This window comes from Paenibacillus sp. FSL H8-0317 (assembly GCF_045040685.1).
Taxonomy (GTDB): domain Bacteria; phylum Bacillota; class Bacilli; order Paenibacillales; family Paenibacillaceae; genus Paenibacillus.
In genome coordinates this window covers 7,207,712-7,319,469 of the sequence record NZ_CP150294.1, presented here as the reverse complement: position 1 = coordinate 7,319,469, position 111,758 = coordinate 7,207,712, and the positions used below count along the sequence as shown (strand labels likewise).

At 44.2% G+C, this 111,758-nt stretch carries 91 protein-coding genes, 1 tRNA gene and 4 pseudogenes (1 of these 96 cut by a window edge); 71 read left to right on the top strand and 25 right to left on the bottom strand.

Annotation, left to right across the window (positions count from 1 at the left end):
- Positions 1-456 precede the first annotated feature (456 nt).
- Positions 457-642 (top strand): hypothetical protein, encoded by a 186-nt coding sequence (locus MHB43_RS32530; protein ID WP_405131075.1) that lies wholly within the window; start codon positions 457-459, stop codon positions 640-642.
- A gap of 231 nt (positions 643-873) precedes the next feature.
- Here the strand turns inward: MHB43_RS32530 and gntK are convergent, their stop codons facing one another.
- The 3 genes from gntK to MHB43_RS32515 form a co-directional block, all read right to left on the bottom strand.
- Positions 874-2,421, bottom strand: coding sequence for a gluconokinase (gene gntK, locus MHB43_RS32525; protein ID WP_237178418.1), 1,548 nt, complete (start codon positions 2,419-2,421; stop codon positions 874-876).
- Between the two features lie 66 nt (positions 2,422-2,487).
- Complete coding sequence (locus MHB43_RS32520; RefSeq protein ID WP_405131074.1) at positions 2,488-3,849, bottom strand: gluconate:H+ symporter; 1,362 nt, start codon at positions 3,847-3,849, stop codon at positions 2,488-2,490.
- Positions 3,850-4,062: 213 nt separating this feature from the next.
- A complete protein-coding gene (locus MHB43_RS32515; RefSeq protein ID WP_017691412.1) occupies positions 4,063-4,737 on the bottom strand; it encodes a GntR family transcriptional regulator in 675 nt (224 codons plus the stop codon).
- A 610-nt stretch (positions 4,738-5,347) separates the two neighbouring features.
- On the opposite strand from MHB43_RS32515, the gene rpmH reads away from it, so the two are divergent.
- The 5 genes from rpmH (at position 5,348) to mnmE (ending at position 9,426) form a co-directional block, all read left to right on the top strand.
- Positions 5,348-5,482 carry a 50S ribosomal protein L34 gene (gene rpmH / locus MHB43_RS32510; protein WP_017691413.1) on the top strand — a complete coding sequence of 45 codons (135 nt, stop codon included), beginning with the start codon at positions 5,348-5,350 and terminating at the stop codon, positions 5,480-5,482.
- Between the two features lie 354 nt (positions 5,483-5,836).
- Entirely contained in the window at positions 5,837-6,187 is a 351-nt protein-coding gene (rnpA, locus tag MHB43_RS32505; RefSeq protein ID WP_036611981.1) for a ribonuclease P protein component, read from the top strand.
- 75 nt (positions 6,188-6,262) lie between these two features.
- Complete coding sequence (locus MHB43_RS32500; RefSeq protein ID WP_339180940.1) at positions 6,263-7,141, top strand: YidC/Oxa1 family membrane protein insertase; 879 nt, start codon at positions 6,263-6,265, stop codon at positions 7,139-7,141.
- Positions 7,138-7,839, top strand: coding sequence for an RNA-binding cell elongation regulator Jag/EloR (jag, locus tag MHB43_RS32495; protein WP_339180937.1), 702 nt, complete (start codon positions 7,138-7,140; stop codon positions 7,837-7,839). The genes MHB43_RS32500 and jag overlap by 4 nt, the downstream gene beginning before the upstream one ends.
- A 210-nt stretch (positions 7,840-8,049) precedes the next feature.
- On the top strand, positions 8,050-9,426 hold the full coding sequence (gene mnmE, locus MHB43_RS32490; RefSeq protein WP_339180935.1) for a tRNA uridine-5-carboxymethylaminomethyl(34) synthesis GTPase MnmE: 1,377 nt from the start codon (positions 8,050-8,052) through the stop codon (positions 9,424-9,426).
- Between the two features lie 56 nt (positions 9,427-9,482).
- Here the strand turns inward: mnmE and MHB43_RS32485 are convergent.
- A pseudogene (locus tag MHB43_RS32485) lies at positions 9,483-10,812 on the bottom strand (IS3 family transposase).
- A gap of 1,279 nt (positions 10,813-12,091) precedes the next feature.
- On the opposite strand from MHB43_RS32485, the gene MHB43_RS32480 reads away from it, so the two are divergent.
- The 10 genes from MHB43_RS32480 (at position 12,092) to MHB43_RS32435 (ending at position 26,171) form a co-directional block, all read left to right on the top strand.
- Positions 12,092-15,241 (top strand): lantibiotic dehydratase, encoded by a 3,150-nt coding sequence (locus MHB43_RS32480; protein ID WP_405131073.1) that lies wholly within the window; start codon positions 12,092-12,094, stop codon positions 15,239-15,241.
- A gap of 73 nt (positions 15,242-15,314) precedes the next feature.
- A complete protein-coding gene (locus tag MHB43_RS32475; protein WP_405131072.1) occupies positions 15,315-16,577 on the top strand; it encodes a lanthionine synthetase C family protein in 1,263 nt (420 codons plus the stop codon).
- 17 nt (positions 16,578-16,594) lie between these two features.
- A complete protein-coding gene (locus MHB43_RS32470) occupies positions 16,595-18,403 on the top strand; it encodes an ABC transporter ATP-binding protein (protein WP_339180928.1) in 1,809 nt (602 codons plus the stop codon).
- Between the two features lie 86 nt (positions 18,404-18,489).
- Positions 18,490-20,370, top strand: coding sequence for a tRNA uridine-5-carboxymethylaminomethyl(34) synthesis enzyme MnmG (gene mnmG, locus MHB43_RS32465; protein ID WP_339180926.1), 1,881 nt, complete (start codon positions 18,490-18,492; stop codon positions 20,368-20,370).
- Positions 20,370-21,092 (top strand): 16S rRNA (guanine(527)-N(7))-methyltransferase RsmG, encoded by a 723-nt coding sequence (gene rsmG, locus MHB43_RS32460; RefSeq protein WP_339180923.1) that lies wholly within the window; start codon positions 20,370-20,372, stop codon positions 21,090-21,092. Before mnmG ends, rsmG begins: the two co-directional genes overlap by 1 nt.
- Before the next feature lie 516 nt (positions 21,093-21,608).
- Positions 21,609-22,427, top strand: coding sequence for a nucleoid occlusion protein (gene noc, locus MHB43_RS32455; RefSeq protein WP_091012196.1), 819 nt, complete (start codon positions 21,609-21,611; stop codon positions 22,425-22,427).
- A 187-nt stretch (positions 22,428-22,614) separates the two neighbouring features.
- The gene (locus tag MHB43_RS32450; RefSeq protein WP_024629525.1) at positions 22,615-23,376 is read left to right on the top strand and encodes a ParA family protein; all 762 of its coding nucleotides are present in this window, start codon (positions 22,615-22,617) and stop codon (positions 23,374-23,376) included.
- Positions 23,369-24,214 carry a ParB/RepB/Spo0J family partition protein gene (locus MHB43_RS32445; RefSeq protein WP_062836525.1) on the top strand — a complete coding sequence of 282 codons (846 nt, stop codon included), beginning with the start codon at positions 23,369-23,371 and terminating at the stop codon, positions 24,212-24,214. Before MHB43_RS32450 ends, MHB43_RS32445 begins: the two co-directional genes overlap by 8 nt.
- A gap of 161 nt (positions 24,215-24,375) precedes the next feature.
- Positions 24,376-25,530: an aminotransferase class V-fold PLP-dependent enzyme gene (locus MHB43_RS32440; protein WP_339180920.1), complete on the top strand. Its 1,155-nt coding sequence runs from the start codon at positions 24,376-24,378 to the stop codon at positions 25,528-25,530.
- A 140-nt stretch (positions 25,531-25,670) separates the two neighbouring features.
- Positions 25,671-26,171, top strand: a complete 501-nt coding sequence (locus MHB43_RS32435) for a DUF4446 family protein (RefSeq protein WP_047841029.1) — start codon at positions 25,671-25,673, stop codon at positions 26,169-26,171.
- Here MHB43_RS32435 and yyaC read toward each other — a convergent pair.
- Entirely contained in the window at positions 26,146-26,751 is a 606-nt protein-coding gene (gene yyaC, locus MHB43_RS32430; protein WP_036611957.1) for a spore protease YyaC, read from the bottom strand. The two genes, MHB43_RS32435 and yyaC, sit on opposite strands and share 26 nt — an antisense overlap.
- 117 nt (positions 26,752-26,868) lie before the next feature.
- On the opposite strand from yyaC, the gene MHB43_RS32425 reads away from it, so the two are divergent.
- From MHB43_RS32425 to MHB43_RS32410, 4 genes are all read left to right on the top strand, one after another.
- The gene (locus tag MHB43_RS32425) at positions 26,869-27,132 is read left to right on the top strand and encodes a DUF3343 domain-containing protein (RefSeq protein WP_211082864.1); all 264 of its coding nucleotides are present in this window, start codon (positions 26,869-26,871) and stop codon (positions 27,130-27,132) included.
- A gap of 14 nt (positions 27,133-27,146) precedes the next feature.
- Positions 27,147-28,088, top strand: a complete 942-nt coding sequence (locus tag MHB43_RS32420) for a mechanosensitive ion channel family protein (RefSeq protein WP_339180914.1) — start codon at positions 27,147-27,149, stop codon at positions 28,086-28,088.
- Entirely contained in the window at positions 28,078-28,287 is a 210-nt protein-coding gene (locus MHB43_RS32415; protein ID WP_339180911.1) for a DUF951 domain-containing protein, read from the top strand. The genes MHB43_RS32420 and MHB43_RS32415 overlap by 11 nt, the downstream gene beginning before the upstream one ends.
- 103 nt (positions 28,288-28,390) lie before the next feature.
- A tRNA-Ser gene (locus tag MHB43_RS32410) sits at positions 28,391-28,481 on the top strand.
- Positions 28,482-28,921: 440 nt separating this feature from the next.
- On the opposite strand, the gene MHB43_RS32405 is transcribed toward MHB43_RS32410, so the two are convergent.
- On the bottom strand, positions 28,922-29,116 hold the full coding sequence (locus MHB43_RS32405) for a YjzC family protein (RefSeq protein WP_221820238.1): 195 nt from the start codon (positions 29,114-29,116) through the stop codon (positions 28,922-28,924).
- Between the two features lie 202 nt (positions 29,117-29,318).
- Between MHB43_RS32405 and rpsF the strand changes: the two genes are divergently transcribed.
- From rpsF to MHB43_RS32270, 27 genes are all read left to right on the top strand, one after another.
- On the top strand, positions 29,319-29,612 hold the full coding sequence (gene rpsF / locus MHB43_RS32400) for a 30S ribosomal protein S6 (protein ID WP_036611944.1): 294 nt from the start codon (positions 29,319-29,321) through the stop codon (positions 29,610-29,612).
- Positions 29,613-29,660: 48 nt separating this feature from the next.
- The gene (gene ssb / locus MHB43_RS32395; protein ID WP_017691432.1) at positions 29,661-30,146 is read left to right on the top strand and encodes a single-stranded DNA-binding protein; all 486 of its coding nucleotides are present in this window, start codon (positions 29,661-29,663) and stop codon (positions 30,144-30,146) included.
- Positions 30,147-30,202: 56 nt separating this feature from the next.
- Entirely contained in the window at positions 30,203-30,475 is a 273-nt protein-coding gene (rpsR, locus tag MHB43_RS32390; protein WP_017691433.1) for a 30S ribosomal protein S18, read from the top strand.
- Between the two features lie 226 nt (positions 30,476-30,701).
- Complete coding sequence (locus tag MHB43_RS32385) at positions 30,702-31,295, top strand: M15 family metallopeptidase (protein ID WP_405131071.1); 594 nt, start codon at positions 30,702-30,704, stop codon at positions 31,293-31,295.
- 728 nt (positions 31,296-32,023) lie between these two features.
- Complete coding sequence (locus MHB43_RS32380; RefSeq protein ID WP_339180906.1) at positions 32,024-33,013, top strand: ABC transporter ATP-binding protein; 990 nt, start codon at positions 32,024-32,026, stop codon at positions 33,011-33,013.
- A 14-nt stretch (positions 33,014-33,027) separates the two neighbouring features.
- Positions 33,028-33,960: an ABC transporter ATP-binding protein gene (locus MHB43_RS32375; protein WP_260632670.1), complete on the top strand. Its 933-nt coding sequence runs from the start codon at positions 33,028-33,030 to the stop codon at positions 33,958-33,960.
- A gap of 7 nt (positions 33,961-33,967) precedes the next feature.
- On the top strand, positions 33,968-34,930 hold the full coding sequence (gene opp4B / locus MHB43_RS32370; RefSeq protein ID WP_221820232.1) for an oligopeptide ABC transporter permease: 963 nt from the start codon (positions 33,968-33,970) through the stop codon (positions 34,928-34,930).
- Positions 34,931-34,959: 29 nt separating this feature from the next.
- The gene (locus MHB43_RS32365) at positions 34,960-35,865 is read left to right on the top strand and encodes an ABC transporter permease (protein ID WP_221820229.1); all 906 of its coding nucleotides are present in this window, start codon (positions 34,960-34,962) and stop codon (positions 35,863-35,865) included.
- 19 nt (positions 35,866-35,884) lie between these two features.
- On the top strand, positions 35,885-37,711 hold the full coding sequence (locus MHB43_RS32360) for an oligopeptide ABC transporter substrate-binding protein (protein WP_405131070.1): 1,827 nt from the start codon (positions 35,885-35,887) through the stop codon (positions 37,709-37,711).
- Between the two features lie 254 nt (positions 37,712-37,965).
- On the top strand, positions 37,966-38,871 hold the full coding sequence (locus tag MHB43_RS32355; RefSeq protein WP_339180896.1) for a D-alanyl-D-alanine carboxypeptidase family protein: 906 nt from the start codon (positions 37,966-37,968) through the stop codon (positions 38,869-38,871).
- 251 nt (positions 38,872-39,122) lie between these two features.
- Positions 39,123-40,709 (top strand): MFS transporter, encoded by a 1,587-nt coding sequence (locus tag MHB43_RS32350; protein WP_405131069.1) that lies wholly within the window; start codon positions 39,123-39,125, stop codon positions 40,707-40,709.
- A 242-nt stretch (positions 40,710-40,951) separates the two neighbouring features.
- On the top strand, positions 40,952-41,986 hold the full coding sequence (locus MHB43_RS32345; RefSeq protein ID WP_339180889.1) for an LCP family protein: 1,035 nt from the start codon (positions 40,952-40,954) through the stop codon (positions 41,984-41,986).
- A 183-nt stretch (positions 41,987-42,169) separates the two neighbouring features.
- A complete protein-coding gene (locus tag MHB43_RS32340; RefSeq protein ID WP_091035263.1) occupies positions 42,170-42,595 on the top strand; it encodes a CBS domain-containing protein in 426 nt (141 codons plus the stop codon).
- 264 nt (positions 42,596-42,859) lie between these two features.
- Entirely contained in the window at positions 42,860-43,162 is a 303-nt protein-coding gene (locus MHB43_RS32335; RefSeq protein WP_017691445.1) for a MazG-like family protein, read from the top strand.
- Positions 43,163-43,167: 5 nt separating this feature from the next.
- Positions 43,168-44,079 (top strand): DUF2232 domain-containing protein, encoded by a 912-nt coding sequence (locus MHB43_RS32330; RefSeq protein WP_036612044.1) that lies wholly within the window; start codon positions 43,168-43,170, stop codon positions 44,077-44,079.
- Positions 44,080-44,090: 11 nt separating this feature from the next.
- The gene (locus MHB43_RS32325) at positions 44,091-46,082 is read left to right on the top strand and encodes a DHH family phosphoesterase (protein WP_076216655.1); all 1,992 of its coding nucleotides are present in this window, start codon (positions 44,091-44,093) and stop codon (positions 46,080-46,082) included.
- A complete protein-coding gene (rplI, locus tag MHB43_RS32320) occupies positions 46,079-46,522 on the top strand; it encodes a 50S ribosomal protein L9 (protein ID WP_036611925.1) in 444 nt (147 codons plus the stop codon). Before MHB43_RS32325 ends, rplI begins: the two co-directional genes overlap by 4 nt.
- A gap of 1 nt (position 46,523) precedes the next feature.
- A complete protein-coding gene (gene dnaB / locus MHB43_RS32315; RefSeq protein ID WP_036611922.1) occupies positions 46,524-47,885 on the top strand; it encodes a replicative DNA helicase in 1,362 nt (453 codons plus the stop codon).
- A gap of 445 nt (positions 47,886-48,330) precedes the next feature.
- On the top strand, positions 48,331-49,617 hold the full coding sequence (locus tag MHB43_RS32310; protein WP_036671866.1) for an adenylosuccinate synthase: 1,287 nt from the start codon (positions 48,331-48,333) through the stop codon (positions 49,615-49,617).
- A gap of 222 nt (positions 49,618-49,839) precedes the next feature.
- Positions 49,840-50,607, top strand: a complete 768-nt coding sequence (locus tag MHB43_RS32305) for a hypothetical protein (RefSeq protein WP_339180885.1) — start codon at positions 49,840-49,842, stop codon at positions 50,605-50,607.
- A gap of 285 nt (positions 50,608-50,892) precedes the next feature.
- The gene (locus tag MHB43_RS32300; RefSeq protein ID WP_339180884.1) at positions 50,893-51,717 is read left to right on the top strand and encodes a class I SAM-dependent methyltransferase; all 825 of its coding nucleotides are present in this window, start codon (positions 50,893-50,895) and stop codon (positions 51,715-51,717) included.
- A 470-nt stretch (positions 51,718-52,187) separates the two neighbouring features.
- Positions 52,188-53,720, top strand: a complete 1,533-nt coding sequence (locus MHB43_RS32295; RefSeq protein WP_339180882.1) for a peptidoglycan DD-metalloendopeptidase family protein — start codon at positions 52,188-52,190, stop codon at positions 53,718-53,720.
- Positions 53,721-54,196: 476 nt separating this feature from the next.
- Positions 54,197-54,919, top strand: coding sequence for a response regulator YycF (gene yycF / locus MHB43_RS32290; protein ID WP_405131068.1), 723 nt, complete (start codon positions 54,197-54,199; stop codon positions 54,917-54,919).
- On the top strand, positions 54,919-56,769 hold the full coding sequence (walK, locus tag MHB43_RS32285) for a cell wall metabolism sensor histidine kinase WalK (protein WP_339180879.1): 1,851 nt from the start codon (positions 54,919-54,921) through the stop codon (positions 56,767-56,769). Before yycF ends, walK begins: the two co-directional genes overlap by 1 nt.
- Entirely contained in the window at positions 56,753-58,033 is a 1,281-nt protein-coding gene (locus MHB43_RS32280) for a two-component system activity regulator YycH (RefSeq protein ID WP_339180876.1), read from the top strand. The genes walK and MHB43_RS32280 overlap by 17 nt, the downstream gene beginning before the upstream one ends.
- Positions 58,034-58,268: 235 nt before the next feature.
- Positions 58,269-59,012 (top strand): two-component system regulatory protein YycI, encoded by a 744-nt coding sequence (gene yycI / locus MHB43_RS32275; protein ID WP_036612041.1) that lies wholly within the window; start codon positions 58,269-58,271, stop codon positions 59,010-59,012.
- 6 nt (positions 59,013-59,018) lie between these two features.
- Positions 59,019-59,825 (top strand): MBL fold metallo-hydrolase, encoded by an 807-nt coding sequence (locus MHB43_RS32270; RefSeq protein ID WP_036671861.1) that lies wholly within the window; start codon positions 59,019-59,021, stop codon positions 59,823-59,825.
- On the opposite strand, the gene MHB43_RS32265 is transcribed toward MHB43_RS32270, so the two are convergent.
- Positions 59,794-60,006, bottom strand: coding sequence for a hypothetical protein (locus MHB43_RS32265; RefSeq protein WP_036611899.1), 213 nt, complete (start codon positions 60,004-60,006; stop codon positions 59,794-59,796). The genes MHB43_RS32270 and MHB43_RS32265 overlap by 32 nt on opposite strands.
- A 716-nt stretch (positions 60,007-60,722) precedes the next feature.
- On the opposite strand from MHB43_RS32265, the gene MHB43_RS32260 reads away from it, so the two are divergent.
- The 4 genes from MHB43_RS32260 to rlmH all read left to right on the top strand — a co-directional run bounded on the left by MHB43_RS32260 (position 60,723) and on the right by rlmH (position 64,380).
- On the top strand, positions 60,723-62,000 hold the full coding sequence (locus MHB43_RS32260; RefSeq protein ID WP_036611896.1) for a S1C family serine protease: 1,278 nt from the start codon (positions 60,723-60,725) through the stop codon (positions 61,998-62,000).
- A gap of 297 nt (positions 62,001-62,297) precedes the next feature.
- Entirely contained in the window at positions 62,298-62,822 is a 525-nt protein-coding gene (locus MHB43_RS32255; RefSeq protein WP_339180871.1) for a hypothetical protein, read from the top strand.
- A 236-nt stretch (positions 62,823-63,058) separates the two neighbouring features.
- Entirely contained in the window at positions 63,059-63,226 is a 168-nt protein-coding gene (locus tag MHB43_RS32250; RefSeq protein WP_017691462.1) for a CxxH/CxxC protein, read from the top strand.
- A 674-nt stretch (positions 63,227-63,900) separates the two neighbouring features.
- Positions 63,901-64,380, top strand: a complete 480-nt coding sequence (gene rlmH / locus MHB43_RS32245; protein ID WP_076252167.1) for a 23S rRNA (pseudouridine(1915)-N(3))-methyltransferase RlmH — start codon at positions 63,901-63,903, stop codon at positions 64,378-64,380.
- Between the two features lie 657 nt (positions 64,381-65,037).
- Here the strand turns inward: rlmH and MHB43_RS32240 are convergent.
- The 5 genes and pseudogenes from MHB43_RS32240 to MHB43_RS32220 all read right to left on the bottom strand — a co-directional run.
- The gene (locus tag MHB43_RS32240) at positions 65,038-65,211 is read right to left on the bottom strand and encodes a recombinase family protein (RefSeq protein ID WP_339180867.1); all 174 of its coding nucleotides are present in this window, start codon (positions 65,209-65,211) and stop codon (positions 65,038-65,040) included.
- 275 nt (positions 65,212-65,486) lie between these two features.
- A complete protein-coding gene (locus MHB43_RS32235; RefSeq protein WP_339180865.1) occupies positions 65,487-66,902 on the bottom strand; it encodes a HAMP domain-containing sensor histidine kinase in 1,416 nt (471 codons plus the stop codon).
- Complete coding sequence (locus MHB43_RS32230; protein ID WP_405132492.1) at positions 66,899-67,249, bottom strand: winged helix-turn-helix domain-containing protein; 351 nt, start codon at positions 67,247-67,249, stop codon at positions 66,899-66,901. Before MHB43_RS32230 ends, MHB43_RS32235 begins: the two co-directional genes overlap by 4 nt.
- Positions 67,222-67,327, bottom strand: a pseudogene (locus MHB43_RS32225) (DNA-binding response regulator); the annotation flags it as partial. The pseudogene MHB43_RS32225 and the gene MHB43_RS32230, both read right to left, overlap by 28 nt.
- Positions 67,304-67,531 (bottom strand): annotated as a pseudogene (locus MHB43_RS32220) (response regulator); the annotation flags it as partial. The pseudogenes MHB43_RS32220 and MHB43_RS32225, both read right to left, overlap by 24 nt.
- Before the next feature lie 229 nt (positions 67,532-67,760).
- Between MHB43_RS32220 and MHB43_RS32215 the strand changes: the two are divergent.
- The gene (locus MHB43_RS32215; protein WP_405131067.1) at positions 67,761-68,987 is read left to right on the top strand and encodes an S-layer homology domain-containing protein; all 1,227 of its coding nucleotides are present in this window, start codon (positions 67,761-67,763) and stop codon (positions 68,985-68,987) included.
- A 260-nt stretch (positions 68,988-69,247) separates the two neighbouring features.
- Here the strand turns inward: MHB43_RS32215 and MHB43_RS32210 are convergent.
- Positions 69,248-70,605 (bottom strand): IS3 family transposase gene (locus MHB43_RS32210; protein ID WP_405131066.1). Its coding sequence is split into 2 segments (ribosomal slippage): positions 69,248-70,152 and positions 70,152-70,605, totalling 1,359 coding nucleotides; the frame shifts between segments, so codons are not numbered across the junction.
- 194 nt (positions 70,606-70,799) lie between these two features.
- On the opposite strand from MHB43_RS32210, the gene MHB43_RS32205 reads away from it, so the two are divergent.
- Positions 70,800-71,885 (top strand): 5-methyltetrahydropteroyltriglutamate--homocysteine S-methyltransferase, encoded by a 1,086-nt coding sequence (locus MHB43_RS32205; protein WP_339180858.1) that lies wholly within the window; start codon positions 70,800-70,802, stop codon positions 71,883-71,885.
- A gap of 28 nt (positions 71,886-71,913) precedes the next feature.
- Positions 71,914-73,404 carry an aldehyde dehydrogenase family protein gene (locus MHB43_RS32200; protein WP_339180856.1) on the top strand — a complete coding sequence of 497 codons (1,491 nt, stop codon included), beginning with the start codon at positions 71,914-71,916 and terminating at the stop codon, positions 73,402-73,404.
- A gap of 220 nt (positions 73,405-73,624) precedes the next feature.
- On the opposite strand, the gene MHB43_RS32195 is transcribed toward MHB43_RS32200, so the two are convergent.
- Together MHB43_RS32195 and MHB43_RS32190 are read right to left on the bottom strand one after the other, a co-directional pair.
- Positions 73,625-74,077 (bottom strand): HEAT repeat domain-containing protein, encoded by a 453-nt coding sequence (locus MHB43_RS32195; protein WP_339180853.1) that lies wholly within the window; start codon positions 74,075-74,077, stop codon positions 73,625-73,627.
- Positions 74,078-74,168: 91 nt separating this feature from the next.
- The gene (locus MHB43_RS32190) at positions 74,169-75,143 is read right to left on the bottom strand and encodes a YndJ family transporter (RefSeq protein ID WP_339180850.1); all 975 of its coding nucleotides are present in this window, start codon (positions 75,141-75,143) and stop codon (positions 74,169-74,171) included.
- Between the two features lie 174 nt (positions 75,144-75,317).
- Here MHB43_RS32190 and MHB43_RS32185 point away from each other — a divergent pair, with 174 nt between their 5' ends.
- The gene (locus tag MHB43_RS32185; RefSeq protein ID WP_221820199.1) at positions 75,318-75,986 is read left to right on the top strand and encodes a DNA alkylation repair protein; all 669 of its coding nucleotides are present in this window, start codon (positions 75,318-75,320) and stop codon (positions 75,984-75,986) included.
- A 160-nt stretch (positions 75,987-76,146) separates the two neighbouring features.
- Here the strand turns inward: MHB43_RS32185 and MHB43_RS32180 are convergent, their stop codons facing one another.
- Together MHB43_RS32180 and MHB43_RS32175 are read right to left on the bottom strand one after the other, a co-directional pair.
- Entirely contained in the window at positions 76,147-78,045 is a 1,899-nt protein-coding gene (locus MHB43_RS32180; protein ID WP_405131065.1) for a sensor histidine kinase, read from the bottom strand.
- A 40-nt stretch (positions 78,046-78,085) separates the two neighbouring features.
- Complete coding sequence (locus tag MHB43_RS32175; protein ID WP_145324950.1) at positions 78,086-78,799, bottom strand: response regulator transcription factor; 714 nt, start codon at positions 78,797-78,799, stop codon at positions 78,086-78,088.
- Positions 78,800-79,001: 202 nt separating this feature from the next.
- Here MHB43_RS32175 and MHB43_RS32170 point away from each other — a divergent pair, with 202 nt between their 5' ends.
- Complete coding sequence (locus MHB43_RS32170; RefSeq protein WP_339180842.1) at positions 79,002-80,366, top strand: extracellular solute-binding protein; 1,365 nt, start codon at positions 79,002-79,004, stop codon at positions 80,364-80,366.
- Between the two features lie 180 nt (positions 80,367-80,546).
- On the opposite strand, the gene MHB43_RS32165 is transcribed toward MHB43_RS32170, so the two are convergent.
- Positions 80,547-81,173 carry a hypothetical protein gene (locus MHB43_RS32165; RefSeq protein ID WP_051447237.1) on the bottom strand — a complete coding sequence of 209 codons (627 nt, stop codon included), beginning with the start codon at positions 81,171-81,173 and terminating at the stop codon, positions 80,547-80,549.
- A 590-nt stretch (positions 81,174-81,763) separates the two neighbouring features.
- On the opposite strand from MHB43_RS32165, the gene MHB43_RS32160 reads away from it, so the two are divergent.
- On the top strand, positions 81,764-83,887 hold the full coding sequence (locus tag MHB43_RS32160; protein WP_339180839.1) for a 5'-nucleotidase C-terminal domain-containing protein: 2,124 nt from the start codon (positions 81,764-81,766) through the stop codon (positions 83,885-83,887).
- A 165-nt stretch (positions 83,888-84,052) separates the two neighbouring features.
- Here the strand turns inward: MHB43_RS32160 and MHB43_RS32155 are convergent, their stop codons facing one another.
- A complete protein-coding gene (locus tag MHB43_RS32155) occupies positions 84,053-85,444 on the bottom strand; it encodes a CAP domain-containing protein (protein ID WP_339180836.1) in 1,392 nt (463 codons plus the stop codon).
- Positions 85,445-85,678: 234 nt separating this feature from the next.
- Between MHB43_RS32155 and MHB43_RS32150 the strand changes: the two are divergent.
- Positions 85,679-90,712 (top strand): annotated as a pseudogene (locus MHB43_RS32150) (carboxypeptidase regulatory-like domain-containing protein); the annotation flags it as partial.
- A 650-nt stretch (positions 90,713-91,362) separates the two neighbouring features.
- Here the strand turns inward: MHB43_RS32150 and MHB43_RS32145 are convergent.
- Complete coding sequence (locus MHB43_RS32145; RefSeq protein ID WP_405132491.1) at positions 91,363-91,803, bottom strand: hypothetical protein; 441 nt, start codon at positions 91,801-91,803, stop codon at positions 91,363-91,365.
- Between the two features lie 206 nt (positions 91,804-92,009).
- On the opposite strand from MHB43_RS32145, the gene srtB reads away from it, so the two are divergent.
- The 6 genes from srtB (at position 92,010) to MHB43_RS32115 (ending at position 96,126) form a co-directional block, all read left to right on the top strand.
- On the top strand, positions 92,010-92,786 hold the full coding sequence (gene srtB / locus MHB43_RS32140; protein ID WP_339180833.1) for a class B sortase: 777 nt from the start codon (positions 92,010-92,012) through the stop codon (positions 92,784-92,786).
- Positions 92,787-93,161: 375 nt separating this feature from the next.
- Positions 93,162-93,707: a 50S ribosomal protein L25 gene (locus MHB43_RS32135; RefSeq protein WP_339180830.1), complete on the top strand. Its 546-nt coding sequence runs from the start codon at positions 93,162-93,164 to the stop codon at positions 93,705-93,707.
- 336 nt (positions 93,708-94,043) lie between these two features.
- The gene (locus tag MHB43_RS32130; protein WP_339180828.1) at positions 94,044-94,661 is read left to right on the top strand and encodes a hypothetical protein; all 618 of its coding nucleotides are present in this window, start codon (positions 94,044-94,046) and stop codon (positions 94,659-94,661) included.
- 11 nt (positions 94,662-94,672) lie between these two features.
- Positions 94,673-94,951, top strand: a complete 279-nt coding sequence (locus MHB43_RS32125) for a hypothetical protein (RefSeq protein ID WP_339180826.1) — start codon at positions 94,673-94,675, stop codon at positions 94,949-94,951.
- 28 nt (positions 94,952-94,979) lie between these two features.
- Positions 94,980-95,540 carry a DUF4303 domain-containing protein gene (locus tag MHB43_RS32120; protein ID WP_339180824.1) on the top strand — a complete coding sequence of 187 codons (561 nt, stop codon included), beginning with the start codon at positions 94,980-94,982 and terminating at the stop codon, positions 95,538-95,540.
- Positions 95,541-95,784: 244 nt separating this feature from the next.
- Positions 95,785-96,126, top strand: coding sequence for a hypothetical protein (locus MHB43_RS32115; RefSeq protein WP_339180821.1), 342 nt, complete (start codon positions 95,785-95,787; stop codon positions 96,124-96,126).
- An 84-nt stretch (positions 96,127-96,210) separates the two neighbouring features.
- On the opposite strand, the gene MHB43_RS32110 is transcribed toward MHB43_RS32115, so the two are convergent.
- Positions 96,211-96,933: a YheC/YheD family protein gene (locus MHB43_RS32110; protein ID WP_339180819.1), complete on the bottom strand. Its 723-nt coding sequence runs from the start codon at positions 96,931-96,933 to the stop codon at positions 96,211-96,213.
- A gap of 397 nt (positions 96,934-97,330) precedes the next feature.
- Between MHB43_RS32110 and MHB43_RS32105 the strand changes: the two genes are divergently transcribed.
- The 5 genes from MHB43_RS32105 to MHB43_RS32085 all read left to right on the top strand — a co-directional run bounded on the left by MHB43_RS32105 (position 97,331) and on the right by MHB43_RS32085 (position 105,377).
- Positions 97,331-98,425, top strand: coding sequence for a bifunctional glycosyltransferase family 2/GtrA family protein (locus tag MHB43_RS32105; protein ID WP_339180817.1), 1,095 nt, complete (start codon positions 97,331-97,333; stop codon positions 98,423-98,425).
- Entirely contained in the window at positions 98,425-100,716 is a 2,292-nt protein-coding gene (locus tag MHB43_RS32100) for a glycosyltransferase family 2 protein (RefSeq protein ID WP_221820180.1), read from the top strand. The genes MHB43_RS32105 and MHB43_RS32100 overlap by 1 nt, the downstream gene beginning before the upstream one ends.
- An 11-nt stretch (positions 100,717-100,727) precedes the next feature.
- Positions 100,728-102,581, top strand: a complete 1,854-nt coding sequence (locus MHB43_RS32095; protein WP_339180815.1) for a hypothetical protein — start codon at positions 100,728-100,730, stop codon at positions 102,579-102,581.
- 192 nt (positions 102,582-102,773) lie between these two features.
- Entirely contained in the window at positions 102,774-103,913 is a 1,140-nt protein-coding gene (locus tag MHB43_RS32090) for a 5-methyltetrahydropteroyltriglutamate--homocysteine S-methyltransferase (protein WP_339180813.1), read from the top strand.
- A 249-nt stretch (positions 103,914-104,162) separates the two neighbouring features.
- Positions 104,163-105,377 carry a HAMP domain-containing sensor histidine kinase gene (locus tag MHB43_RS32085; protein ID WP_339180810.1) on the top strand — a complete coding sequence of 405 codons (1,215 nt, stop codon included), beginning with the start codon at positions 104,163-104,165 and terminating at the stop codon, positions 105,375-105,377.
- Between the two features lie 63 nt (positions 105,378-105,440).
- Here MHB43_RS32085 and MHB43_RS32080 read toward each other — a convergent pair whose 3' ends face one another.
- From MHB43_RS32080 to MHB43_RS32065, 4 genes are read right to left on the bottom strand one after another with little or no spacing between them, the layout of a single operon-like run.
- Complete coding sequence (locus tag MHB43_RS32080) at positions 105,441-106,241, bottom strand: ABC transporter ATP-binding protein (RefSeq protein ID WP_339180807.1); 801 nt, start codon at positions 106,239-106,241, stop codon at positions 105,441-105,443.
- Positions 106,241-107,272: an iron chelate uptake ABC transporter family permease subunit gene (locus MHB43_RS32075; protein WP_339180804.1), complete on the bottom strand. Its 1,032-nt coding sequence runs from the start codon at positions 107,270-107,272 to the stop codon at positions 106,241-106,243. The genes MHB43_RS32080 and MHB43_RS32075 overlap by 1 nt, the downstream gene beginning before the upstream one ends.
- Positions 107,269-108,309 carry an iron ABC transporter permease gene (locus MHB43_RS32070; RefSeq protein ID WP_339180801.1) on the bottom strand — a complete coding sequence of 347 codons (1,041 nt, stop codon included), beginning with the start codon at positions 108,307-108,309 and terminating at the stop codon, positions 107,269-107,271. The genes MHB43_RS32075 and MHB43_RS32070 overlap by 4 nt, the downstream gene beginning before the upstream one ends.
- Positions 108,302-109,384: an iron-siderophore ABC transporter substrate-binding protein gene (locus tag MHB43_RS32065; RefSeq protein ID WP_339180799.1), complete on the bottom strand. Its 1,083-nt coding sequence runs from the start codon at positions 109,382-109,384 to the stop codon at positions 108,302-108,304. Before MHB43_RS32065 ends, MHB43_RS32070 begins: the two co-directional genes overlap by 8 nt.
- Positions 109,385-109,673: 289 nt before the next feature.
- On the opposite strand from MHB43_RS32065, the gene MHB43_RS32060 reads away from it, so the two are divergent.
- A complete protein-coding gene (locus MHB43_RS32060; protein ID WP_339180796.1) occupies positions 109,674-111,617 on the top strand; it encodes a hypothetical protein in 1,944 nt (647 codons plus the stop codon).
- A 27-nt stretch (positions 111,618-111,644) separates the two neighbouring features.
- A protein-coding gene (locus tag MHB43_RS32055) for a leucine-rich repeat domain-containing protein (protein ID WP_339180794.1) crosses the window boundary here: on the top strand, positions 111,645-111,758 show its 5' end (the start). The gene runs 648 nt beyond the window's last position; 114 of the gene's 762 nt are visible here — the first part of the coding sequence; it begins with the start codon at positions 111,645-111,647; the stop codon falls past the right edge of the window.

Genomic DNA, 111,758 nt, shown 5'->3' with positions numbered 1-111,758 from the left:
AGACTGTCACTCCTTTTACATGTTCCAAGTGTGGCTTAAGCCATGATGCAGTGTCGAAATACGAGATATATTGTTGAATTTATCCCCAAACCCCCGCAGGTCGAAAACAAAAAAAGTATGAACAACGGAAAATTGTTCACAACTTTATCCACAGGCTGTTGATAATATTATGGGTCAGATCACATATTCACATCCAAAAGTAATACAATCATAGCAAAAGAAACCCCGCATTTCAACGTATCGCGTGATTTTATCCACAAATTCAATAACTTGTGTATAATTTTTAGTCACAACACAATATATTGTTTATAAACTGTTTAATTTTCGACAGAATGACCCAAAAAGCAAAAATGTTTTATACACAGGTTATCCGTCAAATGATGCCAAATTGTGTGTAAAAGTATTCTTCGTTTGTGAATAACCTTTCTGTGGATAACCGTGAAGTGAAAATGGAGCATGATTGAGATCGGAAAAAGAGTGACCTCTCACCCTCGTGTTTTTCTTGCCAATGTGGCTAGGGTAAAACCCATGAATTTAAATGTCTTGGTGGGCGACGGAGAGGGGAGTAAACTCATGCCTTTAATTGAACAAGATGAGTGGTGTATTTTCTGGGCAGATGGTAATTCTGTCATCAGTGAATGATAAGAATAATGGATCAAGAGGACTTCATTTTAAGACATATGTAATGTGAATTATCAGGATCAAGAGGTAAGCTGATGCTCTGATATGGAGGTTAAAGTGTATGAATGTATAGTATGAATTCAAAGGATAGATTATGCGTGTATAGCAAAAGAGGGTGTCTTCTAAAACCAAAAATCGGTTTTAGAGGACATTCTCTTTTTTTGGTGCAGCGACGAAGTATGGATTGATGATTTAGAGGCGGGGAAGGGACATCTTACGCTGGAATTCAGCGATATCTGCGTATTCCTCTTCCAGTTTGCGAGAGATCCGAATAAAGATGGGCAGGAGCTCTTGGTAGAGTACAGCATTCTCTTTGACAGGGGTATGCCGATGCGTTGTACCCACCATGGAAGAAACGGCATGAAGCGATTGGATCCGCCCTGTAGCGTACAAACCAAGCACGACGGCACCCAGACAGGAACTTTCGAAGCTCTCGGGTACAACCACTTCCTGATTGAAGATATCGGACATCATCTGGCGCCAGAGAGGAGAACGGGCGAACCCACCTGTGGCTTGAATGGAGGTAGGTTGCCCAATCTGTTCTTCCATGGCGAGCAGTACCGTGTATAGGTTGAAAATAACCCCTTCCAGGACAGCACGAATCATATGCTCTTTCTGGTGATGGAGTGTTAAGCCAAAAAAGGAGCCACGGGCATCCGGATTCCATAAAGGGGCACGTTCGCCCGAAAGGTACGGATGAAACAGAAGTCCTTCCGATCCCGGCCGGACACGTTCGGCAATTTTGGTCAGCACATCATAGGAATTGATGCCAAGTCGCTTCGCTGTCTCCACTTCAGACGCGGCGAATTCATCCCGTACCCAACGAAACAGCATGCCACCGTTATTCACAGGTCCACCAACGACCCAAAGATTCTCTGTGAGGGCATAACAGAAGGTTCGACCTTTGGGATCGGTAACCGGACGGTCCACGACAGTGCGAATGGCCCCGCTGGTTCCGATGGTTGCTGCGACAACACCTGGTTCAATGGCGTTCACGCCGAGATTGGATAAAACCCCGTCACTTGCGCCAATAACAAAGGGCGTAGAGGGGGAGAGAGCCATTTTTTCAGCTGATTCGTGATTCATTCCTTCTAATATATGTGTTGTAGGTACAAGCTTCGAGAGATGGTCGGGTGTAATGCCTGCAATCTCAAGGGCCTCTGCGTCCCAGTCCAGTTGTTCCAGATTGAGTAAACCTGTGCAGGAAGCGATGGAATGGTCAACCACATATTGTCCAAATAGACGGAAGAACAGATATTCTTTAATCGAAATAAATTTGGCTGTGTGCTCAAAAAGTTCAGGTTCATCGTGGCGCAGCCACATTAATTTGGTCAGCGGTGACATGGGATGGATGGGAGTACCTGTGCGCAGGTAGATGCGATGGCCCAATCCATTCTCTTGCAGCTCGGCAGACCAAGCTGCACTTCGATTATCCGCCCAAGTGATGCAACGAGTTAAGGGTTTGTTATCCTGTCCCATGGCAATGACACTATGCATAGCCGAGCTGCAGGATACAAACAGGATCTTCTCGGCAGCAACACCACTCTGATCCATGACTCCTCGCACAGAGCGTAGGGCTGCTTGCACAATCTCTTCAGGATCCTGCTCGGCAACATCGGGTGCAGGGGTGTACAAAGGGTATTCCTGCGTTGAGGTACTGACGACGGAGCCTTGCTCGGTAAATAACACGGATTTGGTACTGGTGGTACCAATATCGATCCCAATCATGTAGTTGTTCATATATTTAATCCTTCTTTCTCCAGAAAGCGATGAGATTTTAATTTCTTTCTACTATATAGAGACCATTTATACCACTGTACTCAGGAGCAAAATAAAGATCAGTCCCACCACGGATAATAGTGTTTCCATAACGGTCCACGTTTTCAAAGTTTGGGAAACGCTCATATTAAAGAATTCTTTGATCATCCAGAATCCCGCATCGTTCACATGGGACAAGATGAGTGACCCTGCACCTGTGGCGAGTACAACCAACTCAATATTAGCCCCTGGTGTGAGTGCAAGCACTGGAGCGACAATGCCGGCAGCTGTTGTCATGGCTACGGTGGCTGAACCGGTAGCTACACGAATGAGCGCAGCGACAAGCCATGCAAACAGGATCACGTTGATGTTGGCATGGGTAGCGACATCAGCAATGGCGTTACCTACACCACTATTGATCAATACCTGTTTGAAGGCACCGCCTCCGCCAATGATGAGAATGATGGTCGCCGTAGGCGCCAGACATTCACTGGTGAAGCGAGAAATATCGTGTTTGGTGAATCCACGTGCAAAGCCGAGTGAAAAGAGGGCAAATACAACTGAAATGAGCAAAGCAATGATCTCATGACCGATAAATTCACTGAAAACGGTGAAACCGCTCGTGGCATTTGGGTCAATGATGCTAGCTATGGAACCAATCAGCATCAAAATAACCGGCAGCAATATGGTAAACAGGGTAATACCAAACCCAGGCATGTTGCTGTTTGTTTTGGTTGCGAATTGTTCAGCCAGTTCTGCTGGCGGTTCGGTGTGTATTCTTTTACCAATAAATTTACCAAATAAGGGACCTGCAATAATCGCTGTAGGAATACCAACAATAAGGGAGTACAAAATGGTTTTACCCAGATCGGCACTGAAGGCTTCAATCGCAATCATTGGCGCTGGATGGGGTGGAACCAAACCGTGTACAGTGGATAGACCCGCCAAAATGGGAATACCAATCTGCAGTAAAGACATGTTGGTTTTACGCGCGACGGTGAAAATGATGGGGATCATCAGAATAACGCCGACTTCGAAGAAAACGGGAATACCAACGATAAATCCAACAATCATCATGGCCCAGTGCACACGTTTTACACCAAACCGATCAACTAATGTAGTTGCAATGCGCTCGGCACCGCCAGATTCGGCCATCATCTTACCAAGCATTGTACCGAGAGCAATAACAATTGCGATGGTTCCAAGTGTGCCGCCAAGTCCCCCGGTAATGGAAGAGATCACATCGGCAGGTTTCATGCCTGTAAGCAAACCGAGCATTAATGCGGACAACAGCAGGGTGATAAAGGGATTCCATTTATACTTGGAGATCAAAACGATCAGAAAAACGATTGCAATGAATGTCCAGACCAATAATGTTGCGTTGTGGGATAGTCCAAAAAGAGTGCTCATGATGTTGTGTGCTCCTTTATTTCTGATATAGAACGCTTACAAGTAAAATTATCGTCACCAATTAATTTTTGTGCCCAGAATGAAGAAGAGGTGTTGGCGAAAAATGTAGTTTTATCATGCCCGAAATTGAAAGAAAATCGCATTTTGTATACTTGTCGACAAGTTAAGCCGCAATCACTCACAACGGATATGATTGCAAACGCCTTGCACCTATTAGGAATCAAAGCTTTCGTGCAGGGTTTTGCCAGAATCTTGGAAATACGTGCGGACTCCAGCCTGAATGAGCATCTTGTCGCCTGATTCAAGTGCTTCAACAAGCAAACGGTGTTTCTCAATTACAGCGCTTACTTTCTGCTCGCCTTGAACAAATACTCTGCGCGTTGTGAGCAGCATAACGGTCATCACAACATATCGAATACTCTTCCATAGATGTGAAATACGGGAATGCTGAGCAGCTTCAATGATGGTCTCGTGGAAAACGAGATCCTGATAGGCGAATTCGACGGCATCCTGATGCCGTCCAGCAAGCTGCATTTTGTCGATCACGTTACGAAGCTGGGTGATTAATGATTCTGGGACATCACCAGCAAGTCGCTGCTGCACAAAACTTTCAATCAGGAAACGGACATCATACAATTCTTCGACATCCTTGATTCGTAGTCCAATGACAACGACACCCATACGTTCCAGTCGAATAAGTCCTTCATTGGACAATGTCCGTAACGCTTCACGGACAGGTGAACGACTGCTGTCAAAATCAGCCGCAATTCGATTTTCCGACAAAATCTCTCCAGGTCGAAGGGTACCGCTGATGATCCGCAGCCTTAATTCGCAGGCAATGGCTTCACCACGGGAAGCCCCTTGAAGCCAGGAAGAAGGAAATAACATATGCTAACGCTCCTATTAATAAGTAATCAGTTCATTACTGATCATAGCATAACTATTTTGCGGACTGGACATTCAGTTCAATCCATAGTCTGTAGCTACAAGCTAACGGCTAATATTTTTTCAAAGGACTACTAAAGGCAGGCAAGTAAATCAGCTTCATCCATATACTTGTATACAAGATGTGATTTTTATCCTACACCTTTCTCAAAAGCTTGTAAACCTTAATTAAAGCGGATACAACTGAATTAGAATTCGACGATATTAATAGTCTATAATCATTATCCACATGTGAATAAGTTTAAACAGGATGAAATGAAGGAGATAACAGGTATTGGAGGTTGTGGATAACTATAAATGCTGAAATAGGGTGATCTGATCAGGGCCTGGGGATAACTTTCAGGTCTCTCTTCGGGGCTTGGTGCTGGTATTGAAGTGGACGAACTGTGGTCATTACTTTGGGTGGGATGAAGAGTGTATATAAAAGAGGGAGAAGCCTTGAGCCATGCAGTTGACTTTTCCAGGTGATCATGGTTAAATATATAAAGGTGTTTTCTGTGAAGATGAAAGTGATTCATCACATAAGTATTTCCTTGTGAGGAGGTGCAATACATTGAGACCTACATTCAAACCGAACGTTAGCAAACGTAAAAAAGTTCATGGTTTCCGGAAAAGAATGAGCACGAGCAACGGCCGTAAAATTTTGGCCGCACGTCGCCTTAAAGGCCGTAAAAACCTGAGTGCTTAAGCATTGAAGACCACCGAGGTGGTCTTTTTTTCTTAATTAGCTCAAATCAGACTGGATGCTGCTACAGATCAGGTCTGAATGGTCTGCGAAAAAGTGCTGAACACACATGATGTATGTTGAGTGAGTTTTCCATTTTTCGAAAACTTACCTTATATAATGATGAATCGTTGATAGGTTTAAATGGCCAATCAACATTCATCCGGATGAATGCTGATCAGTTCAAGTAGCTGATTAACAATCATCCCAAATGAAGTTGTCGCCAAGGCGGTTTACCGTCATTCAAGAAAGCCTATACTAAATCAGTAATGAGGCCTCCGTCAATAACATTGGTGGAGAAGAGCAAGGAGAAGCGCCGTGTATAAAAGACTGCGTCTACGAAACCGGGCGGACTTTAGTCGCGTATACCGGTATGGGAAATCGTTTGCCAATCATCAATTCGTGGTGTATGGCTGTCGCCGTAAAGATACGGAACAATTTCGGGTCGGCGTATCATGCAGCAAGAAAATCGGAAACGCTGTCGTACGCAACCGGATGAGACGCATGATCAAGGAAATTGTTCGTCATCATGAGCATGAGATCGTCACGCAGATGGATCTGATTTTTATCGTCAGAAAAGGTGCACTGGACATGCCCTATAAGGAAATGGAAAAAAGCCTGCTACATGCGATGCGAAAGGGCTCTCTTTTGAAGTCGAGCAAGCGGTAAGCTTCGGTTTATTTGTCCTCCTAATTATGGTATGATTTTACGATGGAATGGAATGGTTAAGAGAGGGGTTATGAAGTGTCGCGATTGAAGACATCAAAGGGGAAGTGGATTCTCCTCATTGCAGTCATTGCAATGGTCACTGTGCTCGCCGGATGTACTCCACAAGGAGCCGGGGTTACTACGGAAGATCTGAAGAATAGTGGCTCATTCTGGCAAAGCAATGTTGTGTACTGGTTCTCACTGGCGCTGGATACATTCGCCAACTGGTTTAACGGTGAATATGGACTGGCCGTCCTCGTGATGGTGCTTATTGTACGGACATTGATTTTACCATTAACAATTAAGTCGATTCGTAGTACTCAAGCAATGCAGGCTATTCAGCCACAGTTGAAGGAGATTCAGGCTAAGTATAAAGATACGCCTGAGAAAGTTCAGCAAGAAACGATGAAGCTGTTCCAAGAAAATAAAGTGAATCCTGCTATGGGCTGTCTTCCAGTACTGCTTCAAATGCCAATTTATATTGCACTCTACAATTCAATTTACGGAAATTCCAGTCTAAGAACCCATGATTTCTTGTGGCTTCAACTTGGATCACCGGACCACTTGTTTATTTTGCCGTTGCTTGCTGCAATCACTACATTCATTCAAACATGGATGATGATGCGTATGAACCCAGCACAGCAGATCGGTCCAATGCAGTTAATGCTTTGGGTGTACCCAATCTTGATTTTCGTAATGTCGTATCAATTCCCTTCAGCATTGCCGCTTTACTGGTTTTATAGCAACGTCTATACAATCATTCAAAACTATTTCCTATACCGGAATAAAGCCAAAGTCGTGGCTGAGGTCAACGTGAAGCAGAATAGCTCTTCCAAAAATGGAGCTAAACGCAAAAACGGTGGCAAAGCGACCATCTCTGGAAAAGGGTCGAAAGGGGCCAAAAAATCGAAATGACCAAAGTCATTACGTCAGGAAAAACCGTTGAAGATGCTGTAAACCAAGGATTGACCGAGCTTGGCGTGAGTCGGGACAAGGTCGAGATACAAGTGTTAGAGCAGCCGTCAAAAGGATTCCTGGGTTTGATCGGGGTGAGGGCGGCCAAAGTTGAAGTGACATTATTGCCTGTACCGGAAGTTGTTCCACAGCCGATCAAGCCAGCTGCATACAAGCCTGAAGTAGATGCATTACTTGAGGATGTCGCAGCTAAAAATCCCTATGAAGAAGCGGCTGCTTTCTTGAAAGAGGTCGCAGCAGGTATGGGACTGGATGTTGAAGTGCATATCAAAAAACAGCGGGATGGACATATCTTCAATATTGCCGGTGAAGATCTGGGAATGATTATTGGCAGACGTGGACAGACGCTGGATGCGCTTCAGTATCTAACGAACATTGTAGCGAACCGATACTCGGAAAGCTTCGTTCGAATTGTGCTTGACGCGGAGAATTTCCGTCAACGTCGGCGGAAGACGCTGGAGGATCTGGCTGAACGGTTGGCCGGACAAGCCATCCGTACTGGCAAGGAAGTTGTACTGGAGCCAATGCCTCCGCTCGAACGAAAAGTCATTCATGCAAAACTGCAAAATCACCCGCAGATTAAGACATTAAGCAAGGGCGAGGAGCCTAATCGGCGTGTGGTTATTACGACGAAATAACACGAAATTGGATACGCAATGGCTTCCTGCCCGGTGCAGAAGCCATTGCTTTTTTCGTACAGAAGCAATTTGGTAAGGTACGTAGAACAAGTGAAGAGTGAACTTAATACGATAAGTGACATGTCATATGTTATAACATTAATAGATATGAAAATGGATATGGCGTTCCCCGAGGGACGGCAATTTAAAATAGAGCAAGGAGAGATAACCATGATCAGTGATACGATCACAGCGATATCAACGGCTGTCGGAGAGGCGGGTATCGCCGTTATCCGGGTCAGCGGCCCGGATGCAGTGTCGGAGACGGAAAAGATTTTTCGCAGCAAAACCCCTTTAACTCAGGCAGCATCTCACACGGTTCATTATGGTCATGTTGTAGATCCTACGAACGGTGAGAAGATTGAGGAAGTGCTGGTTACGGTAATGAGAGCACCGCGCTCGTTCACAACAGAGGATGTTGTAGAGATCAGTGCGCATGGTGGTGTGGTATCGGTCAAACGAGTCATGGATCTGCTGTTACAGCTCGATATTCGTCTGGCTGAACCCGGTGAGTTCACGAAGCGTGCTTTCCTCAATGGGCGAATTGACCTGTCCCAGGCCGAAGGCGTCATGGACCTCATCCGTTCCAAATCGGACCGAGCTTTCTCGGTTGCCCTGAAACAAGTAGAAGGTAAGCTATCCTCCAAACTGCGTGATCTGCGATATACCTTGGTGGAGACACTGGCTCACATTGAAGTGAATATCGATTACCCCGAACATGATGTGGAGTCGTTAACGTCTGATTTCATTAAAGAGAAGTCCAGTCAGGTCATGACTGAAATTGATAAATTGCTGACTACAGCAGAGCAAGGAAAGATACTGCGAGAAGGGATCACTACAGCTATCGTTGGACGACCTAACGTTGGTAAATCCTCATTGTTGAATACACTCGCCCAGGACAATCGTGCCATTGTAACGGACATTCCTGGTACAACTCGTGATGTGATTGAGGAGTTCATTACAATTAATAATATCCCGCTTAAGTTGCTGGATACGGCAGGAATACGGGAAACGATGGACGTTGTAGAGAAGATTGGCGTAGAGCGCTCTCGTTCTGCTGTTAATGAAGCCGATCTGATCTTGGTCGTTGTGAATGCTGCAGAGCCGCTTCATCCAGATGAGATTGAATTGTTAGAACAAATCCGCGGTAGACAATCGATAATCATTATGAATAAAATGGACTTAACGCCACAGGTAGAACGTGACGTGCTGCTTCGTTACATTCCGGAAGAACGGCTTGTGCCGATGTCGGTGAAAGATGATCTGGGTGTGGATCGCTTGGAAGAAGCAATCTCAACATTGTTCTTCAGCGGTAAACTGGAGTCGGCGGATCTCACGTATGTTAGTAATGTGCGTCATATTGCATTGCTCAAAAAGGCCAAGCAATCTCTTGTAGACGCATATGAGGCAGCAGAACAGTTCATACCTATCGATATGATACAGATTGATGTACGACTTGCTTGGGAGCACCTAGGTGAAATTGTAGGAGATACAGCGCATGATGCATTGATTGATCAGATTTTTTCCCAGTTCTGTCTAGGAAAGTAAATAAAGTCTGAAGGGAGTTTAAAGTGTACCCTTTGTAAAGGACATTTTGAAAAAAACTAGGCAACTTGTTGAAGCTGCTGTCTGTATTTTACAGGCGGCAGCTTTTTCAAATTCCATTGCCCTCGATAATGATTGTAGTACGTCATATAACTCTTAATTTCTCGTTTTACTTCTTCTAATGTTTTGCATTCTTTGATATTCGTTTCATCCTTAAAAGGCCCAAAGAATGATTCTTGGGGAGCATTATCCCAACAAATGCCTCGACGTGACATGGATTGTCTTAATCCTATTTTCTTCACTACGGATTGGAATTGTGGATTCGTATAATGAAAGCCTTGATCGGAATGGATCAACGCATCTTTGGTTAAATGGCGATGCTTCTGTAATTTACGAAGCGTGTTTAGCGCAATTCCTATACTTAACGAAGAAGAAACTTCATACGCTAAAATTTCATTCGTCTGTGCGTCTTTAATCGTCGATAAATACGCACGTTTATTGCCTTTGTACGTTAAATATGTGATATCGGTTAATAACACCTTTCCCGCCTCGCCTGGCTTAAAATTGCGCTGTAATTCGTTTGGACATGTGCGATGTTCTTTCGTTGCTTTTGCCATTCTACGGGCTGGATTAGCCTTTCGAATGGGACAGATGATCTCAAATTTCTTCATAATACAGCGAATCCGCTTCAAGTTGTACGTCATTTTGTACTGATTTTCTAACGTCATTTTGATTTGGCGTGCTCCTTTTTTCGTCCATGAAAAAGATACGCCTTTAAAATAATTCCCTTTACAATCTCATCTGTTTTGGCTTTAGCTACACGCTTCTGCATCGATTTTTCAGAGAAGTAATTGTAGTATCCAGAACGTGATACTTCCATAACATCGCATAGATAGCTGATTAACCGTTTCATTTTATATGTTCTGATCGTCCGATAAATGAGTTCAAACTTCAGCTCTGGTGCCACTTTTATTTCTTCTTCAACATCTGCCTTTCGAGTAGATCGAGTTTTTTTAGCAGTTCATTTTCCGCTCGTAACAATTGATTTTTTGCTTCTAATCGTTCAATCTTTTGTTCTAATGTTAGTTCACGTTCCGATGGGCGACCTGAATTTGTTTTACGTGTATCCTGTAAGCCTTCTAAACCTGCTCCACGATACGAAGCGCGCCAACGTTTCCCAGAAGAACGAACACGCTCCAAACCAATACATTCAACATCTAAGCCCGCTGCTTCAAAAATATCACGTGGCAGTTTCCCCTGTTCATTTTGTGCAATGAAATGGCACTTAAATTCATCTGTGTACGTAATGGCCTTTTCACTAACAGCAATTACATTTGGATTCCGTTTTAGCAGTTCTTGTTCTTTCTTTGTCAGTAATCTTTTCGTCATAACATTTCCGCTCCAACCTCTTTTTTTTCATTATAAACAAAACACCCTATAAGTTGGACTTTTTTCAAAGTGTCCATCTTATAGGGTACATAGGGTTCTCATAAATAGAAAGAAAGTGTTACATTTACTTGTATCAGACTATAAAAATAAAAAGGCGAAATTTCCAGCTTAAAGTATGGGAATTTTTCCTTTTTTTTGCGTATGAAGAGCTGAATCTATCAAACGGATTGTAATATGAAGCACGAAAACTACTGAAAAAAAATAAACATGTAAGCTTAGTCACCACAACAACCATTCAGAAAAGAAGATTCCACTATGAGTTACTCACACCTTACAATAATTAAACCAAGCTAGAAATCGTGCATTTCAAACCGCTACTGCAGACAGTGGAAGGGAATTTTTCCTCTTATGCCAGCCAGGAATTCACTATAAGAATGCCGCTAGTCGCTAGCGAAAGTTATCTCCAAAAAGGACTGATTAAGACGGGTATGGACTTAGAGACTGCTCTGCATTTGTTCAGTAACATACCACAAAATGCTCCGGTTAGAGAACTGCCTATAAATTCTTTATAAAAGAACTTTCGTACTTGATATAAAAATTTCTCCAAAAAGCATTTTTTATTCTATTGAATTAATAGTTAATTTTTATTTCGTTATAATGCAAATTACAACCACTATTAATAATAGTAAGGGGGACGGATGTCGAATTTATCCGATTTTTCATATATCAGCATACATATATCGACAAAATATAAAAAAATCGAATTTATAGTAGGTATAAAGTTATAAATATTTACAATAATCAAATATTTTCATGTTTATTTATACATATTGACAATATATATAGTAAATATTATCCTAAATATTGTTATAAAATTCTAAAATTAATTATAATTATACATAATAGTTATCTATACATCTTTTTTTGTATCTTTGTATGATTACATAATTTTAAGTAAATAGTATTTAATATTAACATAGAGGGCACTAATAAAAATCAACTTATCGGAGGCTGAATAGAAATGAATAACGATATTTTTAATCTTGATTCAAAGGTTAGCACATACTCTCAATTGGACGCTCAACCAGCAGGGATTGTCACTACTGTAAAGACTCTTTGGACAAAGCCGATTGTTTGCACTCCATTCTGTCCAACCAAAACTTGTAATGTGACACCTTTATGCCACATATAGTTGCGATTCGTCACTTAATTAAAAAGTTATTTAATTAAAATTGGTAGTGCCCTCTTCTTTACTATTAAATTGCCTTTGGAGGTTGGAATGCATACTTTAGATTTTGTTCCTTTAAATTATTATATGATTCGTACTTCTTTCTTTTCATTAAATAAATATGCTCAATATTTTGTAAATAAGCGCTATGATTCAATAAATGAAGCAACGGATGTTATGAAGGATATTGTAGGAGATTCATACTTCCGCGAAGCGCTTGCGGTTGCAAGTTTCTCTCTTTATGAATCAATACCATTATTGTGGAGTGAAGACAATAAACGAAGAGAAAGTACTTTAAGAGGATTAATAAGATACCTGATCAGAATGACTTCTCGTACCACTCCATTTGGTTTATTTTCTGGTGTGTCTATTGGGAACTGGAGTGATGAAAGTTCAATTGTCATTAATAGTGATTCTCATAATCAAAAAAAAGTAAAACCTGATATGGAGTGGATTGTATCTATTATTAAAACATTAGAGAGTGAGGATAAAATACTGCTAAAAACAGTGTTATCAATCAACTCTACAGTGATAGATTACAAATCTCGAATTAAGATTCCTAATTTGTCTATTTATAATGAGAATAAAGATGTTGAACAAAAAAATGAAAATACTTCCCGCTTGTTGCAGCATAGTACTATTCGCAGTACCGAAGCAGTGTTGTTTATAAGGGATGTACTTACGAATGAAGCAATCACATTTGAAGGATTACTTGAGAAAATGCAAGAGGCATACAATACAGTGGATATAGACACGTTATTCAATTTTATAAAAGAACTAATTAGAAATGAGTATGTTTTTACAAATCTGAGGACTCCTCTATTAATCTCATCACCCTTGGAGTATTTAATAGAATGGTTAGAGGAAAATGCACCGGAGGCAACTCTGTTATCAATACTTATGGATATTGATTGTGATATAAAAAACTATGAAAGGGAGAACTTTGGAGAAGGAGAGGAAATGGTTTGTAAAATTATAAAGAAAATGAAAGATGTACATAATTGCAAATCACCACTCCAAATAGATATGTCTATTGCTATGCTCCATAATAATTTGTCATCTAAGGTTAGAGAAGATATTTCAAAAGCTACAGAAATCATTTGGATGTTATCTAATAAGAGAAACTTTCAGTATATTAACAATTATCATGTTGAGTTTATGGATAGATACGGAATTGGAAATGAAGTATCTGTACTTGAGCTTTTAGAAGTAGACTTAGGTTTAGGAGCACCATATTCATATGAGAATCCGCCTAGCATACTTCCTGAAAGTGGTTTTGGTGAGATGAATAAAATGCATCCCTTGTTTTATCAATTGTATGAGCAATGTTTGAGGAATCAAGAAATTGAAATTAATTTAAAAGATGAAGAAATTGAAATTTTCACTAAAGATTATAAAGAAATCGAACATGAAGTCACACCCCCGAATTCAGTAGAAATGTGCTTTTCAATAAGTGCAAATAATATAGAATCGGTCAATCGAGGGGAATATGAGTTAGTTATTGGAGCTAATCAAGGTTCGTATGGTATGGGCAAAATCTTTGGTCGTTTTAGCCACTTATTACAAGATAGTTACGAACCATTAGCTGCTGAAATTCAAGACATTTATACTAGTTTCAATGATGAAGCCATATTCGCTGAAGTAACATATCTTCCTAAAATGGCACGACATGCAAATATTGTATCTAATCAGTCTATATTCAACTATGAAATACCCATAGGAACCAATGCATCATTTAGTAATGACGCTGTTATTCCAGTTTCGGATATTGTAGTAGTAGCAGATGAGAAAAGGTTATACTTAAAATCAAAAAAACACAACAAAGAAGTTATTCCTTTTACAAGTCACATGTATTCGAGTCTTGCTGGGACGCCAAACCTGTACAGATTTCTTTGCGAAATGGGCATTAATCGACTGGGTCCATATCCGCTATTTGATTTGCCAGAACTAGATAAATTCAGTTTTGTTCCAAGAATTAGATATAAAAATGTGATTTTAAATTCTGCTACTTGGAAAATTGGATTAAATAGTATTGACTTTAGACTTGTGAAAGATATAAAAGAGTTTGACCAAGCATTTCAGAATTGGAGAATTTCAAATCTTGTTCCCAGATTCGTTTATTTAACTGAGCAAGATGCTAGAATTCTCTTCGATCTTGACAATCCCCTTTTTTTGGAAGATATGTATAAAGAATTTACTAAATTAGATGACTACACTTGCATATTCATAACAGAGGCTTATGGGAATCTAGATGGTAGTTGGATTAACGATAACAATAAGAATAACTACAATGCTGAATTTGTTTTTCCAATGTATTTAAAATCAGCTCATTTAGAAGCGAAAAAATTTCATTTATCTGATAACAAACAATTAGTACACTTACCGGGTCAAGAATGGCTTTATTTAAAACTGTACTGTTCTTTAGACCAGTCTCCACAACTAATAGATGAAGTATGTTTACTAATTAATAAGTTAATCGATATTGATTATATAGAGGTTGGTTATTATGTCAATTATGTTGATCCCAGAAATCATGTGCGTTTCAGGTTAAAGGACAAAAAAAATAGGCTACTTTCAAATATACAAATGATTATGGATTGGACAAGTTATCTACAAGATGAAGGAATAATACAAAATGTAATATATGATACTTATTTGCCTGAATCACATAGATATGGTGGAGATCAACTAATTCAATATGCTGAGTCATTTTTTATGGTTGACTCTTTAACAGCAGGTAAACTTAGAAATATGGCTACTAGTTCCGTGGATCCGTTAGATTTGGCAATTATATCTTTTTGTGATTTATATGAATCAATGTTTGCTGAGACTAATAACCCTATAGAAGCATTGAGTAATATTGTGAATTATAAAAATTATATAAAAGAGTTTAGAGTGCGTAGAAAAAATCTTATACGTTTTTGGTCATATCATAAAAATAGAGATGTCATAGATATTTCTGATTCAGAAAAGGAGCTTAGTAACGTACTCAAATTAAGAAATTTAGCGATAAAGGAGTATTATACAAAGTTAAAGGAATTTAAAGTAGAAGACTATGAAGATATCGTATTTAGTATCCTTCATATGCACATTAATCGTTTATGTGGAACTGACCGCAATGAAGAGAGAAAAGTGATGACTTTGGCTAGACATCTTTTAAATAATTACGAAATCATCAAGAAAATTGAAGTATCAAAATAAAATCATACTTTTAAATTTAAACATCTTGTGATATTTACAAGATGTTTAAATTTTAGAAAAGGAAGTTTCTAAATTGATAAATATAATGGATAGAGAATTCATAAAAGAAGAAATCTTAAAACATGCATTACACTATTCAAATCCAAATAACATATCTCTTTCTAAAGAAGATGGAACGGAATTGAGTTTAGTAGAGGGTCTACCCTCACTAGCTATATTTTTTGGACAACTGTCAAAATTTGATCCTAGTGGAGAATGGGAAATAGTTGAAAGAAGATACTTAAATAAAATATATGAAATAGTTAACAATAATAGTATGGATTTATTATCATTATGGAATGGATTATGTGGTGTGGCTTTTAGTTATGTCTGTTCCCCAAATTTTAATGAATATACGGAAGATCATGAACACTTGCAAGAACTTATCTATGAACAAATCCCTATTGTTTGGGATCAAGCGATGTCAAACTTAGAATATTCTAATGTTGTAATGAGTGATTATGATGTGATTCTGGGACTGGCTGGAGTATCTATGTATCTTCTTTCTTCCCCTAGGGGTGAGAGTAATTCCTATTTTATCTCTTTAATAAATAGATATTTTGTTAAACTAATTAATAGTTCAAAATTATATAATGGTCACGAGTTACCTACTTGGCACATTACGCCTAAGAATTTATTTCATGATATTGATAGAGAGATGTATCCTGATGGTTACTTGAATTTCAGTTTATCACATGGAATTCTGGGCCCATTTCGTATATTGGTTCATAGTTTAAATAATAATATCGAAGTAGAAGGGCAAAAAGAAGCTATTGATAAAGTTAGAAAGTTATTTGAACAATTTAGTTATAGAGATGAACTAGGCATGATATGGCCTAAGATGATTGGAACTAGCGAATATATTCAAGGAGTTATAAAGAACATACCGACTAGGTTAGATTCTTGGTGCTATGGCGAACCTAGCTTTATTGAGAGTTTAATTAATTTTCACAAATTAGATAAAGACACATCTTGTGATCAACTAATTTTAGATACTGTTACCGGGTTAATTAAATCTTCCTTACAGTTGAGAAATGAAGATATTGGCTTATGTCATGGTGATGCAGGGATTTTATATCAAATGAACCTATTAAAAAATAGTATCAGTATAGAGGGATTACATGAATACTGTGAAAAATTATCAAAAAATTTAATTCAAAATTATAAAGATAACTTCACACAACTTTATTTAGATCATAGTTTATTAAACGGAAAAATTGGAGTCTTTTTGGTTTGGATTTCCATTCTGAGTGATAAAAAAGACAATATTTGGCATAAAGGATTATTACTAAGTTAGGTGAGTAGGAGGATTTTATGATTAGCAATGAAGAAACAGAAGCGGCTCCAGTAATTAAAGGAATATTTAAAAACTTCATTAAGCTTGTTTATAAGGCGAACAAATACTATTTCTGGATACTACTGCTAATTAGTATGTTGTCTGCATTTATTCCTGCAGCATTACTATATTCCACTGAGTTGTTAGTAAACTCGTTAGTAATAAGTAACCCTATTTTAAAGTATTCTTTGTATTTTTTAGTTGTATATGTGTCTATCCTTACGATTAAAGAAATGTTACAGGCGGCGTCACAGTATTATCAAGCCTTATATCAAATAGCACTATCTAATAGTATAAATATAATAATAATGGAAAAGTGTCAAAAATTGGGTCTTGCTGATTTTGAGGATTCTGATTCTTTAGATTTGCTTCGAAGAGCAAATGATGAAGGTTCTTATCGACCTTTTCAAATTTATATTCAATTGCTTTCTTTATTCCAGAGTGTCATTTCTTTACTCTCTATTGCAGCATTTTTAATGTCTTGGAAATGGTGGGTTGCTTTGCTGCTAATAGTGCTACCTTTAGGATCAATTATCGCATTAATGAAAGTTACTAAGCAAGAATATGAAATAATTATAAATCGAACAACAGTGACAAGGAAATCATGGTACTTAAATTATCTCTTAACGAATGATAGAGTAGTTAAAGAAGTTAAATTATTTAACATTGGTTCTTACTTAATTGATAATTTTCGCAATATATATAAAGAGTTTTATAAAAAAGATAAATTCATAAACAAAAGAAAATTATCGGTTAATTTATCAATATTAATGTTTAATATGACAATTATCGGACTAACTATGTATGTGGCACTAACAGATACTTTGGCTGGAGTCATACTGGCGGGAAGTTTTTTTAGTTATTTACAGGGAATAGTTAATACAACAAACACCTCTCAAATGATTATTAGTGAGTATACAGTGCTTATGCAAGATACGATGTACTTATCACAATTGTTTCAGTTTTTGAATAAGGAACCTATTGAAAAACAAGAAATTGATGCCAATATTAAACAAATCAGTCTTGGAGAATTGGAATCTATTAAGTTTGATAATGTCTCATTTAAGTATCCAGGGCAAAGTAAGTATGTATTAAACAAGCTCAACTTAGAACTTAAAAAGGGAGAGATTGTTGCTTTAGTTGGAAAAAACGGATCAGGAAAATCAACGATTGTTAAACTGATAACACGGTTATATTTGAACTTTGAGGGAAGTATATTAATTAATGGAATCGATATTAATCGGTATGATATTGATTCTCTACGCAAAAAAGTGGGGGTTGTTTTTCAGGATTTTGTACATTATGAACTGACTATGCGTGAAAATATTGGTTTCGGTAACTTGGAACAGATTAATAACAATGAATTACTTCGAAGTAGTATAAAAAAGGCAGACTTAGAACCATTGGTGGATAAGTTGCCTATTGGAGTAGAAACTCAACTTGGAAAATGGTTCCCTGAAGGACATCAGCTTTCTGGCGGTCAGTGGCAAAAAATCGCTTTAGCTAGAGCATATATGAAAGACGCAGATTTTTACGTTATGGATGAACCTTCCTCCGCATTAGATGCTGAATCTGAAGAAGAAGTATTTAATCATTTTAGAAGTATTATGGACGATAAGATTGGACTTTACATTACACATCGGTTTTCCTCAATTAAACATGCTTCTTACATCTACTATGTAGAGGAAGGAAAAATATTGGAGGAAGGTAAACACTCTGAATTAATGGACTTAGAAGGTAAGTATATGGGCTTATATAACTTACAACTATCTGCTTACAACAAATAATTAGTTCAAAATCAGTGCTAATTGATTTAAGATAGAATAATGCTATGATGGAGGAGATAATTCAATTAAATAAAGGCGGTTTATTTATGATAAATATATATGATGTTATCGTCGTTGGTGCAGGACATGCTGGTGTAGAATCCGCGCTGGCCGCAGCTCGTATGGGGTCCAAAACACTAATGATTACGATCAATCTGGATATGGTGGCCTTTATGCCTTGTAACCCATCTATTGGGGGACCGGCCAAAGGACATGTTGTACGCGAGATTGATGCACTTGGTGGGGAAATGGGACGGAATATCGATAAAACCTTTATTCAGATGCGGATGCTTAACACGGGTAAAGGGCCTGCTGTTCACGCGCTTCGTGCTCAGGCAGATAAATTCTCCTACCAGCATAAAATGAAGGAAACGATGGAGAATGAACGTAATCTGACGATGCGTCAGGGTATGGTTGATTCACTGATCGTTGAAGACGGAAAATGTGTAGGCGTTGTGACTCAGACCGGAACAGAGTACCGGGCTAAAGCGGTCGTTCTGACAACAGGCACATACTTGCGCGGTAAAGTAATTATGGGCGAGTTGATGTATGAGAGTGGACCGAACAATCAACAACCCTCTCTTAAATTGTCAGAGAATCTGCGTGAACTGGGCTTTGATCTGGTTCGTTTCAAAACGGGGACACCACCACGTGTGCATAAGGATACGATTGATTTTAGCAAAACCGAAATTCAGCCTGGTGATGACAAGCCGAAGTTCTTTTCCTATGAAACAGAATCTTCCGATAATGAGCAGTTGCCTTGCTGGTTGACGTATACATCTGTGGATACACATCAGATTATTAATGATAATCTGCATCGTGCTCCGATGTTCTCGGGGCTTATTGAAGGAACCGGACCACGTTATTGCCCTTCCATTGAAGATAAAATTGTTCGTTTCAGCGACAAGCCGAAACATCAGATATTCCTTGAGCCGGAAGGCAAGAACACATCCGAGTATTACGTACAGGGGTTGTCTACGAGTATGCCAGAAGACGTCCAACTGGCTATGCTGCGTTCAATTCCAGGTATGGAAAAAGTGGAAATGATGCGTAATGGTTATGCGATTGAATACGATGCGATGGTGCCTACACAATTGTGGCCTTCACTGGAAACTAAACGTCTACCAGGTCTGTTTACGGCGGGTCAGATTAATGGTACCTCCGGTTATGAAGAAGCAGCAGGACAAGGTGTTATGGCTGGAATCAACGCTGCACTCAAAGTACAGGGGAAAGAGCCGGTAATACTGGATCGTTCCCAAGGTTATATTGGCGTGCTGATTGATGATCTGGTGACAAAGGGTACAAATGAACCGTATCGTCTGTTGACTTCACGCGCTGAGTATCGTCTGTTGCTTCGCCATGATAATGCAGATATGCGTTTGACGGAAATCGGACATGACATTGGACTGATCCCTGAAGAGCGTTATGCGAAATTCCTGGATAAAAAGGCGAAAGTCGAGCAGGAAGTCGCACGTCTGAAAGTGGCTAAAGCTCGCCCGGTTGAAGTGAATGCCAAGCTGGAAGAGTACGGATCTACACCTATTCAGGATGGCAGTACGTTGCTTACCTTGCTGCGTCGCCCGGAGCTGGGGTATGAACTGATTGAACAGCTCTCACCATCTGAGGTAGAACTGACAGCAGATATGAAAGAACAAGTGGAAATACAAATTAAATATGCGGGTTATATTGAGAAACAATTGATCCACGTGGAACGTTTACAAAAGATGGAGAAAAAGAAAATTCCGGACACTATCGTATATGATGAGATTCATGGTCTTGCTATGGAAGCCAAACAGAAGCTCGCTACGATTCGTCCAATCTCGATTGGTCAGGCTTCTCGTATTGCTGGAGTTACTCCTGCCGACATCTCCATTCTGCTGGTCTACTTGGAGCATTATAACCGTGTAACCGCAGCAAGGGGACAATAATGGACGATATTCAACAGCAACTGCAGCGGCGCTTAAAGAAACATGGATTAGAGCTGGGCGAACTCCAGTTGGAGCAATTCGAACTGTATTATCAGGAACTGGTATCCTGGAATGAAAAGATGAATCTGACGGGCATAACGGATCGGGAGCAAGTGTATACCAAGCATTTCTATGATTCGGTATCGCTGGCTTTTTATACTGACATGGCCAAAGTGATTAAGCTTGCTGACATTGGATCAGGAGCGGGTTTTCCGGGATTGCCACTGAAAATCTGTTTCCCGCATATTAAGCTTACGATCATTGATTCATTGAATAAACGTATTGGCTTTCTACAGCATGTGGTAGATATCCTTGGCCTGACTGATGTGGATTTGGTCCATGGACGTGCTGAAGAGATTGGACGTAAAGAAGGGTATCGTGATAGCTACGATCTCGTTACGGCGCGTGCAGTAGCCAAGCTGGCTGTGCTGAATGAATTCTGCCTTCCTTTTGTTCGCAAAGGTGGAATGTTCGCTGCCATGAAGGGCGGAGACCCACGTGATGAAATGAAGGAAGCGGAGTTCAGCTTCAATCAGCTGAAAGGACGGGTTAAGGCCGTTCATCCTTTCCAGCTGCCGGTTGAAGAATCAGAGCGTCACATCATTCTGATTCAGAAATTTGATAAGACACCATATAAGTATCCGCGCAAACCAGGTACTCCAATGAAGACTCCGCTGATATAGTTGCGTGATGTTTACGAAGTCAGTCAAAACAGAATAGAATTTTAGACATAGATAAAGAGGATGTTTCACGTGAAACATTCCTCTTTTTTTTGTTTTCTGAATTGGAGGACTGGATCAACATTACAGATACTCCGTATTACATATCTCTTAAAGAACCTGTAATGATGAATCTCACGCATATTAGCTCATGAACAATTTCATTATTTGAATGTGTGTAAGTCGTCATATTTCCAATATTCACAAAGAAAAAGCAGGAAAATTAGCAGAGTTTAAAGAATAGGTAAGCATAGGATTATGATAGAAAAGATGATAGAATAGAAGTATCCGATCCTGGGTCACAGCGATCATAGATTATATGTATAGATAGATGGATATGCGTTCGATGTTGCATGACAGAAAGCGTTATGAAAGGCAAAACTTATTCCAAGAACGATGCATGTGAAAGGTCGCTTATTGAATAAGAAGCACCTGCAAAGACTGTGGGAGCTATTACGAAACTAGGTGGTAATCTGCGGAATGAAAGAACAATTTTCGAAGTTGTTTGGTTTGGCGGAGCGCAATAACGGAGATGAGATCAAACAGATTCCGGTTAATGAAATTGTGAGCAGCCCATATCAACCCCGTACTATTTTTGATGATGATAAAATTGATGAGTTGTTGCAGACGATCAAAACACATGGTGTAATTCAGCCTATTGTCGTTCGCGTGCGAAATGGATCATATGAGATTATTGCCGGGGAACGTCGCTGGCGTGCAGTTCGAAAATTGGGTTTGGATACGATTCCGGCTATTGTGCGTGAATTCAACGACTCTCAGGCCGCATCCATTGCACTGATTGAGAACTTGCAGCGTGAAGGATTGACTTCAATTGAGGAAGCTGTCGCTTATCAGAAGCTGATCGACTTGCATCAATTGACACAGGAAAGTCTGGCACAACGACTCGGCAAAAGCCAGTCAACTATCGCGAACAAAATTCGATTGTTACAGCTCCCGGAAGGCATTAAGGCCGCATTGATGGAACGCAAAATTTCTGAACGGCATGCAAGAGCATTACTTTCTCTCGATACGGAAGAACTGCAGATGAAGTTGCTCGGTGAGATTATCGAAAAAGAATTGAATGTGAAACAGACAGAGGCACGTGTTGCCTTTTACAAGGAATCTTCCAAGATTAAGAAATCTAGACGTGTTTCCTTTACCAAGGACGTAAGACTTGCACTTAATACAATTCGCCAATCCATTGATATGGTAACTGGCTCAGGTCTGGACATCAAAACAAAAGAAGCAGACCATGAGGATCATTATGAGATCGTTATCCATATTCCAAAACGCAAATAATTGAAGCTTATGGCGGCAATGGGCCGCTTTTTATGTCTATAAAGCAAGTTAGGTCTGACATTTATAAAGAACGGTCGGTATTGATGGAACGGTAGTTGTTGTTTGTGTGGACGATAGCCGCCTGCTTTTTGTTAACAATATCTCACAACCTACAGAAAAGACTCCTATTTTATTTGAGGTGAAGTAATTGTCTAAGATTATGGCCGTAGCAAATCAAAAGGGCGGTGTGGGGAAAACGACGACATCTGTTAACTTGGGTGCAGGACTGGCTTCACTCGGGAAAAGAGTATTGCTTGTCGATATTGACCCTCAGGGGAATACAACCAGCGGAGTCGGAATCAATAAAGCAGATGTGGCTAATTGTATATATGATGTCATTATTAATGAGGTTCCTCCTCAAGAAGCGATTGTGGAGACTCAGATTGAAGGCCTTCATATCATACCTGCAACGATTCAGCTTGCCGGAGCCGAGATCGAATTGGTGTCCACGATATCACGGGAAGTTCGCCTGAAAAAATCACTCGCCATGGTGAAGAAAAACTATGATTACATACTGATCGATTGTCCACCATCCCTTGGTATGTTAACGATTAATTCGTTGACTGCTTCCGATTCGGTGATCATTCCGATTCAGTGTGAGTATTATGCACTTGAAGGATTAAGTCAGTTGCTCAATACGGTTCGTCTGGTACAGAAACATCTGAATACATCCCTGCAGATTGAAGGGGTATTGTTGACGATGTTTGATGCACGGACCAATCTGGGGATTCAGGTTATTGAAGAAGTGAAAAAGTATTTTCAACAAAAAGTATATCAAACAATTATTCCGCGTAATGTACGGCTTAGTGAAGCACCATCTCATGGTCAATCCATTATCACGTATGACCCTCGTTCAAGAGGGGCGGAAGTGTATTTAGAGCTCGCAAAGGAAGTGATTTCTTATGAGTAAGCGGCTTGGAAAAGGTCTTGATGCCCTCATTCCTTCGCTTTCAATTAATGACGATGATAAAGTCGTAGAAATCCCGATTAGTCAACTGCGGGCTAACCCCTATCAACCACGTAAGGTATTTGATGAGGGCGCAATACATGAACTGGCTGAGTCCATTCGTCAGCATGGTGTCATACAACCCATTATTGTTCGTCCTGTATTACGAGGTTATGAGATTATTGCCGGAGAACGACGGTTCAGAGCTTCGCAATATTGTGGTAATGCCACGGTACCGGCTGTAGTCCGCAACTTTAGTGATCAGCAGGTAATGGAGATTGCGTTGATCGAAAACCTGCAACGGGAGAATCTGAACGCCATGGAAGTTGCAGTTGCTTATCAGGGGTTAATGGATCAATTCGCATTGACTCAGGAAGAGTTGTCTGTAAAAGTAGGTAAATCACGTTCTCACATTGCTAACTTCTTGCGTCTGTTATCGTTGCCGGAAGAAGTAAAAGACCATGTTTCACGTGGAACATTATCTATGGGACATGCACGTGCGATCGTGGGTGTGAAAGACGAGGTTATGGTGAAGCAACTTGCCAAACAAACCATTGATCAGCAATGGAGTGTACGTGAGTTGGAGGAAGCTGTTCAACAACTGGATCGCTCCAAAACAGGTGAGGCTAAAGCCAAATCGAAGTTGAAAAAGAAAGATCCATTCATTGATACGTTAGAAGAATCTCTGCGTGAACGTTTCAAAACAACAGTGAAAATCAAGCACAATAAAGATAAAGGTAAAATTGAGCTCAACTACTACAGTCAACAGGATCTGGAACGGCTATTGGAATTGTTACAATAACAGTCGGGTCTATGATTCATTAACAACATGCGGGGCTTACTCATGTCATGACATATCGCCTCTGTACCATGGAGATACGATATGTCATTCTTTGTTTATAGGGTTATACGTGCAATATGTGCAGGGGAATTATTAATTTATGGGACAGAGGTGGTTGTGAGGTGGAGGGAGTTATCTATCTAGATCATGCAGCAACATCTTGGCCCAAACCACCTGCTGTCGGTGATGCGATGTTGAGTGCATTGGAGATTGCCGGAGCTAATCCTGGCAGAGGAAGTCACCGTATGGCTGTTCAGGCAAGTCGTGTGTTGTTCGAGGCGAGGAAATCCATATCTAATATCTTTGGAATCAAAAATGCGAATGATATTGCATTCGGATCAAATACGACTGAAGCGCTAAATCTAGCTATTCAAGGCTCGCTCAGAGAGGGCGACCATGTGATTGCCACCATGGCTGAACATAACTCAGTCAGACGACCACTAGAGTATATGCGCAGACTCCGAAATGTGGAGATTGATTATGTACCTGTTGATGCTTCGGGAGCCATTGATCTGATGCATATGGAACGTATGTTTCGTTCCAATACCAGATTGGTGGTATGTACACATAGTTCGAATCTGCTTGGCAGTATTCTTCCTATTGGAGAAATTTCGCTCCTATGTCGTAAACATCAGGCGATCTTATTGGTAGATGCAGCTCAGAGTGCTGGGGTTATGCCTGTGAATGTACAACAATTGGGCATTGATATGTTGGCTTTTCCAGGGCATAAGGGACTGCTTGGTCCTCAGGGTACAGGGGGCTTGTACATTGCTCCAGAGCTCGATATAGAGCCTTTACTTCATGGAGGAACAGGAAGTCAGTCAGAAGCTCTGGAGCAGCCAAAGGTGCGTCCTGATCGGTATGAAGCGGGGACGCCGAATACAGTCGGGATCGCAGGGCTGAATGCGGGTGTGAAACATGTACTTGAGATGACACCCGCGTTCATCTACCAACATGAGTGGGAACTGACCCAACATATAATGGATGGGCTGTCATCCGTTAAGGGTATACGAATGCTTGGTCCAGAGATTGGACAGCCGCGCACTGGATTAGTATCTTTTACTGTAGATGGGTATGATTCAGCACAACTCGCCTTCCGTTTAGATCGGAATTATGGGATTGCGGTTCGCTCCGGTTTTCATTGCACACCCCTTGCACACGAATCTGCTGGTACAACCGCTACCGGAGCAGTAAGGGCCAGTGTGGGATACAATTCAACTAGAGAACATGTGGAAGCACTCGTTAAGGCAGTGTTGGAATTGACTGGAGCAGACTAGATTAGAGTTGAAATGATGAACTCATTTGATACAGGGTTGCTTGATTAAGCTTATGGATATCGGGTTGATTTATAATAAATGATAGTATTACAGGACAGACGTTAATCTGATCAAAAATATAGAGGGGTAGTTGCAATTACATGGCTGAATTAAACGAGCTGATTCTGGAACAGCTGTTATGGATTATTGGCGGAATGGCATTACTTACGGTGATCTTGCTGATTGTGAGTATTGTTCAAGGGGCAAAGTTACGAAAGTTTAAACGTAAATATGAAGCCATGATGGCTGGCAGTGGAGTAGAGGACCTGGAATCATTGCTGATTAATCTGAAACTTCAGATGGACAGCATTGAGGATGAACACAAACTGCAAACGAATCAGCTGCAAGTTGTCATGCAAAAGCTGACCCGCATTCAAGGTAAAGTTGGCGTGAAAAGGTACAATGCATATGGAGAGCGTGGCAGTGATCTGAGTTTCTCAATGGCCATGATTAACGATAGCCAGGATGGCATGATCCTTACGGGGATATATAACCGTGACGGTTCTTACGTATATGCCAAACCTCTTAAAGGGGGAGAGTCCACGTATACTCTGTCCCCAGAGGAAAAGGAAGCTATTACTCTGGCACAGCAAGCAGAGTAGAACGTGTATGCCATTCCCGGATGGCCGAGTATAGACTGCTGGAGATAATCTCGGACATGCGCATAACAAGACTGAGCCTTGTGTTCTGTAGAACAAAGTATTCCATAAAGCCGCCGACGTTAACGATACCTGTCAGATGGATATCGCCGACCGGCGGTAATTCTTTATTTACCCCCGCCCCCGGCTTGAGTGGACCATTCACAACTTGAATGCATCCTACACTGGATGATTGTCCGAGACATGCGTCAATGCCAATCACATAAGGGTTATGGTGTGTTTTCTGTATGTTGTGGAGTGTATCTTGCAGGTTCATCGCATGGACTGGTTCATCCAAAGTACCATATAGATGGAATAAAGGGCTGTCCCACTTGGAAAGGGCTGATCCGACCAGAGGACCAAGGCAGTCGCCTGTTGAGCGATCTGTGCCGATGCAGACAATCACTACATTTTGCAGAGAATGGGCTTTATAGAGATGGAACATTAAACGATGGGTAATGGCCGAGTGAATACCTGGATCGGTATGGGGGATTTTCAAACTGGTCATGTCTTGTGATGAAAAGGAACGCGAAGTAGGATTCATAGGATCTATCCTTTCCCTTGGAATAGTAGTAACAGTATATGGAAAGGTAGAGCGTTTTATACTTCACGAGGACAAGCTTTTTCTATAGGGCTGGACGTATGGCGAAAGGAGCCGGACATGGACGAATGGATTAACGATTGGATGCTGATTGCTTTTGATTCAACCCAGCAGGCACTGCGTGCTGAAATGCTGCTGGAGTTTGCTGAGATAGAGATTGATTTGTTCCCAACACCAAAAGAAATTACAGCAGGGTGTGCGCTATGTATTCAGTTCCCAAAAGAGGATCTGGAGCGAGTGCAAAAGATCATTCGTAACGAATTTGTAGAGATCCGAGGCCTCTATTTCAAAACAGAAGAAAGCTATGATAACATACCGATGTAGAGGAGGCATGATGAATGTTGTCATTTCAGTTTGCTCAAGGGACTACAGCTAGCGGTTCGGTAGCCGCCGTGGATGAAGCCCTTCGTTGGACGGATAAAGTCTGGAACAAAATTGCAGATCCCGATATGTGGCTTAACATTATGTTCAGCTCAATCCGGATCATCATTATTTTTATCATCACCCGTATTGTCATTAAGGTGGTATATCGAATTATAGATCGTTCCATGGAACGCAAGCAGGAAGGCAAGATTCGCGTGAATCCGCGCAGGTTTGTAACCGTAGGGGAACTGTTGAAAAATGCGACCTCCATAACATGTAATTTTATTATGATTCTGCTACTGTTATCTGAGATCAATATCCAAGTTGGACCGCTACTCGCGAGTGCTGGTGTGCTCGGGCTTGCCATTGGTTTTGGTGCACAGGGTCTGGTCAAGGATGTTATTACGGGTTTCTTCATTATATTGGAGGACCAGTTCGCAGTGGGGGATGTTATTCAGACGGGAACCTACAAGGGAACGGTTGAAGTGATCGGACTTAGAACTACCAAACTGGTCAGCTGGCAAGGTGAGGTGCACATTATCCCAAACGGGGCGATTGCAAGTGTAACGAACTACTCCATGTCGAATTCGCTGGCTGTAGTGGATATTCCGATGAAGGCGGACTTAAGTCTCGATGAGTCAGTACATCTGGTGAAAAAGTCTTTGGTTGGGATTGAAGAGCGTGACCTAAATATTGTGAAGGTGCCGGATGTGCTCGGTATACAGTCGATGTCTACATCTGAGTATGTGGTGCGAATTGTGGCTGAATGTATGCCTAACTCTCGTGCTTCGGTGGAACGTCAGATTCAGGGCGATGTGAAGAAAACACTGGAGTATCATGAGATGAGCAATCAAGCCATATTGGAACAGGCAGTAGCTTTGGAGAAAGATGAGGGGGATGGCACAGGTGGAGCGTAAAAGTTTCCAGCTTGGGGATATCGTGCAGATGAAGAAGCAGCATCCCTGTGGCAGCAATGAGATGGAGATCATTCGTATGGGTATGGATATTCGGATCAAGTGTGTCGGATGTAAACACAGCGTGTTGATTCCAAGAGCGAAATTCGAGAAAAACATGAAGAAGGTACTGCGTTCAGCCGAAGATTCCAATGAATCCTGATCTTGCAATAATTCGGTATGCAGTGTGCGTAATAACGTTTACATGCAGGCTCCGTATGAGTGTTGCGTTCTGTAAATGATCATGCTATAATCAATATTGCTGCGGAAAGGTACCCAAGAGGCCCAAGGGGGCTGACTCGAAATCAGTTAGGCGTGTCACAGCGTGCGTGGGTTCGAATCCCACCCTTTCCGCCACTTCAATTGTAACTTACTCAATACACATTGAGTTTAATAAAAAGATCGATAAGAAGACTTTCCATTAGGAAAGTCTTTTTTTGTATAACGTTTTATTGAATATGTATTGAAACGTGTATCCATATCAGATGCATCATTAATGACTCGAACGAAAAACAAAGAGCCCCGAAGGGCTCTTTATCCGGCGGTGCATTTGTTTGTTAGGAAACAATCGGTCGTAACAATCAGAAACTTGGTGTACTGCACGTAGCAATACGCGTGCTTCAGACGAAGGGCCTTACTACACATAACCACTTGCTTCTTAAATTACGTGATGAATCTCCAACAGCGAATGATCGGCTTCGTTGTCCAACGGAACCACACCTCTCTCGTGCACCGCCTGATTGTATTATGTGCTTTATTCCGTTTTATATACATGGATCGTCAAAAAAGTATTGCGATTAATGGACGCGGGCCTTGGTCAGCTTCTTCCACTTGCGATTATGATTGCTTGTTTCGGGAAAATCTTCACCTTTTTTCAGTGTTACCCGCTTTGGATTCTGAATTTCCGTGACAAAGCTTTTCTCCCCAACTTCCGTGTACTCTCCATCGTTTGGTGCTTTGTCTCCTGGTTCAAACTCGGTTTTTTCACCCATGATAAAACCTCCTCTGCAGATTATGTTACTTTGTTGCTTCTGTAGTGTGCTCCATAGCCAGGCTGATCATGTGCCAATATGTACAGGGAACGTTTGCTTGCACTTTGGCCCGGTATTTGTTATATTAATATAGTTCGAGTTTGTGCTCGTTCCTTGCTCTCAACCTAGATTGAGGGCCAGAGTCCATAAGGAGGTGAAAATTATGCGCAAATATGAAGTGATGTACATTATTCGTCCTGACATTGAGCAAGAAGTTGTTCAAGCTACAGTCGATAAATTCCAAGGCATCATCTCCAACGGCGGTGGTGAAGTTACAGCTCACGACGTTATGGGTAAACGCCGTCTTGCGTATGAGATCAAGAAATTCCGTGATGGTTTTTATGTTCTGGTACATTTCACTGCTGAACCAGCAGTTGTAACTGAACTTGAGCGTCTCATGAAGATTTCTGACGAAGTAATTCGTTATCTCATTACCAACGACGTTAAGTCTGCTTAAGACTACTCGTGATTAACGCACCAATACGCTCTGAAGGAGGGGATTACATTGTTGAACCGTGTCATTCTGATCGGACGGTTAACCCGGGATCCTGAGTTGCGTTACACTCCAGCAGGAGTAGCAGTTACGCAATTTACTTTGGCAGTGGACAGACCGTTTACAAGCCAAGGGGGAGAAAAGGAAGCCGATTTCATTCCGGTCGTAACCTGGAGACAGCTTGCCGAGACCTGTGCGAACTACTTGCGCAAAGGACGCCTGGCTGCAGTCGAAGGACGCATTCAAGTACGGAACTACGAGAATAACGAAGGAAAACGTGTATACGTGACCGAAGTCATTGCCGATAATGTCCGTTTCTTGGAGTCAGCTAACCGTGATAATAGCGGTGGCGGCGGTGGGCAACCAATGCGTGAAGAGCCTTCTTATGGAGGCGGCGGACGCGCGAACAATAACAATAATTCGCGTAGCAACAATCAGGATCCTTTTTCCGATGACGGAAAACCGATTGATATATCGGATGATGATTTGCCATTTTAACATGAACTGATACTCTTAGGAGATATGGGTTACATGATAGGAAAGGACTGAAAAGCATGGGCTTCAAGCAAAGAGAAGGCGGAGACAACGATAAAAGACCGGCACGTCGTGGCGGCCGTAATAAACGTCGTAAAGTGTGCTTCTTCACAGCTAACAAAATTACTCACATCGATTATAAAGATACGGACTTGCTTCGTAAATTTATCAGCGAACGTGGAAAAATTTTGCCACGCCGTGTAACAGGTACTAGCGCTAAATATCAACGCATGCTGACGATTGCAATCAAACGCTCCCGTCAAATCGCATTATTGCCATACACAACTGAGTAGTCTTTACTCAGCTTGCATACGAAGCAGTCGGCTTATAGCCGGCTGCTTTTTTGTATATATGAATAGAAGTAATAGAAATAACAGATCCACTCTAACAAATGGAAGAATTCAACTGTGGTGATAGAAGCATTCAAGGCTCAAATGAATTATAATAGAGTCTAATCTACTGAAAAGGTTCAGGCAGCAGGAATAGCTGTTTATTTCAGAATAAACACCAGGAGTGGATATGAATACATCAAAACGTAAAGGCAAACAGAGAAAAAAGAGCAGTCTAAAAACCTGGATTATAGCTACTCTTTTACTTTCCATTATATATGTATGGTTACAGCAAAAAGGTGATATAGATAACAGGTGGCCCGGGACAACAATTCAAGAAGCTATGCCAATCACCGGCCTACATCCTGTGGTAGCAGAGAATGAGGAATTATTGGTACGTAAGGCAGCGAGACGTGGAATAGTGATTGTTATCACCCACGGCTACCGAAGTTCCGAGGAGCAAGATGCACTATTCAACCAAGGACGCTCAAGTGCAGGTAATATCGTTACTAATGCGCGTGGTGGTGAGTCATATCATAACTACGGATTAGCAATTGATTTTGCACTGAGTACGCCTGACGGTGATGTGGTGTGGGATATGGAACGTGATGATAACGGCAATGGCAAGTCAGACTGGATGGAAGTTATGGAGCTTGCCAAAGAGTTAGGTTTCACTTGGGGTGGAGATTGGGCAAACTTTCCGGACTATCCTCACTTGCAGATGGATTTTGGCTTGAGTATTAATGAGTTAAAACGTGGTAAAAGACCTCCTGATTCTCCGTAAAAGGTTGTTTTATATACAATTAAATGAATAAATATTAGATAAGCTCTGCATTTTGCAGGGCTTTTTTCTTTCTTTTGTAAAATAAATGATAAAAGATGACAATTTGGTCTTTACATTAGCAAATAAATAAAACTATACTAGATTAACTAGATTTCTTACTTTGATCGCATATATTATTTCGATTGTAGTATATCGGCTCCGATTAAATAAAATTCAGCTATAGATCGAGTTATAATCATCACTTATATATGTAACATTTACCTCACGCCAAATTAAGAATGTCTACTAAAGTCAAAGCATACACATACACTAGATGTAACTACTATGTTATGTATATGTTATTTTGACTAATTGCCTATGTGCACCTCACAGCCAAAAAACAAAATAATACCACTCAAATTCTCTGATATATACCTTTATAGTATTACTAATATCCAAATCTGTATTATAAAAAACATTTATACCAAAAATCTCAAAATAAGCATTGACGTTAGCTAAAATTACACGTATGATTACATTAATTATTTTGATATATAATTCCGCTAGGAATTATCAACATTAATTGACCAATGGTCTAAATATGAGTCTCTTAAACTTGTTTCTCCTAACAATTTGGTATTTTGTATAAGCTATTGTTCGTTATCTTCAAGAACTTGGAAATATACAGTGGATGCATTTCTCTACACACGAATACAATCTACGGAAATTATGGGGTTAGGGTGATTGATTTGAATACAGAGCTATTGGAAGTCAGAAATCTAACAACATCATTCAGAATTGAAGATGACTATTATGCAGCAGTGGATCACGTTAACCTTACGGTGAAGAAAAATGAAGTGTTGGCGATAGTAGGTGAATCCGGGTCAGGTAAAAGTGCTTTTGCATTCTCTCTTATGGGTTTGCATAACAAAGCAAAAATTGAAGGCCAGATTCTCTATAAAGGACAAGATATTGCCAATATCTCCCCAAGCAAGTTAAACAAGCTACGAGGCAAAGAAATGGGCATGATTTTTCAGGACCCATTGTCCGCACTAAATCCTCTAATGATTATTGGTGAACAGATTGAAGAGATTCTCACACTTCATCAGTCCAAGCTGTCTTCCAGAGAGAAGAGAGAAAAGGTCATTCACTTATTGAATCAGGTAGGGATTCCACGTCCCGAACAAATATACAAGCAGTATCCCCACGAACTATCTGGTGGTATGAGACAGAGAATTGTTATCGCCATTGCGATTGCCAACAAACCGGAACTACTCATAGCCGATGAACCAACGACGGCGCTTGACGTTACGATTCAACTACAGATCCTGGAGCTGATCCGTGATCTGAAGAATGAAATTAACGCAGGCATTATTCTGATTACACATGATCTGGGTGTCGTAGCTGAGATGGCTGATCGCGTTGCAGTAATGTATGCAGGCGAAATTGTTGAAATCGCAGATATCTTCACATTGATGAACGATGCGAAGCATCCATATACCCGCTCACTGTTGAACTCTATTCCCACCCTGTCTGAAGAAAGATCCAAATTACATGTCATCCAAGGCATCGTACCATCACTCAAAAACCTTCCTCGCAAAGGGTGCAGATTCAAAGCCCGAATTCCATGGATTAGTGATTCGGCTCATGAAGAGAACCCACAGATGCATGAAATTGCACCAGGTCACTTTGTACGGTGTACCTGTTACCAGCACTTTCATTTCCCTGACCAAAGCTGAGGAGGAATAACATAATGGCATTACTCGAAGTAGAAGGGCTCAAGATACACTTTCCGATTCGCGGTGGATTGCTTAAACGGGAAATTGGCAGTGTAAAGGCTGTTGATGATGTTAGCTTCTCCATTGAAGAAGGACAGACCTATGGTCTGGTTGGCGAATCAGGTTCAGGTAAGACAACAACAGGCAGAGCCATTATTGGGCTAAACCATGTCACTGACGGAAAGATTCTGTTTAATGGAAAAAATTTGGCTACGGAGCGACGTAAGAACAGGCAGCTCCAGCGGGATGTACAAATGATTTTTCAAGACCCATATTCATCATTGAATCCAAAAAAGCGGGTTATCGATATTATTGCTGAGCCTTTCCGTAACTATGAGCGTCTGACCGCTACCGAGGAAAAAAGACAAGTAAGAGAATTACTTGAAAGGGTTGGTCTAAGTCCGGAATCAATCTACAAATATCCGCATGAATTCTCAGGGGGGCAGCGCCAACGGATCGGCATTGCACGGGCTATTGCACTGAAGCCGAAGCTAATTATCGCGGATGAACCTGTATCTGCACTCGATGTATCGGTACAGGCTCAGGTACTCAACTTCATGCAGGAAATTCAAAAAGAACTGAATCTGACCTATCTGTTCATCAGTCACGATCTGGGCATCATTCGTCATATGTGTGATCAGATTGGAATTATGTATAAAGGTCGATATGTGGAACAGGGCACAACAAATGATATTTTTGAGAATCCGCAACACATCTATACCAAACGTCTTATTGCAGCCATTCCGGATATGGACCCAACCAAACGAGAGGAAATGGTAGCCTTCCGTCAACAGGTCAAATCCGAGTATGAACATTCATACCGAAATTTCTTTGATGAGGAAGGGCTTGCATACTCGCTCAAATCCATTTCCGATACTCACCGAGTAGCTCTACCTCAGAAAGGTTGAAGGCCATATGTGGAAAACGATAGTACGCAGAATTATCATAATGATCCCTCAGATCTTTTTACTTAGTCTTTTGGTCTTTCTGATGGCCAAGGCCATGCCTGGCGATGCACTAACGGGATTGCTTGATCCAAGCGTTGATCCCAAAGCATTGGAAGCCCAGCGAGAGAGACTGGGATTGAATAATCCCTGGTACGTGCAATATTGGGACTGGATCAAAAACGCCGTCCAAGGTGATTTTGGGCAATCCTTCCGTTTCAAAATGCCGGTTACCGACTTGATCGGTCAGCGTGTAGCAAACACATTCTGGCTCGCACTGGCGACACTTGTACTGACATACCTGATCGCTATTCCACTGGGTATCATCAGTGGTCGTTACAACGATACCTGGTCTGATCGGTTGATCACGGGATACACCTATCTGGGGTTTGCCGCACCATTGTTCATCTTCGCACTGGTGATGGTATGGATCTTCGGATTCCACTTCGGCTGGTTCCCGACAGGAGGTAGCGTTGCGCCGGGACTTACACCAGGCACATTCAGCTACATAATGAGTAAGTTCTATCATCTATTATTGCCGGCATTATCCATGGCACTAATTACAACGGTATCTACGGTTCAATATTTACGTAGTGAAATCATTGATATCAAGCATAAGGAATTCGTTATTACTGCCAGAGCCAAAGGCGCCTCGGAATCCCGGATCTACAACAGGCATATCTTGAGGAACTCACTATTACCTATCGCCGCGTTCTTCGGATATGAGATTACAGGGCTTATCGGAGGTACGGTATTTATCGAAAGTATATTCAGTTATCCAGGTATGGGGCAGTTGTTCCTGAGTTCCATCTCATTGCGTGACTTCAGCGTTGTGACTGCACTCGTATTGTTGTATGGCGTAGCTTCCATTCTCGGGGCATTGCTGTCTGACATAATTCTGGGAATTGTAGATCCACGTATACGGATCAAGTAAGAACTTGAAGATTTCGGGGTGAAAACAAGATGAGCAAGGCCAACGAGGTAGTTGTAACTTCACAAAAGGTTGATAAAAGCCCCTCCAGCTTGAGTATTGTATGGCGGGAGCTTGTCAGAGATAAGGTGGCACTAATCTCGCTCATTTTCTTGGGCTTGGTCATGTTGCTGGTATATGGTACGTCTCTCATTCTGAATCAGGATGATATCGTACGCGTGGATCTGTTTGCCTTATATGAACCACCATCCGCTAAGTATTGGCTTGGAACGGACTATGGAGGTCGTGATGTATTTGGCCAACTGGTCATCGGTACACGTAACTCCCTGACCATTGGAATTATCGTAACGTTAATGACTGGCTTCATAGGTATCTTAATTGGCCTTTTATCCGGTTATTTCGGTGGAATGATAGACAACCTGTTTATGCGTGTTGTTGATTTCTTCATGATCCTTCCGATGTTGATGATTGTTATCGCGTTTGTTACGGCAGTACCGAAATACAATATCATCTCGTTCTCTCTTATCATGACGGCATTTCTCTGGATGGGTATCGCCAGATTGATTCGCTCCAAAGCATTACAGGAACGGGAACTGGATTATGTAAAAGCTTCAAAAACATTGGGCTCTTCTCATCTGAAGATTATGCTCTCACAGGTTCTTCCGAATCTGAGCTCCATTATCATCGTAACGATGACATTGAATCTCGCTGCCAACATTGGCCTCGAATCCGGGCTGTCTTTCCTAGGGTTTGGTTTTCCCGAAAGTACGCCTAGTCTTGGAACACTCGTAAGTTATGCACGTAATCCGCAAACCCTGGAATCCAGATGGTGGATATGGCTACCCGCATCGGTACTGATTCTGGTATTGATGTTGAGTATAAATAATGTCGGTCAAGCCCTAAAGCGTGCGACTGATGCAAGACAAAGAAGAGGTTAAAAAAAGGGAGGAAAGGTTCATGAAAAAGGGATTATTTTCACGGGGACTATTTTTCACGATGATGTTGGTCTTTGTATTGGTGCTCGCAGCGTGCTCTGAGAAAGAAGCAGCTACTCCAGCTCCAGCTTCCAACACAGAAGAGGGAAAAACGGAGGAAGAACCTGCTAATGAAGAGGGCGTTTACTCCATTGAAGACTTCAACAATGTCAAAACGAATGAGGGTACTGCGATCGAGGGTGGATCGATTACATTCGGACTTGTATCGGATACTGCTTTTGAAGGTACACTGAACTACAACTTCTATTCCGGTAACCCAGATGTTCAGGTACTGCAATGGTTTGATGAGGCATTGCTTACATGGGACAAAGACTATGTGTACACCAACGATGGTGCAGCAACATATGAGACATCTGAAGATGGCAAAACGTTCACACTGACCATTCGTGACAATGTGAACTGGCATGATGGCAAGCCGGTAACGGCTGAAGATCTGCAGTTTGCTTATGAAGTGATCGGTAACAAAGCGTATGATGGTCCACGCTACGACTCCAACTTCACTAGTGTCGTAGGTATGGACGAGTATCATGCTGGAAAAGCAAAAACAATCTCTGGTATTAAAGTGCTGAGCGACAAACAAATCAGCATTACGTATAAAGAATCTACTCCGTCCCTGCTGACAGGTGGCGTATGGACGTATCCACTGGCTAAACATATCTTCGGAGATATGGATGTAGCCAAAATGTCTTCTTCCAAAGAAGTACGTGAAAAACCAATTGGTTTTGGTCCATTTAAAGTGGATGTCATCACTCCGGGTGAGTCTGTAACTTATGTTAAGAACGAAGACTACTGGCGTGGAGCTCCAAAACTGGACAAAGTGACTCTGAAAGTTATCAACCCGACAACGGTTGTTCAAGAACTGAAATCTGGCGGGGTAGACCTCGTGGATGCATTCCCGACAGATCAATATAAAGACAATGCAAACCTGTCCAACGTAGAATTCCTGGGCGCAATCGATCGTGCTTATACGTACATCGGTTTCAAACTGGGTACGTGGGATGAAGAGAACGGAAAAGTTGTAAGCAATGCCGAAGCAAAAATGGGCGACAAAAACTTGCGTAAAGCAATGTGGATGGCTGTAGATAACGATCAAGTAGGTAAACGTTTCTATAATGGCCTGCGTTGGAATGCAACAACCTTGATTCCACCGTCTCACCCAGAATTCCATGATTCCAACAATCCGGGTGTAGCATATGATCCAGAAGCAGCGAAAGCATTGCTCGACGAAGCTGGTTACAAACTGGATGGTGAATTCCGTACGAATCCGGATGGAACACCACTCGAAATCAACTTTGTATCCATGACTGGTGGCGACACAGCTGAACCATTGGCTCGTTATTATGTTCAATCATGGGCAGCTATTGGTTTGAAAGTAAACCTGGAAATGGTTGAGTTCAACAGCTTCTATGACCGTGTAGGTAACACAGGTAAAGATGATCCGAACATTGATGTGTATCAAGCCGCATGGGGCGTTGGTATTGACGTAGATCCATCTGGTCTATATGGCCGCGATGCACTCTACAACTTCTCCAGATTCTCCAGCGAAGAGAATGACAAATTGCTGGCACAAGGTATCTCTGCTGAAGCATTTGATGTAGACAAGCGTAAAGAGATCTACAATCAATGGCAGCAATACATGGTAGATGAAGTTCCTGTATTCCCTACACTGTATCGTGCAGTTGTAGCACCCGTTAACAAACGTGTAATGAACTATGCGATTGGTGATGGAACAGGCGTTTACCTAAGCGACCTGCAAGTTAATGCAGACAAAGCAGTTGTAGCTGAGTAACACATTCTTAAATTAGCAGCTGTTAGGATTGGGGTCCTTTAAGAAGTCGGTTGCTAAATTATCAAAGAAGAATTCTCCTGGTAAAATGAATAAAAAGTGTCTTTAAAAACATGGATTCTGTACACTCTGGCATGGGTGTATGGGGTTCATGTTTTTTTTGTAACCAAAAAATAAAAAAAATTTAACTTTTTTTCAAAAAAGTGCAGACAAAATGCCTCTTTACTTCGTCTATATAGGTAAGAGGTGATCATCTTATGAGAAAATGGTGGAAACGGGCTGGTATGCTGCTGGCTCTCTTGCTTATTATATATTTGGGTGTGAAACCGGACTTGCTGGTAGGCAAACCGGGAATTAAAGCTGAATCTGCGGTATTAATGGATATGAACTCTGAACAGATCTTAATGGATTTTAACGGCTCCGAAGAGATTGCTCCGGCAGGCGTCAGTAAGTTGATGACAGAACTGTTAGTAATGGAGGCCGTGATCAATGGTGATATAGGCTGGAATGATCTTGTTAATGTAAGCCTGTATGCCAGCTCCGTGGGGGGCAGTCAACTGACCCTGAAACAGGGAGAACAATTCACCGTTCAGGAGTTGTTCGAGATCGTAGCTGTCTATTCAGCCAATGATGCAGCGGTTGCTCTGGCTGAACATATCAGTGGTACAGAGCAGAAGTTCGTGCAACGGATGAATCAGAAGGCAACTCAGATTGGACTTTCTAAGGAAACACAATTCACGAATTCAACGGGCCTCAGTGAAAAGTTGCTTGGTCCTAACCGTCCGATGGAAATACAAGGGCAGACCTTAATGACGGCTATAGATGCATGCAAGCTTGCGCGATATCTGCTGAATAACCATCCCGAGATTTTAAGAATCTCCAGTCAAATGCAAGTATCAATGCACCAAAAAGGGATGTACATGAGTAACACGAACTGGATGTTGTCCTCTATCGGTGGGCCGTATGCTTATGATGGGAATGACGGATTGAAGACCGGGTATGATGAAGATTCCGGGTATCATTTTGTGGGGACAGCTGAACGTGATGGCAAAAGGCTGATATCAGTTGTATTTGGAACAGATACTCGTGAAGGGCGTTTTGTGGAGACTCGGAAGTTATTCAACTATGGATTTTCGGGAAACCGAGTCAGACCAGATTATTGAAGCATTACGCAAGCGTTAGTACGTTAGTTAAGATATGAGGGCTGTCCGCAGGTTCGACTGAACATGTGGTAGCTCTATTTTATCGAATCGGAGGTAAATTGATCCATATAACCATATTATTAAATTGACATATGGTTTTCTTTTGTTTTAAAATGACCAGTGAGTCATTATTATTCAATTCAGTTTAATATATATTTACAAAACCAACTGTACGATACTGAATTTACGATCTGATCGGGAGGTAACATGTGATGCAAAAACAAATGAAATGGCCGCTAATCCTGTTTGCCATAGGGGTATTTATGGCTGCGCTGGATAACGGGATCATCACCTCTTCACTGACCACCTTAAATGCATCATTTGGTGTGTCGCCAACATGGGGAGCATGGACGATTACGCTTTACACGCTTGGGCTTGCGGTGAGTGTTCCTGTTGCGGGCAAGCTGTCGGACCGTTATGGCCGCAAGAAACTATTTTTGATTGAAGTGGCGTTGTTTGGGATCGGGTCCCTGCTCGTTGCGTTGAGCACATCGTTTACCTTTTTCCTGATCGCTCGTGTCATTCAAGCTCTGGGCGGTGGAGGGATATTTATCATCGCCAGCTCATACGTATTAAGCAAGTTCCCGGCGGAGCGTCAGGGTACAGCTTTGGGTCTGCTCGGAGGTATGAATGGTGTTGCCGCTATTTTGGGACCTAATGTCGGTGCTTTTATACTGGATCTTACGGGCAACTGGCATTGGTTATTCCTGATCAATGTACCTATCGCCATTCTGCTATTCATTGCAGGTATTCGATTTATTCAGGAAGAGCAGGAACTGAATCGTGCAGCAGTGGACTGGAGTGGTATTGCTGTCCTAACGTTGGGTGTACTCAGTTTAATGTATAGCTTCAGCAATCTGGACGGTGTGAACATGCTTCAAAGCCTGGGATCACCCATGTTCTACGGTTTCTTCTTGGCAGGTGTGATCATTCTGGTGCTCTTTTACTTCATGGAAAAAAGGCTGGAAGGATCTGAACGTGAACCTGTTGTATCGACACATCTTCTGGGCATTGCGTCATTTCGCTGGACGCTGTTGATTGCCTTTTTCTCCGGAGCCATTCTGGCCTCGGTGATCTTTATTCCCGGATTTGTTGAGCAATATCTCGGCGTATCCAATACAGCTTCCGGGTACTGGTTTACTCCGCTCGCGCTGGCATCCGGCATCGGGGCAGGTGGAGGTGGATACCTCGTAGACCGCAAAGGGCCAATCTGGACGTTATCGGTTGCGGGGCTGCTATCTGCGATTGGATTCCTGCTGTTCCCGCTATGGGTGGAGCATATCTGGCAATTTGTCATTGCGAGTACACTCGTAGGTATTGGCTTCGGTATGATGCTTGGTGCGCCAGTTAATGTACTTGTCACGGAACAGGCCGGTGAGAACAATAAAGGCATCGCAGTAGCGACCAGCTCGTTATTCCGCCAGATGGCAATGGCTATTGCACCTACGATTTTCGCCGGATTCCTGGCACGTTCTTTCATTAATCTGGGGTCCAACATTCAGGCAGGATTCGCTGACAAAGGAATTCGGGTGCCTCCGGAGATGCTGGAGCAATATGCCTCGGGAGGGTCATCAGGGAGTGATATCTCCAGTCTGACAGAGGGCCTGTCCCAGATTCCTGATGAAGGTATCCGTGATGTGTTGCTCCAGGCAGTGCATCAAACGACAGGGCAGGGTTATAATGGCCTTTTCTGGTCTGCGGTGGTATTCAGTGTGCTTACGCTGGTAGCTGCGCTTATAACGGGACGTCTGCGTCAAAAAGAGAAGAGTCATCATGTGGAAGATGTATCTACAAGCTGATTTGATAACGTTAGAAATGAAGAGAACAGTGTACCTTTTGTAGCTAAAAAGGAGTCGCTGTTCTTTTCAATTTAACCGGATTGTAACTTTTCTTGCTCCTGCAATGATTACAATAGAACGAGCGTAAGCGGTGTCTTGATTCCAGAGAGAGAAAACTTCAGAGAACACCGAGTCACAAGGCAACCCAGACGTTTAATTGGTATTATGGATTATCATTTCGATAGTGAAGAAGGAATCGATGGATGAAAAGCAGAACTAAAGATAAGAAGAAGAAAAGAAGAAAAGGCCTATATATAACGCTCGTTTCACTTGTTGTTTTGTTAATCGGAGGTTATTTGTTCCGTCAGCAGCTGGCTGTAGCGGCATTTGATCTGTTTCTCGCCGATTCGGTAGAAGATCAGCTATCCCGCTCGTATGTGCCGCAAGAAGGCAACAACACGCCTGATCCAACGGTATACCGTAAGGAACCATTTTCCGTATTACTGCTCGGTTCGGACAAACGCGCCTATGAAAAAACGCGTGGACGTTCGGATACCGTTATCTATGCTGTAGTACGTCCCAAGGAATCCCGTGTGCTTCTGGTATCCATTCCACGTGATACGTATGTGCAGATTGTAGGACGGGACGCGAACAAGGACGGCGAAGATGATTATGATAAGCTGGCGCATGCCTATGCTTTTGGTGGGGAGAATATGTCCATCAATACCGTGGAGAAATTTCTTGATGCTGATGTGGGTTATTATGCAACGATCAACTTCGACGGAATCAAAAAAGTGGTTGATGCGCTTGGTGGTGTAAAACTGCCAATTGATGAGGACATTGTGAACAAAAACCCGGATCATGTGCAATTCACGATTGAAGGCGGTAAGCCGATCTATGACGGGCAGGAAGCACTGTACTATGTAAGATACCGTGAGGATAGCGATTTTAATCGTACCAAGCGGCAGCAGATATTCCTCAACGCGATGGCGAATGAAATGCTGAATTTGAATCAAATCGCCAAAATCCCGGAATTGATTCAGATCATGGGAGACAGCTTCCAGACGGATATGCGAGCTTCTTTCATTATTGATCTGGCTAAACAAGTGCTTACTCAGGAGAAACCGCAGATTTCGAGCTTCACCATTCTGGGTGAGGGGATGAAAAAAGACGGTATCTATTATGGTCAGGCTGACGAGAAAGATGTCCAATATGCCAAAGAGCTGATTAACAACTGGATGGATCAATCGACCCCAGCCGGTGAAGTAATGATCCCTGACCGGCAAAAGATTGAATAACCAATTCCATACCAATGATGTGTTGTAGACCACAATCAGCAGTACGTTTATTCGCGGGCTGCTGTTTTTTTCTTTATAGTGAGAACTATTATCCTTTTGGAACATCCTGCGTTCTGATCCGTATAATATAAGTTGAGCGAGATAAGTTGAACGAAGAAATTCACAAGGAGGATATACAAGGGTATGAACATCGCATTTTTTTTGCTACCCAAACAAGAGGTTACGTGCGTGACGTCGGATTCTACGCTGCGGCAAACGTTGGAACGGATGGAATATCATCGTTTTACGGCGGTACCCATTTTGAATAAAGAAGGCAAATATATTGGTACCGTTACCGAAGGCGACTTACTGTGGTATATGAAGAATGCCGAGGGAAAGATTTCATTTGAAAACGCTTCAAAGTTCTTGCTCAAGGACGTTCCACTTCGCTTGGATATTAAACCCGTATCCATTGACGCCAACATGGAGGACCTGATTAATCTGGCTAAAGTTCAGAACTTTGTTCCTGTGGTCGATGATATGGATCGGTTCATTGGTATTGTCAGACGGAGTCAGATTATTGAGTACTGTGAGGGCATTGTAGCCAAAGAATCGATCAAGGCTAAGTAAGGTGGTTACGAATTTAAACATTATTGTGTCATTAGGGATAATCACAGCCGTCCGGTATCATGTTAAACTTAAGAAGTCCTGAACTAGGGACGCATTCGAAGTTTTTTACAAATATATAGGTCGCTAGGATGTACGGAGGACTCCGCATAAGTACCTGACATCAGTTTCGGAGAACTTCTCCGCTTTTTGGGGTAATTTTGCGGGCCCTCTTTTTATGCTATAATCGAGAATAAAGCTTTTTCGGGGGAGAGTGACTTTCGCCAAATGCCTAAAGAACTGGATGTAGCCAAACGCGCTAAAGTGATTGAATGGCTGAAAACCGAAGTACTTGATCAGGTATCCCGATTATTCAAGGCGTTATGGGAAGGCAGTACAACTCGAATCGGGGACAGTCTTGCCAGTTTGATTATGAGTAGTTACATATTGGGCCGCAGGCTCGGTATTCCTTTCAAGGATCTGGATGCACTGCTAGTTGAGAAGTTGAAAAAGCATAAACAGGAAGGTCACCAGCTTGAAGACTGGTACCAGGATATTTCCGCGCTAGAAGATCATATGCGTAAGAGGTGAATTTGTTGAAATTTAGCTTTAAATCAGCTGTTTGGAGCGCAGTCTATCTGCTCTTGCTACTTTCGCTGTTAACTCCTTTATCGGTACTTGCCATATTTTTTATGATGATTCCGGGAGTTATTTTGTATGCTTCATTATCTTTAAAATCATTTATATGGCATCTCGTGCCCGTAGCCGTTATTTTGGTCGTATTCCACCCCATCTATCTGTTACTATTGCTCATCTTCACCCTGCCTGCGATCGTGATGGGTCACGCGTATAAAACACGCAAATCGGCCCTGTTCGCTCTGATGGCGGGAAGTGGCATGATGTTGGCAGAATACTTGTTGTTGCTCTTAGTCGGCAGTGTCATTTTCCAATTCGACCTGTCCAGTTATATTGAAGATGTCGTCAAATTGACCATTGAACCGTTAACCAATACATCGAATCAGATGATCAACGGGTTTGCATGGACACCTGAGATGACCGAGGATGTTGCCAAACAGACACAGCTTATGATTCCGTTTGCTCTCGTTGTTACATCGATGGTAATGGCCTTTATTACACACGCCATTGCTCGTCCGATTCTGAACGTGATGGGTGTGGTGGTATCGAAGCTTCCACCAGCGAGAGAATGGCGTATGCCGCGTGCGTTGATCTGGTATTATTTCCTTGCTCTGTTGATTGAAGTGATCTCCAGACAAAGTGATGGAACATACTGGACCATGATTGCCATGAATCTGTCCCCGTTAATTAATCTGGGCTTCATGATTCAAGCGATCGGTTTCTTCTTCTTTCTCTCACATACAAAGAAATGGAATCCGGTTATACCATATTTCCTGGCGGCTGCGGTTTTCTTCATTGGTCCGCTTCGGATTATCGGAATTATCGATCTGGCGTTCCCGCTTCGTGAGGCAATATCGAAATCAAAACGATAGGGTGATGAGTCATGCCTAAATTTCTGAAGAAACGCTGGCACGGCTACTATACCGTATGGGCGTTCATACTGCTGCTGTTGCTCGTTATGTTCGTTACCATTTATAACTGGACGCTTGGTTTGATTAGTCTGATACTGGCTTCGGCGCTGGGAATCGTCATGATTAAGGCGGAGCTCGCGTTCCGCCGTGAGCTTAACGACTACATTAATGGCCTATCTATTCGGATCAAACGGATGGAGGGGGAAGCGGTCAGCATGCTTCCATTCGGAATTGTGTTGTACAGCGAAGATCGTACGGTAGAGTGGCATAACCGCTTTGTCGCGGAGATGTTCCAGGAGAAGACAATGGTGGGTAATCCGCTACTTAATATGTTTCCTAAACTTCCTCAGCCTAAAGAGAAGAAGGATGGGACGAAGGAACATTCATCCAAGGAGTTGCATGACGAATTCCAGTTGGATGATCGACATTATGGAGTTATTCATAACCCGCAGGAGCGGTATGTATATGTATACGAGATTACGGAGCTAGCCATTCTTCGTGATAAATATGAAAATGAACGCCTTGCGTTGGGAATTCTCGTTCTGGATAATCTGGACGAGGCTGCCCAAGGCATGGACGATCAACAGCGTACAGCACTGATTGCCCGAGTGACCAGCGAAATTACGTCTTGGGCCAAGCGGTACGAAGTGTACCTGCGCCGTCTGTCTTCTGATCGTTATCTGTTGATGCTGAATCATAAGTCTTTGCAGGAACTGGAGCAGAGCCGATTTGTCATTTTGGATGAAGTTCGGGAGATGACTGCTGATCTCAAAGTGCCAATGACACTCAGTGTTGGACTGGCGTTTGGATCGGATAGCATCAGCGAGATGGGAGAACTGGCACAGTCCAGTCTGGACATGGCGCTTGGACGTGGTGGTGATCAGGCTGCCGTGAAGTCCGGACAACGCCTGTCTTTCTATGGCGGTAAGTCTAACGCAGTGGAGAAACGGACACGGGTAAGAGCCCGCGTTATTGCACACGCGCTGCGTGATCTTATGCAGGAGAGCGATCGGGTGCTCATCATGGGGCACAAAATACCGGATATGGACGCGATCGGCGCATCCATCGGAGTGTGGAAAGCGGCCAGTCTGTATAATGTGGAAGCACGGATTGTTCTGGATGGAATTAATCCATCGATTGAACGCATGATGGAGCAAGTGAATAAGGACGAGAAGTTGTCCAAAGCATTTGTATCACCGGAACAAGCAACCCAGATGATGACCGAGCACACGTTGCTGGTGGTAGTAGATACCCATAAGGCATCCATGACCATGGAGCCGAAACTGGTACAGTCTGCTACCCGTGTCGTCGTTGTGGATCACCATCGCCGCGGCGAAGAGTTCATCAATGACGCAGTGTTGATCTATCTGGAACCTTATGCGTCTTCTGCTGCCGAATTAGTAACCGAACTCTTGCAATACATTCATGATAAGGTACAATTCACTCCGCTGGAAGCTACGGCTTTACTTGCCGGGATTACGGTGGATACGAAGCATTTTGCACTGCACACGGGGTCCAGAACGTTCGAAGCGGCAGGCTTCCTGCGCCGTAGCGGTGCGGACACCATTATGATCCAGCGGTTGATGAAAGAGGATCTGTCAGAATATATTGCTAAGGCAGAAATCATAAAGCATGCTAAAATGGTATATGGAAACATTGCGCTGGCGGTCACAGACCCTGGCAGCAAGATTTCACAGATGATGATCGCCCAGGTGGCGGACACATTGCTGAACATGACTGACGTGGTCGCTTCATTTGTTATAAGCGAGCGTCCGGATGGACTCATTGGCATCAGCGCGAGATCGCTGGGGCGCATGAATGTTCAGGTTGTCATGGAACGACTGGGCGGTGGCGGACATTTGACGAATGCTGCCGTGCAGCTTGAAGGAACGCTTGGAGAGGCAGAAAAACGGCTGACGAACGTACTGGCTGAAATCGAAAAGGAAGAGGGGCTGTTCGAATGAAAGTCATTTTTATAAAAGATATGAAGGGTCAAGGCAAGAAAGGGCAAGTGAAAGAAGTATCTGAGGGTTACGCACAGAACTTCTTATTGCCACGGGGAATCGCACGTCTGGCAACGGACGGCAACATGAAGACACTGGACAACCAGAAGGCGGCTGAGGAAAGACTCAAACAGGAAGAGAAAGCGGAAGCGGAAGCACTTGCGAAAAAGTTGGAAGCAGAAGTGACTGAACTGAAAGCGAAGTCCGGCGAAGGTGGTCGTCTGTTCGGCGCCATTACCAGCAAACAAATCGCAGAAGCTTTGTCTAAAAAGGGTCTGAAAGTAGACAAACGCAAAATTGAGCTGGACGAGCCTATTCGTACACTCGGCGTAACACAAGTAACTGTCAAGGTTCACCCTGAAGTGAAGGCAACCTTGAAGGTACAGGTAACGGAAGAGTAAGATGGGCGGAGAAATGTTATTCGACCGGATTCCCCCGCAGAACCTGGAAGCCGAACAGGCCGTGCTGGGTGCAATCCTGTTGCAGGGCGAGGCCCTGATTACAGCGATGGAACGGGTGCAAACCGAGGATTTCTATGATAAGCCCCATCAATTAATCTTTGAAGCGATGATCCAGCTTGGTGAGGGAAATCAACCAATTGACCTCGTGACACTGACTTCGCTTCTGAAGGATAAAGGTGAGCTGGAGGACATCGGGGGCGTTAGTTATCTGGCTAAACTAGCCCATGGTGTACCTACAGCCGCGAACGTAGACTATTACGCTCAGATTATCGAAGAGAAATCGATGCTGCGTCGCCTGATTCGTACGGCAACCCAGATCGTGAGCGAAGGATACACAGGCGGCGAAGATGTTGCAGCGATGCTCGGAGAAGCTGAACGTCGCATTCTGGAGATCTCCAACCGTCGCTCCAGTAGTGGTTTTATAGCCATTCAGGATGTACTGATGGAAGTATTCGATCGTGTGGAAACACTTCATCAGAATAAGGGTACAACGACAGGTATTCCGTCCGGGTTTATCGATCTGGACAAGATGACTGCCGGATTCCAGCGCAGTGACTTGATCATTGTAGCGGCCCGTCCTTCCGTAGGTAAGACGGCCTTCGCCCTGAATATCGCTCAGAACGTAGCCATTCGGGCACAGGAGACGGTAGCTATCTTCAGTCTGGAGATGTCAGCTGCCCAGCTGGTGCAACGTATGATCTGTGCGGAAGCCAACCTGGATGCCAGCGTGATGCGTATGGGTGACTTCAAGGGTGATGAAGACTGGCAGAAGCTGACGATGGGTATTGCAGCTTTGTCAGAAGCCAACATCTTCATAGATGATACGCCAGGGATTACCGTAGCGGATATTCGTGCCAAATGCCGTCGCCTGAAGAAAGAGAAAGGCCTTGGCATGATCCTGATCGACTATCTTCAACTGATTAGTGGACGTGGTAAAGCAGGGGAGAACCGTCAACAAGAGGTATCCGAGATTTCACGTACACTGAAACAGATTGGCCGGGAACTGGAAGTTCCGGTTATTGCCTTGTCCCAGCTGAGCCGGGGTGTAGAGCAACGTCAGGACAAACGTCCGATGATGAGTGACTTGCGGGAATCGGGTTCGATCGAGCAAGATGCCGACATCGTAGCGTTCCTGTACCGGGATGACTACTATAACCAGGAGACCGAGAAGAAAAATATTATTGAGATCATTATCGCTAAACAGCGTAACGGTCCGGTAGGTACGGTAGAACTGGTCTTCCTGAAAAACTTTAATAAATTCGTCAATTACGAGAGGGCGCACAATGACGCCTTCGCGATGTAACGGGCAGGTGCTGACGGCTTCGATCAAGAAGCCAGAATCGTTTGTCCCGAAGATCAACTATTAGAGCAACTGAACTCAAACAGGTCTTATAAATACCAGATATAGATTCACATTGAAATGGGTATCCTTGAACCGGTGATAGCAGTCAAGCAAGCTTGGACTGAAGTCTCCGGTTTTTTGTGTTGAAATAATGGGTAAATCCCGAACATTACGGTTGTACTATATCTAATTGTTCGCCATTTGATTTGACTTTGAAAAAGGGTACTGGTACACTAATACTGCTGCGTTAAAGCAGCGCAAACCTTCCCTTGAATGTAACGGAAGGACATTTTTACTGTCCGTTAGCACGCTTCTCAGTCGGTTTTTTGCGTAACACGCCTGCCGGGATAGAGGACGGACAGACCAATACAAAGGTGCGCAAGGCACCCACGGAGGAATGTTAACTATGTCAACGGTAGTTGTAGTGGGAACGCAATGGGGAGACGAAGGAAAAGGTAAAATCACGGATTATTTGGCGGAGAGCGCTGATGTGGTGGCTCGTTATCAAGGTGGTAACAATGCGGGTCATACAATTCTGATTGATAACAAAAAATATAAACTGACGATGATTCCATCAGGGATTTTCTACACGGATAAAGCGTGTGTTATTGGTAACGGAATGGTTATCAACCCGAAGGCACTCATCGAAGAAATTAACTATATTCATGACAATGATTTCACAACGAAGAACCTGTCCATCAGTGAGCGCGCACATATCATCCTGCCATATCACATGGTGTTGGATGCACTCGAAGAAGAGAGCAAAGGTCCGAATAAAATCGGTACGACTGGCAAAGGAATTGGCCCATGTTACATGGACAAATCAGCTCGTATTGGTATTCGGATGGTTGACCTGCTGGATGCTGAAGATTTCGAACTGAAACTGCGTCATCTGGTCAAAGAAAAGAACCGTGTCATCGAGCAAGTCTACGGCGGACAGCCTGTTGATGTGGAAGAGATTCTGCAAGATTACCTCGGATATGCTGAAATTCTGCGTCCTTACGTACGTGATACATCCGTTGTTCTGAACGAATATATTGATGAGGACAAAAAAGTATTGTTTGAAGGTGCACAAGGCGTTATGTTGGACCTTGATCAAGGAACTTATCCATTTGTTACATCATCCAATCCGTCCGCAGGTGGCGTATGTATCGGTTCTGGCGTAGGCCCGGCTCGTATTCAGCAAGTCATTGGGGTAGCGAAAGCTTACACAACGCGTGTAGGAGATGGCCCATTCCCTACGGAATTGCATGATGCAATCGGCGACCAAATCCGTGAGACTGGACATGAGTATGGTACGGTAACTGGACGTCCACGTCGTGTAGGTTGGTTCGATAGTGTTGTTGTTCGCCACGCGCGTCGTGTCAGTGGAATCACAGGTCTGTCCCTGAACTCTCTGGACGTAATGACAGGTCTGGAAACTGTAAAAATCTGCACAGGATACAAATTCCGCGGCGAGGTCATCACACACTATCCGGCAAGCCTCAAAATGCTGGCAGAATGTGAAGCAGTATACGAAGAGATGCCAGGTTGGAGCGAAGATATCACTGGAGCTAAGAAACTTGAAGACCTGCCAGTGAACACACAGAATTATGTAAAACGTGTTTCCGAACTGACAGGCATTCCAATTGCCATCTTCTCCGTTGGTCGTAACCGTGAGCAAACAAATCAAGTTCTTCCAATCTACGAGTAATCGAAGAAATAGAGAGATTGTTTCTTGAATTATAAAATAGAATCCTCTGCCGACTTAGGCATGTTAAGCCTCCAGTTGTTGCTTTTATAGCGATGACTGGAGGTTTTTTGTATGTTTTTCGGATATAATCCCAAGATTTCCGTCAATACTGGTTAACAGTAGAGTCACAGACCCCGACATGCGCATGTTAGACGGGTGGGATAATCGGAGGGAGAGAACGGAATGAAGTTGCTTGTGTGGTTTGTCAAAATCGTGCTAACCGTGTTGCTGATCAGTTCACTGACACTGCTCACGACCGGATTAATTGTACAGTCATATGCGAAGTCGCTACTCGCGAGTTTCAATATTCAGTGGGAAGGTCAACCCACGGGGTTAACTACCATGTTCCAAGGTGCCTTGGGCGGTAAAACCAGTGAAGGGAACAAATCAGGAAATGGGACGACAGATCAGCCGACAGGAGCGGACGAAGAGCAGGTTCCGGAAGATGCTGTTTCAGTTATGGGGAATGGGACGGAGAGCGGTCAATCTGGCGTAGATACAGGTAGCGATGCGTCCCAAGGAAGTGGCTCAAACGAGGGCACTGGGGAAGGTTCAGGTACAGATACGACCGTAGGATCAAATTCAGGCACAAGTGCAGGCAATGGGACGAATACGGGCACGGGTAATGACTCAGGAACAGATCAGGGTAGTGGTTCAGCTTCAGGTAATGGAACCGGAGCGGCCAGCGGAGGTGCTTCTACAGGCAATGATGCCATTGTTGTATCACCGGATGACATTACAGGAGCGAAGGACAAGCTGCCAGCAGAGGAGAAAGAAAAAATCTTCAGCCTGCTCATGAACAAGCTGCCGCAGAAAGAAATGCAACAGATCTCAGGTGCCATGGAAGGTGGCCTAACGGAACAGGAACTACGTGAGATTGAACAGGTGATCTCGAAGTACCTGACCAGTGAAGAGTATGACAATCTGATGGAAGTACTGCAGACAGAATAAGATAGGCAGGGAAGACAGGCGTGCTCATAGACGAGTAACGCCTGATTCATACTGTATTGGACTTGTCGATGACTATTGAATATAATCTATTTAAATAAATACTGGAAATGCCTATAGGAGGGTACAGTGTATGAAATATAAAGGGAAAGAACACGACATATAAAAACGTTTAGGCAAAATTGCAGAAACCTCTAGTTCAATTCGGGGGCCTCCGTTCATAGGGTGCATTCAAGAGATACGATGTATCTGTGTTTATGAATTCACTAATTGGAGGTTTTATTGAACATGAACTTATATCATTCGAAGTCAGAACCGTCAGTAAACAAGTTTGCCGAGACTGCTAAAGAGCGATACGAGCAAGGTCTGCAAGAAGCAGATCAGCCGTTTAGTGGCTGGGATTTTAGCTATGTAACAGGGAGTGAGCGACTTCAGAGTGGAATGTTGCCCTGGTCCTATGGAACGATGGCGCGCCGATTATTGAATCAAACAGAACGAATGCTCGACATGGGGACTGGTGGAGGAGAAATGCTGTCCAGGCTCTGTCCCCTTCCTCCATACACATGTGCGACCGAAGGCTATCTCCCCAATATACCGATTGCAGAGGAACGTTTACAGCCGCTCGGTGTGAAGGTGCTTCCAGTGACTGATGATTCACAACTTCCTTTCGCAGATGGGGAATTTGATCTGATTCTTAATCGGCATGAGTCGTATGATGAGCAGGAAGTTAGGCGGATTCTATCGGTAGGTGGACTGTTTCTGACTCAACAGGTAGGTTGGTCAGATTGCAGGGAGATCAATGATCGGCTCGGCATTCCTATGCCAGCGGATTACGCTGGATGGGAGCTGGATCGTGCTGTTCTTCAGCTGGAACAGTGTGGATTCCGTATTCTGGAGCAACGGGAAGCAACTCCCGCGCAGCGTTTCTATGATATAGGGGCACTGGTATATTATCTAAAGACCATCCCGTGGCAAGTACCTGATTTCAAGGTAAAACAGTTCCGTCAGCCGTTAATGGATATTCATATGGAGATGGAGCAAAATGGATTCTGGGAAGTACAGCAGAAGCGATTTGTAATTCTTGCAGCCAAAGAATCGAGACATGAAGGTTAATTTCTATTGTGACATGAGATGAAATCCAGTTTAAGATAAACCACAAACAGGTTGTTTACGTAATCCCTTATCAGAGTTGATCTGGTGAGGGATTTTATTTGTATTTTTATGAAAAATAAAGCATATTTCACTGGGTCTTAGAACCTAGTCTTAATTTGCGAACAAAAGTACATAGTACAGCGGATGTTGAAGCATAATGGGTGATGGAACAGCCATACTATCTTATGGGTAATTAAGGGAAACCAAGCGGGGCGTGGCTTTGCGGTGTGACGTGTAGAGTTGAAATGAGTGTAAAACCTGTGTTAAAGTATACGGGTGTGATAAAAGGTTAAAATTTTGACACTTTTGAGAGCGCAGCTAAAGTCCGATTTTGCGGACAACCAATACAAGTATCAACGAGCATGGGACAGACACGATGGGTGATGTCTTGACAGAAATGCGAACTGAGAAGTGCTGAAAAGGAGAGAATCATGAAAGGTTTCAGAGGCATACGCCAACCGGGCAAAGACCGGGTACACGAACAATCCGGGGAACACCGGACGGCCGAAGACAAAAACAACATGAGCATGTCCACCTTCAGTGTGAATAAGAAGCGCGTTCTGGCCTCGCGCAAATGGATCATTACAGCAGCATGTGGTGTATTCATCGCAGTATCGCTTGGGTTCGCAGGCAAACAATATGTTACTGCAAACACCGTACCGTACTATAAAGTAATGGTTAAAGGTAGCGAGATTGGTACCATTGCAGATGAGGCACAATTACAACAACTATTTACAGACAAAACTGAGGAATATCAACATAAATATCCGGATGCAGAGATGGTGCTGAACACGGATGGCATCACAACCGAAACGGTAAGAGCGTACAAACCTGAAGTGAACAGTGACGAGACGCTGGACAAACTGGGTGACATGCTGACAGCCTACGCCAAAGGTGTGGAGCTCAAGGTAGACGGTGAAGTCATTGGTATCGTGAAGGATCAGGCAACAGCGGATGCAATCCTGGAACAAGTGCAGAGCAAATACATATCGGCATCGGCTGTGCGAAGTTCGCTGAAGACGAAGTCGGTATCGGCTAACTCCTCGAAGAAAGAGGAGGGACCTAGCACAACCCTGAAATCGGTAGGCATCAAGGAAGATGTAGCGACAGATGTGGTGAAGGCTGATCCAAACAAAATATGGGATGTGTCCGAGGCGGTTAAAGCATTAACCGTTGGTAAAGACGCGCCTGTAACTTATGTGGTTCGTGAAGGAGATACAATCTCTTCGATCGCTGCCAAGTATGAAATTACACAAAGCGAGATTCGTAAGCATAATCCGGGCATCAAGGAAACGTCGCTTCAAATCGGAGACGAACTGACCTTGACCGTTCCGAAACCGGCGGTAACCGTTAAATCGGTTGAGCAGGTTGTTGAACAGATTGAGATCAAACCGCAAGTGGAAGTGCGCAAAAGTGACGCGTTGAAAGCAGGTACAACAAAAGTCGTGCGCCCAGGACAAAGTGGCTTGAAAAGCATGCAGTACCGTATAACCAAAGAAAATGGTGAAGTGGTTCAGGAAGAGTGGCTTGGTCAGGAAGTGATTAAAACAGCAGTAACTGAAGTAGTCCTTAGCGGAACAAAAGTTGTTGGTGAGGGCTCAGGTGAATTTGCTTGGCCGGTATCAAATGCAACGATGAGCAGCAGCTTTGGACAACGTTGGGGTCGCCAGCACAAAGGTGTCGATCTGGTAGGTAACCGCGATGTGAAAGCGTCTGATGAGGGTGTAATTACTTTTGCAGGACAGAAAAGCGGCTATGGTAATGTCATCATTATTAACCACCGTAACGGATACGAAACACTGTATGGACATTTGAACAGCATTGGCGTTAAGGTTGGACAAGTGGTTGAAAAAGGCGAGAGTATCGGCGTTATGGGCAACACGGGTCGTTCGACTGGAACACATCTGCATTTTGAGATTATTAAGAATGGAACGGTAGAAAATCCGTTAACGTATCTGAACTAATATAGAGCTTAAGTAGAGCAAGGTTGGCTATAATGCTGGCCTTGTTTTTTGCTGCTGTAAAAAATTTTCAGATGAAAGACCTTCCAAGCCCCTGATCGGGATGTGACGGTGCTTCAGGTATGTTAAACTAGAGAATATAAACAACAAGCTATATAAGTTGAACTAATTATTTTTACGATAACGGAGAGGACAGAAAAAACCTGAAAAAGCGAAGCGTTCGCCTAAAAGCTTTCTGAAAGAAAGCTGCATCGGAAGCATACGCTATCCCCGGATTTTCCCTTGAGAAAAGGGAATCGAAAAAATCTGGGGATAACAGCGATTGGAAGGTTGTTCTGTCATCGTAGTATGAGAGTAAATATTCTTTAGTTCAACTTATATTAGAGAAACCAATCAAGCAGGCTTGGTACAAGCTAAACATAGAAAAGAGATATAAACGCTAACGCGGATTAAGCAGGATATAGGGGTGAACTTAGCCGATGCAGGGGAAGATTTTGGTGGTGGACGATGAACAGCCCATCGCGGACATTCTGAAGTTTAATTTGGAAAAAGAGGGGTACGAGGTCATCTGTGCATTTGATGGCATTCGTGCGGTTGAACTGGCGTTATCCGAGAAACCGGATCTGATGCTGCTGGATCTGATGCTCCCGGGCAAGGACGGTATGGATGTCTGTCGTGAGGTGCGCGCTCATCTGGAGATGCCGATCATTATGCTTACCGCCAAGGATGGCGAGATCGACAAGGTGCTTGGTCTGGAATTGGGTGCGGATGATTACGTGACGAAGCCATTCAGTACGCGTGAGCTGCTTGCACGGGTGAAGGCACAGATGCGCAGACGGCAAAAGCTTGCGATTACGGCAGAAGCGCACGAAGACGAAGAGAAGCAGGTCATGCGGCTGTTTGATCTGGCGTTTGATATGGACATGTATACGGCTTATAAAGGCGGAGAACCGCTTGATCTGACCCACCGTGAATACGAACTTCTCTATTATATGGCGAAGCATTCCGGCAAGGTTATGACACGGGAACATCTGCTGCAAGCGGTGTGGGGATATGAATATTTCGGCGATGTACGCTCCGTGGATGTTACGATTCGTCGTCTGCGTGAGAAGATTGAGGAGAATCCAAGCAAACCGGAAACGATTCTGACACGCCGCGGGCTCGGTTATCTCGTGCGCAGTGCCAAAAGCGTGGGGATATAATGGGCCGATTCGCGCGATTCTCGTTCTTCCGAACGATTCAGGCGAAATTGATCATTATCTATGTACTGCTGATTCTGATTGCGATGCAATTGATCGGCGTTTATTTTGTGAGCGCGATGAAGAACTCACTAACGAGCAACTTTACGGAAGACTTGCAGGCACGTGCAGAAATGCTGTCGGTTCTCGTGGGCGAGACAATGGCGGGTGGAGAAGCAGAGGCGGGCGAGGACAAAACGGAAAATCTACGTGTGCTGGTGAACAACCTGTTCAACATTAACGGTGCCGAGATTCAGGTGCTCGATGCCAGCGGCAAGGTACTCACCACCTCGCTAAGTTCACATTCGGATTATGTGGGTCGCAAAAACACCCAGACCGTCGTCAGCCGTGCGCTGCAAGGCATTCGGGACAATGAGGAATATATCGTGGACGAGGATAATGTTCGCAAAAAGGTCGTCGCCAAGCCGGTGCTGTCCGGCGGCAAGATCATTGGCGCGGTCTACATCGCGGCATCCATGAACGAGCTGTATTCCACGATGGAGGGAATCAACAAAATCTTTATCTCCGGCATTCTGATTGCCTTGGTGTTAACGGCGGTGCTTGGCGTGATTTTGTCCCATACGATAACGCAGCCGATTAAGGAAGTGACGCGGAGAGCGACAGCGGTCGCAGAAGGTAACTTCGATCAGCAGACACCTGTATTTGGCACGGATGAGATTGGTCAGCTCAGTCGGGCTTTTAACTATATGACCAGTAGGCTTCGGGATGCACTCTCCCAGAATGAAGAGGAGAAGGAGAAGTTAACCTCCATTCTGACCAATATGAGTGATGGTGTGGTGGCTACGGATGAGTACGGTAAAGTCATTCTCGTAAACCGTCGTGCCAGCAGCATTCTGGGTATGCATCCTGCGGATATTGAAGGAAGACACTTCGCTATATTACTCGGCATTGATCCGGAGGATGCGGAAGCCCTTGCGAGTGGTTTCACAGGTTCAACTTTGCTGCAGATTGCACCCGCAGGACAAGAAGAACCTGTGGTCATTCGGATGACGTTCACACCGGTTCATCGGCGTGAACGGGGGATCACGGGAACGATTGCCGTACTTCAGGATGTTACCGAGCAGGAAGAGCTTGAGGCATCCCGTCGTGAATTCGTAGCCAATGTTTCCCATGAACTGCGTACACCACTGACTACGATCAAGAGTTACGCGGAAGCACTGGATGACGGTGCACTGGAAGATCCGCAGCTTGCCGGTCGTTTCGTTGGTGTTATTCAGAACGAGACAGAGCGAATGATACGACTGGTTACGGATCTGCTGCATCTATCGCGGCTTGATTCCAAAGAGGCTTTGCTACGTAAACAGCCAACAGACATCCTGGAAATGCTGGAGGAAGTGACGGATCGATTCTCGTTCCAGATGCATCAGAAGGATATTCAGCCTGTGCTGTCTGTAGAGAATGATATTCCGGCTGTTCCGCTGGATCGCGACCAGATTGATCAGGTGCTGGATAATGTCGTGTCCAATGCGCTGAAATATACATTGGAAGGCGGCACCATTACGATTGCGGCTAGACGCAGTGATGAACACACACTTGCCATCTCGGTATCGGATACCGGAATGGGTATCCCACAGCGCGATTTGGATCGCATTTTTGAGCGGTTTTATCGGGTGGACAAGGCTCGTTCTCGCAGTATGGGAGGCACAGGGCTAGGACTGTCCATTGCCCGGGAAATTGTGAAAGCACATGATGGAAGCATCTCTTTGGAGTCTGAAGTAGATGTGGGAACGACAGTAACGTTCACACTGCCGATGCGTGAGAAAGGGGGTGAGCACCGTGAAGGAACGGATTAAATCCTTGGTGCTTGCTGCCCTTGTTGTGGCCAGTCTGGTTCAGAGTTATTTTCTGATCTACCGTTTGCCCGGAGGCGGAGATTCCATTGTGACGTCAGAGACGAACTATGTGAAGACGGAAAATATGGGTCAGGAACGTAATATTGAAGAATTGATCTTCCCCGATCAGATGGTTATTCATCTGGGTGAGGATAAACATACGGTGTTTTACCCTGGCAATACGTTCTATCAGTTGATCTATTCAAGGTTACAGGGGCGTGCGTTCGATGATTTTCAGCGCCGCAGTGTGCAATCGGTGAACTGGGATCAGATTCGCAAGGAGAACCCTGGGTTTGAGCTATCGTTCAAAGAAGGTATTCCCGTAGCATTGTTACAGCGGGTGATGAGGCTTGGGACGGATTCCTTGTTCCAAGGGGAGACCATTAACCGAATTTCTATCTATACGTCCAAAAATGAAACGAAGGCCCATGCGCTGTTCTTCAGCGCCAAGGGAGACGTGGTATACGAAGCAACGCAGGCAGACCTGACAGTGCAAGACGTGCAGCAGCATGTTGATTTTGGTACGAACTGGACGCCATATACCTTGATGGATGGCGGGTATTATATCCCGGCGGAAGCTCTGGAGACGATTGAGGCGGATGTACCAACAGGTCAGTTCACGGTTGAGCAGATGCAGCGTAGTCTTTTCTTCGATCCAAGTATGACCCGGAACATACGGGAAAAAGATGGATCGGAAATCTACACGGACAGTAAACGTAGTCTGCAAGTTAAGCAGGAACAACGCTGGATCAGTTACACCGATCCGGCGGCACCGCCTGCGGGACAGATTGATCCTGCGAAGGATGCGCTGTCTGCGGTTGATTTTGTGAATCAGCATGGTGGCTGGAAAGGCCGGTCACGCATGATGCTGGAGACCGCCGATAGCAAGACACAGCTTGAATTCCAGCAGTATTATGGCAGCTATCCGATTATGGATTCCATGCAGTTCCGCTTTGGCACGATCAGCATGGAGATGCAGCAGGAGACGGTATCTAGTTATGAACGATCGCTGGAATACCTGAACGAAGGTGCAGAGACGAAGAAATCGGTGAAGTTGCCTGGTGGAGAAAAGCTGAAGGCTCTTATTAAAAAGGTCGCAGGTGAGAATCGCCAGGTCGTGGACGTGTACCCGGCATATCGTCCTTCTTCGATTGAGGACGGACTCAAGCTGATCCCGGTATGGGTGATCCGCTTTGGAAACGGGGAGGAAACCACCGTTTCTTGATGGGTTGTAGGGTAATGGAGTCATTCGATATCCGAGCGAGGTGTAAGGTCACACGATAACGGAGAGGGCAGAAAAAAGCTGGAGAAGCGAAGCGTTCGCCTTTATCGCCGGATTTCTCCCTTAGGAAAAGGGAATCAAGAAATCTGGGGATAACAGCGATCGGAAGGTTGTTCTGACCGCGGAGTGGGCCAGTGTGATATTAGTTGCTTTTATCAAATGGACGGAGGTGAATGTTTTGGATTGGGGACGGGCGAAAAATGTGTTGATCTATGCCTTTCTGCTGCTCAATCTGGTGCTGGGATACCAGATCTGGATGGATGCGCGGGAGACAGCCGGAGCCAATCTGGACTTCACCTCACTGGCAGATAATACACAGCAGGCGATGGAAGAGAAGGGCATTCAGGTGCTGGCTCCGATTCCAAATGAAACGCCGAAGCTGCCAAAGTTGTCCTATGAGTTCATTGAAGAGGACAAGGCTGGTGTGGATATGGAACTGGAACAGCCTGTAGATAGCAAGCTGATCTTCTCGCAGAGTGAGCTGGAAGATGCATTAGAGCGTGAGATTCCACAGATTGGGACATACCGGCTGGATCAGCTGATGGCCGAGGATGGGGCTTTTGTGCTTCACCCACTGGTGGATGGCAAATGGCCGCTCTTCAATGTGAGTCTGGAGCTATTCTACAGCGACCAGAAAATAACGGGTTACCGTCAAACTCCAGTGCGGATTACAACCGCAGAGGAGAGCGATCAGCAGGTACTTCCGGCGTCGAAGGCGCTGGGAACGCTGATCGAGAACTTTTTGCCAAATGATGCAATTGTCAAAGATATTCAGCTGGGCTATTACGGCCAGTTGTTCAATTCAGATATACAGGTAGCGATGCCGGCATGGCGGTTCGTGCTGGAAAGTGGCGAAGTGTTGTACGTGCAGGGCATCAGTGGGGATGTATTCAGTCCCAAGACAGACAAACCAGGGGAGTAATGCGTTATGGGGATATATTTTACCGTGTTATCCAGCGGTTCGACAGGTAATGCCACAGTCATACAGCATGGGGGTACCTCTCTCATGATTGACGCGGGTCTTAGTGCGAAGCGATTGGATGCACTGTTTCAGGAAAGGGAGATTTCTGGGGCAGAATTGGACGGAATTCTGGTTACACATGAACATTCCGATCACATTAAAGGACTAGGCGCGATGTCTCGGAAATATAATTTACCAATCTACGCGAATCTGAATACGTGGGCGGCACTGGAGAAGTCGGTTGGGGCGATTCCAGAGGAAAACCGGAGGGTATTTGAGACAGGTGAGAAACATGATTTTGGGTCACTGCGCGTGGAATCCTTCGGGATCTCGCATGATGCAGCGGAGCCGGTAGGCTACACATTCGATGATGGTACGGAGAAGCTGTCTGTTGCAACCGATCTTGGGTACATGAGCGACAAGGTTCGCGATGCCATCTCTGATTCTGACGTGCTGGTGCTGGAGGCGAATCATGATGTCGAATTGCTGCGTATGGGGCGTTATCCATGGAACACCAAGCGCCGGATTTTGAGCGACATTGGGCATTTGTCGAACGAAGCAGCAGGTGCAGCGCTTAGTGAACTGATGAACGGACGCATCAAGCGCACGTATCTGGCACATCTTAGCCGAGATCATAATATGATGGACTTGGCGAAAATGTCGGTGCGCGACGCAATGGAGAGCCGTGGATGCTTTTATCGGGATCATGAGTTCAAACTCTGTGATACGTATTACGACCGTCCTACGCCATGGGATAGGGTGGGTGAGCCATAAAGCTGTCGAGTTCAGCGGCTTTGCGCTCGACTTCCTCGCGGGTCAGAATGCCTTTATCAATAAGCAGTTCAATGATGGTACTGAGTGCAAGGGTATTGCGATAGTGTTCTTCCTTGAGATCGGCCAGCTTGGCCGCCATATGAACTTCATCCATGGCTGTGAGTGTACGTGTGCGATCCATATATATCCTCCTCTATGAAGCTTCGAATTGTCTTTTACTATTATTGTAGTCAGGCTTGGTGGAAAACATTCCTCTTTTTGCCGCTAACATTTGTGTGATGAGACGTGTATGCTGAACCTGTGACTATGCAGGGGTGAAAAAGTTCTTCAAATTTGCCAAAATGGCGCTTAGCGGACCGGATTTTGTGGTGATAGATACTATGGACCTTTATTGTTAAGCGCGTTATAGCGGAAATTTGCTTTAATTTTCGTAAATATGCAACTTTTTGTGATTTGACGTGTTTAGTATATGAGGAGCATTGTGATTTTGGCTGTTTTGCGTGTGAAATGGCATGTCATAGAATGCGAGAGCATGATTGATAGAGTCACTGACAGAATGGCGTGTCCGTTCTGTTGTACATAGACGCTGTATCTTGATTTGATGCCGGGATGCGGCGATATGCAAGACCATTTTATAAAATTGCAAAAAAGCATGGGAAACCGTTGGGGTCTTCACGTAACGAAGACGACAGAAGAAACCTGAAGAAACAGAGTGTTCGCCTTTAGGAACAAATTTTCACCTTGGAAGAGGGGATCAAAAAAATTTGTGAGTAACAGCGATCGGAAGGTTCGTCTGTTGGCGGAGTGGTGTATGTGAGAACTCCATCGTTGATCCATGCGACAACTTAGGCGGCAGTCAGGGTCTTGATGCGTGACAACGAAGGGGAGAGGATCACGATGGGATTGTTTGGAGACGATTTTTATTCAACCAAAGTATCAAGACGCGCCGAACCTGAACAGAAAGGCAAACTTCAGATCATCCGCCCTGGAGGCAGAGCACGTGGACGTGACCGCTGGAGCAATCCGCGCAGATCGCGAACGGGAATCAGTTCCACAGTGAAGGTAGCTGTGATTAGCTCGGTGATCAGCTCCATCGTGACCGTCATGCTGTTTAGCTTCATCACACAGCCTGCTTCGTTACCGCTGGCTAATGCTACAGGTAATGGTGGTGGAGGCGGTGCACAGACAGCGCAGGCAGCTGATCCATACGACCGGATTATCCAAGCAGCAGCCCATGTTCGTCCTTCCGTGGTGAGCATTGTGAACCATAAAACGGGTAGCAGTCTATCGATGGAAGATTCGGCGCTGGGCTCAGGGGTCATTTTCAAGAAGGAAGATGGCAAGGCTTATATTATGACCAACCACCACGTTGTGGAGGGTGCGAGTGATCTGGAGATTGTGACCGTAGATGGGGAGACACATAAGGCAAAGCTGGTCGGTAAAGACCGTGTAAGTGACATTGCTGTACTATCCGCAGAAGATAAAGGGCTGGGAGCAGTCGCGGAGATTGGCGATTCCAGCAAACTTCAGCGCGGTCAAACGGTGCTGGCGATCGGGAACCCGCTCGGTCTGGGCGGTACCCTGACATCCGGTATTGTCAGTTACACGGATCGTATTCTACCGGTATCGATTAATCAGGACGGAGTGTACGACTGGGAGCAAAACGTGATCCAGACGGATGCGGCGATTAATGAAGGTAATAGCGGCGGTGCTTTGGTCGATCTGAACGGCAAAGTGGTCGGCATCAACACGATGAAGATCTCGGATACGGGCGTTGAAGGTCTCGGCTTCGCGATTCCGATGAACGAAGTGATGAAAACGGTAGATTCCCTGCTACTGAACGGCAAAGTATCTCGTCCATACCTGGGCGTGTACACGGTTGATCTGAGCAACCCTTATGCACCATTGGATGACGAGCAACGTAAGGATCTGAAGCTGCCATCTCATGTGGATAGCGGTGTGGTTGTGCTGGAAGCATCCGGTCCGGCATCCGAAGCAGGTATGAAGCTGAATGATGTCATTACGGAATTTGACGGGCAAAAAATCACCTCCACGCTGGATCTACGGAAGTATCTGTACGATGAGAAGAAGATTGGAGATACCATTGAAGTGACCTTCTACCGGGATGGCAAAGCGGAGAAAGTATCAGTGAAGCTGACGGATAAACCGGAGTAAGGGAAGATCAACGAGCGAGCCCATACTGTTGCGTGGATTGAAATAGGGAATGCTAGAAGAGTGATCAGATCAACTGACCACTCTTTTTTAGTTATTATGGGTGGATGTGCTCGTTCGACAGTAAATGAGTAGATCAACCATTTTTATATTCTCATGATCAGTTAGACCCGGAGCCAAAGAAGCAGATACATAAGACTAGGGCTGTGGTAAACTGTTGTCAATATGTTGGAGACGGTCGCTGATGCAAACATCTGTTTGTCGATCTGATTTTATTTCAGAATGGAAGGGGTATTTTTGATGAAACATTTGAAGAAAAAGATGCTTGGGGGAACGAGCTTGGCGCTGTCGCTGTTTGTGCTGTCGGCCTGTGGATCTGAGGTAGCTACGACAGGAGCATCTGTAGATACAAGTGCTCTGCAAGAGAAGATTGCAGGGCTTGAGAAGAAACTATTGGATCAGGGAGCCAAGAGCGTTGAGCAGGAGCAAAAGATCGCAGCACTTGAGACCAAGTTGAATGAGTTGAGTACAAATGTGATTGCGGTAGGTGAGGCTGGTGGCCAAACGCCTGTAACATCGGGAAACAACGGATCGGCGGGGAAAGGCGATGGGGTGCTGATTACCTTTGCCCAGTATGAGAAGCTTGAGGTTGGCATGTCGGTGGGAGATGTCATCGAGATCCTTGGCGGCGAAGGTGAAGCGCTGAGTGAAGCGGAGAATATGGTGGTGTACAACTATAAAGGCACAGCCGGCAATGGTGCCAATGCGGTTATTGCTTTTCAAGGCGGGAAGCTGTTGACGAAGGCGCAGTCAGGATTGAAGTGAAAAGCGTGGATTAAGGAGCATTCTTTTCGTGGTACCGTGGAGGTATCCGGAAGGGATGTTTTTTTTTGTTTATTTTTGCTGCAAGGAGAGGTTTGGTGGAGGTTGGGCACGATAAATTAGGGCTGGGGGTTTCTTTTCGGTGGCAGGTGTGATAGAACTGAGAAGTGGCTATCCTGTAATGGGATACGCGGTTGTGAATCGGGAACATAGCTGGTTACAGAAAGGATGCTTAACGGATGTACGTTGTATGCAAAGAACACGTGGACATTGCCATCGACATGTTTGTCGATGAGTATGAGGACGCTCCAGATATCGTTGATCTGAAGGAGACGGAATTTGCCGACTGGGACCCGCCTGCGAAATGTGCCGAGTGCGAACAGCACGCGGAATTCCTCGTCGTTTAGCGTACTGTAGGACTTAGACGGCTGGAGGCGTGACTTAAGGTGGCGCTTCGGGCTGACTTTCCATCCGGTATGAACATCACAGCAAGAAGCCAAGGAGAGCGTGATGAGCGCTCTTTTTGTGTTTGTGGGGGGAATTGGTGTGGTTAGTAGGCTGTGTGGAGCTGGGCGAGGCTTTAGGGGCTGGCGTTGGAGTAGAGGATAGTAGGAGAAGATTAAGGTAGGTAGGTGCTGAGTTCTGAGTTGGAAGTGAACCAGGTCGTATCGAAAGTACAAAGTAAGTAGTTAATAGAAATGGATGCCACCCGGGTACGGGGAAAGTGAAGTTATGTGACAGCGATGTGGGTAGATACGGAGGCGTGGCGTGGCTTGGCTTGACCGAGTAGCTCTAACGAATTTGGGCAAATACCGCCTGGTTGAAATCTAACGAATCGTAGACACGTTATATTACTGAAGAGACTTCGAAAGAGGTGGGAAGCGCTCGGTGGGTGCCGAATAGCGTGTTTCAGATTCGTTAGATTTTAAAAGAGTCGAAATAGGGCTGATTAAGGTGTGTGGGGTTCGTTAGAATTTGGAGAAGTGTGTAGTATAGGTATAATACAGTTGGAACGAACGATGCGATGAAGCATCTTACTTATAGAATATCTCGCAAGACAATTTAGGAGGAATGGGTTGTTATGTTTATTCAGATTATTGGCGTAGGCAAATTGAAGGAAAAATATCTGACGCTGGGCATTCAGGAATATGCCAAGCGGCTCGCCCCGTACATCAAGTTTCAGATGATCGAGGTGGCAGACGAAAAGGCGCCCGATACCCTGAGCGAAGCTGAGGTTCGGGCGGTAAAAGAGCGCGAGGGCGAACGCATCCTCGCGCATGTGAAGAGCGAGGCGCACGTGGTCGCGCTCGCACTGGACGGCCAGCTCTGGAGTTCTGAGGAGCTGGCATTGGAGATCGACAAGCTCGGCACGTATGGGACGAGCCATGTCGTGTTTGTCATCGGAGGAAGCCATGGGCTCTCCGATGAGGTGTTGCGCCGCGCGAAGCAGCGCTTGAGCTTCGGGCGCATGACCCTGCCGCATCAGCTTATGCGGCTGGTGTTGGTGGAGCAGATTTATCGCGCGGTGAAGATAAATCGGAATGAACCGTATCACAAGTAGAGCGAAATATTTTGTCTTAGTCGCTTATAGGGTAAGGAAGGTCACCCTGAGGAAATGCCATTGCTTAGGTGATATCAAACGATAAGAATTATTAGAGCGATACTATAATTGCAAATAGTAGAGGAGAGATGGTGTCATGGTAGACGTCAATTTAGAGAGAGCGGAAATCAGTAGGACTTTCTAACTTTGTTGAATTTTATTAGGACTATTGGGCTCACTATCAGAAGTCCGAGCATTTGAGGAAAGTGGACAAAAACAGCTGGGAAGTAGAAATGCTAAAGGCAAGCATTCAGTCAGATCATTTTAGTATTACAAGTGAAATAAGGAACAAGGCAAATCTGCTTTTAGATGGACGGTCCAGAGCTGAAATAATAATGCTCAACTTCTGCTTGAGTTGAGGGGATTTCTCGTAACAGAGAGAGCCCCTTCAGCCATTTATGTCTTTTAGGTGTTCGGCGAACAGATCGTGGTCCATTTGATCCATCTTGTATAGAGAAGGATACTTTCAATTTCCCTCCTCCAACTTGGTAATTGGGGACTTCACACTGGAAAGCCTGTCTTGAAGTAGTTTGATACGTCCGGCCTTACATACGTTTACGCTTTTTACTATTGTCCTCAGAAGGGTTGGCTTAGCTAGAACGTTCTGCATCCTGTCTGTTACTGCCTTTTCCGCTGACAATTCTTCTGTCTGCGTACTCCCAAGTATTTTTTATTGTTAAGAGCACAGTAGTTTCGCAGGGTATCCAACTGAGCGCCGATGGAGTAACCATACTCTGCTTGCTCCTCGGTACTGACCCTAGCATAAATGGCGACGCTTGTTAGCTTATCCATGGTGGTCGTTCGTCCTTGACTACCTATTATCGACTTTTCTTGCAAGATAGTTACTGCCTCAGTATATTTCATTTGGACGCAGTATTGTTACTAGGAGCCTTTAAGAGAACAGTAACTTCTCCTGAAAGATAAATCAGATATCCATTAGATGCAATTACTTTCTTTATGTTATTTAAGGCTAATTGAAATTTGAGTTCCAAAAATTTTGAGCGGGGATAGTTCTCTCTCCGGGGAGTTAGGTACGTTGGTTGGATGCAGGTGAAAATTCAGTGTTACTACTGTTCACGCTGAATTTTTGGCAGTTGAATCTCAAATACTGTTTTTTCAAAGGGGGCACTCGTCAAGGAAATTGACCCATTATGGAGAGAGGTGATTTCCTTGACAATCGAAAGTCCAATGCCGAGTCCTTCGCCTTTTCTGCTGTCATCGATACGGTAGAAACGTTCAAAAACATGCTTTTGATCCTGTAGGGAGATGCCGCGTCCTTTATCGATAACCGTCATGAGTATGGTATCAACCTTTTCCGAAAGTCCGATTTCAAGATAATGACCTTCTGATCCGTAGCGAATCGCGTTGTCCAATAGGTTTCGCAGCGCACGTTCGATTAGGGAGGTATCAATCCAGGATTGGATATCCTCATCAGGGATATTTACTTCAACAGTGAAGTTCTGTCCCTCAAGAAACATCAGGTAGTCGGCAGCAATTTTTCGCATCATTTCAGATACATTATGCACTTCAACATGAAGCTTTAAATTCCCCTCATCGTGGCGAGTAATATCTAACAATTGATCTAAAAGCTTATCGATGTAACGAGAGCGCTGTAGCAGAACTTTGGCACTCGCTTGTAACTCCTTCTCATCCTTATACAATCCAGCACGAATCGTTTCTGCGTAGCCTAAAATCATCGTTAGAGGGGTGCGTAGATCATGGGAAAGATTAGACAGCAACAGATTTCGTCTGGTGTCAAATTGCTTGATTTGTTCGCCTTGATTTTGAATACGGCGTGCCATGGTATTATAATGCGCAGTGAGTAGGCTAATTTCATCCTTTTTCGTGTCCTCTAATACAGTAATTTCACTTTGGAGGTTAAGCTGTCCTATAGCCTGATTGAGCTTACTAATTCGTTTATTCATGGAAGAGAAAAAACCTAGAGATAGCAGATAGGGAATTAATAAAGCAACAATTAACGGTAGCAGAAAAGTAGACATGGCTTTAAAAGTTCGCATGAAGAAGTAAATTTGCCCATTTTTCATGTCGTGGCTGGATAAGCTCATCAATAGATAATAGGGTTGATCCTCTTGGCTAATAGAGTAAGTAAGCGTAATCGGTTCATCGACCCCCCATAGGTTCTGAGGCATACTGAGCATTCGATTTGCAAGCTGCCCGAAATCATAGGTATTCTTTTCTCCGAAGGTATCATAAATCGTCAATCCATCTGCTGAAATCCATTCATAACGAATATTAGGGTGGTTTCTATGAGCATTATCCAGTATTTGCGTTATGTCTTGGATACGAAAATCTTGATGCATTGCAATCGGATCAAGGACTTCTTGTGAGATGGCGTTTAGGCTGTTCAAATTATAACCCTTATCTCCCATTTTTCCCATAATGAGGCTAAGAGAAGCAAACACAAGAATACTAACGTTTGCACTAATGAGCATAAGTAGCCAAAGCTTTGTTCGATTTTTCATTGTCCATCACCTGAGAATCTATAACCGACTCCACGTATGCTGTGAAGGTAATGAGAGGGGGTCCCCGTGGGTTCAAGAATGCTTCGAATTCTGCTTATAAATACACTTAAATTGTTTGCATCAAAGTTCTCATGGTTCCACACCTGCTTATAAATCTCCCTTTTAGTCAAAATACGGTCTGGATTTTGCATGAACATTTCTAGAAGTCGGCATTCTACCGGGGTTAAATGAAATGACTTTCCATCATTTTGCAAAACATAATTACCTACATCTAGTACTAATTTATTTAAACGTAGAAGCTTAGCAGTATAAGAAGAAGGTCGATGTCTTCTTAACTGTGCTTGCACACGAGCAACCAATTCTACTGGGCTAAAAGGTTTAGTGACGTAATCATCTGCACCTAATCCGAGAGTTAAGATTTTGTCTTGCACTTCTCTTCTTGCACTCAGGGCAATTACCAACGATTCAGCCTTTGCTTCTCGTAAATATTGAAGCACCTCAAACCCGTTGCCATCATCCATCATGAGGTCCAGTATCAATAATTCGATCGTATACTTACTGAATAATTGTATCGCTTGTCGTCCTGAACTGGCTTCAATGACTTGCAGTTCTACTTTTTCTAAATGCATCCGAATGAGCTGACGAATTTCGGGTTCATCATCTACAATTAAAATGTGATTAATGGTGGATCATTCCTCCTTTGTAAGTGACATGAAACCAATCTTGGTGATGATCAAATGATAACAATAATAAATGGAGAAATATATATTGTATAACATTCATTAAGAATTCATTAAGAAAAGTACATTTGTGTTTTGATAAGATGAGAAAGAATGATGTTGATGAGGAGGATTGGTTATGTTTAAACGCGTGGTATTAAGCTCCATGGTATTGGCCTTATGTTTGTCTGCAACACCAGTTCAAGCAGCAGAAGCAGAAGCAGAAGTTATTCAATCTCTTTATGTTTCTTATTTTGAACGGCCGACGGATGCCAATGCTTTTATCGATCTAAAAGATTTAGATGCGGCAACAAAGGCGAAGTTCGATGCGATGATTTCAGCAGGTATCTTCCAAGGTGTCTCCGATAACATTTTCGGATTGAAAGAAGAGATGAATCGGGCCCAATTCGCCAAGGTTGCGGCGCTTGTTTTTAACCTGAATGTTGACACTACTCCAAGGGAATCGTCGTTCAGTGACGTAAAAGTAGACAATCCTACGCTGCCTTATATTGAGGCGATCCAAGCGGCGGGAATAACGAGTGGTATGGGTAATGGAGAGTTCAACCCAGAGGGCTTAGTGAATAAGGAGCAATTGGCCACATTCCTAGTTCGAGGATTAGGTATGGAGGAGAAAGTTGAATCGTCTTCAATTGTTGGAGTCTCCAATTGGGCTGCTGGATATGTCCAGAAGGCGCTCGATCTAGGCTTGCTAGAGAACGCTCCGGACGGTACATTCGACGGTAAGGAGGAGGCGAGTCGCGGGCTGCTTGTTACTGGAGGCTTCGAAACAGCTAGAACGTTCGAAAAGACCAAACCTCTTGAAGTGTCTGGATCAGACTTCGCAGCGGGAAACACGCTACATCTGACTCTGACAGTGGGGATCGATGTTGACTCTATCGACCTGTCTAAGATTACGATCAACAGCGTTGCGCTGAATCCCAAGTTGGACAGCTTTGCTCTGTCTGAAGACAAGAAAATGATTATTATCAAGCTGCATGATGGCTTCCAGTTAGATATGTCCAAGACACCAGTCATCGCCGTTAACGGCCTGAAGACACAATTCGGTAATGATGTGAAAAACGGTGAAAGTAAAAAGATCCCGGTTACGTTGACCGAACCTCCAGTCAAGTTAACACCAACACCGGGGCCAACAAATTCAAATCAAGGAACGGACCCAACGCCGGGGCCAACAAATCCAAATCAAGGAACGGACCCAACACCGGGGCCAACAAATCCAAATCAAGGAACGGACCCAACACCGGGGCCAACAAATCCAAATCAAGGAATGGACCCAACGCCGGGGCCAACAAATCCAAATCAAGGAACGGACCCAACACCAGGGCCAACAAATCCAAATCAAAGCTAAGATTCCATGCAGGGAACGAATACAAATTCATGTCCCAAAGGGGCACTCAGGCTCAGGTAGGTGCTCTTTTTTTCGCTTTTGGAGTGATAAAATGAACCGTATCACAAGTAGTAGTAATATTATAAAATAAAATACTTTGAGAGATCGAAGGATGAACATAGACATAATGAAATTATCATTATGATCACTGCATTTCGCTCCACCCTATAAATCCACTACCCTATGTGAAGTGACCCCGTAAAGTTAGACAGATTATATCTTTAGGCAACTTGTTGGGCATGAATCCGGTATCGTACCGGACTCATGCCTTTTAGTTTTGCTTTAATGCGTTTGTTGTTGTAATAATCGATGTATTTGGATAGCTCTTGTTTAAAATGTGAGACACTTTCAAATTCCTTTAAATATAATAATTCGGATTTCATGATGCCAAAGAAATTCTCCATGACGGCGTTATCGTAGCAGTTACCTTTACGGGACATACTTTGCGTGATGCCACGTTCTTCAAGGGCATGACGATACGGTCTCATCTGGTAGTGCCAACCTTGATCCGAATGAATGAGGAGTTTATCTTTATTTGTTAAACTGCAAAATGCTTGATCTAACATCGTGGAAACAAGCGAGTAGACCGGTCTTGAACCAATCGTATATGTAATGATTTCTCCGTTATACAGATCAAGTATGGGAGATAAATATAGTTTTTCTCCGAACAATTTAAATTCTGTAATGTCCGTAACCCACTTCTCGTTTGGCCTTTCAGCGTGGAAATTGCGTTCTAATAGGTTCGGTGCAATCTTGCCAATTGTCCCTTTATACGAACGATATTTCTTCATACGTACCAAACACTTTAATCCCAATACTTTCATCAAACGCTGTACCTTTTTATGATTTACATGGTGTCCACGATTGATTAACTCGTCGCGAATACGACGATAACCATAGCGTCCCTCATGCTCCTTATAAATCGCTTGTATCATGTCTTTTAGCTCTAAATCCTTGTCTACCGTACCAAACGCTTTTACCACGTAATAATACGTGCTACGAGGGATATCTGCTAGCTTTAGAAGTGCTTTCACCGAAAATTCGTTCCTTAGTTCATAGACTACTTGAGCTTTGTCTTGTTTGGTGATTTTTCCTTGTTTCGAACTAAGGCATTCAACTTTTTTAAATAAGCATTCTCCATTTTCAAACGCTCTACCTCTGCTTGTAAAGCCTCTACAGATCCTTCTACTAGCGTTTGATTCTTCTGTGCTTTAGATCCTTTTTTCATGGATGAGCGCCCCTTTTTCTTTGGTTGAAGGGCGTCTATCCCTTGTAATTCCAAGCTTTTTTGCCAACTTAAAAGGGTACTATGGCTAGGAATATTAAATATAGCAGCCGTTTCTCTAACAGACGTCCCAAATTCGTTCATATAATGAAGTACGTCTAGTTTAATCTGCGCAGGATATGATGTATAGCCCTTTTTAAAAGCTTTTTCACCATGATGCTCATATTGTCTAATCCAGTTTAAAAAGACAGAATGGTGAAGCCCGATTGATTTTGCAATGCTTTTCAAGCTTTCTGATCCCTTTTTATAACGCATAACGGCTTGTATTTTTTCATCTGAACTGAATTTAGTCATGAAAAAACTGCACCTCCAATTGGTAGTTGTGTCTAACAATTGGGGTGCAGTTCATATGAGGTTGTGGTTTTTTGCTTTTTGAGTCTTTTAGTTATTGTTAAAAGCTATGACTAGCCATGCTTTTTTCATATAACAAGCATTCCTTTTCATCATGCTATACTCATTAGACTAAAAAGTTAGAAGGAGAAATAGTTATGATACCATTTCGTAATGATCATGTAGGTAGCTTTCTACGTCCTGCAGATTTAAGTCAGGCACGTGAACAATATAAATCAGGCAACATCACATATGAGGAATTAAGAGCTGTGGAAGATAAAGAGATTATTCGAATTATTGAAATGCAAAAGGAAAATGGCGTATTGGCAGTTACGGATGGTGAATTCCGCAGAAGCTGGTGGCATTTTGATTTTCTGGGTGGCTTGGATGGCGTAGAGTTGTATGAGCAAATAGATGGACCAAAATTCCACAATATGCAAACGCGCAAGGGTGGGATTCGTGTTATTGGTAAAGTTGATTTCTCGAGTCATCCCTTTGTCGCGGATTTTGAGTTTTTGAAAAAGTATGCAGGTGACGTAGTAGCGAAACAGACCATTCCAAGTCCCAACATGCTTCTTTATCGATTGGAGAATGACGCCAATATCTATACGGACCGAGAGCAATTCCTTCAGGATACGATTGCGGCGTATCAAAAAGCCATTCAAGCCTTCTATGATGCAGGATGTCGATACCTGCAATTAGATGATACAGCTTGGGCAGACCTATTCTCAGACGCTGGTCACGATAAGCTACGTGCTAAAGGTCTGGAACCGGCGGAAGAGTTGAAAACGATGCAGCGCATGATTAATGAATCCTTGTCTCATAAACCGGCAGATTTAGTTGTGACGATGCATATTTGTCGTGGTAACTATAAATCGAACTATTTCTCAACGGGTGGTTATGATTACGCTTCTGAAGTTATCTTTGGAGGCTTAAACGTAGATGGATTATTTTTAGAGTTTGATGATGAGCGTTCAGGTGGTTTCGAGCCATTAAAATATGTGAATCGAAAAGATTTGAAAATCGTGCTTGGTTTACTCACATCAAAAACAGGCGAGTTAGAGGATAAAGAACACATTAAAGCTCGGATTGCAGAGGCGGCAACCTATGTTCCACTTGAGCAACTATGTTTGAGTCCACAATGTGGTTTTTCGTCTACAGAAGAAGGCAATATTTTAACGGAAGAACAACAATGGCGTAAACTTCGTTATGTGAAGGAAATTGCAGAAGAAGTTTGGAATTAATCCATCTAAATAACGGAGGGGATTCAAAATGACGATCCAAGCAGACCAAGAGACAATTATAGTTGAAGCGTTCATCAATGGTCAGAATGTAAAATCCCTTTCGCAGGTAGCAAAAGAGAATCCGACAAACCCAACTGAGATCGTAGGTTATTTCCCTGTCACTACGAAAGAACAAGCGGTTGAAGCGATTGAAGCGGCGGCAGGGGCTTTTAAAACATGGAAGCAGACCCCCATTGATGAACGCATTATTATGATGCGTAAGGCGATCGAGAAGATTAGAGCAGCTGAGAATGAAATTGTACATTTGCTGTCTAGAGAGCATGGCAAGCCCCTGTATGATGCACACGGTGAAATTTATGTTTCGTTAATGTGGATGGAGTTTGCTTGTAATGAAGCCAAATCGGCTCTACAGGAAGAGATCAAAGAGCATGAGAATGGTAAAACGATTCTTACTTATGATCCAATTGGTGTGGTGGCAGCGATTAGTCCATGGAACTATCCCATTGCTTTATCTACGATTAAGATCGCTCCTGCCTTGCTTGCGGGCAACACGATTGTGCTTAAACCAAGCCCGTTTGCACCACTGGCGGCAGCGAAGGTAGCAGAGATTATTGCGAGTGAGTTCCCGGCTGGTGTAATTAATGTCGTTCATGGTGATGCGGATGTGGGCGTTGAACTGACTAGTAATCCTCATGTCACAAAGATCGCCTTCACAGGTGGCACCGCGACCGCTAAGCATATTATCAAAGCAGCTTCGGAAACGATTAAAGATATGACGCTTGAGCTTGGTGGTAATGATGCGGCTATCTTCTTGGAAAGCTTTGATGTTCATGATGAGCGAGCAATGCGCCGGATTGTCATTTCTAATTTCTTGACTGCAGGCCAGATCTGTATGATCGCCAAACGTGTGTATGTACACCGTTCTATTTATGATGAGTTTGTGGAAAAATATATAGAGGCGGCTAATCGCTGGATTCGAATTGGTGATCCATTTGATTCAAATACGACAATAGGTCCGGTTAATAACCTGAAGCAGAAAAATGTCGTGCTGGGTCTGGTTGAAGATGCGCAAAAACGTGGGGCTAAGGTCATCCCGCTCGGTCAAATTCTTGATCAAAAGCTGTTTGACCAAGGTTACTATCTACAACCTACGCTTGTCTTAGGTTGCGATGTTCATGATCCGATTGTGGTGGAGGAACAGTTTGGCCCTACGGTTCCGATTCTGCCATTTGACGATGAAGAGCAGGTAATTCATCTACACAATGAGAGCATATATGGATTGACGAGTTCTGTGTGGGGGAATGAAGAGGATGCTATCTCCGTCGCACGTCAACTCGAAGCTGGAACGACCATGATCAATACAGCTGCTGTGCAGGGGCTCGACGTTCGGTTCCCTTTCGGTGGGGTTAAGCAATCTGGTATTGGCCGTGAATACGGCGCCGAAGGCATCCGCACGTATACAGAAAAACATGTCATCAACGTTCCGAAGACACTGGATCTTCCTTATATCCCAGAATAAATGGTATAGAGGTTGTTCAAAAAGGCTCTAACTTTGCGCTTTGTTTACTGATTTTTAAGGATCAGTAGACAGGGCGTTTTTTTGTCAGATCAGTTTGACAGGGGTGACTTTTTTAGAGAAAAAATAACCCCACACCTGATGGAGGTGACGCTAAAAAAATAAAGAAGCCACTCCATTGATGGAGTGGCTTTGTACTCAGCTATTATACGGTGAACGGCGGCTATCTTCTACCTAGTGACTCCCAAATGCCATGGAGCCAGGAGTCGAACTCAGCATCTTTGTCGCCCTCGTAAGTATCATAAATATCCAGACGTGTCTTTTGCAGTTTTTCCTTGAATTGCTCGAATGTGTGACCTTCAGGAAGGCTTTTTTTAATCCGTAGCAAAATTTTGTTAGTACCTTTAAACAGCTCGCCTTTGTTTTTGGCAGGCATTTGTACATCTTCATCCAACTGCTTCAGCTTGTGATATGCGGCTTCGCGCACTTGAAACACTTGATCATTTTTCAAAACATGCTGAAGCAATTTAATGGTAGGGGCTGTATTCCAGTTCCCCAATTCGTTCACCGCATTCAGTCTTTCTCTCCAGCTTGACGTCCGGTTAGCCGCTCGTTTGAGCTCTTCCAAGTTCTCCGGTAGTTCGTTAACTGCTCCAATATCATGGTTGTTCGTCAAAATTCAATCTCCTTAATCATCGCCATCTCGGCAGAATGATGAATGTTATTTATGTGATCACTATTATAGCACGAACCTGACTAAACTACTCCTATGAAGCCGATTGGTTAGCCTTTTCCTTAATGAAGTCCACCATATACACCCAACCAATCAGTCCGCATAAAACAAAACCAAACGCATGCAGAGATCCGTAAATGGGAATAAAATCGAGTATGGTTAAGGAGTACATATTTTTCAGTAACGGATAGAAGATGGAAATGACAATAACCGTGTAAAAGGCTAGACAAGAAAGGCCTAAGAAGAAGGCTGCCTTAATATCCAAAGCATTTTTCCTCAAGTAAGCAAGGAGATAAGCGGTGTAAACCACAATATTGCAGGCGAACAAACTGACACCGACGTATTCAATCGGCTTGGAGAAAATCATACCAATAGCAATCAAGATTGGTCCGATGATATCGATGGCAACAACCCAGGGATACCAGCTTTTCTTCGTCATGATGCGTCCCAGTGCACCAATAAAAATCGGAACGATCGCAGATGAGAAATGAAAGTGGAGCGAGCTTAACGCGTGCGTTGCAGGATTAGCTTGAAAGAGGGTTAATTGATATTGATATAAGGTAAACCAAATGCCCCCGATAAAAAAATAAACGAGCCCCGCACCAATCGCTATTTCCGCTGCTTTTCCTTTAGAGATCACAATAGTGGTCAAGCCATAGATGCCGAGCAGCAGTGTGAACAGTAGCCACCCAAGGGACAGAATCCCCGGTATTACCGTGCTTTCTAACCCCCACATCTTACTACTCATTACCGAGGCCAGGGTAAGAAGCGCAGCGGGAAATTGAAGCCATTTCATAGCAGCATAAATCATTCGTTGATGTTTATTCTTTTCGTCATGGTTCAAAAGTAAAATCACAAGAGGTACAATGACAAAAGCCGCAAAAAGCAGAAATTTTTCAACAAGTTCGAATTGGAAGTAATCAAGGGAAAATATCAGAATGGTTATGATTCCACCGGGAAACACTGGTGCTAATAATGATTTCATTCGTTGTTTCAAGGAACTATTCATGGGGTTTCCTTTCTAACGACGTTTAGTATAGGTCGGCAATTCTTCTTTAAGTAGTCTAACACATTTATTTGTCAATATATGAAAATAAGCTTATCTTACTGCGGTTGATGGAGTCATGGGAAATAGCCCTACCGCTCTTCAAAGACTTTCGCCATAAAGGAGCTGTGGTATCAAATGAATAAGGATAAAAGTACAGAAATGAAATACTCTTCAAAAGCAGGGGACATTCTACAGCAGATCAATAGTAAAACTAAGCTAGGTGACTTACGAAAAATCGCGAAGGACATAAAAAAAGATCACGAACTTGCTATGGAACTTTGGTCGACCGAAGCGTTTTTGCCCAGACTATTAGCTATTTTAATTATGGATAAAAAACTTCTTTCACAAGAATTGCTTAATAGGTTTGATAAGGATATGCAGACTCACACTTTTGATGAGCGAAATAACTTAATGGATTGGTTAATGGCTAATCAGCTTACCAAAGACAAGAAGACCATTGCATTGATGGAGTTATGGGAAAACAGCCCTTCTGCTCTTCAAAGGCGAGCTTTTTGGTATTATCAAGCGCGATTGAGATGGACTGGACAAACGCCTCCTGATAACACCGAAGACTTACTATCTGCAATTGAAGCTAATATTACGCAGGAAGAGCCGGAAGTTCAGTGGGCTATGAATTTCATTGCAGGCTGGATAGGCATTTATGATCAAAAGTATCGTTCGCGTTGTATTAAACTTGGTGAGAATACAGGTCTTTATAAGGGTGAAATGGTATCAAAGGGTTGTACTCCTAATTATTTGCCAGAGTTCATTGCAATTGAAGTTAACAAACGAAATAAGAATTAGTTGCCCCTGAAATATTCATTAGTACCTGATGTGAAAATAAGAATTCGAAGCCTCAATATAGAAAAGGGATCTGGAAGTAAGCTTCCAGATCCTTTTTGCTTGGAGGGCAATTATAACCGTAATTTATTGGTTCTGAAGTATAATACTTATTTCAAGAATCTTAGATTGAATCCTGTAAGGGCGCGCTTTGGCCGTTGGCTTTTCGTTCATAATTTTTCTTCACAGGAATTTCGAAGCTCCAGTCTCCAGTGAGCAGATCCTGCTGATCCGGTCCATTGGACAGAACTAACTGATTTACGTTGACTTTCAACAGGAACTGGTCTGGAGGTGGCGAATTCTCGATAAAATAAAAATGGAGGGTGCCATTTTTGGCAAACACTACTCCTGAATCTGTGGCGATGCCGGGAACTATCTTTATCGTTGAAGGGTCCAACATAAAAGTCGGTTTGACCGATTGTTTCGCCCACTGCGTCTCCGATATCTGGTCAGAATGTTTCATGGAGTATTGGATAATTAGGTCATGCCCGTCGAAAAGGTAGTTATGAATAAGCAGTGTATAGTCTTTGTCTGTTTTACCGGTGATTAGAACCAATTCGTCCTTCCCGGTTGTTGGCATCAGCGTTGAATCTTCTTTTTCAGAGAAGATGGAAGGTAACTTTACCACGAGATTAGAGGTAAATGAATTCTTCATACTGAATAGTACCACCGCGCAGACGAGCAACAAGATCATGGGTACAGCAGCTATCCTGGAGAGAGACAGGTGTCGAAGCCAAGGAAATATTCTTTGTTTTGGTACAAGGTGTTGTTCCGGAAGCACGGTCGGTATCCGATTGATTTCGTTTTGAACTTCTTCCGTAACAGCCACTTGCGTCTGATTGGGTCCGAACATCGATAACCGTGTTTCAAACCAGGTTGCCCTTTTGCTGCTGTGCGCAGTGATGCCTCCTCCGTGTACCTCGACAATACTTTTTGTTATGGCGAGACCGAGACCTGTACCTCCGGTCTGCTTCGACCTGGAGCTGTCTACCCGGTAGAAACGGTCGAAAATAAAAGGTAAATCCCGCTCGGGAATAGGGACTCCATAGTTTTGAATCCGTACAACTAACATATCTCCATCTTGTGCAATATCGATATCGATATATTTGCCTGTACGCCCGTACTGGATGGCATTGGCGAGTATATTCTCGTATGCCCGTACCAACAATGCTCCGTCCGCTTGAATGTTGAAGTCTCCTTCTTGAACATTCAGCCTGATTTGCATGCCTGCACTCTCGGTAATCGGCACGAATTCTTCGGCAAGCTGGCCAATTAACCCGGTCATATTAAGCTCACTGAGTTCCAGAGGCATGCCATTGTTGACCCGTGTGTATTCAAATAGTTCGTCGATCAATCGCCGAAGTGCCAAGGATTTCTCATATGCAATATTGACGTAATAGCGCATCTCCACCTCATCCTGATACCGATCCTTCTCGATGACTTCGAGAAAACCGAGTATCGAGGTCAGTGGAGTTCGCAGGTCATGAGATACACCGGTGATCAGATCATTTTTGGTCTTTTCCGCCTTGCGTTCCTCCGCAATTGATTGCTTCAACTGCATGCTCATCCGGTTAATGTTGCGTGCTACCTCTCCCAGTTGATGATCGGCAATTTCGGGGATTTGATGGTCGAACTGTCCGCTCGCAATCTCCCCCAGGCCGCGAGTGATTTCCGCAAGATAATGATCCCATTCGCTGCTCAATTGATTCATACTCTCCGCGATTACGCTTAACTCATCCTTACCCTTAACCCTTACAACTTGCCCAAACCGCCCTGCCGATATTTCCTGCAATCCGGTGATAATTTCACGTAAATCCCGAACCAAACGGAGGCTGGCAAGGAAGAAAGTAATGGGGAATAGAACGATACCGGTTATGATCATCACGCGAACGGACCCGGCATACTCAATGAGCCAATTGATCGGAACAGCTACGTATTCAATGTTCTGCAGCGCTCCCGCCATGACATACCCCAAGAAAATAGATATGCCTGTCAAAACCAGGCTTGCAACCATGATCAGCATTAATCTCCACCGAATCGTATACAGCCACTGTGGTTGGATCCTACTCACCCCTTGCTTTTAAATCGCTTTCGATTTTGTATCCGATCCCCCACACGGTTTTAATGATCCGTGGTTCACGTGGATTGGATTCTATCTTCTCACGGAGCTTACGGATATGAACCATGACACTATTCTTCGACTCCATAAAAGGTTCGTTCCAGACTTCTTCGTAGATGCGGTCCATACTCAGCACCATCCCTCTATTGACAGCCAGCATGTGAAGGAGCGCGAACTCGCGGGGAGTCAACTTGATTTCCTGCTGATCGACCGTTACCGTGTGGGATGCATTATTAATCACGACGTTTTCGATATGTATTTCGTTCGCATTGCCCAAAACGGAGTTGAACTGGTTCATTCTTCGAAGCTGCGACTTGATCCGTGCGATCAACTCGAGTGGGTTGAACGGTTTGGTTACGTAGTCGTCAGCGCCGATACTGAGGCCTGATATTTTATCGATATCTTGGCTTTTAGCGGACAGCATAATGATAGGAATCGGATTCGTCTCTCGTATTTTCATACACGCTTGCAAACCGTCCATCTTGGGCATCATTAGATCCAGTACAATTAGATCGACTTGCTTGGTCTGCAGAATCTTCAGCGCCTCCATCCCATTTGATGCTTGCAGCAGCTTGTAACCTTCGTTATTGAAATAAATACTCATTAATTGGATAATTTCCGCTTCATCATCCACCATTAAAATTGTGCTTTCCGCCATAAATCCTCCCTATTCCAGCATCTTCCCTAATTGAAGAGCATCACAATAATTATAAGCGATATTCCTTAAGCATTGAATAACGTCAGCATGATTTAAGGAAATGATAAGAAGTTCGGTAGTTAGATGATAAGCTTTCACTTCTATACTGAGTACAACACAAGCGAATAATCGTTTGAACAATACATGAGTGGAGGTTTTATTTTTGAAGCATAAGGTATTACAGAAGGCCATGCTTGTTAGCCTAAGTGTTATGTTAATCGGTATTTCAACAGTTTTTAGCACAGGCAAGCATGTCTCTGCAAATTCGGACAACGGGGCAGATTCGACACATACTTTAAAAGTATTGTACTGGAACGAAAATGATTTCAACATGACATATGGAGATCTGTTTAGTCAGAAGTACCCGAATGTAAATATCGAAGTAGTTACACCTGGAGGTATGGAAGCGATTAGGGATTACAACGGGGCTATCAATAAGTATTCACCCGATCTTGTGATGCTCCCTCCTTACCAATACCAACAAATGTCTAAAGAGAAAAAGCTGGTTGATTTAGAACCTTTAATTAAGCGAGATACGTATGACACGACAACGTTATACCCCGGCTTGCTTGATGAATTGAAGAAACAAGGCGGTGGCAAACTTTATGGGTTAAGCCCAAAAGCGGATTCCTACGCTCTTCTGTATAATGCTGATTTATTTAAAAAGTACAATGTTAAAACTCCAACGGATGGGATGACATGGGAAGAGATATTGAATCTTGCTAAGAAATTCCCAACCAAGGGAGATAAGAACTCCCGAATTTGGGGCTTAAGCTCCACTGGATCAAGCAATTTGGTAATGGAAATCGCCAGAACAGAAGGATTAACGTACATGGATCCAAATACCCTTAAGGCTACTGCAAATACAGCTGCGTGGAAAAATGCTTATCGTCTGTCGAGCGAGGCAACGAAGTCCGGGGTACTTGACGAGATGATCAGTCTGTCCGGCAAAAGTTACTTGGAAAGCAGCTCGTTCATTATGGGACGATCAGCTATGAAAGTAGCCTCTATTAGTCAGTTGCAATCCCTGCAAGCAGCCAAAAAAGGTGTGAAGAATTATAAACCTTTCACGCTTGGTATTGCTGCCGGTCCAGCCGCTAAGGACCGAAAGTCAACAGGGAACGTGTATGTTAATGAGATATTTGCAATTCCAGCAGGCGCATCTCATGTTGATGCAGCTTGGGATTTCATCAAATATTTCAATGGAGATGACTACGCTAATGAATACTATAAACCCAAGAACTCGAACAATAGTATCGGTGCTCCTCTATCTCGCATGATTAAGGAGTACTCAGGGTACAAGTTGGATGCATTCTATAAATTAAAACCTAATCTGGATTCATCGATAACAAGTTATGTTCTTATGAACAAGTCACCAAATTTTGAATTGAGATTTCGGTCAATTGTATTGAAAGAATTGACACAGGTAGTAAACGGGAAGAAAACATTAGACAAAGCTACTGCTGCTATTCAATCCAACACTCAAGCCGTTGCTGATAAATTGAAGAAGGCTCAGACGGCAAAGTAATAGACGCTCTAGAGTTATTATATTTCCCCGAAATATAGAGAGTGGGATAGTCCCATACGATATTTATGTATGGAGGTCAGCCATTTTTACTGGTTGGCCTCTTTTTGTTAAGTGGTCAGTCTATCAACTTCCTTGGGAAACAAAAAAAGAGCCACACAGCATGCGGCTCTCCATCTAATTTTAACGCCCGCCCGTATTCGAAGCCCAGACAGGAATCCAACTGTTCGGATAATTGCTATTGGTCAGGGTTGTATTATAGAGAACTAAATTCCCATCACTTTGCATGACCAGTGTATCACCTGTTGTGTTAGCCGGTAAGCTGCTCCCGTGATGACCTGGAATCCATGAGGTGGTATTGGGAGACCAAGCAGCTACCTGTACAGAAGTATCAATCATCAAAACTTTATCCCATCCCCAACCGGTGTAATATTCGAATTTACCTGTAGCCGGGTTGAAACCATAACGATAACCATATTGGTAAACGTCTTGATATTTCATGCCATATTTATAGATGACAGGTTTCCCGTACTGTGATTCAAAATTGAACGAAAGAGCCCCACTGTTACTGGTACCGCTACTCCAGAGAGAAGAACCGTTTTGATAGATAACGAAGTTCCCGTCATTCTGCCAAATGGCTGAAAATCTACCATCTTGGGAGGTGAGATAGTCACCCTTCGCCATGCTTTGGCCGATTGTGAGCTTATCACCAAGATAGCCAGCAGAAGCTGTTGCTGGTACGGCAAATGCAAGAATCAACAAGCAAGCCATAAGAACTCGAAAAGATCTGGGAAAAAGTCGTTTGTTCATTGGACACGCTCCTATTTTTCTTATAATGGTTAAAGTTAAATGCATAGAACAACAAATCCTTACAGCTATTGCATGTTTCTGCGTTGTATTCAGTCAGGAGCGGTGAGGTAACACGTCCCCATCTGGTGTAAAACGGGAACTAAGATCTAAAATGCTCCCAACGGTCACCTCCTTTAATAGAAGTGTGAAAATCTTTGATACATATTATGTAATGGGATGTGTGTGTTTTAGGAGATGGAAGCTAAGTGTTTTTTAGTGGAGGAGTTATATCATCAAGTGAAAACACATACTTTATTTTCCATTATAGCAACAAAAAATATAAAAGCCATATTTTTCTATATGAAATTTTGAATCTATTACTTACAACCAATGCGTTATAACTTCTCGTCTCCGAGCTAGAAAAAAACCTATTATTCGCTTGAATAAATTGAAGCTAAACAATAACTTTGGTGCAGCTCGAGACATAGGTATTCATCTCCTCTATCAATCTCTCAACTTTTTACATCCATTTTATATATTTAATGATTTTTATGAATTGAACTATGGTAAAATATCTCAGGATCTAAAATTGGAGAGGGGTTTTTTCATTCATGTTTTGGAAAAAAGTTTTGGGCAAAAGCACACTGCGTGTAGCTACTGCTGCACTATTACTCACGCAACTATTGGGCGCAGCAGGTTCTGTCTCTGCCGCAGGTAACGATGTAGAAGTACACTTGATTGGAATCAATGATTTCCACGGTCAGTTAGATACGACATCAATCGTGGGTGACAAGAAGGCAGGAACGGCTCCAATTCTAGCAACCTATCTCAAAGAAGCTCAAGCTAAATATGAAAACTCCCTACTATTCCATAATGGAGACTCTGTTGGTGCATCTGCTCCAGCCTCATCTTTGGATCGTGACGAGCCCACCATGGAATGGATGAATATGATGGGATTTGATGTAGCTTCTCTGGGTAACCATGAGTTCGACCAAGGAATTGCAGCATTAAAAGCACAAATCTTTGGTGGCCTTGATCCAAAAGAAGGTAAAGTAACGCATGCCGGTGCAAAATTTGATTACGTCAATGCAAACGTGATTGAAACTGCCACAGGAAAAACATTGATTAAGCCATATGTGATTAAAGAAGTGGGCGGAGTCAAAATTGGATTTATCGGACTAGTGACGAAATCCACACCTGCCAAAGTATCTCCATCTGGGACAGCTGGTGTACGTTTCTTAAGCGCAGAAGAAGAAGTGGAAGCTGTTAATAAATATGCTAAAGAATTGCAAGACCAAGGCGTAGAAACGATCATTGTTTTGGCACATGATCCAGCAACAACCAAAGAAGGCGTAACCACTGGAGAAGCAGCTGATCTGGCAAAAGCTTTACCGGCGGATTCCCCTGTTGACGTTATCGTTGCAGGTGACAATCATGCTTTGGCTAACGGTGAAGTGAATGGAAAGTTGATCGTTCAAGCTTATTCCTATGGTACGGCGTTTGAAGATATCAAGCTGATGATTGACCCTGCTACCGGGGATGTAACTGAAAAATCAGCGACTGTTACAACGACTTTCCAAGAGGGTGTAAAAGAAGACCCTGAATCTTTAGCTATTATTAAAAAATCATTAGACAAGCATCCTGAGCTGACGAAGCCAGTAGGTACAACGGATGGTTCTGTTACTCGTACAGATGCTTATAATAACGAAGCCCCTCTAGGCAACCTCATTGCAGATTCAATGCGTGAAGCAGACTTTGGGGATAAGGCAAGTGCTGCTGACTTTGCATTTATGAATCCAGGTGGTATTCGTGCGGATCTGCCACAAGGCGATGTGACCTTTGCTGATCTTGCCAAAATCCAACCGTTTGGTAATACTCTAGTGAAACTTGAGCTGACTGGCGAACAGGTTAAAACCTTGTTGCAGCAGCAATGGGGTACCAATGCTGACGGGACACCTAATACCAAAACACTCCAAATCTCTGGTTTGAAATACACTGCAGATTTCAATAAGCCTGTCGCAGAGCGTGTTACTGGTCTCAGTCTTGAAGATGGAACAACGATTGATCCTGCAAAAACATATACGGCTGTAGTTAACAACTTTATGGCTGCAGGTGGAGATAACTATAAAGTGCTGGTGGATGCTAAATCATCCCTGGCAGGTCCTATCGATCTGGATGTATTCTACCAATACATCGTAGACACGTATAAAGGTGGTAGCATCGTAGCTAAAAATGAAGGACGTATCACAAACCTGGTTGCATCTACCGAGCCAACTGAAACACCTGTAACAACAGAAGTCATTTCTCGTGCTGAATTTGTAAGTGCTCTGGTCGACATGTTGAAACTTAACGAAGTAGCTACAGCACCTGCATTCAAGGATGTTGCTGCTAATGCTGCATATGCAGATGCGATTGCTGAAGCTACGCATGCTGGATTCATTCAAGGTTATGGTGGGAACTTCTATCCTGATCGGGATATCACACGTGAAGAAGCTGCTACCATTCTTGCTAAATTGGTAAAAGATCAAGCGACTGATAAAGACGCTGCTACGATTATTGCTAGTTTCGAAGATGGTAAATCCGTGTCTGCCTATGCAATTAAACCTATGGCAAAACTGATTGACAAAGGTATTTTTGCTGGAACAGATAAAAAATCACTTCAACCTAAACAAGGTCTTACTACTAACGATGCAAAAGCATTGATTGAAGAGGTTGTTGCAGCCAAAGCTTCATAATGTAGAACTTATTCAAATCGTATATTAAAACATGAAAAACACATCCTATTGGGAGAATGCCATATTCCAATTTAGGATGTGTTTTTTCATGCTTAGATATCAGATCTTCAGTACTCCCTTCGTAACTCAGCTTCGCTTACATAAGCATTCGAGCGGAGGATCTAATCATTTTGGCGTATAAAAGTTTTGGGTATAATAGGTTCCGAAAATGCCAACGCCAAGACGCTGGAGGTTGCCGTTCAGCATATTTTTGCGATGCCCGGAGGAGTTCAGCCAGCCATTATGTACGTCCATGGCATCAATGTACCCATAAGCTATATTTTCCGCTGCCCTGGAGTAAACAATACCATCGGCCTTCATTCGGTCGAATGGAGAATGTCCTTCCGGATTACTATGATTGAAATATTCCCGCTCACTCATGTCTTGGCTATGTTCCCTCGCTGTTGAAGCGATGTGGTCATCCCACTGCAGGAGACCGATGCCATTCTTCTGTCGAAATACATTGGCAAGGTCGAATACTTGCAGCTCCATGGCGTGTGTCCGTTCTTCACGATTACCAGCTTCAGAAGCATGGGCTCCAGTTGCGGTTGCGAGCCTGCTACTAACCAAAATGGCATCAACTTTCTGATTACTGGAGGTATCCAGATAATATGTAATATCCTCGAATTGCTTACTCGTCATATACGATTTGCTAGAAGGGTCTATTTGTTCCCCAATTAGAAGTGATAACTCGCTTACGGCGATGCCGTCCTGAATACCATTGTCCGAGCTCCATGCGCCGGGTGCATTGGAATATAATGCGACGACTTTCCCGCCCTCGATACCTATTTGAGCATACTTGGCATAATCCCTGTTGTAGATATACCAAGTGAATCCATACCCACTTGCGTCTTTCCGGTCAGGTTGGCCGATCTTGTCGATGACAGCTGCTTCGGAGTCACCTAATGAAATTTCGAGTAAGGTAAGGCCTTCTGTTGTTACTTTTGATAGTGAGGGCAACTTCTCTTTCACATTTTTGAACAGGGTTACCGCTTCAGCGCGGGTAATCGTGTCCGATGCCCCGAATCCACTTACGGTATTTGAGGTCTTCCCATTGGCAAGCCCCTGATTGAGCAGATATTGATTCGAAGTGGTTGTATCTGTTTTTTGGCCTGAAGCGGCATACGCAATCAATGCAGCAGCTTCACCTCTTGAATATGCCGCTGAAGATCCTCCATAACGGACTGGCCATCCCATCGCATACGCAGTTTCATAATATGGGGTATACCAACGATCGGTAGAATCGGTGGAAGGGAGCGTAATCTCATTCTTATACAACCGCATCAACATTGCCAGAAACTCCGGCTCAGTTACGGCAGTAGATGGACGAAAGTTCCCCTGCCCGTCTCCTTGGGCAAGTCCTTTGTCAATAGCCCAGCTAATACTTGAATAACTCCAATGCTGTTCCGGCACGTCTTTAAATTGCGGCTGGCCTGCTGCCTCTGTAACAGCTGCCATGGATACACTTAGCAGTACAGATAACGCAGTTGCAGTCGCGAGTTTGTTTATTTTATTCATCTTACAGCCTCCTCGATACTATAGAGTTATTTGACTATCACTTGTATGACAGGTGTTTACAAGCTTATAACCGGGTCATTAGACAAGGGGGACATTGTGAAAAACTTCCCTTTAATTAATGTCGGATGCTGTAACTCATTTCTTTACTAGGGGTGTAATTTCCCTTGCACCAACATAGTCTGGTTATTGTTTAGAATTTGTATAGGTCCGTATATTAAAATATTCGAACACGCTATGTTAATTTGGCTCATTTTGTCACTTTCTGTTGTGAGTTTTAAAGATCATCAAGGAAAGGGCAAGAAGTTGTTAACCTCAGCCAAATTTTCAGAAAAGGAGGAGATTTTCATATTGAAACAAAAACGCAGTATAGGTAAAACGATGCTATCGATTTGCTTGGCAATTTTGCTTGTCTTGCAGACTGTGGCGTTTCCTGCTGCTGCATTTGCGGATGAAGAATCCGGCTCACAGAACGTAGCCGAATCGCAATTAGCATCTGAGACAGTAAACGACGCGCCAGGTGAATCACCAGCGGCACCGGAGACGGACGCGCCAGGTGAATCACCGTCGACACCGGAGACGGACAAGGCAGGTGAGTCACCGATGGAACCTGAGGCGGCGTACGCTTCGGCGATGGCGGCAGATCCGGCGGAGAAGACGGCGGTCTTGGTTAACGCCAATCCGACGTTCAATCTCACTGTAAAGCAGGGTGATCCTGCGGCTGTGATTCCGGCGGAGGGCGAGATTAACGGCCGGGAGAACTTTACCCTAGAGTTGGATAATATCGCCGTGCCGACCAAGGGCGACGATCTGAATGCTTCGCCCGAAAGCGTGATCCAGCAGGGGGATTATGCCATTTTGGATAAGGCGACTTACTTCCCTGATGTGAATTTGACGCCTACTGGTCCTATACCAATCAACCAGGGCGGACTGAAAATTGCTACTGTCCAGTTTTTTGCCGATTCCATCAAAATTACTTTTGATGGCGCAGGGGTGTATGACGGAAGTAGACGCGACGTCAAAATCGGCTTTTCCGTTGCTGCCAAGGCGGCAGATCAGGCGCCCGGCGGAGGCAAGGATACGGCCATTTTCGGAAACGGCTATAAATTTAATAACTCGGAATTAGTGCCGGAATACAGTATTGACGTCAAATCGGCCAGCAACGGCAACGATAACGGCGAAATCAACACAGCCCATTTTAAAGAAGGCACCATTACATGGCGAGTGGTAGTCAATGCCAACGATACGGACGATAAGACCGTTCCCATGCCGCTTGATGGGTTAACTTTCTCTGACGAGCTTGTGAACGTCGGTGTATATGTGCCGGGGTCCTTTACTGTGAATGGAGTTGAAGCAGATCCTAATTATGCTGCTGACCGAACACTTTCCTACAAGTTCCCAAGCGTATCTACTGCCAATGACGTTAAAAACACGGCGACGATTACCTTCAAAACGTGGATTCCTAAAAATATTTATTACTATGAGAAAAACGGCAACTGGGATCAGTATGGCTGGACTGCCATTATAAACAACGCAAAGCTTTTGGGTGACACTGATGTCGATGTAAAGGCTTTATCAAACTCGCATCGGGTTGCCGTGCGCCCCAACTGGATTGTGGTGGGCGGCAAGCCCGGCAAGAGCGGAAACGATACTCTCATTACCTGGACTGTTGAGGTCAACAGAGCGATTAGCAACGGCCGGTTGCTCTCCAAAACCGGTTTGCAGAATGCTAAGATTACAGACAATCTGCCCGCTGGGACGGAGTTTGTGTCTGCAACCTATAAGAATGGAGACAGCGGTACGGATACTCCAATCACCCGCAACGACGCAGGGGAGTACGACATCGGATCCGCCATCGGCGGGAATCTGGACGGCCCCCTCTATATGACCGTGGTGACAAAGGTGACGGACAATAGCAAGTCAACCTTCGATTATAGTGCCCGCGCCAACTGGGAGTTGGATGTGACGGATGGAGGAGATGCCATCCAGAACAACGATGCGACCGGCTGGACCGCTCCCGTAGCCGTTGTGGATGCCGCAAGGGTGATCATCGGCGCACATGCCTTCACGAAAAGCGTTGCAACAAACAATGCTACCGCCTACGCGCTGTATAATGTCGGAGGCGCAAGGTGGACGATCAATTTGACGCCGCAGTATGATCTGGATGCTCCAGTCGTCTATGATTTGCTGGTTCACGGCGGTTCGCTCGATGTGCTGGATAAACTGGATCCCAATCCTAATGTAACGGCGGACACTCTGAATGCAATCAAAGGCCAAATCGACGACAAGCAGCTCTGGCAAAAATACCGCGATAAGACGCTGACTGTAAGTAGTGGACTGGCTGGAGATGTGATCGCCTTGACGGTGAACGGCGAAGAGGTGGCGGACCTTATCAAAGTGACCGGGTATAAAGGAAGTGTGCTGGGGAGCGTTTCTTTTGAATCCGTCACTACCAATCCGGATAACCTTTTCCGTCAAGATTTCGGAGGCGGATGGAGTAACCGAGCCTTGTTCTTTGATGGTGACGCTTATATGAACTACAAAGAAGCCACCGTCAAGAACCCGGTGCGGATGCTGAATAAGGAGATGCTGTACGCGAGTTCAGTCGATCAGAACGGCAATGCGCTAGGAAACATAGCCGCCGATTGGAACCGAAATTATAGCAACTGGAGCGCCAGCACATGGACGCGGCCAATTGTCGTCAATAATCCGAACTGGTATATGGACGACTCCCGTGATGATAAATACATCCTGGCAGGCTATGACCGCAAGGATCGAACAGTCACTTTCCGACTGGCGGTGAACATGCCGGGGTTCAATACGGAGGAGATGGCCAAGAATGGCGGTACACGCGTAGCCAGTGACATCAAGCTGGTGGATACGCTGCCTGAGGGCTGGGAATTTGTAGATTATACTCCGGGTGAGGCTTATAGGCTTTATAAAGGTGTTACGGGCTATAATGCCGGCTCAGGAGCAAGTGCAGGCGGTTATGGCAGATACGCACAAGCATCAGGCGAGGCCATTCAGCCGGACGATTCCAAGCATGTGGTAAGCTTCGACAAGAACGGCAATGTAGGCACATTCACCTTCTCCAAGCTGGAAAGCCCTTACGTCATTCTTGTGAAGGCGCGTCCAACCAATGCCAAGCTGGCGACCTACCAGCTAGGCAACAACAATGCCGGTGAGAATCAGGCTGAGTTCTCCATGAAATGGGGAGACAAATCGTATAGCGCTACCGAAGCTCACAGAATCATTGTCCATGTGCAGTCTCTGAGCAAGACGGTACAAAAGCCGGTTTCTGGCGTGCAAGAGTGGTCGGTGAACTACACGCCACCGTTCGAGATGAAGCAAGGCGTCTATTTGTTGGATACCCTTGCCAAGGGGCTGAAGCTGCGAAAAAATGCAGAGGGTGGTCTATCTCTCGAACCTTCTGACATCGCTGTCTATCCCGGCAAGTTGAAGCAAGACGGTACCCTGGAGCGTGACGGAGGGCCGCTGAATCTTGCGGATCCGAATAGTGAGGTGAAGGTCACCGCGGGCACAGACCCGGAGACCGAGGGCTCGACACTTAGGTTTGATTTTGCTGACCCGAACAAGTTATATCATATTGTTTACCAGACCGAATCCCAGGGTATGCAGCCGGGAACGGCCGGGAACTCCATCAAACTGATGGGCGATTATACCCTTCCACCGATCGGAGCGCAGAGCAGTATTACGCTGGACGCGAACGATGTAGCGGGAAGTGCAAACGAAAACGGCTTGCTCTTCCTCAAGAAGGTTGGGCCCGACGGCACCACTCCGCTGAAGGGTGTAAAGTTCAAGTTGTTCAATCCTGATGGTACACCGGCCAGGGATAGAGAAAATAATGAAATGGCAGAAAAAGTGACGGGTACGGACGGCAAGGCAGATTTCATTATACAGTTGCCGGGGGACTATATGCTCAAGCAGACCTACATTGACCCCCTCACTTACTTGCCTACGACAAAGGTATACCGGGTACGTGTTATCGATGCGCCGGGCAAGCCTGTCCTTGTTGACGGACAGAAGGTGGAATCAAACAATCCGCTGATCGTACCAACACCTGCCCAAGGCAAGCTGACCATCACCAATAGCGTGGAAGGGAATGGCAGCGATCCGTCAAAGGATTTTGAATATACCGTGAACTTCACTGGTCAAGGTAAGGACGGAACGTACACCTATATGAAGTCAGATAGTACATCTGGCACGGTCAAGAGCGGAGATAAGATCACTCTCAAGCACGGGGAATCTGTGACGTTTCCAGCATTGCCTGCGGATCTGGTCTATACCGTAACCGAGGACGATTATACATCCGTTGATGGTTATACGACGATACCTGGTACGAGAGAACTGTCTGGCTCAATCGTGAATAAAGGTGATCACAAGGCGGACTTCATCAACGAACGGACCGTTAACAAGCTGACCATCAGCAATACGGTCATGGGCAACGGCGGCGATAAGACGAAGGAGTTCGAGTACACCGTCAACTTTGAGGATGCAGGTAAAGAGGAAAGCTACACTTACGTGAAGACGGACGGTAGCACAGGTACGATCAAGTCCGGCGATACTTTCCGCCTCAAGGATGGAGAGACACTGGATATTCTGGGCCTGCCTAAGAATCTGAAATACACCGTTACCCAACAAGACTACACAACCGATGAATATATGACTACTCCTGAGGAACGGTATTATGCCGGATTCATGAAAGGCATTGATGAAGATGCCCCGTTCACGAACGTGCGAGTCTTGAAGGGCGGCCTATTAATCAGCAACACAGTTAAAGGCAAAGATGAAGACAAGAAGAAGCTGTTTAAGTACACGGTTGCCTTCACAGGCGAGGGATCGGACGAATCCTACGTCTATGAGAAGTCAGACGGCAGCAAGGGCATGATCAAGAGCGGTGAGAGCTTCGAGCTTACAGATGGACAGACGCTCATTGTCCAAGGGCTTCCAACCAATCTTCAGTACAAAGTGACCCAAGATGACTATACGGAAGATGGCTATGTGACTGATCCAGAGAGTCTCATTCACATTGGCACTATTCCAGAGAAAAAATGGTCTGAAGCACATTTTGCCAATACCCGACCGTATCTGGAAGGCGTGTTGCGTAACAATAACACAGGAGAAGTCATTCCGAATGCACCGATTACGGTAACCGATCTGAAGACAGGCGAAGAGATTCAGACGCAGACGAATGAGAAGGGTGAATATTCAATTCCAGCCGTAGCGGATACCGATTATACGATCAGATATACGAAGATGTATCGGGTAGGCGGTAAGGATGTACCTGTTGAATTTACGCAAAAAGCAAATGTGAACAGCAGTGTAACGGACGAGACTGTTCCAGCGGACATTACGGCCGTGGGGATCATTCTGTTCAAACAACTGGATGGAACAACAGGGCTATTCAACGATTTGTTGACTAGCCAGATGCATATCTATTTGAAAGACAAGGATGGCATTTATATTAAGGAAAACGGCCGACCTAAAGCATTCCCTATGGCTATGAATGGAACTTTCTCTGTGGAAGGGCTAAGCGAGCAGACGTACACAATGGAAGTTCGCTATCAAGCTGAGACCGGCGAGGAATTGCTCCTCAAAGTGGCGCAACTTGACGTTAAAGCTAACGGAGAGCTGAATATTTCAGAGGAGTTAGTCGACCCTTACGGTACGGTCTATGATGAAACGACAGGAGATGCCGTCACTGGCAAGAAAATTGATGGAGCCAAAGTTACACTGTATTATGCGGATACACAGCGGAATAGAGATAACGGCCGCATTCCGGGTACGAAAGTAACGCTTCCAAAGGTTCCAAATTTCCCACCGCACGACAACGAGAGCCCGGAGCAGAGTAGTGATGCAGATGGCTTCTATGCGTACATGGTGTTTCCTGAAGCGGATTACTATCTGATCGTAACGAAAGACGGATACGAAACGCACACAAGTGGTACCATTTCAGTCGATTTTGACATTGTCAGGTACGATGTGCCAATGAAGCCGATTAGTTCTGGAGGCGGCACCGGCGGCAATGGTAACAACGGAGGCGGCACCGTAACACCTGGTCCAGGTACCGTAACGCCAGGTCCAGGCACGGTAACGCCAGGTCCAGGGACGGTAACGCCAGATCCAGGCACCGTAACGCCAGATCCGGGCACTGTAACGCCTGAACCAGGCACGGTAACGCCTGAACCGGGCACGGTAATGCCTGAACCAGGCACGGTAACGCCTGAACCGGGCACGGTAACGCCTGAACCAGGCACTGTAACGCCTGAACCAGGCACCGTAACGCCTGAGCCAGGCACCGTAACGCCAGATCCGAGCACTGTAACGCCTGAACCAGGCATCGTAACGCCTGAACCAAGCAATGGTAACGATCAGCTTAAGAACGATAGCAACGAGTTGGACGATGCTCCGAAAACTGGAGATAACAGCGTATCGCCATTCTTGTATATGATTTTGGCGCTGATGTCCTTAATGACGATCGGATTCTGTCTGCTTGGGTACAAGAAGAAAAAGCACATCCAGTAATGGAAGGGAGGGCGGTAAGAAAATGAGCAAAACTAAAAAAATTCTTATCGCTGTTTCCTTGCTTGTGTTGGTATTTTCACTTGTCAGTCTTACGAGGACTTTCTTGCGAGATTATGCCGAGAAGCAGAAAATCGAAGAGTTAACAAAGGTTTGGAAAGAAGGATCAGAACAAGGGGGAGGGGATGCATTCCCCTCCCTTTTGTTCAATAAAGGCAATGAGCCGGTTATGCTTCCCGAATTTCGAGATCTTTACGAGAGGAACTCAGACATCGTCGGCTGGCTGAAGATTGACGGTACCCGAATTGAGTACCCGGTCATGCAGAGCCCACAGGATTCGGAGTACTATCTCAATCATGATTTTGATAAAAATGAAAACCAAGGCGGGCTTCCTTTTTTGGACGAGTCTAGTACGACCAACAATTCGGACATTTTGCTGATTCATGGTCATCACATGAAAAGTGGTTGGATGTTTAAAGATTTAATGAAGTACAAGAACAAAAGCTTCTATCAAGAACATGCAACGTTCCAGTTCAGCACGCTTTACGAAAAGGAAGAGTATGAGATTGTTGCCGTTATTCTGTCAAAAGTTTATCGCAAATCGGACGACGTGTTTAAATACTACCAGATTGAGAATGTAAGTGCGCCCGCCGAGTTCGATTCATATGTTCAGAATATCCAACAACTCTCTCTTTATGACACAGGCGTAACAGCACAGTATGGTGACAAGCTTATTGTACTGTCCACATGCGAGTATTCGACCGAAAACGGTAGGCTAGCGGTGGTGGCCCGAAAGCGTTAATTGGCGATGCTGAAACACAAAATCAATCTGCTTTATTTCGCGTTCTCTCCTTAGAGGACGCGATTTTTCTTTTTCTCGAAATAAGGTGCTCATGGACATGAAGGCCTGTTCCAGTCGTCAAAATGGGAAATGGCGTGTTAAATCGACAAATCTATGTTTCTATGATAGGGTTGAAGCATCCCATAGGCATTCTACTCTTCGGAGTAGAGTGCCTTCATGTATATTATGGGTGCTTACATTAAATGTATTTTAAAATCAATTGGATCGTATATGGAGGTGGTGATGCTATGTTTCTCTCTTCAGCCCCAACAGGGGATGGTTGGATGAGTATGAAAAATGTGAAAATATCATTTAATAAAGAGGAGCGAACATAGCATGACTACTAGTTTTCAAGCGGAGACCCGCATTCCATTAAATACATCCCGACTTAGGGATTTACGTAAATCCGGGCGTTTGCCAGGTATTGTTTTTGGCAAAAATACGGAGAATGAAATGATTCATATTCCAACAATACAATTTCAAAAATGGTTGAAGCAGGGTACGTCTGGTTTTATCGAACTGCAGTTTGAAGAGAAAGGCTCATTGACGGTATTGTTGGAAGATCTCCAGCGTGATCCAGTTACACGGGATTTACTTCATGTGGATTTTCAGCAGGTGCAGACCCATGAGATCATGCGGACAAAAATTCCTGTCAAGTTCAACGGCACACCGATTGGCACAAAACAGGGCGGAGTCGTGCAAGTTCAATTATCTTCTATTGAAGTGGAGGCATTGCCGAGACACTTGCCAACGTCGATTGAATTTGACATTAGTGCTATGGAACTTGGAGAAACGCTACATGTAAGTGATGCTACGTTTGCACCAGATGTGACGGTGATCTCTGAGGGGAATGAGTCTCTTCTCTCTGTAGTTAAACCTTAACAATTTCGAATTCGCAAAGCTGAATAAGTCAAAAATAGCCGTATGGGTGTTCATCCGTACGGCTATTTTGTGCTGATTATGAGATGTTCGCGTGCTCCCATCCTCACAAGGCGGGGAGTCTGGAATTCACCTCACGTATGTCTTTTGCTCGCGTACAAGCGCAATGATCCTTATATTTCGCTACCTTTTCAAAGTTCATTCGCAAAATTCAGGTGTAAAGTAGGTAGACTCAGGAAAGGTAATCACTATAATGGAAATAAGATACATATATAGTTGAACCTGAACCGCTAAGGTCATTGGCATAACATTTCTAAACAGGGCGGTGAGCGAAAAGAAATGGACAAATTAAAGAATAGCGGATTCTATAAACTGAGATTCTTCATCACTCCTGAAGAGTTTAAAAGCCTTTTGCAGCTTTTGGAGCATCGGCAAGCGCAATTCTATCGTACCAATGCTGCCCGAACAGAGCATGATTATAATCAGGTGTACGAGGAGTATCAGACGTTCTATCAGTATTTTGTGGCAGGAGAAAAGAGAGATGACATCCATCCCTTCTTTGTTTACTCTATTTCTATTGCATCAGATCAAGAAAGTTCAGGATTTTTTGTAAGAAATGAAGGGGTTTCTTTTCCATATCACGGACAATGGGCAGAGGATGAACTGCCGTGTATCTTGCTTTCATTTCCGAAAGGTTTTCAAGTTAATGTGGAAGATGAAAAAGGAAAGTACTATATTTATGAGGATATCCGGGACCATAAGCCGCTGACCTATGCATTTTTCGATGAAATAAGAGACTCTATCAAGAAAATGACCAAACCCCTTCGCTTCTCAGCCCTTGATGCAGATGCGATGAAGGAGCAAAAGCCCTCTGTGCGTATAAGCCATGATGCAATGCATGAATTGAGCCAATCGTGGATCTTCAGTAAATATAGACTTGTGATTCATGGCAAATAGGAGGGGCTGAAATGACGTTCGCCCTAAATATTATCTGTACCTGGGTACTGCTAGTTGCCTCATGTTCCGCAGTATGGTGGAGTTTCAGAAAAGAAAAGCTTATAACCATCTCATGGCTGGCATTTTTGCTACCGGCTGTCTTCCAGCTTGTTACGGCTTTCCGGATTGGTCCAGGCCAAGCAAAGTCACTCATCGTGTTTGGCTGCATCAATCTGGTGTCTGCTGCCCTTGTGGGTGCGGGTGTCTGGTATCTAGTCCAAATAGCCAATTCATATCGAAGGGGCAAATGATCAACGAATGGAAAGGGGAACTCTATTCATGAAGCCAATGCAAGAAATAGAGACACTGGCCATAGAGATCGCTGCTGCCGCCAGAAAGTCTTTTTGCACCCTTTTTGAAAATGGTGAACGTTACTATTATTGTACGTTATACACTACTGGCGAAGGACATGTGCCAAGCATCTCTGCCTGGTCGTGGGAAGCTTTGGCGTTGGAATCGGCTAGGCAAGCAGAGGAAAGTGATACGCCGGTATCCACGATTGCGGATCTCATCAAATGGTCGTATGCGGATTCGCCCTATTGTTGTTTTGGGGATGATCACTTTGACGGTGTCAAACAACGATATAACGAGCGTCCTTTCATTGCGGAACTGGAGAATGATGATTGGAATCGCGAGTTGGATGTGAGGCTGAACGCCATGGAGCTGGCGATGAAAATGCTCGATGATGAAGGCGTGTTTGCCTTAAATCAATCGCGAGAGTCCGTATGTGTCCTTGTTGAAGTCATGCCGCCGGATGAGATCAATACTGAAATCGCCTTACGTTTGAATCGGGCAGAATCTCCGGCTATGCAAGCATGGTTGGCGGAGGCGGCAGAATAGAAGCATCTGCAATTTGGAGAGTTTTGACCGTCTATGATGTACCGTTTCGACTTAATTAGCTCATTAAAATGATACTAACAGTAGGTCTATAATTCGCAAACCACCTTTGTACATTAAAGGGTGGTTTTTTTCGTGTTTGTCAACAGTGTACAAACACACTTTTTCTACCTTGTCCACATTTATACCTCACCAAAACTATTTAATTGCATTTAATAGACTATCAATAAAAAAGGAGGTTTTGAGAATGGGAAATAGAAGACCTGGAGCACCTAGAGGTGGTTATGACCCTGTTCAGATCTATAACTCGACTTCGTTTAATGCGAGTGGAGTAGTGGAGTATGCATCCATCTTTTGTAGCAACGATAGATATAGTGTTCAGCGTGACGAGACTTGGAGATCATCCGACCGTGGTGTGTGCCTGGTAACTAGAATCACCGCGACGGTTAGAATACCGAGTGGAAATATTGAGGCTGAACCGTATACCTCTTCTGGTACTTCGTACAGCCAGTTCGCCATTATACAGGTAGGGGTAAATCAGTTCCGAGTGACACGTGTTACAAGTGCGATTAGAAAATGCCGGAAATAACCGAAGAGGATTAATATCGAGATTAGGTACGAAACATGAAGAGACGACTTGCCCGGGCTAGCAGGCAGGTCGTCTTTTTTCGTTTTAGTGTTTCTTGTACCATAATATTCTGCGGTGCATCGAGGAGTCTTTCATAAGTCGGAAAGGGCGCAAATCCGGTTGATAATTGCCTTCGATAATCCAAATTCGCCGTTTCTTGTCGATGGCTATATCGAACCCAACTTGTCTAAGCATGGGGTAATGCTCTCCCAATCGTTTGGCAGCTAATCGTGCAACTTGTTCCGCTTTGACAAGTAAGCGCCGATCTCCAATTCGAGCTATTCTCAGTGCTTTAATAACGGGAATGGGGCGGTTATTCACATTGGTGACTTGGTATCCTTGTGCTGCGACTTTAGCATAGGAACCTGTCACGTTCCAAGTGGACGAGGAACCCTTTTTGCGCTGAACCATAATCCGAATGTCGAACGGCCTGTGTTTAATTTGAGCAAGCTGCAGACGCTTTTGGACGATATATTCATCACTTTTGTTTGTTTGTTCGAGCCATTCGAGTAACTGCTCGTTGTCTCTCATGGTGACTGTGTTATTTTCATTTTGAATACGATAAGCATTTGCACCGCTTCGTTTAATGAACAGGATACCCCTTCCGTAACTGCCATTGCGAGGCTTCAGTACAACGCTGGGATATTGAAGAAGCATCTTCGTTAGCGTATCCTTCTCAAGCAACTGTGTTTCTGGCAACCGTTCTGCAAGAGAGGGCTCATCGCGCAGAATGCCATACTGCAACCATTTGTCTCTTTCGAATAACATTGGAATCACAGCCTTTTTCAATCATCTACGGTCATTCTAATTCAAATTCGTGATCCGCATAAGTGGCCATTCGTCTAGATTTGTAAGTCGAAGCATGTCCAATCGGTCGATGGAGACAGAAGATGAACTATTTCGAGAAACGACTGCATTCTGGGGAGGCGTTCATTCACGCCATGCTGGTACATGTGCTGAAACGAGAGCCAAATGTGCAATTGTTTGAGTAGTGCTAGACTAACCCTCTACTAGTATTTTTCGCCTATAAACTAGCTTATAAAAGAGTGCAACTTTTTTACCAATATATATACAAGTTATTCGTTTACTGTATGCCTTTTCGGTGTTATACTCACAATATTCAAAAAAGAATCTGTGAAAATATGTCGAATTGAGGCTTATCAGGATGATTAGAGGTAGACAAAACGGCGAAACGATCATCCTCATTCCATCGCTTGAACCGGATGAGAGGCTTCCAGCCTATGTAAGGCAATTGCGAGAGTATGGATTTACGAATATTGTTATTGTGGACGACGGATCTGGTGAGGCCTACCAGTCGATTTTCGAGGAGCTTCGTGAGAACGGTTGTGCTCTGCTGACACATACGGAAAATCAGGGGAAGGGTGCGGCACTCAAGACCGGATTTGAATATATTGGGAAGCAATTCGACGCATCTTCCTTCGTCGTAACCGCTGATTCAGACGGACAACACGCAGCGGAGGATGTATACCGAATAGCCCAAGAAGCAAGGATTCATCCGGACTCATTGGTGCTCGGGGTAAGGAACTTCAGCGAGGGGAATATACCCCCAAAGTCCCTGTTAGGCAATCGGATGACCTCCTTTATTTTTGCCATGCTCTATGGTAAAAAGCTGTCAGATACCCAGACTGGGCTTCGTGCCTTCGGTCCAGGGTTACTTGCGTTTATGCAGGATGTTCGCGGCACTCGATTTGAATATGAGCTGCAGATGCTCATCTCGTGCATCCAATCGGGCATTCCGATTCATACCATGCCAATTCAAGTCATTTATGAAAATGGCAATGCAGGAACACATTTTAAAGCAGTCCAGGATAGTGCCCGAGTCATGGGTGTATTGTTCTCGAATTTCTTCCGCTTTATCTCTTCTTCCGTAGCCAGTTCTGTTGTGGATTTGGGCATTGCCTGGTTTTTGATCGACGCATTGCGGCCCATGTTGGGTGAGCAGCACTATTTAAGAATTCTGCTGGCAACCGTAATTGCGAGAATTATTTCCATTGTAGTCAACTATGTACTGAATAGATACTTTGTATTCCGCAAGGAGGATAGCCAAGGCAGTCTATGGCGCTATCTGACGTTATGCGGAGTAGTGATCTTGCTTTCCAGTACCGGTGTATATATATTCCATACCGTTCTCTTCGTAGATGAGAAATTGGCGAAATTCGTCTGTGATGCCTTGCTGTTCCTGCTCAGTTTCCAATTGCAGCGAAGATGGGTATTTGCAGCAAGGAGGAAACAGTTGTAGTGCAAAACGAAAAAAGGCAGAATATCTTTTTTGTCATCACGATGATCCTGATGTCGATTTATTTGGTATGGCGTACGTTCTTTACGTTGCCATGGGGTGAAGGCGTTCTGAACGTCATTTTTGGTATGCTGCTGATTGTGGCTGAGACGGTCACCGTACTGACAACCTTTGAATTATTCTTTCAAAAGATGCAAAAAGAACGTACACAGCTCGACTTTCCAATCGTTCCGCCGGAGTATTATCCGGATGTGGATGTATTTATTGCTACGCATAATGAGCCTGTTGATCTATTATATAAAACCGTTAATGCCTGTACGTTCATGGATTACCCGGACAAACAGAAGGTTCATATCTATCTCTGTGATGATGGAGCAAGACCTGAGGTGGAGGAGCTTGCCAAACAGTTTGGTGTGGGATATCTGGGGTTCCCCGGAAACAAGGATGCCAAGTCTGGTAATCTGAACAATGCACTGAGCAAAAGCTCTTCGCCGCTCATTGCAACGTTTGATGCGGATATGATTCCACAGCACACCTTTTTGATGAAAACGGTACCCTATTTCATGCTCTCCACGTTTATTAAGGAGAATGAGGTATGGCGTCCTCGCCGAGAGGACGAGATGGACCCTAAGTTCAAGCTTGGTCTGGTACAGACCCCGCAAAGTTTCTACAATCCGGATCTATTCCAGTTCAACCTGTATGCAGAGCAAGGTATTCCGAATGAACAGGATTTCTTCTCCAGAGAAGTGAACATCCTGCGGAATGCCTCCAATGCGGTAGCCTATACAGGAAGTAATACGATCATTTCCCGGCAGGGCATGGAAGACATCGGAGGTTTTCCACTCAATACAATCACTGAGGACTTTGAGACAAGCATCCGCTTGCAGCAGGAAGGTTATATTACCTACGCAACTCAAGAGGTTCAAGCTGCCGGGCAGACGACAACAACAGTGAAGAGTATGATTAAGCAACGGATTCGCTGGGCAAGGGGTATCATTCAGAGCCTGCAGAATACGCGTGCACCCTTATCTGGCAAGCTTCCTTTCTGGACGAGAGTGACCTACTTAAGCAGTTTCTTATACTGGTGGTCCTTCTTTAACCGGTTGATTTTCATTTTGGCACCTATTTTGTTTGCGTTATTCGACTTCCAGATTGTGAACACAACCTTCTGGCAAATCCTAATATTCTGGCTTCCATCTTATTTCTTCTATAGTGTATCCATGCGATATCTGTCCAGTAATATTCGGAATCAGCGATGGAGTCAGGTTATCGATACCATATTCATGCCTTATCTGATCTGGCCGGTTCTCCTGGAGACGCTGGGTATTCGTGAGAAAAAATTCAAGGTCACCAACAAAAGCAGAGCAAGCGGTCGACAATGGATGTCTGCTCTGTTATATGCACTTCCGCATATCTTCTTGCTGTTGCTTTCCATTGCAGCCGTGATTCGGTATGTGAATGGCAAGTACGGCATTGCGCTGTTCTTCAGTAGTATCATTATTTTCTGGCTAATTCATAACATGATTGCGCTATGTTACGCCCTGTTCTTCATGGTTGGCCGCCGTGCGTATCGGGAGACAGAACGGATTCGGGCGCAGGAAGATGTCACGATTCACGACCAAGCCAACAATCTGCGATATCAGGCCAAAACGGTGGATGTATCTGAGCAAGGTATTGCCTTCTATGTCCCTTATCCCATTTATTTGGCTGAGCAGAAGATCATCTCTCTGGTTGTCAAAACCGACCGGTATGAGGCCAATCTCGATGCAGTCATCGTTTATGTGAAACAGGATGGAGAGGGCTGGCGTTACTCCGCAACGGTTCAGCCGATTGATGAGAATGATAACCGACAATACATGCAAATCATCTACGACCGTAAACACTCATTGCCAGAGCAGATGAATCTGTGGGATACGGCTTATGACGATATGCTTCGCAATGTGAAAAAACGGATTGTTCAACCCAGATCGGATCAGCGAAAAATGCCGCGGCTTTCCCTTCAGCTTCCAGTTCATTTCACCAATGATGCTAGCTGTACGCTGCGTAGCTTCAATTATCGTTTCTTCTCCGCGACGGGTTTCCATGGTGATATTGCGGCAGGAGCGGTCGTTACTTTTTATACGAAGAGTAATATTGAAGTCATTTTGCAACATACGGGAAAAACGACAGCCCGTGAGCGCGAAGTGCTTCTCTCGGTGGAGAATATCGATGATATTGTGGAGAAGGGCCTGATCGACCAATTGCTGACTGATTTGATTCAGCCACATTCCGATCGTTCCACCAGAGAGGGTTAGGAGAGATAGAGATGCTCATTGTGCTTCATTTTGTGATGGGAGTTTTATTGATATTCTCCTTTCTTGGTTATATGCAGTTTGTACGGAAGACACTTTCACTACGTTGGGAGTTCATCCCTGTATTTGTGTTTTCCGCGATTGCCTGCCTTGTTTTTCTAAGTGGTTTGGTAGGGCAGCTCTTTACGGGCAGCCTTGTCATCCTGATTGCAGGTTTGCTTTTATATGGGGGAATGTTGTTTCTCAGGCTGCGCCGAGGGGCATCATTAAGGATGTCCTTTTCTATATTCCAATTTTCATTCCTGGCAGGGACTTTTGTTTTCTTGCTGGTGCTCTTTCAGAACCAATTAACACATTACGATAATTTCTCCCACTGGGCTATCGTATTGAAGCAGATGTTGAGTACAGATGCCTTTCCGACGCAAGACTCCAACCTGATTGATTTTAAAAACTATCCGCTGGGGACTTCGTCGTTTATTTATTATATCTGTCGCTTCATGGGGCACTCGCAGTCCGTAATGCTCTTGGCACAGGGATTACTTATCTTCTCCTGTTTTTATGCCATGTTTGGCATTGTTTCGGAGAAGAAACGCTTTCTTCTGTACGCTTTTCTCGGGCTCGGGTTATCTACACTTTCGTTTTTCAATCTTACGATTCGGATCACCAACCTGCTCGTGGATTTCTTGCTTCCGATCTACGCGCTCGCAATCCTGGCGGTGATCTACCAATATCGTAATGAGATCAAAAAGGCATGTATTGTTGTTCTTCCGCTTGCGGGATTACTGACCATCATCAAAAGCACGGGTATTATTTTCGCCGCGATCGGTCTGATTTTCCTAGTGTATACATGGCTAAAACATAAACAAAAGTTCGATTGGAAAACAGCGCTCGCTGTAGTGGGTACGATCTGCGGTGCGCTGATTCCCTACTTTGGCTGGAGCTGGCGAATGGCGACGGTGTTCCAAGGGATTGATAACAAGTTCGATGTGGCTACCTCGGGGATTCAAGCCGGCAAAACGCCAGAGCAGATGCGTGAGATTCTGTGGACTTTCCTGAAGGCCAGTACGGATCTGACGACACGGCCAGTGATCGGCATTGTTATTTTCCAGCTTATCGCGATTGCAGCATCTGTATTTGCCATCGTTGTGCTCAAGAAGAAGTGGAACTTGTGGAAAGCATTAATTGCTTTGGACGTTGTGCTGTTACTGTACTATGCGGGTATTCTGGCGTTGTATCTCTTCTCCATGCCATTGGATGAAGCAATTGTCCTGGCTGGATTTGAGCGTTATGCGTCCAGTATCGTGGTACTGTTCGCCGGTGGGCTGGTGTTGTGCGCTGCGATCGACCTGGAGCGATCATTCCACTATCGGATCGGTGAAGTACCAGATTATCAGTCCTTTAAGACGGTTGAGACGAAAGGCCATTATCAAAAAGGCATTATCGGCTGTATGGCGGTTGCGGCCACCATCCTTTTGTCCGAATATAATGGTATCGTGTCTATCGCCCAGAGCTATGATACAACGCTCCCTTACAAGATTCATGCGGTTACTGGTGATCGGTGGTACTCAGGTGGACAAGAGGATAATAACAGATATCTCTTCTACGCCTCAGACAGGGACCAACAGGTCACGAACTATTACATGCAATATGTAGGGAAGTATTTCTTGTATGCTCCTCATGTGGACGGGATTGTGTTGTTCTATGAGGATAATATGGATAACCTTCTGAGCGGCTATGATTATCTAGTGGTTGTCGAGACGGATCTCAATGCCAAGTGGTTGCTGAAAAAGCATTATGGCATCGACATGCAGGAGGGTATCTACAAAATCACCCGTTCCGGGGATCAGATCGTTCTTACGTTGACGTGAGATCATAGATGTTGAGATCCTGTTCCGGGTATCCGGTCAGGTAAGATGGAATACATGATTGTATATAGAGTCTCCTTAAATATAGCCCGCTATAGCTAATACCTATAGCGGGCTATAACTCTTTCGTAGAACAGCTATTCCGATCGGATATGTTATATTTAATTCTATAATGATAAACGGGGAGATTAAACTATGAGCCTACAAACAGAACCTAAACAACGAACAGTCACTCCATTTCGATATGATATTGTGGGCAGTTTCCTGCGCCCGAGTGCGTTGAAGGATGCCCGATTAAAATACCAGAACGGCGAAATTACCACGGAACAGTTGAATGAAGTGGAGAACGCCGAGATTGTGAAACTTGTACAGAAGCAAAAAGAGGTTGGCCTTCAGGCTGTAACGGACGGCGAATTCCGCCGCTCTTGGTGGCATCTGGACTTCTTCTGGGGACTGGATGGTGTAGAGCGGACGATCATTGAGGAAGGCTACCGATTCAACGGTGCGACATCCAGACCGGAAACAGCTCGTCTGAGCGGCAAAATCAGCTATAGCAGTCATCCATTTGTAGCGCATTATGCCTTCTTAAAAGAAGCGGCTGGGGAAGACGTTGTTGCCCGTCAGTCCATCCCAGCAGCTGCACAGTTCCTATTCGAATTGGACCGGGCAGATAACAAGGAAAGCACACAGGCCATCTATCCGAACCGCCAAGAGCTGCTCTCGGACATTGCCGGGGCGTACAAAGCATCCATCTTGGCCTTTTATGAAGCCGGCTGCCGCAGCATCCAGATTGATGATTGCACGTGGGGTGCACTCTGTGACCAACAGTTCATCACAGTGATGGAGCAGATTGGCGTTAATGTGGAAGAGTACGCCAACGAACTCGCAAAACTGAACGAAGATATGGTATCTGGCCTGCCGGAAGACCTCGTGGTAACCACTCATGTCTGCCGCGGTAATTATGTTTCGACATTTGCAGGAGTCGGTGGCGGTTACGAGCCGATTGCGCAGACACTTCTGAGCATCGATAACTACTCTGGTTTCTATCTGGAGTTTGATACGGAACGGGCTGGTGACTTCAAACCACTTCGTTTCCTGAAGGACAATCAGCAGGTTGTACTTGGCCTCTTCTCTTCCAAATTCGGAGAGTTGGAGAACAAGGAAGATATCCTGAAACGGATTGAGGAAGCTACACAATATGTTGATCTGGATCGAATCTGCCTGAGTCCACAATGCGGCTTCGCTTCCACGGAAGAAGGCAACCATCTGACCGAGGAACAGCAATGGCGCAAGCTTGCCTTCATTAAGGAAATTGCCGAAGAGCTTTGGAAGTAAGGAAGTAAAATTTCTTATCTTCATTCGTCACTAATCACATGTTGTGTATGAACAAAAACAACTGCGAAATAGCTGTACGGACAACATCCGTATGGCTTTTTAGTGTAATCTTTTTCGAAGTGAATGTTAATATTAAATGTGCTCATCCGCTTCAATAATTTGATCAGAATCCATAGTATGCAGGTCACCAAATAAGATACAATGATACTGTAGAAATACTGTAGAAATCCATTCAAAAGTGGTGAATTCATGAAAGAATTGCACAGTCAGATGAATCGGAAAACGTATTATATTTCAATGCTAGCGATTATTGCTCTGATGTTATCGGGATTAATCCTGTCCACGACAGAATTGAATGGGATTACCGTGGGTTATATGATCCATTGCTTATGCGTAACCGTTCTCACTGTATGTTTATTGATATATCCCAAGTTTGAGACGTTTCCCTTCAGATTGAGCATCATTCTGATCGGATTTGCATACTTCTATACGCTTGCTCTTTTATATCCCCAGTCTTGGACAACCTACATTCTCATAAGTCTACTTCCAGCCCTCGCCATCCTGTTCTATGATCTGAAATTATTTTATTTCTCGTTAATTCTCAATGGAATATTGCTCCTCATTACGTTTGGTTATAATCTTCTGTATAACCAAGGGAATGAGTATGCATATATACATACAGATGTGGTAGGCAATTTTATCAATATTATGGGAAGTCAGGTCATTTTATTTCTTATTTTTCATCTGAGCGTTTCTCGAATGAAAAAGCAGGAACTTTATTTTGAGCAGCTACAACAAACAGAGCGTTTGAAGATGATCGCTCATCTAACAGCTGCTGTCGCTCATGAGATTCGTAATCCAGTGACGGTGGTGCGAGGTTTTTTGCAGCTATATCGAGAGGATCACTCTTTTGAGCAGCCGGTGAGGAATAAGTTTGCCTTAATGATTGATGAACTGAATACTGTCGAACAGGTGACCTCTCAATTTCTGACCCTTGCCAAACCCAATAGAGAACTGAGACCAGAGAAGGTCGATGTAAGGGAGGTCCTTGAAGGTGTGACGGGTCTGCTCAGCTCCTATGCGATGTTATCGGGCAAACATATGGATGTGAAGGTGGATGAGGATTGCATAATTCTTATTAATACAATTGAATTCAAGCAGTTGCTGATCAATCTTATCAAAAATGCATTAGAAGCTTCGAATGCGGGTACAACCGTCCACGTAACAGCGAAGCGAGTGAAGCAATGGGTAGAGATAAGGATCTCGGATCAGGGAAGCGGCATGACGGAGGAAGAGGTGAAGTCACTGGGGACTCCGTTTTATTCATTGAAAACAAATGGAACGGGGCTTGGATTGATGATCTGCTATAATATCGTGGAAAAGTATGAGGGAACGATCGAATATCAAAGCGCAAAAGGTCAGGGGACCTCGGTGACGATTCGCTTTGTAGCTAGAACGGATTAGGCATAAAAATAAGATAGCGACAGTTAGGACAAAAGGATCGTTGTTTCAACTGCCGCTATTCGTCTATCTCGCATGATATCGCCCTTTGGGCACCACCATCGGTGATCCCGAGACGGGGTCTTCTATGACCGTACATTCTAATCCGAAAATGTCTTTAACCTGTGGGGCAGTTATGACCTCTGCGGGTTTACCCTCAGCCACAAGTTTTCCGGTGTGAAGCGCAAAGATATGATCTGCATACCGTGCTGCTAAGTTGATATCGTGCAGTACCATTACAATGGTCGTTCCGTGTTTGCGATTCAGCTCGGTAAGCAGATCCAGAATCTCGATTTGATATGTGATATCCAAGAAGGTTGTAGGCTCATCGAGAAAAAGGATATCCGTCTGTTGCGCTAGCGCCATCGCAATCCACACACGCTGACGTTGGCCGCCCGAGAGTTCATCAATATTGTGATTGGCAAACTCGGTAATGTTCATGATGGTCATGGCTTCAGCGACAGCCTCATAATCCTTCTTGGTCCAGCCACTGAACAAGGATTGGTGTGGAAACCTTCCACGGCCCACCAGATCGGCTACCGAAATGCCTTCCGGAACAATAGGAGACTGCGGGAGTAATCCGATCACACGAGCCAATTGCTTGGGCGGGATCTTGCTAATGGCTTTGCCATCCAGTGTAATGCTGCCAGATATAGGCTTAATGAGTCTGGCCATTGTTTTCAAAAGGGTAGACTTACCGCAACCATTAGAGCCAATAATGACGCTTATTTGGTTACTCGGTATTACGATGTCCACACCGTGGATAATGGTTTTATTTTCATATCCGGCAACGAGTTGTTTCGCTTCAAATACATGTGTCGGTTTCATTATAACTCCCCCTTACGATTCATTCGGATTAACAGGAAGATCAGATACGGTGCTCCGAGCAATCCGGTAATGACGCCTACGGGGAATCTGTACTCAAAAGCAAACTGTCCGATAAGATCTGAGGCTAGAACCAGATTAACGCCAACCAAACCTGCCGGGATGATGTTCGAGGAGCCAACACCTACGAGCCTCTTCGCGATAGGTCCCGCAAGGAAGGAGACAAAGGCGATCGGACCTGTAGTCGCGGTAGCAATGGCAACCATGCAGACGGAACTCACAATGAGTGCAATTCTGGTTTTGTCCGTATCCACACCTAGGGAGAATGCCGATTGTTCTCCGAGTTCCAATATACTGAGGTGTTTGCCCAACATCATGATGATAGGTGTGCAGATCAGTACGGTAATCACGAGAGGCGGCAGTGCACTCATCTGAGAACCGTTCAGACTGCCTGTGAGCCATCGGATTGCAGCAGGAATATCCTTTTCAGAACTAACCAGTAAGAGATAGGAGATTACTGCATCAAGCATAGCTTGAATACCAATCCCGATAAGTATTAACCGTCCGATGGAGAACACTTTTCCTCTGGAAAGTACATATATGAATAATACCGTAGCCAGACCTGCAATCACTGAAGCCAAGGAAACCATAGCTCCGCTTGCATGAAGTACGACGATACAAAACACAGCAGCAGCGCTTGAACCTGACGTGATCCCGATAACATTAGGATTCGCCAGCGGGTTCCGCAACATGGTCTGGAAGGTATAACCTGCAATACCGAAGGCAAATCCGGCAAAGAGACCTGTAAGCATTCTCGGTAAACGTATGGTATTTACGGCAAAAGATACACCTTTGATCTTCTCTCCCGAAAGGGAGCTAATGACATCTTTGACCGGATAGATTGTGTTGCCGAGCAGAAGCATGGCGCAGCAAAGAGCACATGCAAGTATGGCAAGGAGACTGGTGACAAGTATCCAGCGGCGACGTCGATGACGTCTGCCCGCCATAATAAATTCAATCGATTGATCTCTCATAATGAACGCACTTTCGATCGCATCGCGAGGATGATTAATATTGGAGCACCTATAAAGGCAGTAACGACACCGACTTCAAGCTCTCCAGGGTTGCTGATGAGTCTGCCACCAACATCGGATATCGTTAGAATGATCGCTCCAGCTATGGCTGACATGGGTATGACAAAACGTAAATCGGGCCCCAGTATAAGGCGTATGACGTGGGTGGATAACAATCCGATGAAACCAATCGGTCCAGCAAGAGCAGTAGCTGCTCCGCATAATAAAACCCCTGCAAGGGCTGCAATGAATCGAAGTGTTCCTGTGCGAACACCGAGTCCTGTTGCAACATCATCACCCAGCGCCAGCGCATTTAGTGCCGGAGCCGTAAGAAATGCAATGAGTACGCCGATGAGCAGAAACGGGATGAACGTACTGATTCCACTCCAGGTTGCCGATCCTACGCTGCCCACTTGCCAGAACCTGAACTGGTCCATGACATACGAACGAGGGATCATAATGGCGGTGACGAGTGAGGAGAGCGCGGCACTTATGGCCGCTCCGGCCAAAACAAGCTTAATGGGCGTAGCTCCGCCACGCCCCATTGAGCCGATTCCGAATACAAACACAGCCGTTATTGCAGCCCCGGCCAGTGCCAGCCAGATATATTGATTGGCGCTGCTGATGTTCAGGAAGGCAATACCGATAACCACAAACAGGGATGCCCCTGTATTGACGCCCAATATGCTTGGGTCGGCAAGTGGGTTCCGGGTAACGGCTTGCATCAGTGCTCCTGATACGCCGAGTGCTACCCCGCATAACAAGCTGAAGACTGTTCGGGAGATCCGTTTGCGCACGATGTTTGCCCCATATGAATCTACTTCCGGGTGAAATAATCCGTCGATTAACTCATGAAACCTCACGGGTCTAGAGCCAAAGACCAGTGAGGCAATCAGAGTTGCAGCGAGCAGAATGAAACAAATGACTAATACCAAGATGAAGTTCTTGGGGACATGTGCTCGTATGTGATTATCGTTCGAAAGCGATGTACTATTCATTGATCTTGTCGATAGCTCCACTAATCAATTTCAGGTAATCATCAATAGTATAAGAGATGGAAAGTGGGTTTGGCGTTCCAGCAGCAACCAAAGGTGTATCTGCTTCAATGAACGCTACCGAACCACGTTTAACCGCAGGGATTTTACCCAGCAAAGGATCAGCCTGAATAGCTTTCAATAACTCGGCATCTCCGTATCCAACGAGGATATCTGCATCATTAAGGGCTTCAGCATTCTCTGCACTTAAGCTCAGGGAGTAGCTATTAGGGTCAGTAATTTGGCTTGTGATGCTCTCGGGGACAACCAATCCCAGCTCACCCAAGAAAGATACACGAGAATCGACAGGTGTATAGATATGAAGTTTGGACATGTCTTCAGCGGAGAAGTTAACCCAAACCACTTTTTTGTCTTTGATCTGAGGATACGCGGCTAATTTTTCGTTGACCATGGCCTCTGTATCTTTGATCAGTTGCTCACCTTCTGCTTCCATACCCATACCCTTCGCATTGAACGTAACCTGCTCACGCCATGTTGTTGCCCATGGAGCCGTTGGGTAAGCTACAACCGGAGCAATTTCACTAAGAAGATCGTAGTCTTCCTGAGTGATACCGGAGTATGCTGCAAGAATAACATCCGGATTGGAATCGGAAATGGCTTCAAAATCAAGTCCGTCCGTATCTTGGAAAACGTTCGGGTCGGTTACACCGAGTTCATCAAGTTTCTTCGCTGTCCAAGGCAGCAGTCCGCTGTCGTCCTGAACACCAAAGTTAGCTGCCGAGAAGCCTACAGGAACTTTTCCAAGCGCGAGAACGACATCTTGGTTTGCCCATTGTACAGTAGCTACACGCTCAGGCTTTTTCTCAATAACCGTTTCGCCCAGTGCATGCTTGATTGTAATTGGATATCCGGTATTCTCATCTGTAGCGGCTGGTGTTTCTGTAGCTGGAGTTGCCGAATCACTTGCAGCAGGAGTTGCTGCTGGCTCAGCTGTTTGGTTTCCACAACCTACCAATGCCAGGATAAAGACCATTGAAACCAGTAACGCCATTAATGGAAACTTTCTCTTTGTATTCATGTGTTTCCCCTTCCTGAATCTAAAATATATTTGGTAGTGCTTAACATCCTGATTGATCAGTTACATCCTTTAAGATGCATAAAATAGATATATAAAACGTTTTATATACCTGATAATGATTATCAACATCAATAAATATATCTTTTTATCAAAGGGAGTGTCAATGAAAAAATTGTAAAGGCTCATATCATATTAGGGGTTTCTATTAGAAAGGGATGAACATATTATCGATGTATTGCATTCCAGATCATGGTATATTTCTAGTATTAAATAATGTAAGGAGATAGCCATGAGTCGTACACTAGTTTTTTCACTAAAAGTAATACCTCTGCTGTTAACTATGATCCTTCTGTTTTCCCTAATTCCTGTAGATCCTGCCCAGGCAGAGGGTGAAGTTGCGAACATTGAGGATGCTGTAGTAAAAAGTCAGTTGAACCTTAATTGGTCTTCGTTGGATGAGTTAAATAGTGGATTTTCCCATTCCATTGCCTATGGTGGAGGGATTTATATGATGCCAGCTGCTGGAGGCTATGTGAAAACGTCAAAGAATGGGGTTACATGGAAGACAATCTATACAGGAAATCCAGTAGATTTTAGTTTGATTATTCGTGGAAAGTCTGAATTCATGGGTTTTCGTGAGGAAACAGACAATGTAACCGTATGGACATCCACTGATGGTCTGTCATGGAAGAAGTTAAATAATCCAATACATATAAGATTTTTAAAAGACGCCGTATGGAACGGAAAACGATATATTGCAGTTGGTGGAACCACATATGAAGGAAAGATTTTGTCTTCAGAGGATGGATTAACGTGGACCGAACGAAAAACAGGAATCTCCACCAATTTTACAGCCGTAGCATGGGGCAATAATACCTTCGTAGCTCAAGGTTATGAAGGCGGAGTTGTAGCGTTATCTAAAGACGGAATCACCTGGAAAAAGGTGAAGACCAATCAGCCTAATTATGAGCAAGTTTGGGATATGACCTATGGCGGTGGAGCTTTTGTTGCTGTAGGGGATGCAACGATCATGACCTCGAAGGATGGACAGAAATGGACATACGTATCGTCCAAAGCCTTTTGGTCCAAGGTGTACTGGGCAAAGGACAGGTTTTATATGTTTGGTTTTGAATATGTGAATAAAGCCAATCATGTCCTGAAGGAGGTCAACTGGACATCCAAGGATGGTAAGAGCTGGAGCGATGCTGGGTTTGCAACTAGCCCTAAGCAAAACCCTTTTTTTACCATTTACAACGGCAAACAGTATATAACGATTACGGATGCTGGTATTCAAACATCTGCGGATGGGCGCAAATGGAAGCTGACAAAGCGATATCCTTTTGTGCTTCCGAGTAACGTATATGAAGCAGCAGTGAGCAAGGATAGGCTGGTGCTGGTGGGTGGGTATCGTAGCCAGCTTAACTTCCTTTCCGTCAGCTCGCAGGGTTCTGCAAAGATGAACACGGCTGGCAAATGGCAATCTTCTTATGTGGATCAAGCGTATCCACTTCGGGGAGTTGTATGGTCAGGGAAGGACTTTTTTGCGGTAGGAGATAACGGGAAGATGATGTCCTCTGTTGATGGAGTAAAGTGGACAGTCATTAAATCACCGACAACTCGATCACTTACGAGTGTGTTATATGCCAATAATACGTATTACGTGGCAGGGGAGGCTGGCACGATTCTTTCTTCCAAGGATCGGAAGACGTGGAGAACCTTGAACACTAATGTAAAGAAAAAAATCAATGCGATGGCATCAAACGGCAAAACACTGGTAGCCGTTGGAGAAAAAGGGCTTTTGCTCGTCTCCGAGGATGGTCTGAAGTGGAACGAAATCCCGGCACGGTTTCCTGGACATAATTTCGATGTGGTATGGGGTGATGGAAAGTTTGTCGTGACCACTGCCAGTCACTATGGGAATGCACAGAGTGCGGTTATTTTGACTTCAGAGGACGGTAAGAAATGGGCGAGGACAGAGTTCCGTGATGAATTATATGCTCGTGGAATGAACACTGGATTCTTTGGCATCTCATACGTGGGCAATCTCTTCATTGCTGTTGGCAGTGAAGGTTCCATCTTCCTTTCCGATGACGCTGAGAAATGGACCAAGCAGGATGTCTTGACGGTAGACGATTGGTACGATGCGGTGGAGTTTAAAGGGAAAGTGTACGTCTTTGGAAATACAGGTAAAATCGTTACGGCTGACCTCAACTCCTTGAAACGGAGCCACTAATTTAAGATGCTTAAAGGGAGATTCTATATGCGTAATCAATTCATCAAAAGTATGATCGTTTTATGTTTGGTTTTTGTACTATTACCGACCACTATTATCTCGGCTGCATCGCTTATCAAAGACCCGGTCCTGGCCAAAGTT

Bases quoted from the DNA above. Each gene is read 5' to 3' on its own strand.
- MHB43_RS32155 (WP_339180836.1), bottom strand. From the start codon at position 85,444: ATGAATAAAATAAACAAACTCGCGACTGCAACTGCGTTATCTGTACTG.
- MHB43_RS32310 (WP_036671866.1), top strand. From the start codon at position 48,331: ATGTCAACGGTAGTTGTAGTGGGAACGCAATGGGGAGACGAAGGAAAA.
- yyaC (WP_036611957.1), bottom strand. From the start codon at position 26,751: ATGAATCCTACTTCGCGTTCCTTTTCATCACAAGACATGACCAGTTTG.
- MHB43_RS32075 (WP_339180804.1), bottom strand. From the start codon at position 107,272: ATGAGAGATCAATCGATTGAATTTATTATGGCGGGCAGACGTCATCGA.
- MHB43_RS32145 (WP_405132491.1), bottom strand. From the start codon at position 91,803: ATGCCTGGTTCAGGCGTTACAGTGCTCGGATCTGGCGTTACGGTGCCT.
- MHB43_RS32425 (WP_211082864.1), top strand. From the start codon at position 26,869: ATGGACGAATGGATTAACGATTGGATGCTGATTGCTTTTGATTCAACC.
- MHB43_RS32520 (WP_405131074.1), bottom strand. From the start codon at position 3,849: ATGAGCACTCTTTTTGGACTATCCCACAACGCAACATTATTGGTCTGG.
- walK (WP_339180879.1), top strand. From the start codon at position 54,919: ATGGGCCGATTCGCGCGATTCTCGTTCTTCCGAACGATTCAGGCGAAA.
- MHB43_RS32375 (WP_260632670.1), top strand. From the start codon at position 33,028: ATGGCATTACTCGAAGTAGAAGGGCTCAAGATACACTTTCCGATTCGC.
- MHB43_RS32135 (WP_339180830.1), top strand. From the start codon at position 93,162: ATGACTACTAGTTTTCAAGCGGAGACCCGCATTCCATTAAATACATCC.
- MHB43_RS32340 (WP_091035263.1), top strand. From the start codon at position 42,170: ATGAACATCGCATTTTTTTTGCTACCCAAACAAGAGGTTACGTGCGTG.
- MHB43_RS32110 (WP_339180819.1), bottom strand. From the start codon at position 96,933: ATGTTATTCGAAAGAGACAAATGGTTGCAGTATGGCATTCTGCGCGAT.
- MHB43_RS32255 (WP_339180871.1), top strand. From the start codon at position 62,298: ATGAAACATTTGAAGAAAAAGATGCTTGGGGGAACGAGCTTGGCGCTG.
- MHB43_RS32095 (WP_339180815.1), top strand. From the start codon at position 100,728: ATGCTCATTGTGCTTCATTTTGTGATGGGAGTTTTATTGATATTCTCC.
- MHB43_RS32305 (WP_339180885.1), top strand. From the start codon at position 49,840: ATGAAGTTGCTTGTGTGGTTTGTCAAAATCGTGCTAACCGTGTTGCTG.
- MHB43_RS32360 (WP_405131070.1), top strand. From the start codon at position 35,885: ATGAAAAAGGGATTATTTTCACGGGGACTATTTTTCACGATGATGTTG.
- MHB43_RS32065 (WP_339180799.1), bottom strand. From the start codon at position 109,384: ATGAATACAAAGAGAAAGTTTCCATTAATGGCGTTACTGGTTTCAATG.
- MHB43_RS32130 (WP_339180828.1), top strand. From the start codon at position 94,044: ATGGACAAATTAAAGAATAGCGGATTCTATAAACTGAGATTCTTCATC.
- dnaB (WP_036611922.1), top strand. From the start codon at position 46,524: ATGGGCGGAGAAATGTTATTCGACCGGATTCCCCCGCAGAACCTGGAA.
- rsmG (WP_339180923.1), top strand. From the start codon at position 20,370: ATGGACGATATTCAACAGCAACTGCAGCGGCGCTTAAAGAAACATGGA.
- srtB (WP_339180833.1), top strand. From the start codon at position 92,010: ATGAGCAAAACTAAAAAAATTCTTATCGCTGTTTCCTTGCTTGTGTTG.
- MHB43_RS32160 (WP_339180839.1), top strand. From the start codon at position 81,764: ATGTTTTGGAAAAAAGTTTTGGGCAAAAGCACACTGCGTGTAGCTACT.
- MHB43_RS32120 (WP_339180824.1), top strand. From the start codon at position 94,980: ATGAAGCCAATGCAAGAAATAGAGACACTGGCCATAGAGATCGCTGCT.
- MHB43_RS32070 (WP_339180801.1), bottom strand. From the start codon at position 108,309: ATGAATAGTACATCGCTTTCGAACGATAATCACATACGAGCACATGTC.
- MHB43_RS32215 (WP_405131067.1), top strand. From the start codon at position 67,761: ATGTTTAAACGCGTGGTATTAAGCTCCATGGTATTGGCCTTATGTTTG.
- MHB43_RS32250 (WP_017691462.1), top strand. From the start codon at position 63,059: ATGTACGTTGTATGCAAAGAACACGTGGACATTGCCATCGACATGTTT.
- MHB43_RS32090 (WP_339180813.1), top strand. From the start codon at position 102,774: ATGAGCCTACAAACAGAACCTAAACAACGAACAGTCACTCCATTTCGA.
- MHB43_RS32115 (WP_339180821.1), top strand. From the start codon at position 95,785: ATGGGAAATAGAAGACCTGGAGCACCTAGAGGTGGTTATGACCCTGTT.
- MHB43_RS32260 (WP_036611896.1), top strand. From the start codon at position 60,723: ATGGGATTGTTTGGAGACGATTTTTATTCAACCAAAGTATCAAGACGC.
- MHB43_RS32165 (WP_051447237.1), bottom strand. From the start codon at position 81,173: ATGAACAAACGACTTTTTCCCAGATCTTTTCGAGTTCTTATGGCTTGC.
- opp4B (WP_221820232.1), top strand. From the start codon at position 33,968: ATGTGGAAAACGATAGTACGCAGAATTATCATAATGATCCCTCAGATC.
- MHB43_RS32530 (WP_405131075.1), top strand. From the start codon at position 457: ATGATTGAGATCGGAAAAAGAGTGACCTCTCACCCTCGTGTTTTTCTT.
- MHB43_RS32300 (WP_339180884.1), top strand. From the start codon at position 50,893: ATGAACTTATATCATTCGAAGTCAGAACCGTCAGTAAACAAGTTTGCC.
- rpsR (WP_017691433.1), top strand. From the start codon at position 30,203: ATGGGCTTCAAGCAAAGAGAAGGCGGAGACAACGATAAAAGACCGGCA.
- rplI (WP_036611925.1), top strand. From the start codon at position 46,079: ATGAAAGTCATTTTTATAAAAGATATGAAGGGTCAAGGCAAGAAAGGG.
- MHB43_RS32355 (WP_339180896.1), top strand. From the start codon at position 37,966: ATGAGAAAATGGTGGAAACGGGCTGGTATGCTGCTGGCTCTCTTGCTT.
- jag (WP_339180937.1), top strand. From the start codon at position 7,138: ATGACCAAAGTCATTACGTCAGGAAAAACCGTTGAAGATGCTGTAAAC.
- MHB43_RS32080 (WP_339180807.1), bottom strand. From the start codon at position 106,241: ATGAAACCGACACATGTATTTGAAGCGAAACAACTCGTTGCCGGATAT.
- MHB43_RS32270 (WP_036671861.1), top strand. From the start codon at position 59,019: ATGGGGATATATTTTACCGTGTTATCCAGCGGTTCGACAGGTAATGCC.
- MHB43_RS32205 (WP_339180858.1), top strand. From the start codon at position 70,800: ATGATACCATTTCGTAATGATCATGTAGGTAGCTTTCTACGTCCTGCA.
- yycF (WP_405131068.1), top strand. From the start codon at position 54,197: ATGCAGGGGAAGATTTTGGTGGTGGACGATGAACAGCCCATCGCGGAC.
- MHB43_RS32190 (WP_339180850.1), bottom strand. From the start codon at position 75,143: ATGAATAGTTCCTTGAAACAACGAATGAAATCATTATTAGCACCAGTG.
- MHB43_RS32335 (WP_017691445.1), top strand. From the start codon at position 42,860: ATGCCTAAAGAACTGGATGTAGCCAAACGCGCTAAAGTGATTGAATGG.
- noc (WP_091012196.1), top strand. From the start codon at position 21,609: ATGAAAGAACAATTTTCGAAGTTGTTTGGTTTGGCGGAGCGCAATAAC.
- MHB43_RS32345 (WP_339180889.1), top strand. From the start codon at position 40,952: ATGAAAAGCAGAACTAAAGATAAGAAGAAGAAAAGAAGAAAAGGCCTA.
- MHB43_RS32200 (WP_339180856.1), top strand. From the start codon at position 71,914: ATGACGATCCAAGCAGACCAAGAGACAATTATAGTTGAAGCGTTCATC.
- MHB43_RS32125 (WP_339180826.1), top strand. From the start codon at position 94,673: ATGACGTTCGCCCTAAATATTATCTGTACCTGGGTACTGCTAGTTGCC.
- MHB43_RS32435 (WP_047841029.1), top strand. From the start codon at position 25,671: ATGGCTGAATTAAACGAGCTGATTCTGGAACAGCTGTTATGGATTATT.
- MHB43_RS32365 (WP_221820229.1), top strand. From the start codon at position 34,960: ATGAGCAAGGCCAACGAGGTAGTTGTAACTTCACAAAAGGTTGATAAA.
- MHB43_RS32180 (WP_405131065.1), bottom strand. From the start codon at position 78,045: ATGCTGATCATGGTTGCAAGCCTGGTTTTGACAGGCATATCTATTTTC.
- MHB43_RS32185 (WP_221820199.1), top strand. From the start codon at position 75,318: ATGAATAAGGATAAAAGTACAGAAATGAAATACTCTTCAAAAGCAGGG.
- MHB43_RS32175 (WP_145324950.1), bottom strand. From the start codon at position 78,799: ATGGCGGAAAGCACAATTTTAATGGTGGATGATGAAGCGGAAATTATC.
- gntK (WP_237178418.1), bottom strand. From the start codon at position 2,421: ATGAACAACTACATGATTGGGATCGATATTGGTACCACCAGTACCAAA.
- MHB43_RS32515 (WP_017691412.1), bottom strand. From the start codon at position 4,737: ATGTTATTTCCTTCTTCCTGGCTTCAAGGGGCTTCCCGTGGTGAAGCC.
- MHB43_RS32420 (WP_339180914.1), top strand. From the start codon at position 27,147: ATGTTGTCATTTCAGTTTGCTCAAGGGACTACAGCTAGCGGTTCGGTA.
- rpsF (WP_036611944.1), top strand. From the start codon at position 29,319: ATGCGCAAATATGAAGTGATGTACATTATTCGTCCTGACATTGAGCAA.
- MHB43_RS32085 (WP_339180810.1), top strand. From the start codon at position 104,163: ATGAAAGAATTGCACAGTCAGATGAATCGGAAAACGTATTATATTTCA.
- rlmH (WP_076252167.1), top strand. From the start codon at position 63,901: ATGTTTATTCAGATTATTGGCGTAGGCAAATTGAAGGAAAAATATCTG.
- MHB43_RS32480 (WP_405131073.1), top strand. From the start codon at position 12,092: ATGCATACTTTAGATTTTGTTCCTTTAAATTATTATATGATTCGTACT.
- MHB43_RS32385 (WP_405131071.1), top strand. From the start codon at position 30,702: ATGAATACATCAAAACGTAAAGGCAAACAGAGAAAAAAGAGCAGTCTA.
- MHB43_RS32405 (WP_221820238.1), bottom strand. From the start codon at position 29,116: ATGGGTGAAAAAACCGAGTTTGAACCAGGAGACAAAGCACCAAACGAT.
- mnmE (WP_339180935.1), top strand. From the start codon at position 8,050: ATGATCAGTGATACGATCACAGCGATATCAACGGCTGTCGGAGAGGCG.
- MHB43_RS32350 (WP_405131069.1), top strand. From the start codon at position 39,123: ATGCAAAAACAAATGAAATGGCCGCTAATCCTGTTTGCCATAGGGGTA.
- MHB43_RS32235 (WP_339180865.1), bottom strand. From the start codon at position 66,902: ATGAAAAATCGAACAAAGCTTTGGCTACTTATGCTCATTAGTGCAAAC.
- MHB43_RS32295 (WP_339180882.1), top strand. From the start codon at position 52,188: ATGAAAGGTTTCAGAGGCATACGCCAACCGGGCAAAGACCGGGTACAC.
- MHB43_RS32445 (WP_062836525.1), top strand. From the start codon at position 23,369: ATGAGTAAGCGGCTTGGAAAAGGTCTTGATGCCCTCATTCCTTCGCTT.
- MHB43_RS32240 (WP_339180867.1), bottom strand. From the start codon at position 65,211: ATGGATAAGCTAACAAGCGTCGCCATTTATGCTAGGGTCAGTACCGAG.
- MHB43_RS32105 (WP_339180817.1), top strand. From the start codon at position 97,331: ATGATTAGAGGTAGACAAAACGGCGAAACGATCATCCTCATTCCATCG.
- mnmG (WP_339180926.1), top strand. From the start codon at position 18,490: ATGATAAATATATATGATGTTATCGTCGTTGGTGCAGGACATGCTGGT.
- MHB43_RS32060 (WP_339180796.1), top strand. From the start codon at position 109,674: ATGAGTCGTACACTAGTTTTTTCACTAAAAGTAATACCTCTGCTGTTA.
- MHB43_RS32470 (WP_339180928.1), top strand. From the start codon at position 16,595: ATGATTAGCAATGAAGAAACAGAAGCGGCTCCAGTAATTAAAGGAATA.
- MHB43_RS32265 (WP_036611899.1), bottom strand. From the start codon at position 60,006: ATGGATCGCACACGTACACTCACAGCCATGGATGAAGTTCATATGGCG.
- MHB43_RS32325 (WP_076216655.1), top strand. From the start codon at position 44,091: ATGCCTAAATTTCTGAAGAAACGCTGGCACGGCTACTATACCGTATGG.